Origin of the sequence: Glutamicibacter sp. BW77, from assembly GCF_002332285.1 — a bacterium.
Classification (GTDB): domain Bacteria; phylum Actinomycetota; class Actinomycetes; order Actinomycetales; family Micrococcaceae; genus Glutamicibacter; species Glutamicibacter bergerei.
Genome location: NZ_NRGT01000041.1, coordinates 1 through 115343, shown reverse-complemented (window position 1 = coordinate 115343; position 115343 = coordinate 1). Strand labels below are relative to the sequence as shown.

Genomic DNA, 115343 nt, shown 5'->3' with positions numbered 1-115343 from the left:
CATGGGTGATGAAGCCACTACCGGAACATGCTTCACATTCTTCACCGAAGACCTCCAGCAAACCTGTACCCATGCGCTTACGCGTCATCTGTACCAGTCCTAGGCTGGTGACCTCAGCTACCTGATGCTTAGTGCGGTCACGGCCAAGACACTCGACCAGTCGGCGTAGCACCAGATCGCGGTTGGCTTCCAAAACCATGTCAATGAAGTCGATGACGATAATGCCACCAATGTCACGCAAGCGCAGCTGGCGGACAACTTCTTCGGCCGCTTCCAAGTTATTCTTGGTGACGGTTTCTTCCAGATTTCCGCCAGAGCCGGTGAACTTACCGGTATTCACGTCAATAACGGTCATTGCTTCGGTACGATCAATAACCAGCGAACCGCCCGATGGCAAGAAGACCTTACGATCCAAGGCCTTGTTGATCTGTTCGTCAATGCGGAAATTGTTGAAGATATCCTCAGACTGTTCCCACTTCTCCAAGCGGCTCATCAGATCCGGTGCCACGTACATCACGTAAGCCTCGATGGTGTCCCAAGCTTGTTCGCCGGAGACTATCAGCTTGGTGAAGTCTTCGTTGAAGACGTCACGAACCACCTTGATGGTGAGGTCAGGTTCCGAGTACAGAAGCTCTGGAGCTAGGGTCTTGGTTGAGGAAGACTGTGCTTCGATACCTTCCCACTGAGCTCGCAGGCGGTTGATGTCGTTAGTCAGCTCTTCTTCAGATGCGCCCTCGGCCGCGGTACGTACGATGACGCCAGCGTTTTCCGGCAGGTGATCCTTCAAGATCTTCTTCAGGCGCTGACGTTCCACGTCTGGCAATTTGCGGGAGATACCAGTCATCGAGCCACCTGGCACATAAACCAGGTAACGACCCGGCAGGGACACCTGACTGGTCAGACGTGCACCCTTGTGGCCCACTGGATCCTTGGTGACCTGCACGAGGACCGAATCTCCGGCCTTCAACGCATTTTCAATGCGGCGTGGCTGGCCCTCAAGTGCTGCAACATCCCAGTTCACTTCGCCGGCATAAAGCACCGCATTACGGCCGCGGCCAATATCCACGAATGCAGCTTCCATAGAAGGCAACACATTCTGAACCTTGCCCAGGTAAACGTTGCCAATCAATGAATCTTGCTGAGTCTTGGAGACAAAGTGCTCGGCGAGCACTCCGTCTTCCATCACGCCGATCTGGATACGATCTTCGCGCTGGCGCACAATCATCTTGCGCTCTACCGATTCGCGACGAGCTAAGAACTCGGCTTCGGTAATCACCTGACGACGACGACCGGTCTCACGCGATTCGCGGCGACGCTGACGTTTTGCTTCCAGACGGGTGGAACCGCGAACCGAGGTCACGCGGTCCGATGCTGGAATCTGCGACTCAACGCTGGCGCGTGGGGCGCGAACGCGGGTCACAGTGTTTGGCGGATCATCCTGCGAGCCGCCTTCAACCTCAAGATCGACATCTCCACGGCGGCGACGGCGACGACGACGCGAGGTGACATCTTCGTCTTCGGTCTCTTCACTGTGCTGCTGGCGTGGGGTTCGCGTCTTCACCGGGTTAGCGGTCTTAGCCACCGCATGCTGCACTACCGTGTGAGCTGCCTCTGGAATTGCGAACGGGTTCATGATCATCGTGTTGCCGTGCTCTGCAAGCAAGGCACCGGTGTGGTCCTCGGGCGAAACTTCGCTGGCCGCGGATCCCTTGGTTGGCTCGGTGACTGCCGCGGCAAGCTTCGGACCGGTTTCTTCCGGAACCTGCTCAACCTCAACCTCGACTGCTGTCTCTTGTGAGGCAATCTTCTCTTCAGACGCTGCGGCTGCTTGCTCGACGGCGTCACGAGCCACTTGCTGGCGGCGCTCGGCTTGGCGGCTCAGGCGCTTGACCGAGTCAGGAGTGGATACCTGTGTGCGGCGCGTGGCGCGCCAACGGAACGGGCTTTCCTCTACGCCGGCTGCGGCATTGAGTTCGGCCAGAGTTAATGCACGTCGCAGTGGACGTGAGGGGGTGGTGGCTACAGTGGTACGGCGGGCTCGCGAACGATTGCCTCGCTTATTTGACTGCGCCCCTCCCTTTCGCTGATTTGATGCGCTCATTTAAATTCGCGTACTCCTAGTTTAAATTCCCGCTTCGGCGACCTCCACAGACGGTGCCTAGGCTGAAACAACATTCGTCACGTGTCTTAAGGCCGTCCTCGATGAGTCGGCCAGACACAAAAGTCCTTGTGTGTTCCGCAGCTTGTTTCATGCCGGTCCATTTAACTGATCCGATATGCACTTGCTGCGGCTCAACGTGGCCGTTGAAAACCGGCTGCTTTCCTTTGCAGCCCTACGATCCGCGGTATTCCCTCGGGAGGCGCACGTAATGGGCACTCAACCGAAGCGATGCATCGCAAGACGATCTGTCGTTTCAAAAGTCTGTCGTCGGGTTGAAAGCAGACTGTGGATCCGCGAACAACCATTTCCATTCTCTCATATTTAGTTCATTGCAAGTTCACAAACACATATATATTGCACAGAAAAGCTCCATAGTATGAGCTATGCAAGTTGCGCGTTGACCCGCATTCGACTGAACATATGGAATAGTCAAGATATGGTTTCATCACTTGAGAGTCCGCAGAACTCGGGCGTGTTGCCCTGGTGGGCAAAAGAGCGCGGCTATGGAATATTCGCTGTACTCACCGGAACGATCGCATGGATCGCTTCAGGCATTTTGGTCTTAGAGCGCCTAGAGCTCTACAAGAATCCCGATTACATCACCAGCTGTGACTTCAACCCATGGGTCTCCTGTGGCACCGTAATGAAGTCCAGCCAAGCGGCACTCCTAGGATTCCCCAACCCATTTCTGGGAATTGTGCTCTTTGGCGTACTGATCACCATCGGCATGGCCTTGCTCGCAGGCGCCAAATTCCAGCGTTGGTTCTGGATTGGCATCCAAGCCGGCGTAACCATCGCCATGGTATTCGTAATTTGGCTCTGGTCTCAGGCACTTTACGAGATTAACGCGCTATGCCCTTACTGCATGGTGGTTTGGGCGGTCATGATTCCCCTCTTCGTCTTCACCACCTCACATAATATTGTCCGAGGCATCATCCCAGGTTCGGCAGGACTGAAAAAGTTTGTCACCGAATGGAGCTGGATTATCACCGCAATCCTCTGGGTCCTGGTTGTGGCCTCAATCGTCATGCGATTCCCGAATGCCTTCTTTGGCTAGTCTCAGCCAGCGTCGACTCATGATGGGGATCAGTGCCGTGGCGCTGATTCCCATCGGTTTATTCCTGCGCTTTCAGCCCTGGGGTTTGCTCTCGGATCTATCCGGAGGAATTCTCTACGCGAGTTTAATCTATGTTTTGGTGGCGTTCCTAGTCCCGACAGGCACACAGATTACCGTGGGATTGTGGGCACTGGGATGGTGCGTAGCGGTGGAACTATTGCAATTAACTGCTTTCCCAAGCTCCGTGGCGGACTTATTCCCACCCGCACGGTTAGTTTTGGGGACCGGTTTTGCGCCAACCGATCTAGTGGCTTACTTCTTCGGTGTGCTTTTCGCGTTTCTAGTTGATTTGATTTGGCAACGATGAATCACCAATTCGCGCTATTAGCGAAAACCTTGATGCACCGGTGCCCCACGAATTTTCGCTTACTCCCCCGCGCAATCAGGGAATTTTTCGCTTAGGCCCAATACCGCATCGACTGCTCACCATGAGCCAAATCACCCCAAGCGAGTTCAAAGCGACTAGATTAGGGTCATGGGAAGCGACAATTGGAATACAGAAAATGCCCAAGATTACGGCATCAATCTACTGATCTCGGACACAATTAGGCTCCGTGAGCTACAAGACGATGATCTACCAATCCTGACCCAGTGGTGGAACAGTCCAGAATTCATGGCACTGCAAGGAAATATTGTCCTGCCTCATCCAGGAATTGAAGCTGCCAGCCTTTTTAAGAGCTGGAGCCTGAACCGTGGGACCAAAGATGGTGTGGGTCTGTCCGTGACGCTGCCAGATGACACTTTGATTGGACACACCGCACTTTATAACTTCAACGCTCCGGCACGTTCGGCTGAACTCATGCTGATGATTGGCGGCTCAAACGTCGGCCAGGGATACGGCACCGTCGCAACGAAGATGATCGTTGACTTTGGCTTCCGAGAAATGGGACTGAACCGAATCGGCTTGGGAATCTGGGCATACAACGAACGCGCACTGCGCACGTTCTCTCGTGCCGGCTTCCGCGAGGAAGGCCGCCACCGTCAGGCAGGATTCCACGATGGAGCATTCCATGACCGTATTCTGATGAGCTTGCTCGCCGAGGAGTATTTCGGGAACTAATCCCCTACTGACTCAAACTAGCTCTGATGGGGTGATTGTCCACGTTTTCGTGGATAAACACCCCATTTTGTTGCTCCAGTGGCTTATAAACACGAAAGCCAGACCCGAAATTAGCTTCTCTCGGCGTTGTGGCGATTGCTAATCCACTCGTTAGCCTATTGTTGAAGCTAGTTAGTGTCAGTTACAAGGAGTACCCATGGATTTTCTCCGTAAACTTAAGTTGCCGCAGCGTCAGCCAAAAGCCGCTCCGTCAGCATCCCCAGAGCCTCCGGTAGGTGAACTTCTCAACGAGTCTGAAGCGGCTAAGCCCAACTTCACAGTACCCGGGCTATGGACGGACATGCTCGGTCGTCTGGGTATTCGCAGCGCACAGTTGCTAATCGTCGGAACACTAGCAGCGTTCTTTATTATTGGCTTGTTGCGCCTCACAGTGATCGTTATCCCGACCCTGCTCGCGGTGATTATTTCTTGCGCATTGTGGCCACTGATACTGAAACTGCGCAAGGTCTTCTCCCCCTTGCTTTCCGCATGGATTGTCTTCCTCGGTTCATTATTGGTGCTTGGCGGAATTGGTACCGGCTTAGTCTTCTCGGTCATCAAAGAATGGCCTAGGCTTGTTGATCAGGCGGTCGAGGGCTTTAATCAGCTCAACGACATGGTCCAAGGTTTCATTGGCAATATGCCACTATCCATTGATCAATCGCAGATCGATAGTGTCGTAAATTCCGTCACCTCGTTCCTGACAAGTTCGCAGTTCGGAACAGGCGCGCTCAACACGCTCAGTGCCGCCGGTAGCTTCGTGACCGGACTGGTCTTACTGCTGGTGATATTGTTCTTCTTCCTGAAGGACGGCGACCGGATCTGGGCTTTTGCCGTCTCTTGGACGCCAAAGCACTACCGCAACAAGTGGATTCTTTCCGGAGATCGTGCTCTGCGCACCTTCGGCGGATACATTCGTGGAACCGCAACAGTCGCCGCCGTAGATACTCTGGGTATCGCAGCGACGTTGTTGATCTTGCAAGTTCCTTTGGCTCTGCCGCTGGCGGTTATTGTCTTCCTCGGTTCGTTCATTCCGATGGTTGGCGCCACCGTGGCCGGTATTTTGGCTACGCTGATCGCCTTGGTAACCAACGGTCCAGTCGTCGCATTGATCGTGCTGGCAGCGGTAATCATCGTCAACCAGCTAGAAGGTAACTTCCTTCAGCCGGTGGTCATGGCCAACGCGCTGAACTTGCATGCTCTTGTAGTCTTGATCGCTCTGGCCGCCGGCACCGTGCTGGCAGGCATTATCGGCGCCGTGTTGTCTGTGCCATTGACCGCAGCTGCTTGGGCAGTGGTCAAGGTCTGGACGGATAGAGATAACTCGCATGCCGTTGATGATGCCAAGAAGGACATCGAGGCGGAGGTCAAACCAGAAGATAATAAAAAATCGCTGGACACCGACGATTCTCTTCCCGAAGGCACCCCCCGAGGTGCCGAAAGCTAGAACTCGATAGTGCATTGTCTTGGCCTCACCGATTGTGGTGGGGCCAAGACTTTTTTGTATTGAAAGGAGTAGACGTGCCTGGAATAAAACGTGAAATCATCACCACGCATACAACGGTGTCCCTAGGTCGTTTTCTGCCCTCGGACTTTGCTGCCGTACATGAGTACGCCACCGACCCGCTGGTCTATCGATATGCCGAATGGGGCCCGAACACCGAAGCGCAGACTCACGAGTACCTGTTGGACGCCTGTACGCCGTCCACAGAGGCGTTAACTCTGGCAATGCTCGTCGAAGGTCAGCTCATTGGGGCCGCGGCCGTGTGGACCACCGACGAGCGACACCGGTGCGGCGAGCTTGGCTACAGCCTCAACCAGCGCTACTGGGGTCGCGGATACGCTACCGAAGCGGCACAGTTGCTCCTTGAACTAGGCTTTGGCACTCTTGATCTGCATCGCCTCACTGCCACGTGCGCGCCACAGAATACCGCTTCCCGCCGGGTCTTGGAAAAGGCTGGCTTGAACTATGAGGGGCTGTTACGCGGACACAAACTCATCAATTCTCAGCGCCGCGATTCATTGCTATTCGCAAAGCTCAGAACTGATTAGGGCCGTCATCTGGAGACCTGCAACGTTGCGCTTTCTTCTAGTGATGTGTTTAATGTGACTCAAGTGAAAGAAGCGGCTTTATGTGACAAGTGCGGCGCCTGGAGAATCGTTGTCACAGCAACAAGATCCGGTTTTTAGTTAGATCTGATCTCAACGCAGGCCACGCTTGACTACACCAACGAAGTGCCTTTGAGCGCTCACTGCGATATTTAGGAGGTACTCATGCTGAATTTCAGCTATGAGGATGCACTAAAGAATTTTTCTAGTTTGGTCGATAATGTCGTGACCGAACATGCAGTTGTCTCTGTTTCCAGGTCCCCCAAAGAATCTGTCGTCATGCTCTCCAAAGATGATTATGATTCCATTCGTCAGTCTTCGGTACCGGCCTCGGCTCATGCTTCATGGAGCTCATCCCCCGCTCCAAGCGCATCACTTGTACCGCATTCGCATAACTCCCTGGATGACTGGTTCTAAGTTCCAGCGGAGCTCCTGAGCATGAAGCAGTGAATTGAGTGCTTGCAACATTGCTCCTTCCTCAGCCGTCCAGCTTAATATTTCTTTTCTGCTCGCGCTTCTTAGCGTTGCTTAGCCCGGGCTGGATACTAAAAATCCCTGTCCGCCCTTTAGAGGGCAGACAGGGATTTTTGCTCTCGTCGAAGAGCGATACAACGTGGCTTACTTGGCGAACCAGATGCCGATTTCACGTTCTGCAGACTCAACCGAGTCCGAACCGTGAACCAGGTTCTGCTGAACCTTCAGGCCCCAGTCGCGTCCGAAGTCACCACGGATAGTGCCCGGTGCTGCGCTGGTTGGATCGGTAGTACCTGCAAGCGAGCGGAAACCTGGGATGACTCCCTGGCCTTCGGCAACAATCGCAACAACTGGGCCCGAGAGCATGAATTCCACCAGTGGCTCGTAGAATGGCTTGCCCTCGTGCTCTGCGTAGTGCTCGGCCAGCAACTCGCGAGTTGCGTTCAGCTGCTGCAACTCGGCGATGGTGTAGCCCTTCGCTTCAATGCGAGCGAGGATCTGGCCGGTTAGGCCGCGCTTCACACCGTCTGGCTTGACGAGAATGAGAGTACGTTCGGTCATGTTTCTACCTCTTCGTTCCTAGATACTTTGGTTTATTAAGATTCTACGTTTGGGTGGGCGCGGTCCCACTCGGCTTGTGCAGCGGCTCGGCGTTTGTCTTCAACGTCCATTTCGCCACCCTTCTTCAGCGCGTACCACCAGCACAGGCCAAAGAAGACCGACAGGTAGAACATGTCTACCAGGATGAACCCAGTCAGGAAGAACAGCACCTGAAGGATCCAGCCGATTAAGTAGCCGGCAGGCTTACGCAATAGCGCGCAGGTGACGATGCACAGTACTGCCATCGCGGCACCCAGGCTAAGCACTACCGCAGGTTCGGCGCGCTTGAGCCCGAAAGCTGCCAGGGTGACAAAGATGGCGAGAAACGCCTCACAGGTCAACACCGTGGAAGCAAACATCACCTTGGTGGATCGGGGCTTCTTTTTCATCCCCGGACGCCACTCGCGCTGCGCCTTAGTTAACTTGGCCATTAGGAGCTCTGCCCTCCCTTGAGCAGTAGTGAGATTTCGCCCACCAGTGTAATCGAACCGGTGACAAGTACGCCTCCGGCCAGGTCGTCTCCGGATTCGGCGCGTCCCACGCACCACTCCACCGCGTCTTCAAGATTTTCGGTGACGTGTAGGTCTTCCTCCGGCCACCCAGCCTCGATAGCCATGGTGGACAGTTCGCCAGCAGGAATTGCGCGTGGTGAAGAGGACTGGGTCAAGCAAAGGTCATCAACCAGATCGCCGTACTCTTCACGCATGGTGTATAGCATCGCTTCGGCGTCCTTTTCCTGCAGGATGCCGACCATGAGCACTAAGCGGGAGAAGCCGAAGGATTCTTTGATTGCTTCCGCGCTGGCTTTAATACCATCGGGATTGTGTCCGGCATCAACCAAGATGCTCGGTGCACTGCGCACCAGCTCTAGTCGGCCCGGGCTGGTGGTGGCGGCAAAGCCATCACGGACAAGTTCCACGTTGAGTTCGCGTTCGCCACCTCCGAGGAAAGCTTCAACGGCAGCCAGTGCAACGACAGCGTTCTGTGCTTGGTGTGCACCGTATAGCGGCAGGTAGATCTCGTCGTAACGACCCGCCTGCCCCTCTATGGACAATACCTGTCCGCCAACGCCCATGGTGCGGTCAATGAGTTTGAAGTCCCTGGTTTCAAAGGCCATGGGAACTTCCAGTTCACGCACCTTAGAAACCAATACCTCGGCCGCGTCTTCTGGTTGCCGTGCGGAGACTAGGTAACCGCCTGGTTTAAGAATTCCAACCTTTTCTTCGGCGATGAGCTCGGTGGTATCCCCCAGCAAATCGGTATGATCCAACGAAATCGGGGTGAACACGGACACTTGGGCATCTGCCACATTAGTCGCGTCGGTAATTCCGCCAAGGCCTACCTCCAACACAACAACTTCCACCGGTACCTCGGCGAAAATCGCGAAGGCGAGGATGGTCACCGCTTCGAAGTAGGTCAGCCGATTCTCTGATTGCTCGGCAAGTTCCGCGTCGACTAGGTCCAGAAACGGGGCTATCTCATCCCAGACGCGCACGAACGTCTCGTCATCAACTGGTTCCCCGTCAATGCTGATTCGTTCGGTGACCTTCAGCAGATGTGGCGAGGAGTAGCGTCCGGTACGGATATCGTGTGCCTGCAGCAGCGACTCGATCATGCGTGCGGTGGAAGTTTTTCCGTTGGTACCGGTGATGTGTATAACCGGCGCAGCCTTTTGCGGCTCCCCCAAGATTTCCATGGCACGAAACATCGGGTCCATGCGTGGTTCGATCTTGTTTTCTGGCGCGCGAGCCAGTAACTGGGCGTAGACGCGCTCTAGATCACTCATACGGTGCGCTCCACTTCAATTTTCGTTTCAACCTGCGACTCATCAATGACCAGGTCCAAGACGTCGGTCAAGGTTTCACTGCTGATCAGTTCGCGGTTGCTTTCCAACGCTTCAACGGTCTGCGCGGTAGCGGTGATGACCGTACGAATACGATCCGAAACCTGCAGGTCTGCTTCCTTGCGGGCCGACTGGATGGCGCGAACCATATCGCGGGCGGTACCTTCGGCAGCAAGTTCCGCGGTGACCTCGGTATCCAATACCAAGAAGCCTCCGTCGATGACGGCTGCCGCAATTTCGGCCGCCTCATCAACTACGGTGTCCAAGGTGTATTCACCCTCGGCCAGTTCTAGGCCTCCAGCGGTGACCACGCCAGCGGTCACCGACCAGTCCCCGGACTTAGCGCCCTTGATAGCTTGCTGGACGTTCTTGCCCAAGCGTGGACCGGCAGCACGAGCATTGACCACCAGCTGCTGGCTGATGCCATAACTTGCGGTGTCCACTCCGGCAGCATCGATCAGGGTGACTGACTTCAGGTTCAGTTCGTCCTTGATGATCGAAGCGTAGGTGCCTTCTAGACGCGCTGCGTCGGTGAGTACTACCTTCAGCTCTGCCAGTGGCAAGCGTACGCGCAGGTTTTTGGCCTTACGCAGTGAGGAGCCTACAGAGCAGATCTTTCGGGTGGTGTCCATGGTTTCCAGCAACACCGTATCGGCTGGGAAATCATTGGCATCTGGCCAGTCGGTCAGGTGCACCGAGCGTTCCCCGGTCAGCCCGCGGAAGATTTCTTCGCTGGCCAGTGGCAACAGCGATGCCGAAACCTTCACGAGGGTTTCCAACGCGGTGTACAGCGTGTCGAAGGCCTGAGTATCTTCGTCGAAGAAGCGCTGGCGCGAACGGCGCACGTACCAGTTGGTCAGCGTGTCCATGTAGTGACGAACAGCTTCGGTAGCATCCGATACTTCATAGGTGTCCAGTGCTTCGGTGACTTCGCGAACGAGTTCTCCGGTGGCCGCGAGCATGTACTGATCCAGTGGGTCAGTAGAGCTGGTTGAACGCTTAGCTTCGTAGCCGGCTCCGTTATTCGCGGAGTTGGTGTACAGGTTGAAGAAGTGCCAGACGTTCCATAGGGGCAGCAGGACTTGACGCACGCCATCGCGGATACCCTGCTCGGTCACTACCAGATTGCCACCACGCAGAATTGGTGAGGCCATCAGGAACCAACGCATCGCGTCGGAACCGTCGCGGTCCAAAACTTCGTTGACGTTCGGGTAGTTCTGCAACGACTTGGACATCTTCTGCCCGTCGGATCCGAGCACAATGCCATGGGAGATGACGTTGGTGTAGGCCGGGCGGTCAAACAGTGCGGTGGACAGCACGTGCATGGTGTAGAACCAACCACGAGTCTGGCCAATGTACTCCACGATGAAATCTGCTGGGTGGTGACCTGAGTCGAACCACTGACCGTTTTCAAATGGGTAGTGGACCTGTGCGTAAGGCATGGAACCTGAGTCGAACCAGACATCAAGCACGTCTTCAACGCGTGAGAGAGTGCCGCCTTCGGCGCAACCCTCGTGAGCCTTGGTCAGCTCATCGATGAATGGTCGGTGCAGGTCTGGCTGTCCTTCATGATTCAGCGGAAGGCGTCCGAAGAAGTTCTTGATCTCTTCAAGCGAGCCAAAGACCTCGCGGTGGGTACACTCAACGCCCGAGCATTCCCATACTGGGATTGGCGAACCCCAGTAGCGGTTGCGTGAGATGGACCAGTCGCGGGCGTTTTCCAGCCACTTACCGAACTGGCCGTGCTTCACGTTGCCTGGGATCCAGTTGATCTGCTCATTGAGCTCGACCATCCGGTCCTTGATCTTGGTGACTTCCACGTACCACGAGGAGATGGCGCGGTAGATCAGTGGCGTACGGCAGCGCCAGCAGTGTGGGTAGGAGTGCTCATAGGAAGCCTGCTTAACCAAGCGGGCGTCTTCCTTCAGTACGTTCGTGATGGTTTTGTTAGCGTCGAAAACCTGCACGCCGGCGATGTCGTTCAGTGGGCCGCCAGCAAACAGTGGAAGGAACTTCGCTCCCTCGTCTATCGAGAGCACTACCGGGATGCCGTGTGCTTCACAGACCTGCTGGTCGTCTTCGCCGTAAGCCGGGGCCTGGTGCACGATACCGGTACCGTCACCCACGGTGACGTAGTCAGCGGTAACAATCTGCCAAGCGTTTTCGGTACCGTATTTTTCGGTATCGGTAAAGGTGTCCCACAGTGGTTCGTAGCGGACCCCCGCAAGTTCGGAGCCTTGGAAACTCGCGGTGATCGCCGAGGCGGCTTCCTTCGCGTCTTTGTAGCCAAGATCTTTTGCATAGGAGCCAAGTAGGTCTTTGGCCAGCAAGAATGGTCCGGCGGCAGCGGAAGCCTTCACACCGGCCTCACCTGCAGGCACAACAACGTATTCGATCTTTGGGTGCACGGCCAGGGCCGCGTTAGTTGGCAACGTCCATGGAGTGGTCGTCCAAGCCAATGCCTGAACGCCGGCAAGTGCCTTGGAAACTAAAGTTTCTCCGGCACGAATCGTGAAGCCGACGGTGACCGTCTGATCCTGACGGTTCTTGTAAACATCGTCGTCCATACGCAACTCGTGGTTGGACAGTGGGGTTTCATCTTTCCAGCAGTAAGGCAGGACGCGGAAACCCTGGTAGGTCAGACCCTTGTCTGAAAGCTGCTTGAAAGCCCAGATGACCGATTCCATGAACTCAACGTTCAGGGTCTTGTAGTCATTTTCGAAGTCAACCCAGCGTGCCTGGCGGTTGACGTATTGCTTCCATTCATCGGCGTATTTCATCACCGAGGTGCGGCAAGCATCGTTGAACTTGTCGATACCCATCGACTCGATCTGTTCTTTGTCGGTCATGCCCAGCTGCTTCATGGCTTCCAACTCGGCTGGCAAACCGTGGGTATCCCAACCGAAACGGCGTTCTACACGCTTGCCACGCTGGGTCTGGTAGCGGGCTACTAGGTCCTTGACGTAGCCGGTAAGCAGGTGGCCGTAGTGCGGCAGGCCGTTAGCGAAAGGAGGGCCATCGTAGAAGACGAACTCTTCACCCTCACGCTGGTCAATGGAGGCCTGAAAGGTGCCGTCATTCTTCCAGTATTCGAGGACTCGCTTCTCAATTTCTGGGAAACGCGGTGAGGCCGGGGTTGAACCGGTCGGGTCGGTAGTGACCTTTGGGTAGAAGCTCATCGAAATGGCCATCCTTCAAGCGTAGGGTCAAAAAATCTTGCCTACGAGGACGACACTTGGCCGCGGTACCACCCCGCTTATTCCCCACAGTGATGCTTTCGCATAAAAGTGAAAAACCGCTTCTCATCAGCTATGACGGGCTGGTCCCGCTTGGTTCTACTGGATCAAGTGCAAATCTGCATCCTGATTCTTCTTCCAAGGACTCCCCGGTGATATCCGGATCAATGTCGCGTGCCTACCAGTCTAGCGCGTATTGACCACGCTGAAAACTCAATCAGCATCGATGAAAGCTGAATCACTTCTGTCAACCTGGTTGGGCTTGAGCCTACTTTTAAGCCCCGTATTTTTAGTGCCACAAACACTGGCTGATGTCATCGCGTAGCCGATAGGAAAAGACCTATTGGACAACTGACTCGATGAGTAGCTCACGTAGTTCGCCGGGTCGCGAAGATGCTACTCCGTGGCCCGGCGAACGATCCCTTACCCGGGATTAGTTGGCGAAAGTATCGGCCAGCTTATCTTTTGCTGTCCACAATGCCACCGAATCTCCACCGTTGTTCAGCACACTCGCAGTGCCGCCGTTGTAGTACGCCTGTGCAGAGTTAGTCCCCGGGCCGGTGTAGACCCGCAGCTCTTGGCCTGGCTGCAGCGAATACCCTTCACCGATGGACAGCACGTTATTGCCGGCATCCCGAATCAGGTATCCCGATACGTCAATCGTGCGCTTCGAATTATTAGTCAGCACCACATGTTCACCGGTTTCGGCTTGAACGTCATTGCCCGGGACATCGTTGACCGAGTCCTCGATCACCACACCATTGTTCGAGGGGAAAACTTTTTGCCCCTTCAAGTGACGGTGAATCTGCGCGGGGAAGTCTCCGGTCAAACGCTCCACCCCCAACTCCAAGGAAGCCTGGGCGGCCTGCACAGAATTGACAGTGTAGACCCCGAGACCCAGCCCGGCATTTTTCACTCGCTCTGCACCGGCCGCGTCAAGCGTGCGGTAGCTAGTACCGAATGAATCTGCGTAGCTGGCAATTTCCTCCAGTTCCGTAGCGCTTGGCACGGAACCAAGCAGTTGTTGCAACGGTACCTCCGGAGCGAGCGCGGCGAATCGTTTGTTCGAGGCTGCATCGAAGCTAAGAACCTCAATTTTTCCTCCCGCTTCTAGCGCACTCCATTGCGGATCGGTTTTAAGATAATCGGCCACAACCTGTTCTACCCCGGGGGACTTCGCCGGGGACTTGATCTCGATGAACACTCCCGTTTCACCGGTCAGTGCATCAGCCACGTCGTCAAAGTGCGGGATCTTTTCGCCAACGAATTGCTCTGAGAAATACGAACCAACATCTAGGCGCTGAAGTTCATCCCAGGTGAAGGAGGTAATCGGATCATTCTCACGGCCCGGGAAGACCTCAGCCACGTTGCTGGTGCGCGCGGGAGTATCATCGTGGAAAATAAACGGCACGCCGTCTGCAGAGAGCTGAATATCAATCTCCACAAACCCTGCTCCCGAGCGGCTTCCGGTTTCAATGGCCGAAATCGTGTTCTCCGGCGCGACGCCTGCTGCACCACGATGACCTATCAAGATAGTCTCACCATTGTGTTTTGGACTGTCTGCCAGTACCGGGCTTACTACGGTAGCGGCTAAACAGGCGGTCAGGGCGCCAACTGCTAGGGAACGAATTTTCATTTCTACAATGTCCTTTGGCTTGAGAATGCTTCGCGGCTCACCCTTCCCGATGTAAACAACTCGTTATCAAACGCAAGATGAAGCAGAGCTAAAGTCTTGTTCAGTCCCCCGCCACGTCACCAAAGCTCCACGCGCAACTGCGCGGGGGCAAATGCTTTCGATAGAGTCAGAGTCATGAGTTTTAGACCATGGGTGGGTAAGTCATGAATATGCCCAGCGAAGCCACCGTGCCAGCATCCGGCAAATCGAGGTTTTCGCCTAAAATCGCACAACAACGAGCGCTCTCGGTGAGTGCTCTGCGCTGGGGGCAACACCTAATTACTGCGGTTTTGCTCCTTGTCGCGCTACTTCGTGCAGCATCGACCACAGCATCCAGTCTCTGGTTAGCCATCGCCGCGGCAGGACTTTTTGCTCTGTGGTACCTCTTCGGATTCGTAGTTCTCCGTTCCAAGGGAAGTACCCGACTACCGGGATATTGGCTCGCCGTGCTCGTCGCCATCTGGGCCCTAGGGATGAGCGCCTCACCGGAATTCATGTGGGTTGCCTTTAGCCTCTGGCTACTCATTGGCCACCAATTAGCCTTAGGGCTTTCCGTTGTCTGGTCCGCGGCAGTATATGTACTCACCGTTGTGGCTCCTTTCCTGCACCATGGTGCAACCACAGTCTCCGGAGTAGTTGGCCCACTGGTTGGTGGCACCTTCGCTTGGGGAATCTCCCGCGGATATTTACAGCTCGAACGTGATATCGCCGAACGCAACGAGCTTGTCTCCTCACTCTTACGCGCACATCAGGAAATGGCTGATCTTCAAGAGGAACTGGCACGCTCCCAGCATGAAGCCGGCGCACTCGCCGAACGTACCCGAGTGGCCAGAGAAATCCATGACACCATCGCTCAACAGCTCTCCTCCATTGGGCTCCATGCCAAAGCCGCCCTCCACACGCAGCAAACTGGCCAAGCAACCAACGCCTTAGAAAGAATCGAAGAGCTCTCCGGGCAAGGGCTGTCTGACCTACGCAGGATCATTGCCGCCATGTCACCAAGTGAATTAGATTCCCAAGCGCTCGCCGGAGCACTGCGGCGTATGCTCGAAGACTTTGAAAAGGATTGTGAGGTCTCCAGCGAGTTACGGGTGGATGTCGACCTTCCAGTGTTAGATCCCGGAATTCAGGTGGCCCTACTACGCACCGCCCAGTCCGCGCTTGCCAACGTGCGTCGCCACGCGAAAGCCACACGGACGGTAGTCTCATTGGCAGATACCGGTGATGCCATCAGATTAGATATCGTTGATGACGGCATTGGATTCAGCCTTAAAGAATGGCAATCCAACGTGGGAAAAAACCTAGAATCCGGTGGATTCGGCTTACCCGCCATGCGCCAACGTTTACGCGAACTAGGCGGCGGACTGGACATTGAAAGTACGCTGGGCGAAGGTACCGCTTTGTCGGCCTATGTCCCATTAAAGAACCCTGAGGCCGGAAATTGATTAACCTTATGCTGGTTGATGACCACCCAATCGTGCGCACCGGACTGCGCGCACTCTTTGAAAACTATGAGGACATTTCCGTGCTCAGCGAAGCTGGCAGCGGTGAAGAGGCAGTTAAGTTAGCCTCCCAAGTCCCGGTAGACGTGGTCTTGTGCGACCTCCGGCTGGGAGATGGCATGAATGGTGTGGCTACTACCGCGGCGCTTCGCGCTTTACCCAGTCCGCCCCAGGTTCTCATTTTGACCACCTTTGATAAGGATGCCGAGATCCTACAGTGCATCGAGGCCGGAGCCGCAGGGTACTTACTCAAAGATGTCGCCTCACAAACGATCATCGATTCGGTCCGCCAGGCGGCTGCCGGGCACACGGTGTTGGCCCCCGAGATGGCCCAACGTGTAGTGGCCGGGTTGCGTAAACCAAAAATTGCCTTGACCAGCCGTGAAGCCGAAGTATTAAAACACCTAGCCACGGGCCTAAGTAACCGCGAAATTGCACGGACGCTCTTCGTCTCCGAAGCGACCGTGAAGACTCACTTGGTGCATATTTTTGACAAGCTGCAGGCTCCTACACGCACCGCCGCGGTGCAGGCTGCACGCAACCACGGACTAATTTAGCAGCCCGCTCCTAGTGGGCGTATCAACCGAAGGGTTGAGATAGAGTTCGAACGCTTTCACGATTTGCTAAACCTCAATTTGGCATTGACTAGAAGTATGAAATCTCCAGTTCTCACATCGGTAGCGAATTCGCTCACCTCACGTCGCGGTGCACGCCTCTGGCTTCTCGGGGCGCTCGCTGTCATCCTTGCCGTTTTCGGTCTGCTCAGTTCCATTCCGGCAGCCGAACGCAGCACCAGTTCATTAGTCGCAGGCTCTGACTCAGCCACAGTGGCCAAGCTTCTCGAACAAATCCCCGATTCCGGTAAAGAGTCAGCATTACTCGTTGCCGGACACCCCGATCAGCAACAGCTGAGCAACACAGACCTCGCAGGACTAAACAAACTGTCCAGCAAGCTCAGCAATGAACTAAATGTCGAGATTTCCAAGCCGCTAGTCAGCGAGGACGGCAAGCTTTCTTTGCTGACCGCCTCCTGGGACAGCGCAGGCACCGACGCTGACCGTGCGATGGTCACTGATCTGCGTGAGCAGATCAGCACCGATGCAAACGCCGGGATACTCATCGAGGTTTCCGGAGCACCAGCCTTTGGGCTGGATTTGTCGGCAACCTTCGCCGGAGCAGACTTCACCTTGTTGGCAGTGACCATCGGCATTGTGGCGGTACTGTTGATTCTCACCTACCGCTCGCCGATTCTCTGGCTAATTCCCTTGGCTGTCGTTGGGCTAGCAGATCGCAGTGCGAGCCTCATCGCTAACGCACTCAGCGAGCCTTTCAACCTACACTTTGATTCCGGTGTGCTCAGCGTCCTGGTCTTCGGCGCCGGCACCAACTATGCACTATTGCTCATTTCCCGCTACCGTGATGAGCTACACCAGCACACCGATCACCGAGCTGCTCTTGCTAGCGCCTGGCGCAACAGCTTTGAAGCGATTGTTTCCTCAAACTTGACCGTAGTCTTGGCGCTGGCCACGATGGCCCTGGCCGTTATGGAGGACACCCGCGGCTTGGGTATTGTCTGCGCTGTAGGTCTACTGATCGCTGCCGGGTTCAACTTGTTCGTACTGACCCCAGTGATGGCACTGTGTGGCCGAAAAGTTTTCTGGCCGCTAGTTCCCCGCCCGGATCATGAAACTGCTAAACGTTCCATCTGGGGTAAAGCCGCAGCAGCGGTCATCAAGCGTCCGGTAGTCAACCTGAGCGCACTGGTACTCATTCTTGGCATCTTGGCATCCGCGCTAGGTGCTACCAGCGTGGGACTACGCCAAACCGAACAGTTCCGTACGGCCACCGAATCGACTTCGGCGACCCAACGGCTGGCCGAGCACTTCCCCGTCGGAGAGACCGCGCCCATCACCGTCCTTGCTTCCCCTGGTACCGGCGAAGCGGTCACTACCGCAGCTAAAGCTGTCCAAGGAGTAGAACGCGCGACACAATTGCCAGCACTGCCAGACAGCGGATCTGACCGCATCATGATAATCGGCAACAGCGAATCAGGTTCTCCGGAAAGCTTCGAACTGATCAAGTCACTGCGAACCGAGTTCGAGCAGGTTCCAGGCACTGAGGCCCTCGTTGGCGGAACCATTGCCGAAGCCTACGACTCGCACCAAAGCCACCTGCGTGACTTCCTGGTCATTGCGCCACTGATCTTGCTGGTTTGCCTCATCATGCTGTGGATTGTCACCGGAAAGTTCCGCACCGCCTTACTGCTCTCGTTGACGAACTTGCTCAGTGCCGCCGCCGCGGTGGGCTTGGGATCCCTAATCGGATCCATGGTTTTTGACACCTCTGCTCTGGACGTTCAGGTTCCGCTACTTGCCTTCGTCTTCCTCGTCGCCCTCGGCGTTGACTACACGATCTTCCTGACACAGAGAGTCAAACAAGATGCCCTTCGCATGCCTCTGGCGGATGCAATCATCAATGCCACCAGCCGGACCGGAACGGTCATCACCAGCGCAGGCGTGGTCTTGGCAGGAGTGTTTGCGGCTTTGTCCAGTCTGCCGCTGATGGTCTTGGGGCAGCTTGGTCTGATCGTTGGTCTCGGAGTACTTATGGACACGTTCGTCGTACGCACCTTGCTACTGCCGGCGTTGTTCATCTTGTTGGGCCGCACAAAATCTCCGGTCTTCGGATACCGCGGCAACAGCAACACCAAAGAAAATTCTTCAAACACCAAACTCATTGAAAGTGAAACTCATGCGTAAGCTCATCAACATCGCCTTTGCCTACATGCTCGTAGGCGTCGCCTCCGGACTGTTCTTCCGCGAATTCACCAAGATGAACGATTTCCCCGAAGGTGGTTGGACCCAGCTTTCGGTAGTCCATACACACCTGCTGGTCCTTGGTTTCATCGTCACCTTGCTGGTGTTACTGCTGGAGAAGGCATTCAACCTTAGCTCCCACCGCAAGCTCTACGCATGGTTCATGGGCACATACCATGCCGGTGTCATCATCACCGCGGGAATGCAGCTCACCCACGGAATGCTCACGGTGTTGGACATTGAATCCTCTGCCATGATCTCCGGAATCGCAGGCCTTGGCCACATGGCATTGACCGCTGGAATGATCTTGCTGTTCATCATGTTGCGTCGCAGCGTTCCGGCCAGCATGAAGAACGACCAGGCTCAGAAGCTCGGCGTCTAAGCTTCAGTCAGATACACCTGTGGGGAAGTGCTTCGGCTCTTCCCCACAGGTGTATCTGCTCAGAAATCAATCGCGATCGCATCGCGCTAGTCAGCCCGATACCGGTGATTAGCTTCCGCGCAGACGGGATTCAATGTGTGCAAGCCCAATAGGAGGCGCCCGATTGCGGATGTCTACAGATCAGTGGTCTCCTTGGCTCGACAACGTATTCAGTTGATGGGATTAAAGGAAAATGGCGCCCGATGATCTGAAGATCAACGGGCGCCAGTTATTCCTGAACCTGTCTTTTTGCTTACAGGCTCTTAGCTAATTTTTTTGCTCGTGCAAACTCCAGCATTTCTTCGCGCTCAACTAGCTTGATGCGGTCGCGGGTGATCTCACCGAAGCGGGTCGACACGGTACCGGCTTCGGCACCCAGAGCCTTTTCTTGCTCGTCCAGGCTCATCCAGCCATCCCAGTCGGCGTAGTCCACGCCACGGGACTCCAGCAGCTCTTCGATGCTCTGGTTCGAGGACGGAACCGGCAGGTTCGCCAAGTCTTCAAGCAGGTGGTTGATGGTCTCCAAGGCGTCACCCTTGGTGTGGCCAATTAGTCCGATAGGGCCACGCTTGATCCAACCGGTCGCGTACAAACCATCGATGTGGGTGCCTTCAGCGTTCAAGACTCGGCCTTCAACGTTTGGCAAGACACCGCGGTTTCCGTCGTATTCGATGTTGTCTACGGCAGAACCGAAGTAGCCAACTGCACGGTATACGGCCTGTACTGGATACTCGGTAAATTCACCGGTGCCCTTCACATTTCCGGTGCCGTCTAGTTCGTTGCGTTCAAGCTTCAGACCGGTGACCTTGCCGTCTTCACCGAGCACCTCAACCGGGGTCTGCAGGAAGTGCAGATGCAGTCGACGTGAAGCACTTGCGGTTTCCTCGGTCTCTTCCTGTTCAATCAACCAGTTGGTCAGGGTCGAGACCATGGTCTTCGTTTGGTTGCTGGTGCGGATTGCTTCTTCCGAACCTTCGTCGAAGTCAAAGTCCTCTTCGTACAAGACGATGTCTACATCTTTGGAATGCGATAGTTCGCGAAGCTCCAGCGGGGTGAACTTCACCTGTGCGGGGCCACGGCGGCCGAAGATATGTACATCGGTGACCGCGGAGCCGTTCAGCTGCTCATATACGTGAGCTGGAATTTCGGTCTCTAGCAGCTGGTCAGCATGTTTGGAGAGAATACGAGCGACGTCCAAAGCTACGTTGCCATTACCGATCACTGCTACTTCAGTGGCGGAAAGGTCCCAATCCTTCGCGGCATCCGGATGCGCGTCGTACCAAGATACAAAGTCTGCGCCACCGTGAGAGCCGGTAAGTTCAATGCCTGGGATGTTCAGGTCGGCGTCTTTTTGGGCACCTGTCGCGATAATGACCGCGTCATAGCGCTCGTGTAATTCGTCAAGGGTGATGTCCCGGCCCAGTCCAACGTTTCCGTAGAAGTTGATCCAGTCGTTGTTCAGCACCTTATGCAGGGCATTGATAATGCCCTTAATGCGTGGGTGGTCCGGGGATACGCCGTAACGGATCAGGCCGAACGGGGTAGGTAGCTCATCGAAGAGATCTACCTTCAGCGATAGTTCGCCAGAAGAAACCGGCTCGCTCTTATTGAGCATGTCCGCGGCGTAGATACCTGCGGGACCGGCACCGACAATGGCAACGCGCAGGGCGCGGGAGGTCAAATGTTCAGGTACGTGAACTTCACTCATCAAACAACATCTACTTTCTTAGTCAGCGAATGAGACCGACGCTGTGACGTCGACCGTGTCCAGCGGCTGAAGCTCAACCAACTGGGTTGAAGCTTCAGGTGCCAGACGTACAACGTCACCAATTACGATGACGGCCGGATTCGCCACGGCGGCCTTACGGGCGCGCACTACAATCTCCTCTAGCGTACCGATAGTTGTCCGCTGCGTCTGTGAGTAACCTCGCTCCACTATCCCAATTGGCGTACTAAACGGTAAACCCCGGGTAAGTAATGTCTCAACAATTTGTGCCAAATTCGACACCCCCATGAGCACTACCAGGGTGTGGTCGGCGCGTAGCGGAACATCGCTAAGATCCTCATGCCCACTAATGACGGTAAAACCGGCGGCGACTCCTCGGTGGGTTACCGGAATCCCGGCTGCGGCCGGCACGGAAATGGAACTAGTAATTCCGGGAATTACACGCGTAGCGATCCCATGTTCCGCGGCGAAGATCATTTCTTCGCCACCACGCCCTAGCACGAAGGGATCCCCACCTTTTAAGCGGACCACGTCCAGACCCTGAGAAGCATATTTGACTAGGAGATCATTGATCTCATCCTGTGTTTTTACGTGGCAACCCGGCGCCTTTCCCACATCAATAACTTTAACTTCGGGACGCAGCTCCTCCAGCAATGCAATGGGTCCAAGTCGGTCCGCAAGCACCACATCCGCGGCAAGCAGAGCCTTGTAGCCAGCAACCGTGATCAACTCAGGATCACCCGGCCCGCCTCCAATGAGCGTAATTTTTCCTTTAGACATTTTTTCCTCCAGTGCGGTTAATGCCCCTGTCGCGCAAAAGCTTGCGTTCCACGGGTGCAAAACATAAAAGTTCAATCAAGACGCCAACCAGCAAAATAACAAGTATGACTAAGATCACTAACGGTAAATCTGCGAGGTCCCGTCCACGTTGCAGCAACGAGCCCACACCAAGGGCGAGCGACCCGCCCACCGCAATCAATTCGGCGGCCATTAGGGAGCGCCAGGCGAAGGCCCAGCCTTGACGTAACCCGGCCACATAGCCTGGTAGCGCAGCAGGCAGTTCAACATGCCAAATATGCTGGCGCTTATCTGCGCCCAAGACTTGGGATAGCGCCCGGTACTGGTGCGGGATCAGGTCAATGCCAGAAAGCAGTCCATTGATAATCGAGGGCACCGCACCAAGGAGGAGCACCATGTAGATGGTTGCGTTGCTCAGCCCAAACAAGATGATCGCAGCCGGTACCCATGCGATGGATGGAAGTACCTGCATCGCTGAAATCAGCGGCCCTAGTCCCTTACGCAGTAAGGGTTGGTGCGCCAGCAGTAACGCGATGGGGGTTGCGATCAGCACAGCTAGCAAAAATCCGGACAGCGCCCTAAAAAGTGAGGTTCCTACGGCACCGAGTAGTGATCCGTTGTCCAACATCTCGGGCAGCTTGGCCACGATGGCGCCGGGCCCCGGGAATAGGTCTGAACGGATGGGAACAGCCCAGGAAGCAATCTGCCACAGGCTCAGGAGCACGATGACGGTGATGACCGGCGCAAGGACCGAATCAAGTGAAGTCTTTGGCAGCCGTAACTTGTCGGCCTTGACCGTCGGTTCGCTAGCCTGCTGCGCTAGTGCGCTCATGTTTTCGTTGCTCCTTTCTGAGGATCGTTGTCAGTTCGTCGGCCAAAGCCGCCGCTTGGGCTGGATCGTTTCGCAGTTGCGCCGAAATCCGTCGGGTTTCAAGGATTCGTCCCGGGTGGGAGGACAACACCAAAATACGTCCGGCGAGCCGAATCGCTTCGCGTACATTGTGGGTGACGAAGATGATGGTTTTGCCCGTCTGTTGCCAGAGGCTGCGTAACTCTTCATGCAACATGTCGCGGGTAATCGCATCAAGCGCCGCGAAGGGCTCGTCCATCAGCAGCACCTGACGGTCTTGAGCCAAGGATCTAGCCAAGGCCACTCTTTGGCGCATCCCCCCGGAGAGCTCATGAGGTTTTTTCTGTCCTGCATGCCCCAACTGAACTAGGTTGAGCAACTGCGCTACACGCGCATCGCGTAAGTCGGCCGGGTATCCCCCAAGTTTTAATGCGAGCGAAATATTATCGGCCGCGCTCAGCCACGGAAGCAGGTTTGCATCTTGGAACATGAAGGCCGCCCCATCCTGTGGAACTTCAAGCCACCCGGAGGTGGGCTGCAACAGCCCGGCAATCATGTTCAGCAACGAAGATTTACCACATCCTGAAGCACCAAGAACGGCAACAAACTCGCCATCGTCAATCTGTGCGGTGAGCGAATCGATCACCAGATCGGTTCCTGGATAGCTCAGTGAGACTTCGTGAAGTTCTACTCCCATGGACGTTGTCCAATCCATTGGTCGTTCACGATGTTTGTTACCTCGCCAGGCTCTCCAATACCCACCGCGGACTGATGCGCGACCAGAGTTTTGAAGGTATCTTCCAGCGGGATCTCATCGAAGCTCACCTGGCCCAGCGCCAAATTGATTACCTCGTCAGAGAGGCTACTTCCGTTGATCTTGTTCAAGGCCGCTTGTACTGCACTGAGCCGTTCAGCGGCGCTAACCGAGTTGAGCCAATGAATAGACTGCGCATTGGCTGCCACAAGTTTCGCGACGCTCTGTGGGTGTTCGGCCAAGAAATCCTGGCTGACGACTAATACCGTGGTGGGGAACTTGCCTTTGGGCCACAACGACGATTCATTGATCAACCGGTGAGCCTCGTGTTCCTTAACCAACAAAGAAGCGTGAGGTTCCGGCAACCAGGCCCCGTCGATAGCTTGACGAGCAAATAGTTGCGGCACCGTACCGTTTGAACTTGGGGTCACAGTCACCTGCTCGCCCAGTCCTTGGTCCAAGAGGTAATGACGCAACGCCACGTCCTGAGTTCCACCGAATTGCGGCGTTGCCAGCTCGGTTCCCGGCAAATCTTCAACGCTTCTAATGTCCTTGGAGACCACTAAACTCGCTCCCCCATTGGTCACCCCTGCCACGATTTTTAATGACTTTCCCGCGCTGGATAGGTAGCTGGTCAATGCCGGTGACGGGCCAAGGTAAGCCGCGTCCAGTGCCCCACTATTTAGCGCTTCGATTGCTGCCGGACCAGCGTTGAAAATTTGGGTTTCCAACTGTGTATTGTCACTTTTTAGGGCGGATTCTAGAAAGCCCTGGTGGTCCGCAATGAGCGCCGGAGCATGGGTGACGTTGGCAAAATATCCCAGACGAAGTTCCTTCGCGGCACTTGTCGCCGAGACCTGAGCCTTCGCCTCACCCAGGGGCGGAACAAACGCGGTACCCACGGCAAAAATTGCCAAGAACCCCACGATCCACAGAGCCGCCCTGCGTGCCCGAGAGTTAGTAGCTTCCGCAGTAGAGGTGAACCGCTGTCGTCTTGGAGTTTCTCGCTCAAGCGGCGGCATTCTGGGCCTCAATAATTCCTGCAGCTAAAGTGGCTCCGCTATTGGGGTCAATTAGTAAGAAGGAACCTGCGGTACGTGAATTTTGGTACTCGTCCACGGCCAGAGCCGCGGAGCTACGAACCGTGATGCGTGCCAAATCATTGAGCTGCAATTCGGTGGCCGCACTACGGGAGAAATCAACCACATTGATCACGTGATCAAGGCTTTGAACCTTCGCCCGAGCAACCTTGGTGCCGTGTTTAATGAGCACCAGCTGACCGGCGGTGATCTTGTTCGGGGACAGTACACAAATATTCGCTTCGATCTGACGAACCGGCACCTCGGGCTCCCCCGCAATGATGGTGTCGCCGCGGGCAATGTCGATCTCACCGGTTAGTTCCACAAGCACCGCTTCTCCAGCTAGCGCCGTGGTCACTTCGCCGTGCGAGTTGCGAATGGACTTGATGGTGCTGGTTGCTGGCTGCCCGTTGGAGATAATCTGGACGGTGTCGCCCACACTCAACTCTCCGTCGGCTAGCGTGCCGGAGTAACCGCGGAAGTCGCGATACTGTTCTGCATCAAGTCCAGGAGCCAATGCACCCTGTGGACGGATGACATACTGCACGTCAAGACGGGCAGTCCCTTGTCCACGTTCGGGTTCAAAGGCTTCCAGTAATCCGAGCAACGTTGGCCCGGCATACCAGTCACTATGCGCCGAGGCATCAACTATGTTGTCGCCATTCAACGCCGACACGGGAATGACTGCGGTGCGCTTGATGCCCAATTCGGCAGTGATATCCAGAATTTGCGTTTCAATTTCGCTGAAGCGTTGCTCTTTCCAATCCACGAGGTCCATCTTGTTCACGGCTACTACCAGTTGCGGCACCCGCAGTAGGGAAAGCACGCCAAGGTGGCGGCGGGTTTGTTCCAGTACTCCGTGTCGCGCGTCCACCAGCACAATCGCTGCGTCTGCGGTTGAGGCGCCGGTGACAGTATTGCGGGTGTACTGCACATGCCCCGGGCAGTCGGCCAGAATGAAGGAGCGGTTGGCGGTGGAGAAATACCGGTAGGCCACGTCGATGGTGATGCCTTGTTCGCGTTCGGCGCGTAGTCCGTCGGTGACCAACGCCAGATCCAGCGCCGGGGTTTCACCGCCAAAACCACGTTCAGCGCTGGTGCGCGCAATGTCATCTAGCGAGTCGGCGAGAATTGCTTTGGCGTCGTGGAGCAGCCGTCCGACAAGCGTTGATTTTCCGTCGTCTACCGAGCCAGCGGTGGCAATACGTAACAGTGTGGTGGTCATTTTAGAAGTACCCTTCGGTCTTGCGGTCTTCCATTCCAGCCGCTGAAATTCGGTCGTCGGCGCGGGTGGCGCCGCGTTCGGTTACGGTAGCCAAGGCCAACTCGTCCAGTACCTTCGGTACGGTGTCGGCGGCCGAGAGCACCGCACCGGTGCAGCTGGCGTCTCCTACGGTCCGATAGCGCACCTGGCGAATGCTGACGATTTCTCCCTGGGCCGGCAGCGAGACGCCGGTGACCGCTCGCCACATACCGTCTCGTTCAAAGACCTGGCGCTTGTGGGCAAAGTAGATTGGCGGTAACTCGATTTGTTCTTGGTTGATGTACGCCCAGATATCGCGTTCGGTCCAGTTGGAGATCGGGAAGGCGCGGACGTGCCCACCGGGTGCGTGGCGCCCGTTGTAGAGATTCCAGATTTCCGGGCGTTGGTTACGTGGATCCCAGACTCCGAATTCATCGCGCAGCGATAAGATGCGTTCCTTGGCCCGGGCTTTGTCTTCATCGCGGCGGGCCCCACCGAAGACCACATCGAAGCGGTTGGCCTCGATGGTGTCTAATAGCACCCGGGTTTGCAAACGGTTTCGGGTGCCATCTGGCAGTTCTGTCAGCTCCCCGCGGTCGATATATTCCTGTACCGAACCAACTACGAGGTTCAGCCCGTAGCGAGCCACGACCTGGTCGCGGAATTTCAGTACCTCGCCGAAGTTGTGGCCGGTATCGATATGCACTACAGGAATCGGCACACGGGCCGGAAACACTGCTTTAGCCAGCAGGTGTAGTACTACCACCGAGTCTTTACCTCCGGAAAAGAGCAAACCGGGATTATCGAATTCGGCGAGCACTTCACGGATGATGTGAATTGATTCGGCTTCGAGCTCGTCGAGGACGCTGCGCCGTGCTTGGCTGGGTGCATTGACTGTGATGGTCATTTGCTTCTCTCCTTCACTAGATGTGTATGCCGCATTCAGTTTTTGCTAGGCCTGCCCAGCGGCCGGCGCGGGGATCTTCGCCCTCGGCTACCGGCCTGGTACATGGTTGACATCCAATGGAGGGGTATCCCTGGGTGAGCAGCATGTTCACCGGCACCGAGTGCTCGGTGGCGTAGCCAATCAGTTCGTCAAAGGACCAGGCGGCCAGCGGGTTGAATTTCACCAGCCCGTGTTTTTCGTCGAAGCCCACCAGCGGCGTGTTGGCTCTGGTCGGCGCCTCCTCGCGACGCACCCCGGTGAACCAGGCGCCATAGTCTTTCAAGGAATTTTTCAGCGGATCCATTTTTCGCATCTGGCAGCAGGCTGCCGCGTCACGCGCGAAGAGCTCCCTGCCGAATTTCGCATCTTGCTCATCCACCGTGAGTTCTGGCAGTACCTCGATGATGCGTACCTGCAGAGCCCGGGCGACCTCGTCGCGGGTGCTGATGGTTTCGGCGAAGTGATACCCGGTCTCAAGGAACAGCACGTCAACATCTGGAATCGCGGCCGAAACCAAATGCGGTAAGACCGCGTCAGCCATGGAACAGGCAACCGCGATCTCACGGACCGCGAAATGGTTGGCCGCAAAATTGATGACCTGTTCGGCGGTAGAGTCCCAACCAAGCTCTTCGGCTCCGATTGCGGCGATCTTCCGCAATTCTGCTTCGCTGCGTTGCACGGTGCTCATACCAGGTCCTCCTCGTCGGCGCGGTGTGCCCAGGCAGCGAAAGATTCGTTCTCTTCTGACTTCCTTGAATAGCTTTTGACAACTCGTTCCACGTACTCGGGAAGCTCATCTGCCGCGACCTTCAGTCCGCGAACGGTGCGGCCTAAGCCAGCCTCACCGTTTTCAAATCCGGCCAGTGTTCCACCTAGGTGTACTTGGAAGCCGGAAACCTGCTCGCCCTGCGCGTTGGTGATCAGTTGCCCCTTCAAACCGATGTCGGCGGTTTGGATGCGCGCGCAGGAGTTTGGGCAACCATTAACATGCAAGGACAGGGCCTTGGGAAGTTTTCCTTTGTGGTCCGCCAGCCTTGATTCGATTTGTTTCACCGCCTCGATGGTGGTGTCCTTGGTGTCCACGATGGCTAGCTTGCAAAACTCAATGCCGGTGCAAGCGATAGCGGAGCGCTTGATTAAGCCGGGAAACGGGTCCAAGCCCAGTTCTTGCACCGCGCTGGTAAAGGCATCAACGTGGTCTGCGGGGATGTCTAGGGCGATGATTTTCTGGTGTGGGGTGGTACGCAGCCTGGTAGAACCGGTCGCTTCAACCAGGTCCGCCAGCTTGTTCAGAATGGTTCCCGAGACGCGTCCAACCGGCGGAGTCAGCCCGATAAAGAACCGGCCGTCCTTCTGCTCGTGCACTCCGCAGTGATCTCCCGCGTCCTGTGGCTTGTGCGCCGGCGGCCCGTCGGGAAGTTCAAACCCCAGGTACTCGTCTTGGAGGATCTGACGGAATTTCTCGGTGCCCCAATCGGCGAGCAGGAACTTCAGGCGTGCCCGGTTGCGCAGCCGCCGATAGCCGTAGTCTCGGAAGATGGAAGTGACTGCCTCCCAAACGTCGGCAGCAATTTCTGCGCGGACGAATGTGCCGAGTCGTTCGCCCAAGCGTGGGTTGGCGGAGAGCCCACCACCGACCCAGAGGTCATAGCCGACGCCGAGTTCCGGATGTTCAACGCCGATTAGCGCGAAGTCATTGATCTCGTGGACGACATCTTGGTTTGGGTGGCCGGTAATGGCGGTCTTGTACTTGCGCGGCAAGTTGGAGAAATCCGGGTTGCCCACATAGCGCCGAGCGATCTCCTGGATCACGGGAGTTGGGTCGATGATCTCATTTTTGGCGATGCCTGCCACGGGCGAACCTAGGATGACTCGGGGTACGTCTCCACAGGCTTCGGTGGTGTTCAGCCCCACAGCTTCGAGTCGGCGCCAGATTTCGGGTACATCCACCACATCTACCCAGTGCAACTGAATGTTCTGGCGGTCGGTGAAGTCCGCGGTGTCGCGGGCGAACTCGGTAGAGATCCCGGCGATCACCCGAAGCTGATCGGTGCTTAGTGCTCCGCCGTCGATGCGCACCCGAAGCATGAAGTATTTGTCTTCAAGTTCGTGCGGCTCCAGCGTGGCGGTCTTACCACCGGGAATGCCTTGGGCTCGTTGGGTGTACAAGCCCCACCAGCGAAAGCGCCCGTGCAGGTCGTCTGGATCAATTGAGTCGAAACCCTTAAGCGCGTAAATCTGCTCGATCCGTTCGCGGACGTTCAGACCGTCGTCGGCGGCTTTGAGTTCCTCGTTGTGGTTGAGCGGTGCTTTGCCGTCAATCTTCCATTGACCTTGGGGTTTGGCTGCCCGCTTGGGGCGACCGGGTGCAGTAGTTTGCGTCATGTAAGCCAGCGTAGAAACCAGCCCCCGGGGGCTGGCAACCACGAGTAGTCACATGAACGCGCTTTACTTAATCACCGCGAACTTCGTCATCTGAGGACAATTATGAGCTCTGTTTCAGGGCCACTTGCAGTCTTATGAGGAAACATTTAGCGATCATGACGTCCGGGAGCAATGGGCTTGTGGTGATCCGGGCACCCATGCTAACTAGCCGTGTTTGAAAGAGTCCATCGGCCAACAACGCGCTAAGTACCAGCGTCTTTGGCTTCAGTTCCTCGGAAAGCAGTTCATTAATCAGCGGTTTGGCCCCAGCACAGTATGTCACCTGAACTTCCTGACCCAGATGCGTTGAGATCTGCGCTGCTAAGTCCCTGAGTTGCTCTTGGCCTTGCTCTAGCCGGGTCCCGGCCGCAGCAAGGAGAACCTTCTGATTCGGCTCCAGCTGAGCCATGGCGCGCTGACTTAGTAGGTAAGCAAGTTCTGGCAAAGCACCTAACGGGCTGGCCGCGACCGTGTTTTGCCGTGCTGCTACTGCCTGGGCGATGTCCTGAGTCGTATGTACTCCGTCGGCGACCAGCAGCGGCAGTACTACCGCGGCTTCCCCCTCGGGCAATGAGGCGAGCACTTGAGCAAGTTGCGGCTGTTGAACATCAACATACGCCTCGTGCCAGACCAACTCGGTGTGTATCTCACTACGTGCCAGTTCTTCGAGCTGTGTACGTAAGTCGTGGATCAGTTGTTGACCGCGAAGATTATCGGTGCCATGGGACGCAGCGAGGACGTGGGTTTTCTTCATCACCGGTTTATTAGCTCTGGCGGATCAGCTTGTGATTGGCGGCTTGAGCCTGTGGCCGAATCACGATTTCGTCCAGGTTCACATGTGACGGGGCGCTGACCGCGTAGCGGATCACCTCTGCCACGTCCTCGGCCGTGAGCGGTTCGGCGACCCCGGCATATACCTTCTCGGCCGCTTCTTTCGTTCCGAGTCGGCGCAACGCGAATTCTTCGGTGTGGACGAGTCCTGGAAGAACCTCAATGACACGGACCCCGTTGCCAACTTCTTCCAGGCGCAGCGCCTGAGTCATGGCTCGTTGCGCTGCTTTAGCGGCGTTATATCCGCTACCTCCCTCATAGCTGGAAAGTGCGGCGGTCGAGGTAACGTTCAAAATGGTGCCTGCGCTGGTACGCAAGGAAGGTAATAGCGCGCGAGTCAACCGCATGGTTCCCATGACGTTTGCCTGCCACATGAATTCCCAGTCTTCATCTTTTGCTTCGGCCCAGTGATCACTACCGCGTGCTCCGCCAGCACAGTTGATGAGCGTATCGACCCCGCCTTGTGCTTCAACGACGCTGACCAGCGCATCAACATCGGCTTGAACACTGACATCTGCAGTCAGTGCAACTGCGCCGGTTTCGGTGGCCAAGGACTCCAGCCGGTCTGCACGACGTGCCACTGCAAAAACGTTCCAGCCCTGTGCGCGCAAGGCACGGACGGTGGCCTGACCGATGCCGCTCGAAGCACCGGTGACGAGGGCAGAGCGTGAATTGTTCTGATTTTGAGAATTAGTCATATGCCCACTTTAGAACTTTGGGGTGCCCGTATGCGAAGCGATGAATTTCTCTTACGTAAGCCGTTTATCCGGCCTCGAGATGACGCCCTACAGATTAAGTTTCGCCCATTTGTCTACGCTAGTCATGTATCCCTGGCTCAAGTGGCCCAGACCATGAACTTCAATGCTTCCTTGGCCTATGAAACATGAAAGAATAGAAACATGGCAGAAGACAACTTGGGCACAGACACGCCCGCAACGGTTTCCGTTCCTGACAAGCCCGCTTTGGAAGGCCTAGAGGAACGTCTTTCGTCCCGGTGGCGCACCGAGGGCACCTATCACTTCAACGAGGACACGACCCGCGAGGACGTTTACTCCATTGACACTCCCCCACCAACCGCTTCCGGTTCCCTGCACGTAGGACATATGTTCTCCTACACGCAGACCGACGTGCTGGCCCGCTTCCAGCGCATGAGCGGCAAGAACGTGTTCTACCCACTGGGTTGGGATGACAATGGTCTTCCAACCGAGCGTCGCGTACAGAACTACTACGGTGTTCGTTGCGACCCGACCAAACCATATATCGAGGGTTATCGCCCGCCCGAGTCGCCGGCCAAAAACCAGCGCGACTGGGATGTGGTCAGCCGTAAAAACTTTATTGAACTCTGTGAAGAACTAGCAGTAGAGGACGAGAAGGTCTTCGAACAGCTCTTCTCCACCCTTGGCCTGTCCGTTGACTGGCGCATGACCTACCGCACCATTGACGACAACGCCCGTGCGGTGTCTCAGCGAGCGTTCTTGGAAAACCTAAAGCAGGGCGATGCCTATATGGCCGAAGCTCCGACTCTGTGGGATGTCACCTTCCGTACCGCGGTGGCCCAAGCAGAACTCGAAGACCGCGAAATGCCAGGCGCCTACTACCGCTACGCATTCAACGCTGACGGTGGCGAACAGGTCTTCATCGAGACCACTCGCCCGGAACTACTCGCAGCCTGTGCCGGCCTGGTCGCTCACCCAGACGATGAGCGCTACAAGCACCTGTTCGGCAAAACCGTCACCTCGCCGATCTTCGGCGTGCCGGTTACCGTTTACCCACACCCACTGGCTCAGCCAGACAAGGGTTCGGGTATCGCCATGGTCTGCACCTTCGGCGACCTGACCGACGTAACTTGGTGGCGTGAACTGCAGCTACCAACTCGTGCCATCATTGGCCGTGACGGCCGTATTTTGGCAGACACCCCGGAGTGGATCACCACCGAGGCCGGTCAGGCAGCCTACGCAGAGATCTCGGCGAAAACCGTGTTCTCCGCGAAGGAAACCGTCGTCAAGATGCTCAGCGAAGCAGATCTACTAGATGGTGAACCTAAAAAAGTTTCACGTCCGGTGAACTTCTTCGAAAAGGGCGATAAGCCTTTGGAAATCGTCACCTCACGTCAGTGGTACATCCGAAATGGTGGCCGTGACGAAGAGCGTCGTACGCAAATGATTGCCCGCGGGCAGGAGATCGAATTCCACCCATCGTTCATGCGCTCGCGCTATGAGAACTGGGTTTCTGGCCTAAATGGTGACTGGCTGGTTTCCCGCCAACGCTTCTTCGGCGTACCTGTACCCGTTTGGTACAAGGTTGATGAGCATGGCGAGCCTAACTATGACGCTCCGATCTTGCCTGAGACTGCACAGCTTCCGGTTGATCCGGCAGCTGATGCGCCAATCGGTTATACCGAAGACCAGCGTGGTGTAGCTGGCGGCTTCATCGGTGATGCCGATGTGCTTGATACTTGGGCAACGAGCTCGCTGACCCCTCAGATTGTGGGCCGTTGGGGACGCGATGACGAGTTCTTCTCCAAGGTATACCCGTTTGATCTACGCCCACAGGGCCACGACATCATCCGCACCTGGTTGTTCTCAACTGCGGTGCGTGCCGATGCGCTGCACAACGATGTTCCTTGGAAGCATGCTGCCATTTCCGGCTGGATTCTAGATCCAGACCGGAAGAAAATGTCCAAGTCCAAGGGCAACGTAGTGGTACCAAACGAGGTGTTGGAGAAGTTTGGTTCCGACGCGGTTCGTTATTGGGCCGCTAGTGCCAAGTTGGGCGCCGATACCGCCTACGAAATCAACCAGATGAAGATTGGCCGCCGCCTGGCGATCAAGATTCTTAACGCTTCTAAGTTCGTCTTGAACTTGGGTGCCACCGAGGCAAATGTGCTGACCAATGACGCATCATTGGTCACCAACGGTCTGGATCGTTCATTGCTGTTACGTCTGTCGACCGTGATCGAGGATGCTCAGCGTGCCTTTGAAAACTACGACTATGCGCGTGCTCTGGATATCACTGAGTCGTTCTTCTGGTCGTTCACTGACGATTATGTTGAATTGATCAAGGATCGCGCCTATGGCGGTCATGGTGAAGCTGAACAGGCCAGCGTTCTCGCAACGCTCGCAACGACCCTTGACTCGGTACTGCGCTTGTTTGCACCGTTCTTGCCGTTTGCTACCGAAGAAGTTTGGGGCTGGTGGCGCACCGGTTCGGTTCACCTGTCGCAGTGGCCAAGCGTTGCTCATCTCAGCGCAGCCACCGAAGGTGCTGATGCCATGGTTCTTCCGACCGTTGGCCACGCACTGTCGGGTATCCGTAAGGCTAAGTCAGACGCTAAGGTCAAACAACGCACCGAGGTGCTTTCTGGTGAAATCCACGCACCAGCAGCTGCGATTGAGCAGTTGCGTGCAGGCTTCACCGACCTAAAGTCCGCCGGAAACGCACGTGAACTGACTTTGGTTGAAGCCGAGGGCGATCTCACCGTTGTGAACGTGGAATTGGCTCCTGCCGAAGAAGATTAATCTTCATTAGCTACGACACGAAGGCCGTCGAGATTTTCTTCTCGGCGGCCTTCGCTGTTTCTGAGATAGTTCACGATTCGTTCCTCGTAGTTTAACAGCTGTTGAACTACGACAAAATCAAGTGTAATAACGATTTGATCTCTATTAAACGGAACGTTGGTTTAACGGTGTACGGTCAGAGTAAGCAATCAGGCTCGACTCTTGAGAGGCTCAAATGACAACCACACCGGAAGACCCCAACGAGTTCAAACCAGATGATGAGGGCGGTTCAACAACTCCCCCAACAAACAATTCACCAACTGGGAATCCCAGCGCTGAGTCGACCGGTACATATTATGGACAGCAAGGTATTCCTCCAGCTCCTCAGCCAGGACAAATCGCAGACGACAGCCTCCAACGCATTCAACTTAATGGATGGCTTTCGGCATTCTTTGGAATCATTCCGGCACTCATTTTCTTTGTGATCGATAAGGAACGAAGCAATCCGCTGGTTCGCGACTTTCATCAGCAGACACTGAACTTCAGCATCATTCGCGCAATTATTGGCTTGCTAGCTTTCATACCTGTCATTGGATGGGTGATTGGTGTCCTCGGCGGCATCGTCTGCTTTGTTATTGCTATTATGGCCGCAGTCAAAGCACCAGATGAGTACCAGGCCGGACGCGCGTACAAGTATCCAATTAATTTCGCGTTTGTAAGCTAAAACTGTCGAAACTGTTCGTCGCCGAGCATCGGTTATTGCCTCTCGTTGGCCGGATACGGGAATTGGTGCGGCCCCGGGTCACTTCTCAGAGGCAGGTTTATCTGACTCTTCAGAACAAGCTATTATCCGTTGCATCGGCTTCGCTTTGCGTCGGTTTACTTCGTTAAAATGGGCAACCTGTTCACTAACCGGTTGGGCTATCTTGTGAACGATAGTTGAATCGTTCTCGCCTGTCACCGCGTCATCGTCTCGTGATTCCATCACTTCATCCTTAACCAAGCTGGGCGGAATGTCTTCTTCGACATTCCGCCCAACTCACTTCCTGCTAGTTTTGTGCAGAATTATATGCCTGCTCGATGACGGTGCCCCAGTAGGGCCCGAACATCGTGTTACGCACTCCGCTGTAGCCAAAACTGTTGACTGAGTTCTGATAGGCACTGGATCCGCCAAGGAACCACGGACCACCCGAAGATCCGCCGGTCATATCGCATGGGATGCCCTGAGAATCGCTCTGTCCATATGGATCATCAATTGCCGAACCAGAGCATGACTGCAACGTCTCGCCATTGAATGGGCTCGCTGCCGGGTAACCGAAAGCTGTGTATGTTAATCCACGAGCCTGGTTGAACGCAACGCCAGAAGCTCCGACCTGATCAGCCAAACTGACTCCACTATTATCGGAGACCACGGCAAAGGCAGTGTCAAAGGTAATATCTCCGCCGTTGCTCCACTGGGTGGGGGTCACCAATTCGGTTGCGGCAAAAGATCCGTACGGTGCGTTACCGTTTTCGTACGCAGGCACGAAGACCCAGCGGGTTGCGAAGGCACCAGGGCCTTCATTGGCGCAGTGACCAGCAGTGGAAACTGTTGATTCATTGGCCGAAACAACTGAGTTACCCGAGCACACATAATCGGAGCCACCGAGGGTGAAGAACACCTTACCAATGTGGGACACCGGAGTGACCGATGATGATTTCTTCGGTTTTTGACCCTTATTCTTCGGGTTCGTTGCTTTCTGGCCGGAAATCTTCTTTGACTCCCCCGCCTTCTGTGCACCCTTGGTAGCGGATTTCCCGTGCGTGAGAACGTCAGCGGACTTGGCGTTCTTCATACGCGAGGAGGTCCAGTAGTTCATCGCATTTTCAGCCTTTGCCTGGCTGATGGTTGTTGATTCGACTTTGTCGGTGGGGGCTGTGGGGGCAGCCATGGCCATTGAAGCACTTCCACCGATCAGTCCGCCGGCAAGCAAAATTGCAGCTATTGCTCGACCTTTGCGCAGGCTTGCCTTGGGGGCATGGTTTTGGATTTTGTCTTGCACGATTTCTCCCTGTGTGGCGGATGGGGGCCGCCGTCGAAAGCATGTGCCGGAGCACCTGTGGGAGTTAGTCAAACACATCTTTCAAGTAATACATAGGACCGTTCGCGAAGAATTTTATACATTCAACACGCTAATTGGTAAAAACTATGAAGCTACGAATTTCTTGTAACAAAAAACTAAGAGCGATCCCAACAAAAAATCGGAGCACGGGCATCTCATTTGCGGGAGTCTCTCGATCCTGCGCAAGAAATCGCTTGGAAAATGAAACCTACTTATCAGTAGGTGTACGCACCATGCAAGACTTGAAGCAATTAAAATTTGTGAAACAACAGTGACGCACTTCATATTCTGGCAATTCGAAAGTCAGCCAAAATTTATTCACGAAAAGTTACCACTGAGCGAAACATTAACTCTCAAGTAGTCAGTGAGAGCGCTCCCCCGGTTATCTCTCGTTTATGATAGGTCAACTTCATTAACTAACGCATAACAGGTCTACGAAGATTGTTGCTGGCACTAATTAAACAAAAACCTCGTACAATCAGACCCGCCATAATATGACTGAGCAGATTGCACGAGGCTTGTAGAGCGCGGATTAATCGAAGACTGGACTTTCGGTCCGACTGCGCTTCATTTCAAAGAAGTAAGGGAAAGATGCCAGCTGCACCGCAGCATCAAACATCTTGCCCGCGTCTTCGCCAGTTGGGATTCGGGTAATGACCGGACCAAAGAACCCTACTCCGTCCACTGCGATGACTGGGGTGCCGACGTCTTGACCAACCTTGGAGATACCACCTTCGTGGCTTGCCCGTAGTGCTGCATCATTGGCATCGGTGCCGGCAGCTTGCGCTAGTTCAGCTGGAAGCCCGACCTTTGCTAACGCGCGGGATATGACATCAGCGCGGTCTTCAACTTTCTCATAATGAATTAGTTCGCCCATTGCGGTGTAGAGCTGGTCTATAACCTCATCGCCATGCTCTTGCGCGGCCTTGACGATCACTCGTACTGGACCCCAGGCGTTATCCATTGATGCGCGGTAATCTTCAGGAAGGTCACGACCTTCGTTGAGCACCGAAAGGCTCATCACACTCCACCGAACGTCGATGTCACGAACTTTTTCAACTTCCTTGATCCAACGACTAGTGGCCCAAGCGAAGGGGCAGATTGGGTCGAACCAGAAATCAACTTGTGTGCGTTGTGGCATGAACCTTCAACTTCCTACGAAAAATTAATGGAACTCTAAACTATGCGGATTTTTTGTTGCGCTTCGCTGCAAGTTCGTGGGAAAGGAGCAACGGCTCATCCTTATCCAAGACAGTTCCACGAGTCACGACTACCTCTGCTACATCTTCCAAGCTAGGCAGCTCAAACATGATGCCACCCAAAGTCTCTTCCAAAATTGCGCGAAGCCCACGTGCGCCGGTTTCACGTTCAATTGCCAGTTCAGCAATTGCGTCCAAGGCCTGTGGTTCGAAGCTCAGCTCAACGCCGTCCATACGGAACATTTTCTGGTACTGCTTGACCAGTGCATTCTTGGGTTCCGTGAGAACTCGAATCAATGCTCCACGGTCAAGATGCTCTACCGTAGCAATCACCGGTAAGCGTCCAACGAATTCTGGAATCAACCCGAACTTCAGCAAGTCTTCGGGACGAACATCGGAATAAGACGGAGCCTCAGACTTAATTGCGGTCAGTGGCGCCCCGAAACCGATACCCTTTCGACCAGCACGGGAGGAAATAATTTCCTCGAGTCCTGCAAAGGCACCAGCCACAATAAACAGAATGTTCGTCGTATCCAGCTGCAAGAAATCCTGATGTGGGTGTTTGCGTCCACCCTGAGGCGGAACTGCTGCGACGGTACCTTCAAGGATCTTCAATAAAGCTTGCTGAACGCCTTCACCGGAAACGTCCCGAGTAATTGAAGGGTTCTCGCTCTTTCGTGAGATCTTGTCAATTTCGTCAATGTAGATAATGCCAGTTTCGGCCTTCTTGACGTCAAAGTCTGCGGCTTGAATCAGCTTCAGCAAAATATTTTCAACGTCTTCACCGACATAACCGGCCTCAGTCAAACTGGTTGCATCGGCTACGGCGAACGGAACGTTCAGCTTCTTAGCCAGCGACTGCGCCAAGTAGGTCTTACCGCAACCGGTGGGACCAATTAGCATGATGTTAGATTTCGAAACCTCAACATCATCTAGAGGGTTCTCGCTATTCAAGGCAGCAACAGGAGAATGCTCCTGAGTACCATGAATTCGCTTGTAGTGGTTGTACACGGCCACGGATAGAGCACGCTTAGCGTTCTCCTGACCGATCACGTACTCTTCCAAGGAATTGAAGATTTCTCGTGGTTTTGGCAACGAAAAATCTTCGGAGACCTGTTCTTCAGCAAACTCTTCGGCAATGATCTCATTGCACAGTTCGATGCATTCGGTACAGATGTAGACTCCGTGGCCTGCTATTAGCTTCTTTACCTGTTTCTGGCTCTTTCCGCAGAAAGAACACTTCAACAGATCCGAGCCTTCGCCCATACGTCCCATCGCACCGATCTCCTGTTTGCTTGAGTTGCTGTGGACTATCCCAATTCTAGGTCAGGTAACCCCCAAATTAGCTGAATATGGCGGTCTACCTGCGTGGTGCAATCCTCTTGTGGAGAACACACCTACAAGGTAAACCGCCAGTACTCAGTAATTATTCCGAGTAAGTCCTAGTGACCAAGAACTGCGCGGGTGAGCTTACGTGGAGTAAGCACCTCGTCGACGATGCCATATTCCTTGGCATCGGCAGCAGTCATGAACAAATCGCGTTCAACGTCGTCGCGGACCTTCTCGACACTCTGGCCCGAGTGACTTGCAATGGTTTCTTCGAGCCACGAGCGCATGCGCATAACTTCTTCGGCCTGAATCTGCAGATCGGTCGCGGTACCGCGTTCGCCGCCACCCATCGATGGCTGGTGGATTAGCACGCGCGCGTTTGGCAGGGCCAGACGCTTGCCAGGGGTACCGGCGGCTAGCAGTACGGCCGCGGCGGAGGCCGCCTGGCCGAGGCAGACCGTCTGTACTTCTGGGCGAATGAACTGAATCGTGTCGTAGATCGCGGTCATCGCGGTGAAGGATCCACCTGGTGAGTTGATGTACAGGGTGACATCGCGTTCTGGGTCCATCGACTCAAGAACCAGCAGCTGGGCCATGACGTCATCTGCCGATGCATCATCGACCTGCGCGCCGAGGAAGATAATACGATCCTCGAACAGCTTGGCGTATGGATCCTGGCGCTTAAACCCGTACGGGGTGCGCTCTTCGAACTGTGGCAGGATGTAGCGAGCCGACGGCATCTGGCCGCTAACGGCTTCCGGATTGAAGTTCATGGTTTTCTCCTTGGACAAATCTTTGGGGTTCAGGGCGATAGCTAAGGCCGACTACTTGCCGGCGTCGACGCCGCCGCCACCGGTGACCGTACCGGCATGCTTTGCGATCTGGTCGAAGAATCCGTATTCCAGCGCGTCCTCAGCGGTGAACCACTTATCACGCTGGTTGTCGATCAGGATCTGCTCGACGCTCTGCCCGGTCTGCTCCGCGGTCAGGTCGCTCATGACCTTCTTCATGTGCATGATCAGTTCGGCTTGGATCTTGATGTCCGAAGCAGTTCCGCCAATGCCACCCGAAGGCTGGTGCATGAGGATGCGAGCGTTAGGGGTCGCATAGCGCTTGCCTGGGGTACCCGAGGACAGCAGGAACTGGCCCATCGATGCGGCCAGACCGGTTGCCACGGTCACCACATCGTTCGGGATGAAGTTCATGGTGTCGTAGATAGCCATGCCTGCGGTGATCGATCCGCCTGGGGAGTTGATGTAAAGGTAGATGTCCTTTTCAGTATCCTCCGCAGAGAGCAAGAGCAGCTGTGAGCAAATCGCATTCGCGTTGTCATCGCGGACTTCGGAGCCCAGCCAGATGATGCGCTCTTTGAGCAAGCGGTTGTAGATGTAATCCTCACGGCCGGCCGGGTCAACGGAGGCCATGGTGGGAGTGCGCGAATCATTTGACATGTTCTCTACCTCTTCCAAACGTGTAGATCAGATTTTGAAATTCTTTTTCGAATCCCAAAGCTGCAACTGGTTACTTTGAGATTACTGACTTCAACTGCTAGATGCGCGGTTTCATGCCCTTGTTTCGCTCACGGCGCATGACTATACCGACAGCGAACACAAAAGTAGCCACCTACCAACTTGTTTCCAAGTGGGTAGGTGGCTACCGAGGTTGCGAGACTACTTAGCCTCTGCGGTTTCCTCTACAGCTTCTTCTTCGCCAGCTGGCTTCACGAATGAAGTCAGGTCCACAGCGGCACCGTTCGAATCGGTGACGGTTGCGAATTCAAGAACCTTGGCAAGTGCCTTGCGACGGCGAACTTCGCCCATCAACATTGGAACCTGGCCGGCGCCGTCAAGCATCTGCGCGAACTGGTTTGGCTCCATGCCGTACTGACCTGCGGTCTGCACGATGTAGTCGATCAGCTCGGACTGCTCAACGCCAACTTCCTCGGCGTCAGCAACGGCGTCAAGGATGATTTCGTTCTTGAAAGCACGCTCGGTGTTCTCGCGAACTTCTGCGCGGTGCTCTTCGGTGTCGTGGTCAGCTTCAGCATCTGGTGCGTTGAAGTGCTGTTCGATCTGCTCGTCGATTACGGAAGCAGGAACAGGAACCTCAACCAGTTCAACCAGCTTGTCGAGAACTAGCTCGCGAGCTTCTACGCCCTGCTCAGTGATCTTGCCTTCGGCAGCATCCTTGGACAGCGATTCGCGTAGTTCTGCGAGGGTGTCGAACTCGGAAGCTAGCTGAGCAAAGTCATCGTTTGCTTCTGGCAGCTCACGGGTCTTGACCGCAGAGACAACAACCTTGACGGTCGCGGTCTTGCCTGCGTGCTCGCCACCGGCAAGGGTGGTCTCGAAGGTGGCGTCTTCGCCTGCTGAAAGGCCAGTAACAGCCTCGTCCATGCCCTCAAGCATGTTGCCCGAACCAACCTGGTAGGACAGGCCCTGAGCTGCGTCTACCTCTTCGCCCTCGACCGCTGCGGTCAGGTCCAAGGTGACGAAGGAATCTGCAGCAGCTGGTGCTTCAACATCCTTCAGGGTGCCGAAGCGACCGCGCAGGTCATCAAGGGCCTTATCGATGTCTTCGTCAGCAACTTCCTTAGCCTCGACGGAAACTTCAATACCCTTGTAGTCAGGTAGTTCAACCTTCGGACGGATATCTACTTCGAAAGTGAAGACCAACTGGCCTTCGCCTTCCTTCTCGATGGAAGGAAGTTCGGTGATGTCAACCTCTGGGCGGGAAAGCGGGGTCAGTTCGTTCTCGACCATAGCCTTCTGGTAGAAGTCGTTCAGGCCCTCGTTCACAGCGGTTTCGATGACGTATCCGCGACCAACGCGCTGATCGATCATACGAGTCGGCACCTTGCCCTTACGGAAGCCTGGAACCTGAATCTGCTGAGCGATGGTCTTGTACGCCTCATCGACGCGGGGCTTCAGTTCCTCATAAGGAACCTCAACGGTCAGTTTCACCCGGGTCGGGTTGACGTTTTCGACGGCGCTCTTCACAGCGTTGTACTCCTGAGTGTCTAAGAATTAGGTTTTATCTGCAAAAAACCCCGCAACATGGTGGCGTTGCGGGGTTGTTCGACAGAGTCGGGGTGACAGGATTCGAACCTGCGACCTCACGCTCCCAAAGCGCGCGCTCTAGCCAAGCTGAGCTACACCCCGATTAGCAGTGAACAGTCTAACCCGAGTCATCCTGTATCCACTAATCGTTTGCGATTCTTGCCAGATACTTTTTATTGTTTCCGGTGATCACAAGAACTAAATTATCTTTAGATCTTTTTATCATGCAACAATTTCCGAAGAACTTATCTCATGAGTCGGGGTAACAGGATTCGAACCTGCGACCTCACGCTCCCAAAGCGCGCGCTCTAGCCAAGCTGAGCTATACCCCGTTGTACTCTGTGTGAAAATCGCTTTTCACCTGAGCCAACGTCTTGTGAATCTTTGCTGGGAAGTTGTTATCCCTGCGTGATCACAAGAAATAAATTTACACGGGTTCGAGCTAAAAGCAAAATCGGCTTCCTCGTGTTCAAAACTTCTAACTTCTGCGAATTTACGCGGGTTTTCTGGCGTTGACGTCTGTTTTTGAGGTAAAACACCGAAAAAGGTGAGTTGAGTAACAAGCTTTTTCCATGTTCTTCACAGAAATGGCCCGGAACGCTCACAGTCAACTCTCCGACCTACGTTTCGAACTGTGCTTTCCGGGTTTGTTGGTAGCCTTCCACTGCCCACACAGCGGTGAATAGTACCCTTTTAGCCATGCTGACTACATGGACACTGACTTTTGATTGCGCAGCTCCTGCACAACTTGCTAGCTTCTGGAAGGCTGCGCTGGGATATGTGGACGCTGAAGCCCCCGCCGGCTTCGTCTCCTGGGAGGACTGGCTGATTGCTTGCGAAGTGCCACCAGCGGAATGGGATGACGGTGCAGTCATCTGCGACCCGACCGGTGTCGGCCCGCAAATTTCAATGCTCAAGGTGCCCGAAGCCAAAATCGCGAAAAATCGTATTCATCTGGACGTGAAAATAGGACTGGGTCGCGACCAGCCCGCCGAGCAACGCGGGGCTCGAGTTGAAGCGAAAGTCGAGCAGCTAATACAGCTCGGGGCTAAGGAACTATCCAAACACTTCATGCACGGACATCTAGATCACGTAGTGCTTGCAGATCCCGAGGGGAATGAATTCTGCGTCGTGTAGCTTGCTCGTTCGCAAACTTATTTTGGATATGCAAAAAGGCCCCGCATCAGCGAGGCCTTTTTCGTGGAGGGGATGACGGGAATCGAACCCGCATCATTAGTTTGGAAGACTAAGGCTTTACCACTAAGCTACATCCCCACGATTCGTGACTTCATTGCCGCGAACAGAATTTAGTCTAGACCATAAATCTAGGTCGATGCAAATCAGGTGATTCCCGTTCCGACTTGGACACATCTCATATAGCATCACTTTGTTCTGCTGCCGTTACAAAACACGCGGTTTCGCGAAGGTCGGGAAAGTGATCTTGGGCCCAAACGCCCTACACGCCGACTTGCAAAGCCTTTTTGCGCGGCAACTTCTGGCACCGAGGGCACCAGTACAGTTTCCTTCCAGCAACTTCCGCCAGAGAGACCGTCCCGGTGCAACGACGACATCCCATCCCTTGACGCTGGTACACGTAGTAAGCGTTATCAGGCCACACCACCCCCAGCGGATCCCTGTCCTCAACACGAGTAGTGATGATCTTTCCGTCACGGACGCCATCTTCCATAATGGCCACGATGTCCCACCACAATTTATTCGCACTACGTCCGGAAAGCTGATTGGCAGGAAGATCCGGGGAAATACGATTTCTAAAAAGCGCTTCGGCTCGGTAGATATTCCCGACCCCGCTAATAAAGTCTTGGTTCATCAACACCACGCCAATCGCGGTACTAGTGCGCGCAAGATTCGCCCGGAACTCCTTGCGTCCTAGCTCTAAGAGCTCAAGGTCTTCACCAGCGCGTACCTGTCCCTTAGCAGCCTGGAATCGCGCAGCGGCACCAACCAAGGGATCCGGACCTAACTTATCGAGCTTTGCTTGCACCTGCTCATAGTCCAAGACTTCGCACGCTGTCGGCCCTCGCAGGTCAGCCCATCCATGCTCGGAAACAATACGGGCACGTACGGCACCGACAGGTTCCGGTGGGCCGGAATATTCGCCAGGCTCCTGCATGTTGCCTTCGCGTTCACCTATGCGACGCGGCGCACCGATTGAGGATGCGCCAATGAACTTATCGTCGCCGCCAAACTCGAAGGCGCCGTAAAGCCCTAGGTGCACTCGCAGGTATAGGTCATTGGAAAAGCGGCAGAATAGCTGCTTCCCCTTAGCGAAGGCATGCTCCAGCTCATTGCCACTGATACGTTCGGCATCTGCGACAAAGCGGCCTTGCGGCGAAGTAATCTGAACCGTCTGCCCACCAAAAACATCATCAAATTGGCGAGCCAGACGGTGAAGGGAATGTCCTTCGGGCACAGTTAGTCGATGACCTCGCCGGTAGTTTCGTATGACGCTATTTTGCCGATTCTACGCACGTGACGTTCGTCGTCGCTAAATGGTTCCGCAAGGAATGCCTCGATCAGTTGCGCTGCCTCTTCTACCGAATGCTGACGCCCACCAACGGCAATAACATTTGCGTTGTTGTGTTCACGAGCTAGTTTGGCGGTGTCCAAGTTCCATGCCAAAGCCGCACGAATTCCTTCGACCTTGTTCGCTGCGATCTGTTCACCATTACCGGATCCTCCAAGAACAATCCCCAGAGCATCTACGCCGGCGCGCTGATCGTCGATCACTGCCTTGGCAGCATTGATACAGAATGCGGGGTAATCATCTTGCGGGTCATACGATTTAGGGCCATGGTTGACCATTTCGTATCCCTTGGCTGTTAAGTGCTTTACCAAGTAGTCGCTGAGTTCCAGACCTGCGTGATCGGTGGCGATGTGTACGCGCATGCTTTATTGCCTCATTCATTAGGAGGAAAGAACGGTTGATGCTCTTCTTAGCTTAGCGACCAACTACCTTCAGAATCGAACTCTATAACCTTTGGCAGTGTCCGTGACGTCTCGGCCGAGAGGATAAGGTTTGGGCAAGAAATAAAGATTTTGTGGCTTAGGGCTTGCATGCTCCCCCGGTGTCGGTGACACAATGGGAGAAGTTATTCAATAATCGTTTCAGAATCTGTGGCGATAATCTTTCAGCACCTTAAAACGGAGAGCACTATGCCAGGAATGAACCTCACGCGCGCTGAGGCAGCCGATCGCGCGAACTTGATCAACGTCGATGGTTACGAGGTGAGCCTGGACCTAACACGTGGCGAGCGTGTGTTCACTTCCCGCACCACTGTGCGTTTCACTGCCACCGAAGGCGCATCAACCTTCATAGATGCCGTTACCGACTCTGTCCGGTCCATCAACCTCAACGGTGTCGAACTTGATCCGGCCCAGCACTCCGACGGCATCCGCATCCAGCTGCCTGCACTGGCAGCCGAGAACGTCTTAATCATCGACGCCGATGCGCTTTACATGAATACCGGCGAAGGCCTGCACCGCTTCGTGGATCCGGTGGATCAAGAAGTCTACCTTTACTCGCAGTTCGAGGTCGCTGATTGCCGACGTATGTTTGCCGTCTTCGAGCAGCCAGACCTTAAAGCCACATTCCAATTCTCGGTGACCGCACCGAAATACTGGAATGTGGTTTCGAATGCGCCAACACCAGCACCTGTTGAGCAAGGCGAAGCGGCCACTTGGGACTTCGTACCTACCCAGCGCATCTCCTGCTACATCACTGCACTGATCGCTGGCCCCTATCAGGTAGTTCGCGATTCACTGGTTTCCTCCAGCGGTCGAACCGTCGAATTGGGAGTCTTCGCGCGCGCTTCCATGATGCAGTACTTAGACGTGGAGAATATCGTCACGGTCACCCGTCAAGGCTTCGAATTCTATGAAAAGAACTTTGGTACCCCCTACCCGTTTGAAAAGTATGATCAGCTTTTCGTTCCAGAATTTAACGCCGGAGCCATGGAAAATGCCGGGGCCGTTACCTTCCTAGAAGAGTATGTGTTCCGTTCCCGTCCAACCCATGCAATGGTCGAACGCCGCGCGATCACAATCCTGCACGAGTTGGCACATATGTGGTTCGGCGACCTAGTCACCATGAAGTGGTGGAACGACCTATGGCTCAATGAATCATTTGCCGAGTTCATGTCTACCTTGGCTGCGGCGCAGAACACCGAATTCACTAGCTCATGGACCACTTTTAATACCTTGGAAAAGAACTGGGCCTACCGCCAAGACCAACTTCCAAGTACCCACCCCATTGTTGCCGAGATCAATGATCTCGAAGATGTTGAGGTGAACTTCGACGGGATTACCTATGCCAAGGGCGCTTCAGTGCTCCGCCAGCTGGTTGCCTTTGTTGGTCAAGAAGAGTTCATGGCAGGAGTACGCGAATACTTCAAGAAACACGCATGGTCCAATACCGAACTACCAGACCTCCTCACCGAGCTGGAAGCAGCTAGCGGCCGGGATTTGAGCGACTGGGGCGCCTCCTGGTTGGAAACCGCGGGTGTCAACACACTCAAGGCTGAAATAGCGAGCGATGAGACCGGGATTATCACCGGATTCACGATCAACCAGAGTGCTATCGAAGAATTCCCTACATTGCGCAAGCACCGCCTAGCAGTGGGCTTCTACAGCCTCGATGAACAGAACAAGCTAGTGCGAGTACACCGCGAGGAGCTAGACGTCGAGGGTGCCAGCACCGATGTTCCAGTACTCATCGGTATGCAGCGTCCAGATTTGGTCCTGCTCAACGATGATGACCTGACCTACACCAAGATCCGTCTTGATAAGCAATCCTTGGCTACCGCCACCGAACATTTGAAAGACTTCGTCGAATCACTGCCACGCACCTTGGTATGGAGTGCGGCCTGGGATGCGGTACGCGATGCCGAGAGTCCAGCCAGTGACTATGTCCAGCTATTGCTAAATAACATCGGTCACGAAGTTGATTCCTCGGTCATCATGGTTCTCTTGCGTCAGCTCAATACCGCCCTGGACTACTATGTGACTCCCAAGCACAGCAGTGAACTTTCGGTACGGGCAGCCGATCGCCTCTGGGAATTGGCACAGCAAGCAGATGCAGGTTCCGATGCTCAGCTGCAGTTCGCTAAAGCATTTGCTCACCGTTCGCGGACCACTGAGCAGTTTGATCAGGTTTCAGGGCTGCTCGATGGTTCCGTGGTCTTAGATAATCTGATGCTAGACACCGACCTGCGCTGGTCATTGGCGATCGCATTGACCGCCGGGGCGCGAATGGATGCTGCCCAGCTAGATGAGATGCTCGCCAAGGATGACACCGCCAAGGGTAAAGCCAGCTGGCACACTGCCCGGGCCGCGCGTCCCTCTGCCGAAGCGAAAAATGAAGCATTTACGGCTGCCACGTCAGCAACGCTGTCCAACGTACAGCAAGGCGCAGTCATTTCGGGCTTCAATATTTCTCATGACCAGTCGCTTCTTAATGGTTTCACGGAGCCTTACTTTGGTCTGCTGGTCAAGGCATGGGAGAGCTACTCGCATGAGATGGCGAAGCAGATCGTTTTGGGCTTCTACCCAAGTTCGGCAGTTTCTCAGAAGACTGTTGATCTCACTGATGAGTTTTTGTCGGGTCTCGGCGAGAAGCATCCCGCGATGCGCCGCCTATTGATTGAATGTCGTGCCGATGTGCTGAGGGCCTTGGCTGCCCAGTCCACGGATGCTAAGGCCTAATATTAGTTTGCACCCATGGTGTGCGTTGTTGTTCGATATCGGTACGGTACCTAATAGCTAGGGAACGTAGGTTTCGTGCTTCAACGCACACCATAAGCTTCTTAAAGGGTGGAAGAATAGCAGTATGGACCTCTCGCAGCACAACTATCAGATCGCCATCGAGTGGACCGGTAATCGTGGGACTGGTACCGACACCTACCGTGGTTATGGCCGGGACCACATCATCCGTGCGGATGGGTTGCCGGACATCGCCGGCACTGCAGATCCAACCTTTCACGGTGATAAAGATCGCTGGAACCCTGAGCAACTTATGCTCGCTGCCTTAAGCCAATGCCATATGCTCTCTTATCTCCACGTAGCGGTGACCCACGGCGTAGTGGTCACCGGCTATCAAGATCAGGCTTCGGGCACCTTAAGATTAAACCGAGACAATAGCGGAGAGTTCACCCAGGTGGTTCTCCGTCCGCAGGTTTCTTTAGCCGACGATTCTCAACGAGAACTCGCAGATTCATTGCATCAACAAGCCAATAGGGTCTGCTTCATCGCCAGGTCCGTGAATTTTCCGGTTCTCCACGAACCTGTCACCGCGTAATTTAGGAATCTATTAATGAGTGAAATAAACCCGCTGCCTCACACCGTGAAACGCGATCCGATGAGTAACCCAGTAGTCACCGGCCCATCTTCCGTTGAGTTCCTTAAGCTAGCTCAGGAACCAGTAGATGTTTCCGATTACGCGGGGACTTTCTATGAAGAAGTGGGTGGCCGCGAGGTCTTCGCCCGATTGAGTGAGAATTTTTATGCATCCGTTGCCGAAGATGAAGAATTTAAGGCCATGTACCCAGAAAAGGATCTGTTCCCCGCTCAGATCCGCCTGCAACTGTTTCTAGAACAATATTGGGGTGGCCCCACTTCTTATTCGGAGCATCGAGGACACCCTCGCCTACGCATGCGCCATATGCCGTATGTAGTTAACCCACATAACCGCGATGTCTGGTTGGCACATATGAACAAGGCAATCGACCAGTTGGAACTGCCGATGCTTCATGCCGAAACGCTACGGGAATACTTCGACCGCGCTGCGCATTCTCTGCTCAACACGTCAAGCTAAACACCACCAACAGAAAGCTCCGCACTGGTCTAGCCGGTGCGGAGCTTTCTGTTATCAGAGCAGTGACGCCGAACGGCGCAAGAGAACATGGCCTAGGCCATTGCTGACACGGATCCAGTTTCCCTGAAGCAGGATTCTACTTTGTCCATCTGACGACAAGAAACCTAGTGCGTGCATAGCGAAGGCGGCTCCCAATGGGAGGCTGACTTTCGTGTTTTCCATCTCGGCAGACCAGATGCGCTGGCGTATTTGAGCAACAACGGGTTTGCCTGGATTTTCCGGCAAAGCCTTAGCGACCGCATCGATTCCCGACTGCGCTGCTGCGGCCAGCTCAGTATCTGCAACACTTCCGGCTTCTACCCAGCCGGACATCGGCACGGTAATGCCGGCCCATACCGGATTTTCTTCCACCGGAGGGAAAATAAACTCGGTGTTTGTTTGCCCCATTCGCGCCAGACGATCTTGAATAGCCGCAATGGAGTAGCAGGCATTGCTCTGGGCTTCTTTCGCCAGGCGATGCACCCGCATTCCTAGAATGGTGTAGTCGCCTTGTCCAAGTTGTGCAGGAACCAGCACCGGGACATAAACTGCCAGCGCAGTTCCACGGACGGTGAGCAATGCTCCATCGTCTTCGATAGCTTTGGCTCGACTGAGGAAGTTAGCTAAATCGCTGACTGAATTGGAGTCTTCAAAAACAAGTGAATCACTGGCCATAGCCTAATGTTCTCATGGCTTGGGCCTAACTTTCCGGCGCATTCATCGGTTTTCGTCACATATGACAGTTCCTGCCCGGTGCCGTCACGTGAATATTCGAACTTGTCACGATAGAGTTTTCAAAGTCATCGTCAGCACGTCAAGGAGTTCAATATCGTGACCGAGGAACTGGGCACTACACAAATCCTGCTGGATTTGCTGGATCTGGATGGAGCCGAGCAAGCTCGCACCGATGAAGATATTTTTATCGGCAAAACTCCTCGCCAATCCCGAACGAGGGTTTTTGGCGGTCAAGTATTGGCTCAGTCTGTCATTGCTGGTTCACGCACGGTCCCTGAGAGGCGTGCGATCCACTCCATGCATGGCTATTTCCTTCGCCCGGGTGACCCCACACAAAATATCACCTTTGGGGTTCAACGGTTGCGTGATGGTCGTTCATTCTCTGCTCGCAGAGTCCATGCCTACCAAAATGGCGTGCCGATTCTTTCGATGATCGCTTCCTTCCAAGAACCGGCCAAAGGGCTTGACCACTCGGATGCTGTACCTTTTGACGTCCCAGCTCCAGAAACTCTGCTCAAGACGGCTGACATCATCGGTCACTTCGACCACCCGGTAGCCCACGAATGGGCCTACGAACGACCGTTCGACATGCGCCATATCACCGAGCCGGTTTACCTTCCCGGCTACGAGAAAAACGAAGCGATGGCTGCCGTCTGGATGCGCACCACCGCTCCGATGCCAGATGATCCGGTACTCCACCGCGCCGCGTTGGCCTACGCCAGCGACTATATGCTGCTCGAACCAGTCATCCGCCGCCACGGCATCAGCTGGATTCATCGAGGTTTGAGTATCGCCAGTTTGGACCATGCAATGTGGTGGCACCGAGAATTCCGCGCCGATGAATGGTTGCTCTATGTACTGCGCTCCCCCAGCGCATCTTCTGCTCGCGGTCTGGGAACAGGTCAAATCTTCAATGCGGCGGGTGAGCTGGTAGCTACCGTAGCCCAAGAAGGAATGGTCCGACTTCCAGAGTTTGATGCGGATCTAGAGTAAGTCTAAGACTGAATCCGAACCCTGAGTAAGGTCAGCTAAGCATGCCAAGCGACAATTTGCGCCAATTGTTATGGCGGAGATTGTCGCTTGTTCTGCTTTTCTGCAAGAAGTTACAGCGCACGGAAGCAGGTCACAGGACTTCGTGCCTAGCTGACACTGTCTCCAGATTCTAGGCGTCGGGCTCCCGCGCCTTGGCTTGCAAGGGCATCCTCCGGATTCAGCAATGAACACGCCTCCATCGATAGGCAACCGCATCCGATGCATCCCATCAGCCGGTCTTCGAGTTCTTCGATGGCCCGACGACGATGCTCTAGTACACGCTTCCATTCGGTAGACGCGCGTTTCCAATCAGCTTCAGAAGGAATAGTATCCATCGGCACTGGTTCGAGCGCATGACCGATGTCCGCCAGTGGAATTCCGAGTTTACTGCCGACGGAGATGAGCGAGATCCGCCGCAACATATGCCGTGGATAGCGCCGCTGGTTACCTGTACTACGTGTTGAATGGATCAATCCAATGTCTTCATAATAATGAAGAGCCGACTTCGCTACCCCTGTGCGCTCACTGACTTGTCCGATGCCTAGAAGCTCTTGTCCAGGACTGTTATTGTCGCTCAAACTTTCTCCTTGTGTGAAGTATCACCGATCAGCAAATTGACCTCAAGCTTACTTGAGGTTCTAGGCTGAACATAGTTGGCGCCCGACACCAAGGGATTTCGGTGCGGGAGATTGAATCTCAGTGACTCAAAAGCAAAGGACGATTCACGCATGCAGAGCTTGTCCGCGGATTTCCGCGATGCATTTCGCACTCACCCCGCGGGTGTAGCGCTTATTACCGCCACTGTTGATGGCAGCCCTTACGGACTGACGATCTCAAGTCTTGCTTCGCTATCGATCGATCCCGTGGCCGTTTCCTTTTCGCTGACTAAAGAATCCGGGGCCGCTGGAGCGGTGCTAGCTGCCAGTACTTTCATGATCCATATGCTCGGCGAAGATCATGAAGAATTGGCAGATAATTTCGCCCGTCCTGGAGCTCCACGGTTCACCACAGATCAGGGGTGGACCTTCCTGTCGACAGGGGAACCGTATTTTGATAAGGCGCCGGCGGCGTTGCGCGCACAAATTCATTCGTCAATTAGCGTCGGTGGGTCGCGTCTCATAGCGGCTGAAATTCTCGAAGTCATCAAGGGAGAACCCGTACAGCATTTGGTGCACCAGAACCGTAAATATCTGAAGCTACCAGCTCTTCTCCCCGGCGCAGCCCAAGGATAGTAGCTAGACTACGCTGACTTTTAAGCAGTAAAAAACGCCGAGGCCACCACGAATATTTCGTGGTGGCCTCGGAGCTTCGCTTTATTCTTAGTCGCGAGTTAGTCGACGGTGGGTCACGCGGTGCGGCTTAGCTGCATCGGCTCCCAAACGCTCAACCTTATTGTCTTCGTAAGACTGGAAGTTACCTTCGAACCAGTACCAGCTCGAAGGATTTTCTTCGGTGCCCTCGTAAGCCAAAATGTGAGTGGCCACTCGGTCCAGGAACCAGCGATCGTGCGAGACGACCACTGCGCAACCTGGGAAGTCGAGCAGCGCGTTTTCCAAGGACGAAAGAGTCTCAACGTCCAAGTCGTTAGTAGGCTCATCGAGCAGCAACAGGTTGCCACCCTGCTTCAAGGTCAACGCCAGGTTCAGACGGTTACGCTCACCACCGGAGAGCACACCTGCCTTCTTCTGCTGGTCAGGACCCTTGAAACCGAAAGCCGAGACGTATGCACGCGAAGGCATTTCGACCTGACCGACCTGGATGTAGTCGTTGCCTTCAGAGACAACTTCCCAAAGGGACTTTTCCGGGTCAATATTTTCGCGGTTCTGGTCGACATAGGAAATCTTGACGGTCTCGCCAATCTTCAGCGATCCTCCGTCAATTTCTTCCATGCCCACGATGGTCTTGAACAGCGTCGACTTACCGACACCGTTGGGACCAATCACGCCGACAATGCCGTTACGTGGAAGCGAGAAGGAAAGTCCGTCGATGAGCACACGCTCTCCGAAGCCCTTCTTGAGATTCTCAGCTTCAATAACAACCTGTCCCAGACGAGGGCCTGGTGGAATCTGAATTTCTTCGAAGTCAAGCTTGCGAGTGCGCTCGGCTTCCGCTGCCATTTCTTCGTAGCGAGCCAGACGAGCCTTCGACTTGGTCTGACGCCCCTTCGCGTTGGAGCGGACCCATTCGAGCTCTTCGGTCAGACGCTTTGCAAGCTTCTGATCCTTTTTGCCTTGGAATTCCATGCGCTCGCGCTTCTTCTCCAAGTAAGTGGAGTAGTTGCCCTCGTATGGGTGCAGTCGACCACGGTCAACCTCACAGATCCATTCAGCGACGTGGTCCAGGAAGTAACGGTCGTGAGTCACGGCCAATACTGCGCCTGGATAAGCCGACAGGTGCTGCTCTAGCCACAGTACAGACTCAGCATCCAAGTGGTTAGTAGGCTCATCGAGGAGCAACAGGTCTGGCTTCTGTAGCAGCAACTTACACAGTGCTACACGTCGGCGCTCGCCACCGGAGAGGTGGGTGACCATCTCGTCGCCTGGTGGGCAACGCAAGGCATCCATAGCCTGCTCTAGCTGGTTGTCGATGTCCCAAGCATCGGCGGCGTCAATAGCCTCCTGCAGCTTGCCCATCTCGTCGAGCAAGGTGTCGAAATCGGCACCTTCTTGAGCCATCTCCTCGGAGATCTCGTTGAAGCGGGTGATCTTTTGGTAGATCTCGCCAACACCTTCCTGGACGTTACCCAGGACGGTCTTTTCTTCATTCAAGGGTGGTTCCTGCAGCAAGATGCCTACAGAGTAACCGGGTGATAGACGCGCCTCACCATTGGACGGGGTATCGATGCCCGCCATAATCTTTAGGATCGTTGATTTACCAGCGCCGTTAGGGCCCACCACACCAATTTTGGCGCCCGGGAAAAACGACATGCTGACATCATCAAGGATGACTTTGTCACCAACGGCTTTGCGAGCCTTGGTCATCGTATAAATGAATTCCGCCATGGGGTTAAGGCTAGTCGCTCAGTAGCCGCAATTCCGAATCCACACACCACTAATTCGCCTCAGTGGTGCCCGGTTTCACACGTTTGTCCGTGACACCACCGAATGTGGAACTTTTAGGCGGCTTCTGTGTCCCTTTCAGGCCATGGTGCAGTGGAGTTCTTATCATCTACTTGTTCCGTCTCATCGGACTGGGAGCCACGAGTTGATCGTTCAAATTCGCCGCCGCCATTGCGCACCTTCGTATAGGTCGAAGTTCCATATTTGAGATCGTGCCCAAATGAGAATGCTTCGATATCTACGCTGGTCCCGCGCGTTCCATCGTTTCGTTCAAATTGCCGAACTTGAAGCTTGCCAGTCACCACTATGTGGTCACCTTGCTCAAAAGATTCCATGCCATTTTCGGCCAAGGACCTGAAGGCGCTAATCGAATACCAGTTGGTTCCCACGTCGACCCACTGCCCGGTTTCAGGGTCTCGTTTGCGCTCGTGGGTAACTGCGCGAAACTTCAGCACTGCCAGTCCTTGCGGTGTGATGCTCAGCTTAGGCTCGGTGCCTATAACGGCACGAATAGTCACAAGGTCACTCATGACGTTGTTCTCCTTTGGATCTGACCGGTACGGTTACCGGGTTTCAATCCATGCTGAACCTCGAAGCTTAGTTGCTCGGTTCGTTCGATTCCATTTGTGGATAACTCTTGGTGGCTCTGAAAGCGCCGGCTAATACCATCAACACGATGACTACAACTGGCAGTATCCAACCCGACCAACCGAGAATAGAGGCCTTCGTTGTGTCGAGCATGGATCCCATGATCATGAATAGGGATACCAGCCCGACGCTGGCATTGAAGATTCCATGAGCAAAGGCTGCAGGCCAAACGGAATTACTCAGAGTCCTTAACCAGGCAAAAAACGCTCCGACAACGATGCACATTCCACACATCATCACTACTCCCCAACCGTCCTTGGCAAAGGGGTAGTTATAGCCCAACAAGATCAGCGGGGAGTGCCATAGTCCCCAAATCACGCCCGAAATCAGCAGTGCTGGCACCTGACCCAATGGCTGCAATTTTGGCCAGAGCCACCCACGCCAACCAATTTCTTCACCGAGCGCCGGGATCAAATTCAGAAATCCGGCGACAAGAATGAGCCCGGCTTGTCCAAGTAAATACCTCACAGGCCCGTCGGTTCCCGACACAAAGTTAAGGATCATGAACTGATCAAAGTCGCCCGGAAAGACCCCGAGCCACGTGCCGATAAATGGTGCTTGAACGATAAGCAGAATGGGAATTAGGTACGCAAGGAGGACAGCGAGGAGAAATCGCTTGGGCTTACGGATCGGAGCGAGACCTGATTCCTTAATGAACTGTTTTCCTCGGCGCTGAAGCAAACTAACGGCCACTGCTGCGATAGTCGGCGTTACCATCATTGCCATGGCTATCCAGGTGAATTGCGGGTGGTGTAAGCCACCTCCTTGCCATAGTGGGAGGGCCACTAACCATGCCAAAGCAAAACTGAGAACCGTAAAGCAGGAGATACTTTTCAGACCATCAATTCTCCAGTGCTGCATACAAATATTCTCCTACTCAACCGCTCATGAACTTGACCTCATACAAGACTAGCGTTTTCAGTTGGAGATCTTGCTTGCGAATGGGCTAAACTAATTTTCGGTTACGCCTCCGTAGCTCAGCTGGATAGAGCAAGAGCCTTCTAATCTCTAGGTCGCCGGTTCGAATCCGGCCGGGGGTACCAACTTAGAGCCGCCGTTCACTTAGCAAAACGAGTGAACGGCGGTTCTTTTTGCTTTCTCAATCAGTTCCAAGCGACACCACGATCCGCTTGGGGGCATGCTTTATGGACACGAAGGCTCCGTCAGGACTTCTTCCGGCACTAAATTCAAAACTACGAGTCTGCAATAGGCCTCAAGTTTGACATCCCTAAACAAACAACCGCCAAAGAAGCTAACCTTCTCGCACGTTATATCTATACGTTTCATCGACTCTTGAACCCACTGGTTTCGCCCTCGTCGTAGAAACCTTTCGCTGGCCGACCGTTCGACTCCAGAATTCTGTGCTGCGCCACCGCACGTGTAACGCGATCGCTCAGGTCGGGCCTGGCATTTCCTAGTGCTTAGATTTGCCGATCCTTGCTAAAAGGATTTTTCGGTTGCAGGTCTCGCGCATGTATTTGATAGTGAAATTTCCTCAGGTCATTGTCCAGGGGTTTTTGACTAAAAGTCGATCCAAAGTGGCCTCATGACCGCCCCTCACCTTCAAGTACTCAGCCGAACTCGAACTAGGCAGGTACCCGATACTTGGAGTTTCATATGCAACACCTAGAAGTGCGCTAGCAGTGCACCTGTAGTCGATGATTTTAGTTTCAACTTTTCCTAATGTGGGATAAACTCTAGGTGCTGTACAAATCAGGAGGAACAGGTAGATGGCGCTTATCGCCCCCGCTTTAGCTAAGCCGCTACTCGGCGAACGCTCCAGCGTTAACCTTATTTTCCTGATCGCAGGATTATCTTTCGCCTCTTGGGCCGGAAGACTTTCGGTGATCGATATGGTCTTTGACTTCTCAGGCTCACAGCTAGGTGCTTTTCTCTTTTTCATGACGGCTGGTACCTTAGCCGGAATTGCATTGGCTCCGACCCTTAGCCGGACGTTCTCAGCCAAAAACCTTCTACTCGTGCTCCCCATCTTCCTGGCTGCGATATTGGTGACCCTTGGCGTATCTGTCACGATTCTGGAAAGTGGTATCGCCGCCTTCATAATCTTATTTTTCAACGGGCTAATATTCGGCTGCCTTGATATCACCATGAATGTTAACGGTGCCAAGGTTGAACGGAAGCTCGGCAAAAGCATCATGCCCTCATTGCATGGATTTTTCAGTCTCGGTTCCTTACTCGGCGCAGGCATCGCAACGGCTACCCTGAGCCTAGAAATCGAAACTATCTGGCATTTCAGCTTTGTCGCCGTAGTAATTATTGGCTTAACACTCTTTGCACAGACCGGTTTTAAAACCTGGAATTACAATTACTCGGCACCACGAGACAAAACCCAGCTGAAGGCCTCCGGTGCACGTTCACGGCGCGGACTGTTGTTACTACTGGGTCTTATGGTTGCCGGGCTCAGCTTTGCGGAAGGGGCTGCCAACGATTGGCTTGCAGTGGCTTCTGTCGACGGGCATGGGCTCAGCCATCCCAGCGGTGCGCTGATGTTTACCCTCTTTACCGGCGCTATGACCGTCGGCAGATTCACCGGCGGATCAATTGTTGATCGCATTGGAACCAAGTGTTCCCTGATGATCATGGGTCTGATCGGTCTGGTCGGGATTGTCTTGTTTATTCTCGGAGACAACATCTGGATGTTTGGAGCTGGGGCGCTACTTTGGGGGCTGGGCAGTTCACTCGGGTTCCCTGTGGGAATGTCCATTGCAGCCTCGCGCAGTGATCATCTTGGCCCACGTGCCGTGAGCGTTATCAGCGCCTTTGGCTATGGAGCTATGCTCAGCGGACCGCCGGTTATTGGGTTCGTCGCAGACGTCATCGGATTACCGCAAGCCCTTTGGCTCATTGTCACGATCTTGGTGATTTCGTTGATCATTACTCCACGAGCAGCCCAAACCGGCCAGTCTCTCGAGTAAAAAGCTAAACGGGTAGGATTGCTCGTTCTTTGATATTTCGCATCACGATAGTGCTAGTTAGCTTCTCCACTCCGGGCAGTTCAACTAACACCTCATCGTAAAGGTGCTGATAATGACTCAGATCTTTGGCGTAAACACGCAACAAGAAATCTGGTTCCCCAAAGAGTCGTTGTGCTTCTACGATCAACTCATCTTTTTCGACTGCCGCCTCGAAGGCTTTGAGTTGCGCACGATCCTTGAGTGTAACGAAGACCAAGGCCTCGAATGCCAAGCCAACGCGTTCAGGAGCAATGACAGCCTGGTAGCCGGCAATGACCCCCGCTCGCTCGAGCTCGCGAATACGTCGATGACAAGGGGCAACCGAGAGTCCAACTTTACTTGCTACCGCAGTTGCACTCATCCGGCCGTCCAGCTGCAATTCAGCGATGATAGCCCGGTCCAATTTATCCATGAACCCAGCATACAACGCAATATTTTTGCGTATTTCACCAATCAATCAAGAAAATATTGCTTACATCGGCGCTTCTTAGGCAAAAACAGCAAGCACTTTTCGACAGAATTTCCCTAACCTTATATAAGCACGTCAGGAACTATGAGGAGACACCATGGAAATCACTCAACTAACCGGCTTCCTCTTGGTCTCCGTCACCCTAGCTTGCACACCTGGCGCCGATTGGGCTTATATAATTTCCTCGGCTATCGGCCCCAAAGGTTACCGCGCGGCAGTATGGGGACTGCTGACAGGCTACCTATTCCACACCGCGCTACTTGTCTGTGGCGTGGCAGCGTTAGTAGCCAGTTCGCCACAACTGCTCCTTTGGCTAACCATGGCGGGTTCCATCTATCTACTATGGCTCGGAATTACTACGCTCACTAGCTGGAGGTCGGCAAAATTCTACCCAGCTCCCTCTGCGGACCGCGCAGAATTTGCGTCGACTAACGACCAACCCGGTGGCGCGCACAATGCACCCCCCGGGTCCCTTGCGCTTCTGACTGAAGCTCCGCCACAAGACAATTTGAGTGCCCACTGGCGCGCACCTTTCTTCAAGGGACTGCTCACCAGCGGGGTCAACCCGAAAGCGCTACTACTCTATTTGGCGCTGATTCCGCAGTTCATCAGTCCGGCCGGAAGCTGGCCATTGTCCGTTCAGACGGGCGCACTTGGCCTCACCCATTTCGCGGTATCGGTCGCCGTATACTTTGCCGTTGCCTTAACCGCACGTCTTTTATTACGCTCCAGACCACTTGCCGCAAGAATTGTGACTGCATGTTCGGGGATCATCATGATTGGGCTTTCACTAGCACTTATCTATGATCAATTCTTTGGCTAGCCACAATTTATTGAACACTGATCAAGACAATTGAACAGTGATCAAGTATGCTCTTTTCTCAGTGGTACAAAACTCCACTAGGAACGCCATCCAGACACCGAACAACCAACGGTGACCTACTGGATGAAAAAGTACGTCGCGATGGAGCATTGTGGAATTACCAGAGATCCAACTTGAGCAAGTCACTGTCAGCTTTGAAGACCGCCCGGTTCTCACTGATATCACCCTGACGCTCAATGAACGTCGCATCGGAATCATCGGGGCAAACGGAGCCGGTAAAAGCACACTGTCGCGATTACTGAACGCACTAGTTATTCCTACCACTGGAACCGTCCGTGTGGGAGGACTAGATACGTCCAAAAACGCGAAACAGATTCGCCGCGATGTGGGTTTCGTTTTCCAGAACCCAGCGAATCAAATCATCATGCCACTGGTTGCAGACGACATAGCTTTTGGTCTGAAAAACATCGGCTTGTCCAAAGCCGAACGCAAGGTTCGAGTCACGCAGACCCTCGAGGAACTGAACATTGCCCATCTGGCAGATCGTGAGAGCCATACGCTTTCCGGAGGCGAGCAGCAAATGGTGGCTCTGGCAGCAGTGATGGCCATGCAACCTCGCACGATTGTTTTTGACGAGCCAACAACCATGCTTGATCTACGAAATCGGCTCCGCTTCCAACGCGAAATCGCCCAACTCCCGCAACGAGCCATCGTCATTACTCACGATCTAGAACTGCTAGAAGACTTTGATCGTGTCCTGGTGGTAACTGACGGGATCATAGACTTTGATGGTCAGCCTGCGGACGCTATTGATCATTACCGCCAGTGGAGCCTCGTATGATCGCCGCACACAACACCTCGTACCTCGCCAAATTACCAGCGGGACTAAAATTTGGAGCACTGCTGGTCGTCAGCATCGGTCTATACCTGATCGGTAGTTGGCAGATCCTCTCGGTGCTACTCCTTGTGAGCGTCCTCGTTTTGCTCAGTGCCCGGGTGAACCTGCGCCAGCTACGCATGCCTCTGGTGACCTTGCTTCTCATCCTTGCTATCGTCTTTGTCTCCTTAGGGATCCAGACAACATGGGACAGCGCGCTAGTGTCGGTGCTTCGCCTGCTCACCATGTGCATGTTTGCCTATGCCGTCAGCTTGACGACGACCTTTGATGCCATGCTCGAACTCTTTCAACAGGTGGCATCTCCCCTACGGCATGTCGGCGCCAACCCGGCACAAATTTCCTTAGGGCTATCTTTGGCTATTCGCTTCATTCCAGAACTCAAGCGCGTATATCTTGAAGTCCGCGAAGCCCAACATGCGCGCGGGCTAGCAAATAATCCTCTCGCCGTAGCAGTCCCTCTGGTGATTCGATCCCTACGGATCGCTGAAGATACGGCCGAGGCGCTAGAAGCACGCGGTTACGACTCCGCCGAACATTCCAAATAATCCTACCCAGACTCTCTCGCACAATCATTCGTTAGGACACTCCAATGGCAACTGCCACTAGTTCGCAAACCCGAAATACTGTTTATGTTGCAATATTTGCGGCCATGATCGCCGCTATGGGCTTAGTTCCGCCCATCGTGATCGGCATTGTGCCGGTGCCCATTACACTGCAAACTTTGGGCGTCATGCTCGCTGGAGCACTCCTTGGCCCGGTACGCGGCATGCTCTCCAGTCTGATTGTGGTTGTCCTTGCTTTAGCCGGCTTACCACTGTTAGCTGGCGGCCGCGGTGGGCTGGCCGTATTGCTAGGCCCAACCGGCGGCTACCTGCTGGGCTGGATTTTTGGTTCCTTGGTAATCGGCGCGCTGTTCAAATTCTGGGTACTCCGCCAAAAGGGTCAAACCGGTCGTATCATCACAGGATTGGTTTCGGTCATCATTGGCGGTATCGGCGTGATCTACCTGTTCGGAATTCCATGGACGGCCGCAGTGACAGGGCTTGATCTTGGTACCTCCGCGATTGGCGCCATCGCATTCCTTCCGGGTGATCTAATCAAAGCCGTGGTCACCACGCTGGTGGCCGTCACCGTGCACCGCAGCTACCGGGCACTGATGAGCTAATCCGATGGATCTTGCCAGCCAGCTGCAACAGAACGCGCGGACCCGTCCAAGACACCCCGCGGTCATCAGCACAACTCACGTTTTGGATTATCTTTCCTTAGCTGCGAGCAGCAATGCGTTGGCTGGCAAGCTACGCCAGAAAGTTTTACCCGGAAACCGTGTTGGTATCTACTGCACCGACCCCATCGCCCTGGCTATCTCCTTCCACGGGTGCATGCTGGCAGGTATTAGCGCGATCATCCTAGATCCGGCATGGCCTTCGGCACGGCTTCTCCAAATGCTGGAACTCTTCGACTCACCCACCCTGCTTTGCGACCGCGACGGGGAGGCAGTTCTGCGGGCCTTAGGCCAGAACCCGGTGCGAGTGCCATCAGATGTTGACGACGTAGCTGCCGTACCGGCTTTAACGGCCTCCTACGACGCACAGTGCGAGCTGTTGGTCGTGTTCACTTCTGGATCTAGCGGATCTCCGAAGGCAGTAATGCGCAGTCGCGATTCGTGGGAGCAGTCGATCGCTAGGTGTGCCACGACCCTCGGTGCCACCAAGGACGCACGAACGATGGTGCCCGGCCCACTGGCCCACGGGCTTGGCCTCTACGCTCTTGTGGAATCGATCGCCACCGGGGGAACAATCGTGGCACCCGGGCGCTGGAAAGCTCAGGACGTGACCACGCTATTAGAAACCGAAAATTGCAATAGGGTCGTCGCTGTTCCTTCGCTGGTACGGCTCATGCTTGACCAGCTCGAGTCGAATTTACTTGCCACGCTTCGTCACGTGGTTACTGGCGGTGAACCGTTGGCTTCGCAGCTGGCCCAACGGATCTTGCGAGTCTCTCCACAGATCACTTGCACCGAATACTACGGGAGTAGTGAGCACAGCCTCATTGCCTATCGGGCGCATCAACGCTCGGCCACGTATTCGATGCCCGAATTCATCGGGACCTTCTTCGACGGCGTCCGAGCTCATTTACATGCGTCGCAAGGCAACGGCGTTGGCCGGCTCATGATTGCTAGCGACTTTAATGCCACCGGTTATGACCCACGCGGTCCAGGCGAGTTGGAACGCTGCAAAGATTCGACCGGGGTGGGAGATCTTGCCCGCTTACTACCGGAGAACCGGGTCCAAATATTGGGGCGTCACGGTGAGATGCTCAATATTAATGGGAACAATATTTACCCGGCAGAAATTAGCGCCGCCCTAGAACAATGCGGGCTTATCCAACCAGTGGTTCAGGCTCATCGCGATGCTGCGGACAGGCCAAGAATTACCGCCTATTGTCTGTTTCCGGATCCACGGATGCTTCCCGATGCGCTGGAGCTGCACGGCGAGCTGAAAAACTTACTTCCTACCTACAAGATCCCCCATGACCTTGTGTTTTTATCTGACTGGCCACTAACGAATAGCGGAAAGCGAGATGTTTTCAACCTTCCCTTACCGACGACCGCGGGTCTAAGAAAGCTGCGTCTACGATGAATGAAGCATTGATTATCGCAGCTCGGCGCACGCCCATCGTGAGGTCGAATAAAGAGTTCGCGCAGCTAGGCGCCGAGGACCTGCTAGCAAAAGTTTTTAACGCGTTGCTCGAAGATTCAGGCTTAGATCCTGCCGCGGTAGAGCACGTTTTTGCCGGAAACGCTGCCGGTCCGGGCGGAAATATAGCCCGAGTAGCCGCTCAGGCATCGCGTCTACCCCTGTCCGTTCCAGCCACCACGCTAGACGCGCAGTGTGCCAGCGCTTTAGAAGCCATTGCTGCTGGCGCAAGAATGATTCAGTGTGGCGAAGCGCGCGCAGTCATCGCCGGAGGCGTCGAATCGGTGAGTACTGCGCCGTGGCGGATGGAAAAGAATGTTGTGCCCGGCTCTCCCCCACGCATCTATTCACGAGCTCGTTTTACCCCACGCCCTCACGCGGACCCAGATATGGGCGTCGCGGCAGAAAACATTGCCACGGAGTTTAACGTCTCGCGCAGAGCCCAAGACGATTTTGCATTACGAAGCCACCAACGTGCGGTCCAGGCTCAGCAAACCGCGCGATTCGATAACGAGATAGTGGCGGTGCACACCGCTACCGGTCTGATCAACCGCGATACTTGTCCGCGACCGGGACTCACGGAGGGAAAGCTTGGGGCGTTGCGCCCGGCGTTTGTTCCCGGTGGCACGGTGAGTGCAGGTAATTCTTGTCCCATTAATGATGGCGCCGCAGCGGTGCTAATCGTTGACGCCGAGTATTTCAATCAGTTGGGCGCAAATTTTGCGCTGCGTTATCTGTCCACCGGCAGTGGCGCGTGCGACCCACAAATCTTGGGCATGGCAGCCGTTCCCGCGTATCAAAAACTCGAGCTGTTCCTGGGCAAACGCAGACTGGCCCAGGCTGGACTCATTGAGTTTAACGAAGCCTTTGCTGTACAGGCCCTCGCCTGCCTGACTCAACTTGGCATAGCCCCTGAAGATGTAAATCGTGAGGGTGGGGCGTTGGCACTGGGCCACCCCTACGGGGCCAGTGGTGCCATTCTGAGCACCAGGCTGTTCTGGCAGGCTAAAGAAAAGAAGATTCAAGACGAGCTGTGCTTGGCTTTGATGGCGGCAGCCGGTGGTACCGGCACCGCAATGGCCTTTGAAACGGTACACACACCAGATCGCTAAGGCTTGCGATAAGCACTTTAAACGCAAAGAAAAGGCGCCTTCCAAAATCCGTAGCGGATTTCGAAAGGCGCCTTTAGCAATACAACTTAGATGTTGAAACCAAGTGCTCGCATCTGGTCGCGACCATCATCGGTGATACGTTCTGGACCCCAAGGTGGCATCCAGACCCAGTTCAGACGATGCTCGTCGACAACGCTTTCCATAGCCTGGGCGACCTGCTCTTCGATAATATCGGTGAGCGGGCATGCTGCGGTGGTGAGCGTCATATCGAGAATTAGCACGCCGTCTTCGGCATACTTCATTCCGTAAAGCAGACCCAAGTCGACAATGTTGACGCCGAGTTCCGGGTCAATCACGTCTTTGAGCGCCTCTTCGACATCTTCCAGCGGAGTCGTTTTGGCTCCTGTGCTCTGTTCGGTTATTTCACTCATGGGTTATACCTTACTAGGCCTGAACGTTAAGGAAGCGGTCGTAACCTTCTTCTTCCAAACGGTCTGCGAGTTCTGCGCCACCCTGCTCAGCGATACGACCATCAACGAACACGTGCACGAAGTCTGGCTTGATGTAGCGCAGGATGCGAGTGTAGTGGGTGATCAGCAAGGTGCCCATCTGGTTTTCGTCCTGAGCGCGGTTAACACCCTCAGAAACGGTCTTCAACGCGTCAACGTCAAGGCCCGAGTCGGTCTCATCCAGAATCGAGAACTTAGGCTTGAACAGTTCCATCTGCAAGATTTCAACGCGCTTCTTCTCGCCACCGGAGAAGCCTTCGTTGACGTTACGGCTAGCGAAGTCCGCATCGATCTTCAGCTTCGCCATGGCTTCCTTGACGTCCTTGGTCCAGGTACGCAGCTTCGGCGCTTCGCCGTCGATTGCGGTCTTGGCGGTACGCAGGAAGTTAGTCATGGTCACGCCTGGGACCTCAACTGGGTACTGCATGGCCAGGAACAGGCCTGCCTTGGCACGCTCGTCAACGCTCATCTCCAGTACGTCGGCACCGTCAAGGGTAATCGAACCCGAGGTGACCTTGTAGCGTGGGTGACCGGCGATGGTCGAAGCCAAGGTGGACTTGCCCGAGCCGTTAGGGCCCATGATTGCGTGGGTTTCGTTGGTGTTGATTACCAACGAAACACCCTTGAGAATTTCCTTCTCACCCTGCTCGGTGTCGATCGAGACGTGCAGGTCTTTGATTTCCAGAGTAGACATACGTCGTTCCGTTTCTATATCTAAAAGGCTGGTAGAACCGGCGCTACTTAAAGGTGAGTAGCTGCCAATTCTTCTTCGATGGTGTCGGTCAAGCGCTCTTCGAGCTGCTCGTCACCGATCTGCTGGACGATTTCGTTCAGGAAGCCACGAACCACCAAGCGGCGGGCGGTCTTCTCATCGATACCGCGGGCCATCAGGTAGAACAGGTGCTCGTCGTCGAAGCGTCCGGTGGTGGATGCGTGTCCGGCACCGTCGATGAGGCCGGTCTCGATTTCCAGGTTAGGAACCGAGTCGGCACGAGTACCGTCGGTGAGCACCAGGTTGCGGTTTGCTTCGTAGGAGTCGGTACCCACAGCGGCCTTCTGGATCAGCACGTCGCCAACCCAGACCGTGTGTGCGCCCTTGCCCTGCAAGGCACCCTTGTACAGCACGTTCGACTTGCAGTTAGGAACCGCGTGATCAACGAACAAGCGGTGTTCCAGGTGCTGACCGGCGTCGGCGAAGTACAGGCCGTACAGCTCGATCTCTGCGTGTTCCCCAGCAAAACGAGCCGATGGGTTCACGCGCACCAAGTCGCCACCGAAGGTGACAACAATGTGCTTGAAGGTTGCGTCCTTGGCTACCACAGCCTGCTGCGAGGAAGCGTGGATTGCATCCGACTCCCAAGCCTGCAGGGAGACAACACGCAAGCGCGCGCCCTGGCGAACATCAAATTCGATGTTCTGTGCCAGCACTGCCGAACCAACGTGGTCGATAACGACCATGGCTTCGGAATTCTCCTCGGCCACGATGATCAGGTGCTGAGCTGCAGGTTCCAGCGACTCACCGGTGATGCGCAGGATGCTCTTGGTGTTCTCGGCGTTAGCCGGGATGGTAAGAACCTGTGCGCCATCGGCGTACTTCCAGCCGTTGGCCGACACGCGGTCATCGGGGGTGAAAGCGTTGCCGCGGATCGCGTCATCTGCCGCGACGGTGCGCAGCGTGACGTTCTCTGAGCCGGTCAGCTCGACCTTTGGTGCCTGACCGGTCAGTTCTGCGGTGTGCAGTGAACCGATACGCTTCAGCGGGGTAAAGCGCCAGTCTTCTTCACGACCGGTGAGCTTTGGGAAATCTTCAACGTTGTAGCTGGTCAACCGGCCTGCACGCGAAGAATCCGTGACACCTTCGCCGCCACCATGGCTGTGGCTCTTGGAAGAAGCCCCGGCTAGTGGTGAGGAAGCGCTGTCGTTTAGTGGCGAAAGGTTTTCGCCCTCTTCGGTGAAGCCCGGAATCGATGGGGCGCCAATGCGCGCCTTCTCTTCGGGAATCTGAGTGGTGGTCTCCGACATTCTTAGCCGACCGATCCTTCCATCTGGAGTTCAATAAGGCGGTTCAGTTCCAGCGCGTATTCCATTGGAAGCTCACGTGCGATTGGCTCAACGAAGCCACGCACGATCATTGCCATTGCCTCGTCCTCGGCCATGCCGCGGGACATCAGGTAGAACAGCTGTTCTTCAGAAACACGGGAAACCGTCGCCTCGTGGCCCATGGTCACGTCATCCTCGCGGACGTCGATGTATGGGTAAGTGTCCGAACGCGAGATCTGGTCAACCAGCAACGCGTCACACACGACCGAGTTCTTTGTACCCTTGGCACCTTCGCGGACCTGGACCAAGCCACGGTAAGCGGAGCGGCCACCGTTACGAGCCACCGACTTAGCGACAATAGCGCTAGAGGTGTTCGGAGCGATGTGAACCATCTTCGAACCGGTGTCCTGGTGCTGACCTTCGCCGGCGAAGGCGATGGACAGGGTTTCACCCTTGGCGTGCTCGCCAACCAGGTATACGGCTGGGTACTTCATGGTGACCTTGGAGCCGATGTTGCCATCGACCCATTCCATGGTGGCGCCTTCTTCACAGATGGCACGCTTGGTCACGAGGTTGTACACGTTGGTCGACCAGTTCTGGATCGTCGTGTAGCGAACGCGAGCGTTCTTCTTCACGATGATCTCGACTACTGCCGAGTGCAGCGAGTCCGACTGGTAGATCGGAGCGGTGCAACCCTCAATGTAGTGAACGTAGGAATCTTCATCGGCGATGATCAAAGTACGTTCGAACTGACCCATGTTTTCCGTGTTGATACGGAAGTAGGCCTGCAGTGGGATCTCTACGTGGACGCCCTTAGGAACGTACACGAAGGAGCCACCGGACCAAGTCGCGGTGTTCAGCGAAGCGAACTTGTTATCGCCTGCCGGGATGACCGAGCCGAAGTATTCTTTGAAGACATCTTCGTGTTCCCGCAACGCGGTATCGGTATCGAGGAAGATCACACCCTGAGCTTCAAGGTCTTCACGCAGCTGGTGATAAACAACCTCGGACTCGTACTGCGCGGCAACACCGGAAACCAGACGCTGCTTCTCAGCCTCTGGAATACCCAGCTTGTCATAGGTGTTCTTGATATCTTCCGGAAGGTCTTCCCACGAGGTGGCTTGCTTCTCGGTCGAGCGAACGAAGTACTTGATGTTGTCGAAGTCGATGCCCGAGAGGTCTGGACCCCAGGTTGGCATTGGCTTGCGATCGAAGTACTTCAAGCCCTTCTGGCGTAGCTCCAACATCCACTCAGGTTCTGACTTGAGGTTGGAAATGTTGGCTACAACTTCAGCGTCAACGCCACGGCGTGCATTTGCACCCGCGTCGTTCTTATCTGACCAGCCGTATTCGTAATTACCGATTCCTTGGAGTTCGGGGTTCTTCTCCAGAATTTCGGAAATTACACCTGGGTCAGCAGACTCCTGTGCAATCTGATCCGTCATCGCGGCCTCTCCATCTTCGTGAACTGAATTCGAGTTCTCTTCTCAGCGCGTAACGGCGCCTTTCCGCGACCCACTGGAATGTGGGTCGTGCACACATGTCCGCCGCCGGCCAATGTCGAGAGCCTTCGCACATCAACACCGACCAGTCGAGCAAACATTTCAGTCTCCATGTCGCAAAACACCGGAAACTCGCGTGCCAAATCTTGTATGGGGCAATGCCCCTGGCACAGCTGAACGCTGCGCATTAGTGCTTTCGAAACTTTCGCTTCGACATTGCGGGTGTACCCCACAAAACCGTCGGAACTGAGCAACTCGCTAAGCTTCGTTGCTCGTTCTTCAAGTCCTTCTATACCGTCCATTGCCTTCGCATAACGGATTTCCATCGTCGCGAAGCGGTCCCGCGCGAATTTGCGTATCGCATCTTCGCCGGCCGCATCTCCCAGCACCTTCAGTGCTTGGGTGGCGATGTCTAGGTAATCGTTGCCCAGCTTCGTCTGTCCGCGGTGCGATAGTACGTACCTGCGGGACGGCCGACCTGCGCCCGACTTCTGATTTGCTACCAGCTTTACCTCAACAAGCCCTGCTTTTGACAGCGCGTCAAGGTGACGGCGAACCGCTGCTGGCGTGAATCCGAGCTTGCTGCCAAGCTCGGCCGCACTGACCGGTCCGTCTTCGAGCACCGCGTTTAGAACTCGGTCTCGCGTGCGCTCCTCAGTATCCCCAACCGTGCCAACCGTAGTGCCGGTTGCGGTACTAGCTGTGTCTGAATTAGATGAATACACAACACAAGCATGCCTATATTTTTCCCCCACGTCTAGTAAGGAAGGACTTACTAAGGTAGGGCTAGTCATTCCGGGAATCTCAGGGATTTCGTGCCCTATGGCTATCATCCTCCGCGCAGAAACCTAAATCGAGCCTTCGTGACTAAAGACTCAGCCCTTACGACTTCGACATGACGTAGAATGCTGTGGTGTCTTCAGTTACTCCCAGCCTCATTATTAGTGAGCTGAGCAAGGATTTGGGACCGGTTCCTGCGCTGAATAATCGCATGCTCAGGGTCCTGGATTCCGTCTCCCTCAAAGCCCTCCCCGGCCAAGTCACAACCCTTTTGGGCTCTAATGGTGCCGGCAAGTCCACCACGCTCGCCTGCGCTCAGGGCCTTTTGCGACCCGAGGGTGGAACGATTGAACTGCTCGGCCAAGATCCCTTTGGCGACAACCCCGACCTTCGTTCGCGGGTCGGCGTGATGTTGCAAGATGGAGGATTGCCTCCGTCAATGCGACCGATTCCGCTTTTGCGCCACGTGGCTGGAATGTACAAAAAACCCATCGATATCGATGCGCTGATCACTCGGCTGGATCTTGAATCATTCGGTAGCCGCACTATTCGCCGGCTTTCTGGGGGACAAAAACAACGTGTCGCCTTAGCCCTCGCGCTAGCCGGCGACCCTGAAGTCCTCTTCTTAGACGAGCCGAGCGCCGGATTAGACCCGCAATCACGTCAGGTCGTCTTTGATCTAATCAGCGAACAACGCGACCTCGGTAAAGCCATCGTACTGACCACACACCTGATGGATGATGCACAGCGCTTAAGTGACTATGTGTACATTATCGACAAGGGCCGAAGCGTTGCACAGGGCACCGTCACCGAGCTGACAACTTTGGCCGCTTCTGAGCACGAAAACCGTCCGGTGAACTTTGGCGCGAGCCCATCCTTAGAATTGCCGCAACCGCCAGCCGGACTACATCTGAGCGAGACCGCACCTGGCGAATACCATCTAACAGGCGTCAGTTCGGCGGAGCATCTTAACTGGCTGACAAGCTGGTGGGCCCGTGAAGGTATCTTGCCGACCCACATGAACTTGCAGGCACGCAGCCTCGAAGATGTCTTCTTGGAATTTGCGCAAAAAGAGGAAACGGTATGAGCCCGACAATGAGCCAATCCAACGCCGTGTCCATGCCCAAGCGCATCGCCTTACAGGGCAAATACGAAACACTGATGATGCTCAGCAACGGTGAGCAGTTAGTACTCGCCGTAGTGTTGCCCATTATTGCCCTGTTTGGACTGACCTTCACGGATATTCTGGAAGGTGTGGCACCACGCAGCATTGATGCAGCAGTGCCCGGAGTGTTGGCCCTCTGCGTCATTTCCACAGCCTTCACCGGTCAAGGCATCGGCACTGGCTTTGACCGACGCTACGGCGTACTGCGAATGTTCTCTACTACCCCATTGGGTAAAGCAGGCTTGATCTTCGGCAAGGTAATTGCGGTACTCACCGTATTAGCTATCCAGGTAGTACTGATTACCATCGTGGCCTTACTTCTGGGCTGGGAGCCAAACCTTTTGGGAATCATTCCCGCCGTGTTGTTCCTACTCCTTGGCGCTGCGACGTTTACTGCTTTGGGATTGCTTATTGCCGGTACGGTTCGCCCCGAAGCGACACTTGCTATCACCAACTTGGCCTGGGTCCTCCTCGCCGGAGTCGGCGGAGTGCTGTTCCCCTTAACGATGGCCCCGGCCTGGCTTCAGCCAACGCTAGATGCTTTGCCTTCGGCTGCACTCGGTGACGCCCTTCGCGCGGCGCTCATCGAGGGGCATTTCAGCCTTGCCAGCGTGATCTTCTTGGTGCTTTGGGCCGCTGCCGGCTCCTTTGCCGCCATCAAACTTTTCAAATGGAACTAACCAACACAAAGTAAGGGAGATTTCCATGTCTTCAAACCTAGTCACCCCAAGCTGGGCCGATAGGTTGCCGACGCACGTCACCCGGCTTGTTCACGGTCTGGCGATCGCCTCCTTGATCTCTCAGGTTGGCATCATCATCACCGGTGGCGCAGTACGACTGACCAAATCTGGTTTGGGCTGCTCACACTGGCCAAACTGCGTCCCGGGTTCCATGACCCCGGTCCCTGAGATGGGCGTGCACGGCCTCATTGAGTTCGGTAACCGCCTACTCACCTTTGTGTTGCTGGCTATTGCAGTGGCGTTTTTTATCGCCGTCTGGAATATGCGCAAAACTCATCGCTCGATCTTCACCCTTGCTTGGGTTCTTTTGGCAGGCATTCCCGCTCAGGGCGTCATCGGTGGCATCACCGTATTGACCGACCTAAACCCTTGGGTTGTGTCCCTGCACTTCATTCTTTCGGGAACGCTGGTCTGCTTGGCCACCATTTTGGTCAACCGCACCCGACGAGAGCTAAAGCAAGAAAATCACCAAGCTTCGACGAAATCGGTTGGTCAGTTCGCCACCGCCGCTTGGATATTGTCCATGCTCGCAGTCATTATGGGCACCATCGTCACCGGCACCGGCCCACACGCAGGTGACGCTTCTGCACCTCGTCACCTCTTTGATCCATTGCTAGTCACTCGCATGCATACCGCACCGGTATACCTGTTGATTGTGGCCACTATTGCAGTACTCGTCTTGGCCTACCGCGCCGATGGCAACTCAAAGGTCCGTACAGCTGCCTGGTGGATGGTAGTGGTCATCCTCGCGCAGGCGGCCATCGGATACACCCAGCACTTCACTGGCTTACCTATCACCTTGGTACTGCTACATATGCTCGGCGCTAGCCTGCTGCTGGTGGCGGCCACCAACCTGTGGGACTGTGCCGTCCGGCTTCCTCGGAGCGAACGCGTAGAACAGCGCTAAACGCTATCTAAGACTCAAGCGGCTGGATCCCCGGGGGGATCCAGCCGCTTTTGCTTTGCCCTGCCGCTGTGGTCGTTCTAGCGGGTGATGCCTGCTCTAGGGCGCAGTCGCAGCAGCCCATAAATTCCGAAAGACAAAACAATCCCGCCAAACAGCCAGATCGCCCCCACGAGCATTCCACTATCGAATACCGCGACGATCAGGGCCAACACTCCGTATGCCAACACGGCCCAGTAAGAGATACGCAAATTGAGTATGATCCCGACTGCTATCGCCAAGCAAGCAACGGCCCAGATCAGCGCGGGAAGCATGAAAACTCCAATATTGCCGCGTTCGACCCCACTTGCGACGAGCACAACGGGAAGAAGCATAATCAGCACACCGATAATTCGCAGGACAAGCGATTCTCTTCTCCCCGCCTGCAAAGATTTAGCAAAGGGCAGCATCGTGGCCAACCAAATTACGATTGCCATCGGAACATAGAACAGTCCAGCGTCAATTGGATCAGAAACAACTAATGCGGAAGCTGCCACGGCGCAGATCAATGTTGCCCAGCGACGCATCCTCAATGGCACCAGTAAGAGCACCGCTAGCAGAGCAGCCGGCACCAGTGTGAGCACCGCTATTCCGGGCCCATAAAGTTCCACAAGCGCTGTTAGCGAACGTTCGGTTGAACTCGTGTAGTCCGGATGCTGGCCCTCCGCGTTACGAAGAAAGAAACTTACAATCGCCGCGGTAAAAGTTGCCAGTGCGATAGCAACGCCAATGAGAGTATTCCCTACCGGCCAGGGACCCGTTCCACGCGGTTCGGGGACCCCCAGCTCACTGCGAGATGCCTTGGCCACTTCTCTGGGCTCCCCCAAGGCACTGATGACTTCCGATTCGGTACGGCCACTCAGTCTTGACTCCTCGATATGCTCGGAGATGTCTTGGAGAATGACTCGTCGCTGAGCTTCAGGCAGGTCCGCCAAGTATCCGCTAAGTTGACGTACATAGCGCTTGGCAGTCACATCCGGCTTGGTACTAAACATGATGTCCTCCTAATAAACCGTCCACCTGATAACTCAGCTGACCCCAGACCGAGCCAAAGAGTTCTAGTGATTGCCTACCGTTGCCGGTAATTGCGTAATACTTGCGAGAGCGTGAACCGTCGACTTGTTCCCAGCGCGTCGCAACACTTCCCGCGTCTTTCATTCTGGCTAGCAGGGGGTAAAGGCTCCCCTCGCTGGCTGTCAGTTCCAACTCAACGAGCTGATTCGCAATCTCAAGCCCATACATATCCCGCTCCGACAACAACGCAAGAACGCAGTATTCAAGCACTCCCTTGCGCAGGTTCGTGGCGATCTTTTCCGCGTTGAGATTCATACATTGAACTTACCTTGCGTAACAAGTCTTGTATAGCAAGAGAGCTAAACGTTAGCTATTCTTTACCAACTCATCAGCGCCACGTCCGTTGCCACTACGCCGATTTTCCAGACAGTAACCAGGGCAAATGGAAAATCCCCGCTTCCGGCAACGGAAACGGGGATCTATTCAGGACTTTTAGCCAAACAGCGGACTGCCCACGAATGGGTCGAATGCCAGAGCCACGAAGACCAGTGACAAGTAGGTAATCGAGATATGGAAGACCTTCATGGCCTTACGGTTCATCTCAGCAGGACTATGGTCACGCTGGGTCTCGCGGTAAAGAACGTGCGATTCATAAACGAACCAAATGCCCGCCCCGCCGGCAACCGCAGTGTAGACGATGCCTGCATAGCCCATAGGAAGCAAGAGCAACGAACAAACGACCGTGGCCCATGCGTAGAGTACAACCTGAACCGAGACTCGACGTGCATTGGCGATAGCACCAAGCATTGGCACCGAAGCAGCGTTGTAGTCATCGGCGTACTTCATTGACAATGGCCAATAGTGTGGCGGAGTCCAGAGGAAGATCACCAGGAACAAGATGGTCGCCGGCCACTCGACGGTTTCGGTCACAGCTGCCCAGGCGATCAGCACTGGCATGCAGCCTGCAATTCCGCCCCAGACGATATTCTGTGAGGTGCGACGCTTAAGAATCATCGTGTAAAGAACCACGTATAGAAGAATCGCGGCAAGACCAAGTGCAGTGGTGAGCGGGTTGGTGCCGAACCAGAACACCGCGAGTGAAGCAATTGCCAATACCCAAGAGAAGATTAATGCTTCGCGAGGGGTGACATCACCGGTAACCAACGGGCGACCCTTGGTCCGCTTCATCAGCTTGTCCATGTCGCGATCCAGGTAACAGTTAAATGATCCTGCCGCACCTGCGGACATTGCGCCACCTACAAGGGTTGCGATCATCAGCCAGACATCAGGGAAACCGCGCTGCGCGAAAATCATCGTGGGCAGGGTGGTCACCAGGAGCAGCTCTATGACGCGAGGCTTAGTCAACGCCACATAGGAACCGGCCTTACGCTTGACAAAATCCCCGGTGCTTTCATCAGGTTGACGCGACGAGCGCGGCACTGACGTTCCGGTGACATTAAGAGTCTTCAATTAAACGCACTCAGTTCTACACGGGTACAAGACAGACATCTTTTATTCTACGACGAATAGAAGTCGGGCGGTAGTTGCCTTGAGGAAGTATTGCTGAATATCGGCGTGATTCCAGTCATCTTATACATCAACGCGCAGTCACTGACTTCCCAATACTCAGGTGTATACAGGGTGACTTTCACCGGGCCACTGGGTTTTCAGCTCCGCAGTCACTGCACGCTAGTCACATGCTTATAGATTTGTTATCTGACCTTCAACAAAGTTTAAAATTTGTAGGCTAATGACGTTTGGCGTTTCCATAACCGACTCGCCAACCTCCATTTAGCATGACGCAACGCCTCTGTGTCGGGCTTTTCTCAACTCTCGGTCGAAATTACTACTGCCGTGGCGGTTCAAGGTTCGAGTTAGGACACCAGGTTTCTGCGCTCCGCGATGTTCGAGGGGTCAAAGATAGATTCAAATTCTGCGTGTCATGTTTGTTCAAGCCATACAGACAATGCCCGATTCGCGATAGAGTGGTCAGTAATCGCGCCGTCGCCACCAAATACCCCAAATAAGCTCGACTTCGGGTAGGAGGGTCGACGGCGTATTGCGTGTCAGCGGGATTATCCCCGTCCAAGCCTCAATGGAAGGAACGCCGCAGTGGCGACTGAATCCTTAGTAGAAGAGTTCTCACTTACCGAGTTGGATCGTAAGGCCATCGACACCACCCGTGTCTTGGCAGCCGACGCCGTAGAAAAAGTTGGCAACGGCCATCCAGGTACCGCCATGAGCTTGGCTCCGGCAGCATATCTAATCTTCCAGAAGCACCTCCGTCACGACCCGAAGGATCCGAACTGGATCGGTCGCGACCGCTTCGTGCTCTCCCCCGGTCATACTTCGCTGACCTTGTACCTACAGCTCTTCCTTTCCGGCTACGGCCTAGAGATGGAAGATATTGAGGCGCTACGCACCTGGGGCGCTAAGACCCCGGGTCACCCAGAGGTCGGTCACACCGCCGGCGTGGAAATCACCACCGGCCCATTGGGCCAGGGTCTTGCCTCAGCCGTTGGCTTCGCCTACTCACAGCGTCGCATGCGCGGCCTGCTGGATCCTGCCGCAGAAGCTGGCACCAGCCCGTTTGATCACACGGTTTACGTAATTGCATCCGATGGCGATCTGCAGGAAGGTGTCACCTCGGAGGCATCTTCGTTGGCAGGTCACCAGGAACTTGGCAACCTCGTCGTAATTTACGATGACAACAAAATTTCTATCGAGAACGACACCGACATCGCGTTCACCGAAGATGTTCTGGGTCGCTACGACGCCTACAACTGGCACACCCAGCGTGTGGACTGGACCGTCACCGGCGAGTACGTCGAAGATATGGCAGCCCTAGACGCAGCGATCCGTGCCGCCAAGGCAGAGACCTCGCGTCCCTCGATCATCGCTCTGCGCACCATTATCGGTTGGCCTTCACCAACCAAGCAGAACACCGGCGGCATTCACGGTTCAAAGCTTGGTACTGAAGAAGTTGCAGGGCTCAAGAAGGTTCTAGGCTTTGACCCAGAACAGTCATTCCATATCGAAGACGAAGTGTTGGCTCACGCCCGCGAGGTTGTTACCCGTGGCGCGGCACTGCACGAGTCGTGGAATGAAACCTTCAACGCCTGGAAGAGCGCCAACCCTGAAGAGGCTGCTCTACTTGAGCGTCTGCAGGCTGGCGAACTGCCCGAGGGCTGGACCGAAAAGATCCCAACCTTCGAACCAGGTTCCACGATGGCTACCCGCGCGGCTTCAGGCAAGGTCATCAACGCCATTGCCGACGAGTTGCCAGAACTATGGGGCGGCTCGGCCGACCTGGCAGGCTCAAACAACACCACCATCGATACCGCGAAGTCCTTCGCTCCAGAGCGTCGCTCCACGGACTCGTGGGATACCAGCCCATACGGCCGCGTCCTACACTTCGGTATCCGTGAGCACGCTGCTGCTTCGATCGTGAACGGCATCGTGCTGTCCTCGCCGACTCGCGCATTCTCCGGCACCTTCCTGATCTTCTCGGACTACCAGCGCCCGGCTATCCGCTTGGCAGCGCTGATGGGTGTTCCATCGATCTTCGTGTGGACCCACGACTCCATTGGACTGGGCGAAGACGGCCCAACCCACCAGCCAGTAGAACAGCTGGCATCGTTGCGCATCATCCCGAACTTCGACGTCGTCCGCCCAGCGGACGCCAACGAGGTTGCCTACGCATGGCGCGGAATGCTGGAACTGACCGACACCCCATCGGGCATCGTGCTTTCACGTCAGAACCTGCCAATCTACGACCGTTCGGCCGCCGGTTTCCGCGGCGCCGAGGGCACCTTGAAGGGTGGTTACATTCTGGCCGAAGCTGTCCTCGACGGCACAGAAGTCACCCCAGATGTCATCTTGCTGGCCACCGGCTCCGAGGTTGAGTTGGCCGTTGAAGCCCGCGAAGAACTGGCAACCAAGGGTATTGCAGCCCGCGTGGTTTCACTGCCAAGTTTCGAATGGTTCGCCAAGCAGGACGCCGCCTACCGTGAAGAAGTTCTTCCGGAAGCCATCACCGCCCGCGTCTCGGTGGAAGCCGGAGTCGCTCAGGGATGGCGTGAACTAGTTGGTTCCGCAGGCGAGATCATCTCGCTGGATCACTTTGGTGCCTCCGCAGATTACAAGAAGCTCTACAGCGAATTCGGTATCACTACCGAAGCAGTTGTCGCAGCCGCCCAAAAAGTTGTTAAGTAAGGAACTGGTACACAATATGTCTAACCCAAACACCCAGGCCCTGTCCGACGCCGGCGTATCCATCTGGCTCGACGACCTTTCCCGCGAACGCTTGACCAGCGGCTCGCTAGCCAAGCTCATTGAAGAGAAGAACGTAGTTGGTGTCACCACCAACCCGTCCATCTTTGCCGCGGCGCTGTCCAACGCGACCGTGTACGGCGAAGCTATCGCCGAGCAGCGTCACAAGTCCGTCGAGGACGCGATCACCGAGATCACCAGTGACGACGTGGCCGCAGCGTGCGACCTGTTCCGTCCGATCTTCGATTCCAGCAACGGTTTTGACGGCCGTGTCTCCATCGAGGTTGACCCTCGTCTGGCCCACGACACCGCACAGACCATCATCCAGGCCAAGGCCCTGTACCAGCGTGTAGACCGTGAAAACGTACTGATCAAGATCCCAGCAACACTGGCCGGTCTCGAAGCAATCACCGAAACCATCGCCGAGGGCATCAGCGTCAACGTCACCCTGATCTTCTCGCTGGAACGCTACCGCGAGGTCATCAACGCGTACCTGATCGGCCTGGAGAAGGCCAAGGCTAAGGGCCTTGACTTGTCCAAGATTCACTCGGTTGCTTCCTTCTTCGTGTCCCGCGTGGATTCCGAAATCGACAAGCGTCTGAATGCGATTGGCACCGAAGCAGCCTTGGCCCTTCGCGGCCAGGCCGGTGTGGCTAACGCCCGTTTGGCTTACCAGGTCTTCGAAGAATCCTTCGCTTCCGCACGCTTCGAGGCACTGGCTGCCTCCGGCGCCAACGTCCAGCGCCCACTGTGGGCCTCGACCGGCGTGAAGGATCCTGCCTACCCGTCCACCCTGTATGTCACCGAACTTGTGGCACCGCAGACCGTGAACACCATGCCGGAGAAGACCTTGGACGCTACCGCGGCCGAGGCTGAGATTCGCGGCAACGTGGTTTCGGGCAGCTACGCCCAGGCTAACGGCGTGCTGGACGCACTGGCAGCCCAGGGCATCGACTACAGCGAGATTGTGTCTCTGCTTGAGGTCGAGGGCGTTGAGAAGTTTGACGTCGCGTGGAACGAACTGTTGGAAGACATGTCGGTGGCCTTGAAAGAGGCCAAGTAAATGGAATTGGGCCTGGTAACTTCCGGGGAGGCCCTCGCGTCGGTTGACCAGCTTCTGCCGAAGCTGATCGAAGCCCGGATTGGCAGCCGTATCGCCAATCAGGACCCAACCGTGTGGGGTGCATCAGCAAAGTCTGAGGCGTCAATCCGTTTGGGCTGGGCACAGCCCTTCGAAGCGGCCGAAAAGTTGCTTCCACAAATCTTGGAGCTGCGCGAGCAGTTGCTGGCTGAAGGTCTTACTCGGATCGCCTTGTGCGGTATGGGTGGCTCCTCGCTAGCACCCGAGGTGATTGCCGCGCATGACGAGGTAGACCTGGTCATCTGCGACACGACCGACCCACAAATGGTTTCGACCATCGTGAACACCGATCTGGAGCGCACCGTAGTGGTTGTCGCCTCCAAGTCGGGTTCCACCGTGGAAACTGATTCACAGCGTCGGGCCTTCACCACGGCTTTCGAAGCCGCAGGCATCGATCCTGCCACGCGGCTAGTGCTGGTCACCGATCCGAGCTCCCCCATGGATAACCCGGAAGGTGTGCGCGCGATCTTCAATGCCGACCCTCACGTTGGCGGACGATACTCGGCGCTCACCGCTTTTGGTCTAGTACCAAGCGGTCTTGCCGGGGCAGATATTGAAGCGCTTATCGAGGAGGCCGGATTAATCTCCGACCTGCTGAGCAGCGACGACGAAGACAATATCGCCTTGCACTTGGGTGCAGCGCTGGTGACCGCAGGACGCGACAAGCTAGTCATTGCAGAAATTGGTGACGCGCTTCCGGGCTTCGGCGACTGGGCCGAACAGCTCATCGCAGAATCCACCGGCAAGCTCGGCAAGGGTGTTCTTCCAGTAGTCGCTGACGCGAACGCACCGGAGCTGAAGAATATCGCAGCAGACATCCTGCCGCTTTACCTCCACGAGCAGTTGCCCGAAGAAGTTGATGAAGCAGCCACGGCGATTCACATCAGTGCGCCACTGGGTACCAGCTTCATGATCTTCGAATATGCAACTGCGGTCGCCGGCTACCTGCTGGGCATCAACCCGTTCGACCAGCCAGATGTGGAGGCAGCTAAGGTTGCCGCTCGTTCACTGTTGGACGCTCCAACCGCCGGTTCCCCGGACACGGTGGATGGCAGCGTTGAACTGTTCGGCACGCAAGCCACTAACCTAGCTGGCGCCTTGGACGAGTTGACTGCACAGTTGGGTGAGGACGGATACCTATCCATCCACGCTTATCTGGACCGCCATGCGGACGCTGGCCTAGAAGCGCTACGCGACCTACTGGCCGAACGCACCGGACGCCCGGTGACCTTCGGCTGGGGTCCACGGTTCTTGCACTCCACCGGCCAGTACCATAAGGGTGGCCCCCGTCAGGGAGTCTTCCTGCAGGTCACCGCAAACCACGAGCAGGATCTAGAGATCCCGGGCCGCCCCTTCAGCTTTGGCGGTTTAATTACCGCTCAGGCGACCGGTGATGGTGCGGTGCTCTCGGACGCAAAACATGGCCGTCCGGTACTGCGCGTGAATCTAACCGACCGCGCCGCGGGTATCGCGGCGCTGCTTGAGGCTGCGAGCTAACAAAAAATATGAGTAATCCACTTCGCGACGCCCGCGACCGGCGGCTTAACCGCATCGCCGGTCCGGGCGCGCTGGTGTTCTTCGGAATCACCGGCGACCTGGCCCGCAAAAAACTTATGCCCGCGGTCTATGACCTGGCCAACCGCGGCCTACTACCCCCAAACTTTGCCATTGTCGGCTTCGGCCGCCGCGACTGGACGGCAGAAGACTTCGCCAATCAGGCTCGCGAATGGATCTTGGCCAGCGCGCGAACCCCGTTTAACGAGACGGTCTTTGACCAGCTGGCCGCTGGAATGCGTTTCATTTCCGGCGCCTTTGATGATGACAATGCCTATGAAAAGCTCGCCGAAACCCTCGACGAGCTGGCAGAGTCCCGGTCCACCGGACGAAACCACGCATTTTATCTTTCCATCCCACCGAGCTGGTTCGACGTAGTCTGCCAGAAGCTCTCCGAGCATAAACTCGCCAAGGATGAGAACCCGGGTTGGGAACGCGTAGTCATTGAGAAACCTTTCGGCCATGACCTACAAAGTGCCAGGGAACTGAACCAAATCGTTGAATCGGTATTCCCCGCCGATTCGGTCTTCCGCATTGACCACTACCTGGGCAAAGAAACAGTGCAGAACCTACTGGCACTGCGCTTCGGCAACCAGATGTTTGAGCCACTGTGGAACAACAAGTACGTGGACCACGTGCAGATCACCATGGCCGAGGACATCGGCATCGGTGGACGTGCAAGCTACTACGACGGTGTGGGCGCAGCCCGCGACGTCATCCAGAACCACCTGCTCCAGCTGCTCGCACTGACCGCCATGGAGGAACCTATTTCCTTCAATGCGGATCATCTGCGCAGCGAGAAGGAAAAGGTACTCACCGCGGTTCAGCTACCCGAGGATCTGGGGCAGGCAAGCGCTCGCGGCCAGTACACCTCCGGTTGGCAGGGTGGCGAGGAAGTAGTCGGATTCCTGGATGAAGAAGGCTTTAACCCGCTTTCCAAAACCGAAACCTACGCTGCGGTCCGGCTGAACATCAATACCCGTCGTTGGAATGGTGTCCCGTTCTACCTGCGTGCAGGCAAACGTTTGGGCCGCCGAGTCACCGAGATTGCGGTGGTCTTTAAGCGGGCACCAAACCTGCTGTTCACAGATCACGCTGATGACGAGTTTGGTCAGAACGCGTTTGTCATCCGAGTCCAGCCAGATGAGGGGGCAACTATCCGTTTCTCCTCCAAGGTACCCGGCACCCAGATGGAGATCCGCGATGTCACCATGGACTTCGGCTACGGTAACGCGTTCACCGAGTCTTCCCCCGAGGCCTACGAGCGTTTGATCCTCGACGTGCTACTGGGTGAACCACCGTTGTTCCCCCGCCACGAAGAAGTTGAGCAGTCTTGGCGCATCCTTGACCCATTCGAAGAGTATTGGGCCGCGCAACCCGAACAGCCAGATCCTTATCTGCCAGGTTCGTGGGGACCGGCCAGCGCGGATGAGTTGATGGCTAAAGATGGAAGGACGTGGCGACGACCATGATGATTGATCTTCCCAATACAACCACCAATAAGGTGGCCAAGAAGTTGATCTCCTCGCGCCGCACCCACGGTGTGGTGGCGCTATCTCGGGTACTGACCTTGGTGGTCATTACTCGTGAGGGTTTCGCTGAGAATGCCATTGAGGCGGCCAACTTGGCCAGCCGCGAGCACCCCTGCCGAATTATTGTGGTGGTGCGCGGTTCGGAAAAGGGCGAAAATCGCCTGGACGTGCAGATCCGCGTCGGCGGAGACGCCGGAGCTTCCGAAGTCATCGTGATGCGTACGCACGGCCCTAATATGGTCGCGGATGAAGCGTTGATCTCGGCCCTGTTACTGCCAGATGCCCCCATTGTTGCCTGGTGGCCACATGGGGTTCCAGCAGATCCGTATAACACCGCGCTGGGCAAACTTGCACACCGACGGATCACGGACTCCAACGAGACTAGTGACCCCACCGAGGCGCTGTTCCAACGGGCCAGCACCTACCGGGCTGGAGACACCGACCTTGCGTGGACACGCATCACCCTGTGGCGCGCGCAGCTGGCCAGCATCATTGATTTGATCGGCACCGAAGGCTTGACCGGCATCACCGTGAAGGGTTCAGAAAATTCACCGTCCACCTCACTGCTGGCAGCCTGGCTGACTATGTGCTTGGAGGTTCCGGTAACCATCGCGGCGGATAAGTCCACCGGTGGTCTATCTAGTGTCCGACTAACCCGCGAGGCCGGGGACGTGGAACTTTCGCGTCCTTCCGGTGCGGTGGCTCACCTGTACCTACCTGGCTCAGCTCCCCAGCGAATCTCGCTGCCACGGCGTTCGGTGGCCGAGTGCCTGGCCGAAGAAATGCGCCGACTCGACGCCGACGACGTCTTTGGCGAAGTCATCACCCGTGGACTTGCCTTGACCAACCTAAGGAGCATCCGTTCCAGTGATCGCTAGACAAATTGTCATCCATGAAGATGCTAATGCGACCGCGCAAGGTATCGCCGCGCGATTGATCACCTCGATCGCCGACGCTATTGCCGCTCGAGGAGTGGCCCACGTGGTGGTGACCGGCGGTTCGCTGGGCATTGCGACGTTGGTTGCCGTGGCACAAAACCCTGCAAACATCGCGGTGAATTGGTCCGCCGTCCACTTCTGGTGGGGTGATGAACGATTTGTCGCTGCCGACAGTGCGGACCGCAATGCGGTGCAGGCCGAACCGTTATTCGCTGCCTTAGACTCACTAGGACTTGAGCGGGCTAACGTACACATGACCGGTGACAGTGACTCCTACGCTAGTGCCGAGGACGCGGCAGCTGCCTACACGCAGTTGCTGGCCGAGGAAGCCAGCGATGGTGCCGCAAATCCGGTGTTTGATGTATTGATGTTGGGCATGGGCCCGGATTCGCACGTGGCGTCGCTGTTCCCGAATCACACTCGTTCCGATGAGCTCGGCGCGATTGCGGTACATGACTCCCCTAAGCCACCACCTCATCGGGTGTCGCTGACCATGAGCACCATCAACACCGCCCGTGAAGTTTGGTTGTTGGTCTCCGGTGCGGAGAAAGCCCCGGCCTTGGCAGCAGCCCAGCACGAGGTTAACGAGCTGGCGGTGCCGGCTAGCGCCGTTCAAGGCACCGAAGCAACTCGCTGGTTGATTGACCGTAGCGCGGCCACGCTACTCTAAGCACAGACAAAAACCGGTGTTTCCCATGTGTGGGAAGCACCGGTTTTTGTGATTTGAAAGGACTTCCCTTGAGTTCCCTCGCACATTCAGAACAGCCAACTCGAATTACGGTGATCGGCGCCGGCGTCATCGGGTTATCCAGCGCCCATGAGTTAGCAAGTGCCGGCCACCAAGTCACCGTGATCGCCGATCAAGACAGCTTAGAAACCGTCTCGGCGGTAGCCGCCGCCATCTGGTTCCCCTACCATTCCGAGAACTCCCCCGCCGCGGACCTGTTACTTGCCCGCTCCCTGGCGCGCTTTGAACAGCTAGCTGACATCGCCGAGACCGGGGTGGATTTGCGCACCGGATTAAACGTCGACCATGTGCCTGGAGCCGACCGCTCATGGACAAAAATCGTGGCAAACGTGAGTGAGGCACCCCCAGCAGATCTGCCCGAAGGCGCCTTCGCCGGAGCCTATGCAACGGTTCCCATCATCACAATGAGCACCTATCTGTTGTGGCTGAAACACGAGGTGGAAAAGCTGGGAGTGACTTTCATCCATGAGACCATCAAGGAACTTAAAGAGCTGGAGCATGACGCCGACGTAGTGGTGATCGCCGGCGGCTTGCGTGGCGGCGAGCTACTGGGCGATGACGATACGGTGTACCCAATTCGTGGCCAGGTCCTCCGACTGGCGAACCCGAATAACCTGAGAAGTTGGTTGTGCGACGATGACTATCCGGATGGGGTTAGCTACATTATTCCGCGGCGTGACGACATTATTGTCGGCGGCACCGACACCGCCCATGACTGGAACCAAGAAGTTGACCCAGCTACCGCAACACAAATCCTGTGCCGTGCCACCGCGCTGGTGCCGGAACTGGCAGGACTACAAGTTCTCGAGCATAAGGTTGGCTTGCGTCCGGCACGAGCGAGCATCCGTTTAGAACTCGTCTCGGGCCACCCGCTGCCAGTGGTGGCTGCCTACGGCCATGGTGGTGCGGGAGTGACCCTCTCCTGGGGTACGGCACAACGCGTTGCTGAACTCGTGGACAGCGCACTTAGTTGACCCACAACATGGGCCCTGGTAAGCGTGTCTCCGCGGCGTAGTCGGGCACAAAACCGACGATTAGTCACCCCTCGAAAACAACCCAGAGGGGTGACAATCGGGGCTTCCGCTACGCTTGGTCCCTTCGCTTTTTGAGCCGCTAATATGCGCTACAAATCACACTAGACAAAACACGGTTCAGGCGTAGTATTTCATTCGTTACTCCCGCTCGCGCATAAGCACGATGCAACTTCGAACGATGTGAAACTATGCGCGCAAATTCATCTAGACCCCCGCACAGCCGGGGACAAATTTCACTGGCACAACCAGCCCAGGTCGTCGCATTGGGATTCTTAGGTGCGATTCTTGTTGGCGGCTTATTGCTAGCTAGTCCGTGGGCGAACAGCGAAGGCCAATTCACTTCCTTGGTCGATGCGATTTTCACCGCGACTTCCGCAGTCTGCGTGACCGGGCTGACCGTGGTGGACACGGCGACCTACTACACCCTCTTCGGCAAAATCATCATCATTGCGCTCATCCAGCTCGGTGGCTTAGGGATCATGCTCGTCGCGTCGCTGTTGAGCATGTTGTTGATGGGAAAAATTGGCACGCTTACCCGGCTCTCCAGTCAACGCGAAAGCAGCGCACTCAGTGGGAAGGATATCCGCACCGCCGCGAAGACGGTGTTATTCCTGTCCCTGTCCATCGAAGCACTCACGGCCTGTGTGTTGGCCATCCGGTTCTGGCTCAGCTACGACCACAGCTTGCCGTTGGCCCTGTGGCATGGCGCATTCCATTCGATCTCGGCCTTTAACAATGCCGGCTTTGCCTTGTATTCGGATAATCTCATGGGCTTTGTTGACGACCCGTGGATTAGCCTACCGATCAGCTTTGCCATCATCCTCGGCGGTCTAGGATTCCCCGTGCTCGTACAGCTGCGCCGTTACGGTTCGAACACCCTGAAATGGAGTATGAATACTCGACTGGTCTTGCTGATGACAGCGATTCTGCTCGTCGGCGGCACCGCATTCATCACAATAATGGAATGGAACAACCCCAAGACGCTCGGAGCACTGGATCCAGCAGGCCGCCTCTTGGCCGGATTCTTCCAATCAGTGCAGACGCGTACCGCGGGTTTCAACTCCATCGACATCGGAGCCATGCATCCGGCAACCTGGCTAGGCATGGATGTGCTCATGTTTATCGGCGCCGGACCGGCTGGTACTGCTGGTGGCATAAAGATCACGACGGTTGCGGTCTTGGCATTCATCATCATTACTGAGCTACGTGGAGATGCTGCCGTGAAAGTGTTGGGCAAACGTCTCTCACGTTCGGTCCATCGCCAAGCGCTCACCGTTGCATTACTGGGTGCCGCAGCAGTTTTTGCCGGGACTATGTGCTTGGTGTTGTTTACCGACTACTCACTGGATCGTTGCCTCTTCGAAGCGTCGTCGGCTTTTGGTACCGTCGGGCTGAGTACGGGCATCACCGCGGACCTGCCCGACGCGGCCAAAGCAGTGTTGATAACTCTGATGTATCTGGGGCGCGTGGGAGTGCTTTCCCTAGGCTCTGCACTAGCCCTGCGCAATCGAAAGGCTCTCTATGAGCTCCCCAAAGAAAGGCCGGCCATTGGCTAAGCTACTAAATTTCCGTTCAGAATCGAAGATTGCCGCCACTGCCGATTCGGTGGCTGTCATTGGGTTGGGCCGCTTTGGCAGTTCACTTGCGTTAGAGCTGATGAAAACCGGCACTCATGTATTGGGTATTGACCAGCATGAGGACAATGTTCAGGCGCTCAATGGCGAATTGACGCAGGTAGTCAAGGCCGATGCCTCCCGCCGGGAGGTTCTTGAACAGCTAGCCATCCATGACTTTGACCGAGTAGTTGTTGCCGTGGGCAGCCACCTGCAGTCCTCAATCTTGTGCTGTTCTCTACTTGTGAGCATGAAGATTCCGCTGATTTGGGCGAAGGCGCAAGATGACAGGCATGGGCTGATACTTGATCAACTCGGCGTTAACCATATCGTCTATCCAGAAAAAGACATGGGCCGCAGGGTGGCCCACCTGGTCCGCGGGTCAATCATGGATTACCTGGAAGTGGACCCCGGATACGCCATGGTTAAGATGATGGCGCCAAAGTCTCTCTGTGGGATTCCGTTGAGCGAAACTCAGACAAGAAAAAAGTACCGGGTGACCATCGCGGCCAAGGCCAGCGGAACAGGTATCTGGCAGAACACCGATGTAGACACCGTGCTCAATGAAGGCGATCGGGTGCTGGTGCTCGGCTCCACCGTAGATACTGATCGATTTGGGCAGCTACGTTAACAGGATGCACGCAAGCTTAACGAATTTGAGGGTCCCACTTACGTGAGACCCTCAAATTTTAGTCGCTTATGACTCGACGCTAAATCGCATCACTAGCGCCAGACCGATAATGACGGCGCCCCAGACCAGACCCAAAATAATGGTGATTCGGTTCAGGTTGCGCTCGGCAACGCCTGACGAACCCATCGAGCTGGTCATGCCGCCACCGAACATGTCGGACATACCGCCGCCTCGACCCTTATGAAGCAGGATCAGGAGGGTTAGCAAGACACTGGTAATGCCCAGTAGTACTTGCAGAATGATCTTGATGATATCCAAGTCGACGGTTCCTTAATTAGATTCAGTCGGTGACCAGATGGTGCTCGAACCTTACAATATTAGCAAATTCTTCGGCATCCAAGCTAGCACCACCGACCAACACGCCATCAACATCTCGTTCGCGCATGATTGCGGCGGCGTTTGCAGCCTTGACACTGCCACCGTAAAGCAGGCGCGCCTTCTGCGCAACTTCTTCACCGAAACGCTCCGTCAGTGCCCCACGAATCGCGGAACACATTTCCTGAGCGTCTGCTGGTCCGGCAACTTCACCGGTTCCAATGGCCCATACCGGTTCGTAGGCTACAACCAGGGTTGCTGCCTGCTCGGCGGTAATGCCCTCCAACGACTCGGCAAGCTGTGTCAGCGTGTAAGCAACGTGTTCGCTTGCCTGACGCACCTCAAGGCCTTCCCCAACACAAAGTACCGGGGTCACCTCGTGGCGGTAAGCGGCGGTAAGCTTCGCGGCCACCACTGCGTTGGTCTCGTTGTGGTACTCACGTCGCTCCGAGTGGCCAACCAGCACATAGCTGCAACCGAGCTTGTTCAGGAACTGACCGGAAATTTCTCCGGTGTACGCACCCGAATCCTGGGCGGACAAATCCTGAGCGCCATAAACGACGTCCAGCTTATCGCCAAGGGTCAGGGTCTGCACACCACGGATGTCGGTAAACGGTGGGAACACCGCAACCTCAGCGCGATCATAGTCGTGCTGTGCATCCTTCAGAGTCCACGCCAATTTCTGCACCAGAGTGATGCCCTGGACGTGGTCCATGTTCATCTTCCAGTTGCCGGCAATTAGCGGCTGACGCACATAGGCGCCGTTATTCGACATCGTCATAATTTAGCCTTCCAAAGCGGCAACACCGGGCAGGGTCTTACCTTCAAGGTATTCAAGTGACGCTCCGCCACCAGTGGAAATATGGCCGAAATCATCCTCAGAGAAGCCCAATGCACGTACCGCAGCAGCAGAATCGCCACCGCCAACTACGCTGAACGCCTCGGAATCAGCCAGAGCCTGGGCCACCGTACGGGTACCCTCGGCAAAAGCTGGGATTTCAAAGACGCCCATTGGGCCGTTCCAGAACACCGTGTTTGCACTCGTGATGTAGCTGGCGAACAGTTCCGCAGACTTTGGACCAATGTCCAAGCCCAAACCGTTAGCGCCGAAGCTTGCGTCCTCGATCTTGTCGGCGTCAAGCACCTCGTGCTCGGCGTCGGCACCAAACTTGCTGGCCACCACCACGTCACTAGGAACAATGATGTCGCAGCCAAGCTTTTCAGCTCGGGTCAGGTATTCCTGGCAGACAGAAATCTGATCTTCTTCAAGCAAGGATCCGCCAATAGCGTGCCCCTGAGCCTTCAGGAAGGTGAACGCCATGCCTCCACCGATCAGCAACTGATCTGCTTTGCCAAGCAAGTTGTCAATGACCGCAAGCTTGTCCGAAACCTTTGAACCGCCCAAAACGACAACGTAGGGACGCTTCGGAGCCTCGGTTAGGGTCTTGAGAACCTTGATCTCAGTAGCGACGAGATCGCCCTGATAGCTAGGCAGCAAAGCCGCAATGTCGAAGACCGAAGCGTGCTTACGGTGAACCGCGCCAAAGGCATCGTTCACATACGCGCCGTTATCGCCGGTCAGCAGAGTCAAGGCCTTAGCGAATTCCTCGCGCTCGGCATCCACCTTGGAGGTTTCACGAGCGTCGAAACGCACGTTTTCAAGTACGAGAACCGAACCTTCGGTCAGCGCTGCAGCGGACTCGCGAGCAGAATCGCCCACAACGTCGGTTGCTACACTGACCTCAAAGTCGGATAACTCGTTCAACCGATGTGCTGCCGGAGCGATGGAATACTTCGAATCGACCTGACCCTTTGGGCGGCCCAGGTGCGCCATCACGATGACCTTGGCGCCAGCCTCGGTCAGTTTGGTGATCACCGGAAGGGACGCGCGTACGCGTCCGTCATCAGTTACGGTCGCCCCGTCGAGCGGTACATTCAGGTCACTACGAACCAAAACGTACCGCCCGCGGACACCGTCAGCGAGTAAATCGTCGAGAGTGTGAGAAGTCATGTCTCTAGGTTATCGACTAGAGGCTTGATCCCACGAATTCAACAAGGTCAACGAGTCGCGAAGAGTAACCCCACTCGTTGTCGTACCATGCCACAACCTTGGCGGTATTGCCGATCACCGTAGTCAAACCAGAGTCAAAAATAGCCGAGTGAGAGTTCGTCACAATATCCGAGGAAACCAATGGATCGGTCGAGTACTCAAGGTACTCAGCCATCTTGCCTTCGGTTGCAGCCTTCTCGAAGGCCGCGTTGATCTCTTCCACGGTGGCGGTACGTGCCAGGTTGACCGTCAGGTCGGTAGCTGAGCCCGTTGGAACCGGCACGCGCATGGCGTAACCGTTGAGCTTGCCCTTCAACTCTGGCAGGACCACACCGATGGCCTTGGCGGCACCGGTGGAAGTTGGGATGACATTCAGCGCTGCGGCACGCGCACGGCGAGGATCGCTATGCGGGGCATCTTGCAGGCGCTGGTCTGCGGTGTAGGCGTGAATGGTGGTCATTAGACCGTCAACAATGCCGAATTCATCATTCAACACCTTGGCCATAGGGGCCAAGCAGTTGGTGGTGCATGAAGCATTGGAGATGATGTGGTGGTTTGCCGGATCATACTTCTCGTGGTTGGCACCCATCACGATAGTGATGTCTTCATCCTTGGCCGGAGCCGAGATGATGACTTTTTTTGCGCCAGCAGCAATGTGCTTCTTGGCGTCTTCGGCTTTGGTGAAGAAGCCCGTCGATTCGATGACGACATCGACGTTCATCTCGCCCCATGGAAGGTTTGCCGGGTCGCGCTCGGACAGAACCTTGATGCGACGTTCTCCGACGACGATGGTATCGCCGTCTACGGATACCGGCTGGCCGACTGGGCCGAGCACGGAATCAAATTTCACCAGGTGAGCAAGGGAATCGATTGAACCAAGGTCATTGACGGCGACGATGTCGATGTCTGCGTTGTGTGCAAGAGTTGCACGCAGGAAGTTGCGTCCGATTCGACCGAAACCATTGATTCCAACACGAGTTGTCACGTGACTATCTCCTCTAAATGGGATGACGTTGCCACAACCGTGCTTTTCACGGAGGTGGCCTGCTTATCTAAGAGGACACTCCGTTGTGCCGTGATTGCGGACCTCGCTAGACGCGAGGTCCGCAACACACTTGAAACATTCTACGCGATAAACGCGGAAAATGTGAGGTGAATTACCCGAAGGTTAATTCAATGAAAATTACTTACCTGGAACGATGAGCGAAGCGGCGCCGGTGCGGGCTGCTTCGAAGCGTGCCTGGACATCTGCCCAGTTCACGATGTTCCAGAAGGCCTTGACGTAGTCAGCCTTAACGTTGACGTAGTCCAGGTAGAAGGCGTGCTCCCACATGTCCAGCATCAACAGTGGGATGGTTCCGACTGGAACGTTGCCCTGCTGATCGTAGAGCTGCTCGATGACCAGCTGGCCGCCCAGTGGCTCGTAAGCCAAGATTGCCCAACCCGAACCCTGCAGGCTCATGGCCGAAGCGGTGAAGTGGCCGCGGAAAGCGTCGAACGAGCCGAAGAACTCGTCCAGGGCTGCTGCCAACTCGCCGACTGGCTTGTCGCCACCCTCTGGGGAGAGGTTGTTCCAGAAGATCGAGTGGTTGGTGTGTCCACCCAAGTGGAACGCCAGGTCCTTCGAAAGCTTCGGGATGTTACCGAATTCGCCCTTTTCGCGAGCTTCTGCCAACTGCTCCAACGCCGAGTTTGCGCCAGCAACGTAGGTTGCGTGGTGCTTCGAGTGGTGCAGCTCCATGATGCGAGCCGAGATGTTCGGCTCTAGTGCAGCGTAGTCGTACTGCAATTCAGGCAGTGAATAAACAGCCATGATTCTCCTCAATCTTCTCAATTGGTTGAATCTCCGCGGAAGGTCTCCCGCGGGGACAATTTTTACTGTTCCAGTTCATCTACTGGAACACTGGACTCAGTGCCAGGTATTCCCATATCACCGGCTTTTTTATCAGCCATCGCCAAAAGGCGGCGAATGCGACCGGCGATCGCGTCTTTGGTCATCGGCGGCTCGGCCATGCGACCCAGCTCGTCCAATGACGCTTGCTTGTGCTCCAGACGCAGGACTCCGGCGTAACGCAGATGCTCGGGCACCTCGTCACCAAGAATTTCTAGCGCCCGCTCTACACGGGCGCCGGCAGCTACGGCGGCCTGTGCACTGCGGCGCAGGTTAGCATCGTCGAAGTTCGCTAGGCGGTTCGCGGTTGCGCGAACCTCTTTACGCATCCGACGTTCCTCCCACACCATGAGTGCATCATGTGCACCCATACGGGTCAAAAGCTGAGCGATAGCATCGCCATCGCGAATGACCACGCGGTCCACGCCACGTACCTCGCGCGCTTTAACGGTGAGGTCAAGACGTCGAGCAGCACCGACCAGAGCCAGTGCGGCTTCCGGCCCAGGGCAAGTGATTTCTAATGCGGAACTGCGTCCAGGTTCGGTCAACGAACCATGCGATAAGAACGCACCGCGCCAGACCGCTTCCGCATCCGCGGTGGAACCGTTAACAATCACCGAGGGAAGCCCACGCACGGGACGTCCACGCTGATCTAGCAGGCCGGTCTGCCGCGCTAAAACTTCGCCATCCTTGGCAACGCGCACGATGTATCGACTACCCTTGCGGATTCCGGAACCAGAGACCATGACAATCTCTGCGTCGTGCCCGTAGAGCTCGCCAATGGCGACCTTGAGTCTGCGAGCGGTCGCAGCCAAGTCAACCTCGGCCTCGATAACTATTCGCCCGGAGACAATATGTAGTCCGCCGCTGAAGCGGAGCATGGTCGAAACCTCGGCCTTACGTACCGATGGCTTGCGAATCTCAACCCGCGACAGCTCGTCTTTGACGGAAGCCGTCAATGCCATGAATCAAACTCCCTTACATAGATCCGATTAGGACCCTATTGCGGTAAACACCTCATGATAGGCCGCCGCTAAGCGCAACGGGTCGTGCTCGGCACGACCGTCAGATACCCCTACTCTACTAAAGAAGACACGCGCACCGAGTTTTTGCGCTGCCAGCTCAAATCTCTCCTTGTTACGAATCCGCGCTTCATCTGCGATAATCGCATCAAATTTTACTTCTGGAGCGTAGCGTCCTAATACTTCAAGATGCGCTGCAGCGTCCATTCCACTGGTTTCCGCGGTGTCCGTGGCCAAGTTCATCGTCAGCAGTTTTTTAGCGGTTGTGTCGGCAAGGGCCTGACGCATATCGGGTAGCAATAAATGTGGCAACACCGAGGTATACCAAGACCCTGGGCCAAGGATGACCCAGTCGGCCAGCTCAATCGCGTCCAACGCTTCGGAACAAGCAGGCGCATCAACTGGTTCGAGATGAACGTTAGCGACCAGTCCCCCACCCCCGGCAGCTGCCAGTCGGGCTTGCCCGTCAATGCGTCTCTTAATTAAGGTATCGGTCACTTCGTCCGCTTCAAGGACTTCACCATGAATGGACAAAGGAACGGTGCTCATCGGAAGTACCTGACCGCGTGCGCCCAATAGCGCACCGGCCCAGCGCAAGCCGGCCACTGGATTATCCAGCAGTTCCCAAAGTGCGAGAATCAGCAGGTTACCCACCGCGTGACCATTGAGCGGTTCTTCGGGATACTCATCCGATTTAAACCGGTGTTGCATGACATCGCGCCAAGTGCGGCCCCAGTCATTATCGTCACAGAGCGCTGCGAGCGCCATGCGCAAATCTCCTGGAGGCAAGACGTCAAAGGAGCCGCGTAAGCGACCTGAGCTGCCACCGTCGTCTGCTACCGTCACTACCGCGGTCAATTCGGTAGTTAGTCGGCGAAGTGCCGAAAGTGAGGCGGACAGACCATGTCCTCCACCCAACGCAACCACCGAAGGGTTGCGCATATCATCGGGCCGGGTAAGACCCTGAATCGGGATCGGTCCCGTTGCGAATGCCATCGAAGACTACTCCCGGCCTAGATCACGGTGCGTGATATTCACTCGCACATTTGGCAGCTGCGCCAAGCGACGCCCCAATTCGATGGTAGTCGCGACTGAACGGTGCTTACCGCCGGTGCAACCCACAGCGATGGTGGCATAGTGCTTGTTTTCGCGGCGGTAGCCCTCAAATACAGGTTCAAGTGCCTTCAGGTAATTAGTGATAAATTCATTGGTCCCCGGCTGACTCAAGACGTAATCTGAGACTTCTTTGTCTTTTCCGGTCTGCGGGCGTAGCTCGGGAACCCAGTGTGGATTCGGAATGAAACGTACATCCGCCACGTAGTTGGCGTCGGTAGGAAGACCATATTTGAACCCAAAGCTCATCACGTTAATACGCAGAATAATTGGCCCAGATTCAGCAAACAGCTCGGTGGCCGAACGCGCAAGGTCATGGACCGACATTGAGGTCGAGTCCAAGATCAGTTCGGCAGCTTCACGCAGTGGTCCTGTAACGTCACGCTCACGTTGAATACCGTCGAGGATACGCCCGTCTTCCTGCAACGGGTGCGGGCGGCGACCCTGTTCGAACCGGCGAACCAGGACTTCGTCGCTGGCATCCAGATAAACCATGCGGTACTTCACCCCGCCACTGGTCAGCAGGGCCAAAGATTCACGAATCTCTGGGAACAAATCCTTCGAGCGAACGTCCATGACCACTGCAAGCCGTGCAATGGTTCCACGCGATCGACTCATCAGCTCGGTGAGCATGCCCAGCATCGATGGTGGGAGGTTCTCCACCACGTACCAGCCAAGGTCTTCTAGCGCATGGGCAACAGTGGTTCGTCCCGCGCCAGACATGCCCGTGACGATCACGAGCTCGGATTCCGGAGGTTTTACAGCTTCATACTCGGTGGTCATAACTCAAGGCTAGTCGACAATTTCACCGGTAGTCATGTTCACACCCGCACGTGAAGTATCTTCTAAGGATTCCTTGATGGAAGTCGCAAGTTTTTCCCCGACTCCGGGGACTTCCATAAGTTGTTCCAGCGTCGCAGTACGGATCTTTTTCATGGACCCGAAATGTTTACGCAACGCTTCCTGTTTGGACTTGCCCAAACCGTTAATAGCGTCCAAATCCGAAGAAATCATCGACTTAGAACGCTTCGCCCGGTGGAACGTAATGGCGAAACGGTGCGCTTCGTCGCGCAGTCGCTGTACTAGATATAGAGCTGCTGAAGCACGAGGCAGAATCACCGGGAACGGATCTTCAGGCAACCAGAGCTCTTCGAGACGTTTCGCTAGACCGACCACCGGAATATCATCAATACCCAAGTCATCTAGGGCTTTCTGAGCGGCCGCTACCTGTGGCGGACCACCGTCAACAATCACTAACGACGGGGGGTAAGCGAATTTTCTCTTCTCGGTCGTTCCAGCCTCAACTTCCCCGGTACTAAACGTATCCGGGTCAAGTTTTTCTTTCAGATATCTGTTGAAACGACGGTAGATGACGTCATACATGCTGGCCGTATCATCTCTCGCCGCGTCGCCGGTGATAGAGAATTTTCGATACTCGCTCTTCTTCGGCAGCCCGTCTTCAAAGACCACCATCGAGGCGACTACGTTGGTTCCCTGCGTATGCGAAGCGTCGTAACATTCGATACGTAAGAGCGCAGTTTCCGCACCCAGGGCTTCCTGGAGTTCTTGCATTGCGGCCGAACGAGTCGAAATATCTCCGGCGCGTCTGGACTTGTGCAGACGTAATGCTTGTTCGGCGTTTTCAACCACGGTCGAGGCCAGTGCCGCTTTGTCACCGCGCTGTGCGACCCGCAGTGAAACATTGGATCCACGCAGTTCGGTCAGCCAGGTTGTTACGTCTTCAATATCGTCAGGCAAGGTAGGGACCAGTACCTCGCGTGGGATCCGGTCCGCATGATCGGCATAAACCTGAGTGAGTAATTGCTCCACAAATTCGGCGTCGGTTAGGTCCGCAACCTTTTCCACGACCCAGCCGCGTTGTGAACGAATTCTGCCGTCTCGTACGTGGAAGACCTGCACGGCAGCTTCGAGTTCATCTGCATGAATACCGAAAACATCAGCCTCGGTATTCTCGGCAAGAACCACGGCATTACGTTCGAAGACCTTATTCAACGCAGCAATGTCATCACGGTAGCGCGCGGCCTTTTCGTACTCGAGCTTACCCACTGCCTCTTGCATTTGACTGGTGAGTTGGCGCGTGAATTTCCCTGCTTCACCACCCATAAAAGTGCAAAGGTCATCTGCTAGTTCCCGGTGTTCCTCGGGACTGATACGACCCACACAGGGCGCGGAGCACTTGTCGATATAGCCCAGCAGGCAAGGGCGGCCCGACGCTTCGGCGCGTTTAAAAACGCCCGGTGCGCAGGTGCGGACCGGGAATACACGCAAAAGAGTGTCGAGCGTTTCGCGAATTGCTTTGGCTGGGTAAAACGGGCCAAAGTATTTGACGCCCTTACGTTTGTCTCCCCGCATCACCAAGGCACGAGGGAACTTCTCATCCATCGTTATTGCCAGGTACGGGTAGGTTTTGTCGTCTCGGAAGACGATGTTAAAGCGTGGGGTGTATTCCTTGATCCAGGTGTATTCCAGCTGCAGTGCTTCAAGCTCCGAGCCTACGGTGGTCCATTCAACACTCGCCGCGGTGAATACCATCGCACGAGTTTTAGCCGTTAGCCGCTGTGGGTTAACGAAGTAGGAGGCCAACCGGTTGCGTAACACACGGGCTTTGCCGACATAAATTACCCGACCGTGCTCGTCGCGGAAACGATAGACACCGGGTTTAGTGGGGATATCCGATGATTGGGGACGGTAAGTGGCTGGATCTGCCATAACTACTTCGCGTCCGGTGGCAGCTGGTTGTACGAGTCGACGCGTTCCTGTCCGCTTAGTTCGGCAATTGCGTCGACAATCCTGTCGGTGGCACGACGACGCTCCGGCAGCGGGTGTTTACGTCCCAACTGCTCGAAGTACAACGGTTCGCCGTAATGAATGGAGAATTTGGTGGGGCGAATCCCCTTCGCACCCGCAGGCTGAAGCTTTTCTGTGCCGATCAATCCCACGGGGATCACAGGAACACCTGTGGTCAGCGCCAACCATCCCACGCCAGTACGGCCTCGGTACAGCTTCCCGTCACGGGAACGCGTACCTTCTGGATAAATACCGATTCCGCTTCCGCTTTCAACGATCTCAACTAACGAGTCCAAGGCTGCCACGGAAGCTGCCTGCTCACCACGCTGCACAGGGATAGAACCTACAGACTCGAAGAAGGTCTTCATGGCTTTGCCTTTAAGACCCGGCGTGGTGAAATACTCCGCCTTCGCAAAAAAAGCGACATCTCGTGGGGTGAGTGCCTGGACGATAATCGAGTCCAGAAAAGAGAGGTGATTTGAGGCGACGATGAAGCCGCCTTCCTTGGGCACGTTATGCAGGCCGGTGATTTCCGGGCGGCACAGGGTGTGCAGCATCCCGCGAATAGATGAGCGGGTCATAGTGTAAAGACTCATTACTTCTGGCCCTCCTGCATCAATTGTCCTTCAAACCGTGCCGCACGTTCTTCACCAAGCAGTAGCACCGCAAGTTCTTGCACGGTAGCTACCTGGTGGTCGGCCACGTCTAATTCGTTTTCAAGCGCGAAACCCCAGCTGACACCAATAGAGGCAACCGAATTTTCACGAGCGGCGTCGAGATCGTAGTACCGATCCCCCACAACCACGCAGCGCGCCGGGTCCAGCTTACCTGCGGTGAGCGCGGCGTGGACAATATGGGTTTTGCTCGATCCCATGGAACCGTGCTCTGATGCGTTGCCAAAGATTGCATCTAGCGACGGGCCGAGGTTCTGCTTGCTAATCAGCTCTCGCGCGATAGGTTCTGGCTTGGCGGTAGTGACCGCCACATAGATCCCGGCTTCTCGCAGAGCTTTCAAAAGTTCGCGAATACCCGGATAAACCCGGGACGCTGCCATGCCAACTTTGGCGTATCGGGCCCGGTAATCGGCAATGATCTGGTCGATATTCCCATCGGTGACACCGTCCAGAGTGCGCAACCCGATTTGCAGGGGTGGACCCACTAACGCTTCGACAGCTTCCTCCCCCGGATCGGTGACGCCATTGGCCACTAGGGCATGACGAATTCCGGATGTTATGGAACCTGCCGGGTCCACGAGAGTCCCGTCCAGATCAAAGAGCACACTTGTTACCGACATATTCACCTAGACATCTTCCCATGAAGCGGACTCACGTAAGCAATCCATAACTGAAATCGCATATTCAGTGGGTCCGCTTCAGTAGTGAATTGTTGAACTAGAGAACTTCGGAAAGGAACTTTCCAGTATGTGAAGCGGCAACCTTCGCCACTTGCTCCGGGCTACCGGTCGCCAGAATGGTGCCACCGCCGGAACCGCCTTCAGGACCCAAATCGATCACCCAGTCAGCGGACTTGATGACATCAAGGTTGTGTTCAATGGTCAACACGGTATTACCCTTGTCGACCAATCCTTGCAGAACCTTGAGCAGCTTACGGATGTCTTCGAAGTGCAACCCAGTGGTCGGCTCGTCCAACACGTAAATGGAGCGACCATTAGAGCGTTTCTGCAGTTCTGCGGCAAGCTTCACGCGCTGCGCTTCACCACCGGACAGCGTGGTGGCCGGCTGCCCCAGACGCACATAACCAAGCCCCACGTCGACTAGGGTGCGCAGGTGGCGGGCGATCGGGGTGAAGGCAGCGAAGAATTCGGCGCCCTCTGAAATCGGCATGTTCAGCACATCTGAAATGTTCTTGCCCTTGTAGAGCACCTGCAAGGTTTCGCGGTTGTAGCGCGCTCCATGGCAGACCTCGCACGGTACGTACACGTCAGGAAGGAAGTTCATTTCGATCTTTAGCGTGCCGTCACCCGAGCATGACTCACAGCGTCCGCCCTTGACGTTAAAGGAGAACCGACCAGGCTGGTAACCGCGTAGCTTCGCTTCGTTAGTTTCTGCGAAAAGCTTACGAATGTTATCAAACACACCGGTGTAAGTGGCCGGGTTTGAACGCGGGGTTCGGCCAATTGGCGACTGGTCAACATGCACAACCTTGTCCAGCTGGTCCAGACCCACCACACGGGTGTGGCGGCCGGGAACCTGCTTGGCGCCATTGAGCTTATTGGCCAGCACCTTGTACAAGATGTCGTTAACGAGAGTCGACTTACCCGAACCAGAGACACCGGTAATGGCGGTGAGCACGCCCAGAGGGAAGTCCACCGTGACATCTTGCAGGTTGTTTTCTTTCGCGCCCACCAGCTTCAGTACACGTTTTTTATCGATCTTTCGGCGCTTGGCCGGCAACTCAATCTGCTTACGTCCCGAGAGGTAGTCACCCGTCAGGGAGCGGGTGTTTTTCTTCAGATCTTCCAGCGAGCCTGAGTGCACTACCTCGCCACCGTGTTCACCGGCGCCCGGCCCAATGTCAACGATCCAGTCGGCCTCGGCGATGGTGTCCTCATCATGTTCAACCACGATGAGAGTGTTGCCCAGCGAACGCAAGTGCAACAAAGTTTCAATTAACCGGCGATTATCACGCTGGTGCAATCCAATGGATGGCTCGTCCAAAACGTAGAGGACACCCACCAGCCCGGAACCGATTTGTGTGGCTAGACGAATACGCTGAGCTTCACCACCGGACAAGGTGCCGGCTGCACGTTCAAGGGTCAAGTATTCCAACCCCACGTCTAGCAAGAACTTCATGCGGGCGCCGATTTCCTTCAGAACCTGGTTGGCGATCTGCGCCTCGCGCTCGCTCAGTTCCAGACTCGTCAGGAATTCTGCGGCCGAACGCAGGTCCATTGCTGCCACCGCGGCGATGGATTTGCCACCAATCAGCACCGACAGTGAGGCCGGGTTGAGTCGCGCCCCACCACAGGTCGGGCAGTGGATCTGACGCATGTACTGCTCATAACGGTCACGAGCGTGATCCGACTCGGTCTCCTGATGCTTGCGGTGAACATAGGAGATGACACCTTCGAAGCCGGTGGAGTACTTACGTTCGCGGCCAAAGCGATTCTTGTACTGCACGACCACCTTATGATCCTTGCCGTGCAAGATTGCCTGGCGCGCGGCAGCCGGAAGGTCTTGCCAGGCGGTGTCCATGGTGAACCCCAGCTCCTTGCCTAGACCTTCGATCAGACGGTTCCAGTACTCGGTAGTCGCCTTGCCTAGGGACCACGGCGCAATGGCGCCCTCGGTCAATGGAAGCTCTGGATCCGGGATGATCAGATGCTCGTCAACCTCAAGCTTGGTGCCGATGCCGCTACAGGCCGAACATGCGCCGAAGGGGTTGTTAAAGGAGAAAGTGCGCGGCTCAATCTCGTCGATAGCCAACGGGTGCTCATTCGGGCACGCGAGGTTCTCGGAGAATGCACGTACCCGCTTCGGATCATCTTCTTCAAGATCAACGAAGTCCACCAGCACACGGCCTTCGGCAAGGTTTAATGCGGTTTCTACCGAGTCGGTCAAGCGCTGTTGCACCGTGTCGTTAATCGCTAGGCGATCAACCACTACCTCGATGGTGTGCTTGATCTGTTTGCCCAACTTCGGTGGGTCTGAAAGCTGAATAGTTTTGCCATCTACTCGCGCGCGGGCAAAGCCCTTGGAGGATAGCTCAGCGAACAGGTCAACGAACTCTCCCTTGCGCGCACGAACCACGGGCGCGAGCACCTGGAAGCGTGTTTTCTCCGGCATTTCCAGCAGCTGGTCAACAATCTGTTGTGGTGTCTGCTTAGAAATTGGCTCACCGCATTCAGGGCAGTGTGGGTGTCCTACACGGGCCCAGAGCAGGCGCATGTAGTCGTACACCTCGGTAATGGTGCCAACGGTTGAACGCGGATTGCGGTTCGTGGATTTCTGGTCGATCGACACTGCCGGGGAAAGACCTTCGATGAAGTCTACGTCCGGTTTGTCGACCTGCCCGAGGAACATGCGCGCATAGGCGGAGAGGGACTCCACGTAGCGTCGCTGTCCTTCGGCGAAAATCGTGTCAAAGGCCAGTGATGATTTGCCCGAACCGGACAGGCCAGTAAAGACGATCATCGCGTCACGAGGTAGATCCACATCCACGTTCTTCAGGTTATGCTCGCGCGCACCCTTAACGATCAGACGGGACAAATCGAGTTTTTTGCTTTCTGCAGTAATAGCCACGAGGTAATACTAATCGAAAACTACTTCGAATAAACATGGCATGTGGCACATATCGGGGTGACTTTCACGAAGGGCGATATTCGTCGGTATTCCGGGTTCAGCGGAGTGCTGGCCCAATGGCACTTCTGGCATCGGCCCCACTGCGCAGCAATGCCATGAGGACCTGACCAAAGGCAGCGAACAACCGTTGACGACCAAGCCCGCAAACTCGGAGCAGGGCGCTGACCGCCGCTCCGCTCTTCGGTTAGGATGATCCTGCTGGTCGTTCCGGAAGTGGAGGCCGAGTTTCAGAGTCGACCATGAGGGATGAATTTAACTTGAGCAAAACCATCATCATCACCGGTGGCAGCGACGGCATTGGCGCGGCCGCTGCACGCACGCTGGTTGACCATGGACATCGAGTGGTCATCGTCGGCCGTTCGGAAAGCAAAACCAGAAAGATCGCCGCAGAGCTCGGTATCCCTTGTTATGTTGCGGACTTCGCTGACCTGGCCCAAGTACGAGGGCTCGCCGAAGAACTTCTTCAGATGTACCCGGAGATCAACGTGCTGGCGAACAACGCGGGCGGCATCATGGACGAGCGCGCCCTGACCACCGCTGGCTATGAGAAAACTTTTCAAGTCAATCACCTTTCCCCATTCCTGCTGACTCGTTTGCTTATGCCGGCACTCATCGCCGGTGGCGCAACGATTATCCAGACAGCCAGTGTGGCTGCGCGGATCTTCGGACGGCTTAACCTCGAAGACCTGCAAAACGCGAATGGCTACACCCCGCAGCGGGCCTACGGCAACGCGAAACTCGCCAATATCCTCTTCACCCAGGAATTGCAGCACCGATTCGGGACACGAGGCATCACCGCCGTGGCTTTCCACCCGGGTATCGTTGCCAGCAGCTTCGCCAGCGAAACCACACACTTCATGCGGTACATCTACCATGGCCCGCTCAAGCGTCTCTTTACCGTCACTCCCGCGCAGGGTTCAGATCAGCTCGTTTGGCTAGCCGAAGGTACCCCTGGAGTAACTTTCCACCCCGGCGCCTACTACGAAGCGCGCAGGATTGCGACGAAGGTCAATCCGGAAATGCACAATTCGCAGACTGCAGAACAACTCTGGAACGCCTCGGACTCACTGCTTTGAAATGCTCTGCCTTCGGATCTGAGCGAGGCTTAGGAAAACTCGGACGCATCCGTTGATCGCTTTGGTGCCTGAGCTGACACCGGCTACGGGTCGTTTGCCTCTTATTGACTCCGCTTCAGGAATTCAGGAGTAAGCACTAAAAACACTCGAGCAAGCGCTGCCGGCCGCCTTAGGGTAGCTAACGGTTCAAAATCGACGTGCCGCCTAGGTCGAATCTACAATTTGTGCAGACTTGGTGGGGTGCATTCCCGCGAACATCAACAGATTCTTTCCCCTGCAATTCGAACTACGTCTTCGACAACAACTAACCGCGCGCAATCCACACCGAAGCCGGCGTCCATGGCCAGGAACAACGAGAGTCCTTCTAGGCCCCATCACTACCGAGATAGCACGCCGATCGCCAACCCCGCGGCGCTCCTGTACATCAAACCCTTCAGGTCAGAAGCTCGACCAGCCATAGGAAGAAACTTTGCGGTGAGCCCGGGCGCTCCCGAGCCACAGTTAGAACCGCGCAGCCTTAGGGAGCGTGGCGGTCGCTCTGCGCGCTGGCACATGAGTGTTCCGAATCGTCACATATATGCCAAAGGACTAGCGCTCGACTTGCTGACTCTGGGTTCGCGGACCAAATGAGCCTCCCGTCGATACGGGCGGCCCCGGTGGTGCCAGACTCGTCACCAGGCAACCCCCGAACTCCGACGGCGGCATAATCCGATCAAAGCGCGGCGCGACTATCTGCTGATGTCTAAGTAGCCCGCGTTCCTTGGCCTCCTCTTCGAATCCGCAACTTATGAATATTCTGTGAGGTTGTGGGGTATTCGGTTAACTCCCGCCTCCTTTGGAGAATCGCACAGGGAACTACCGGATAATAGATGTCAGTAATTGGGCCGGAGGAAGATACTCCGACCAGAAGGGAATGATGAACGCTACAAGCGACAGTCGCTATCACAGTCCGATCCCCCTGTTAGGTATGCAAACCACAGGAACGCAATCCGGCAGGGGGTGTAAATAATGGAATGGATCTCACTGCTTATTGCTGTAGTTCTAATTCTCGCCTGCGGACTTTTTGTAGCTGCCGAGTTCGCCCTCATCACGGTCAACCGCAATGAGGTGAAAAACGCCGCAGATCAGGGAGACCGGCGCGCAGCCGGAGTGCTCAAAGGAATGAGCACGTTGTCTACCCAGCTTTCCGGAGCACAATTAGGCATCACCCTGACCAATCTGGGTATCGGCTTTCTCGCCGAGCCAGCTATCGCAGCACTTCTGGATGGGCCGCTTGAATCGGCCGGTCTCTCCGAAGCAATGGCTCGTTCAATTTCGATCGGCCTGGCTTTAGTGCTTGCTACCATTCTGACCATGGTCTTTGGTGAATTAGTTCCAAAGAACCTCGCTATTGCCAAACCATTTGCTACGGCCAAAGCAGTAGTGGGATTCCAGCGCGGATTCTCCACGGTGACAAAACCTTTGCTGTCCTTCTTTAATGGCAACGCCAACTGGATCGTGCGACGCTTTGGCATCGAACCGAAAGAAGAACTTGCTTCCACGCGTTCGGCTGAAGAACTCGTAGCTCTGGTCGGCCACTCGGCACGCGAAGGAATCCTGCCCTCGGAAACGGCAGAAATGCTGCGCCGTACGGTCGCCTTTGGAAATCGGCGAGCGCACGATGTGATGACCCCACGAACTCGGATGGTCACCGTCAATGCCGCTCATACCGTCGACCAGGTGCTTGAGCTGGCCGCGAAAACTGGCCACTCTCGCTTCCCACTGGTTAATGCCGATGGGCATGAGGTACACGGCCTGGTACATATTCGTACGCTTCTTGGCATCCCACATGACCAACGAGACTTCACCGCAGTAGGCGAACACCAGGATCAGGCCACTTTGGTACCCGACACCGTTGAACTTGATGGCCTCATGGACCAACTGCGCCAGACCGGTTCCCAGATGGCGATTCTCATCGATGAAACCGGAGATATCGCAGGATTGCTGACGCTGGAAGATCTTGTCGAAGAGATCGTCGGCGAGGTGCGTGATGAACATGACCGTGAAGAGAGTACCTCCGAAGCACTGTCTGAAAACTCATGGCGCCTGGACGCTTCACTGCACTCCTATGAAGCCAATGAAATCATTGGCTGCGAGATTCCGGATGACTCCGACTATGAAACTCTTGCAGGCCTTGTCACGGTACACCTGGGCCGGCTTGGACAAATCGGCGACTCAATAACTCTCACGGTTCCCGGCTTACCTGGAAGGCCCCACAAGGAGCTGACCTTGCTGGTTCATGCCACCGATGGACCGAGAATCGCCACGCTGGACGTCACCGCTATTGAGCTATTCGACGAGGAAGAGGCACGATGAGCGACCTGACAGGAATAATCGTCACAATTTTGCTCTTGTTAGCGAACTTCTACTTTGTCGGGGCAGAGTTTGCTCTGATCTCGGCACGTCGAAGCATTATCGAGCCGAAGGCCGAGCATGGCAGCCGAAGCGCAAAGATGACCCTGTGGGCCATTGAGAATGTTTCATTGGTCATGGCTGGCGCCCAGCTTGGCATTACCGTCTGTTCGCTCGCGCTAGGCTACGTCACCAAGCCGCTGGTGAAATATGCGGTGGCAGGACCGTTCGAATCGATCGGTATTCCTGTGTCGTGGATCGATCCGCTCTCCTATGCCATTGCCCTGGCTCTGGTGACATACCTGCACGTGGTTCTTGCGGAAATGGTCCCGAAGAATATGGCGTTGGCCGGACCGGAACGCATGGCTTTGATTCTTGCTCCCAGCATGGTTGTCCTGGTCAAGGTCCTGCGTCCGGTGCTCTGGTCCATGAACGCCATGGGTAACCTGGTGCTCCGCGCCATGGGCGTGACACCCAAGAACGAGGTGGCCAGCACCTTTACCCGTGACGAAGTAGCCAATATGGTTGCCGAATCGCGTCAAGGTGGATTGTTGGACGGGCAAGATGAACGCCTGCTTCTGGGAGCGTTGAGCTTTGATGCGAGAACTATCGGTTCAGTCGCGATCGATTTCGCTCAGGTGAAGACCCTCCCAGTTAACGCGACCGTCGCGCAGGTGGAGGAAGCAGCGGCTCTGGGGTTCTCTCGTTTCCCACTAAGGGATGGCGCAGGGGAACCTGTTGGATATGTGCATATTAAGGATGTTCTAGGGCGCAAGGGCACTTCGCGCTTGCTGCCTTTGGAAGAGGCAGTGGTCCGTGTGCTGCCTGAATTCGCTCCGGAGCAAAGTGTTCGACCGGCACTGCAGTCAATGCAGCGCAGCGGCGCCCACCTGGCACTAGTCAGAGATTCAACGACGGGTGCGGTCACCGGTTTGGTCACCTTAGAAGACCTGCTTGAAGAACTAGTCGGACAGATCCGTCACGACGCAAAATAGTTATAACGAGTATTGAACCGGCTATCTGATCACAGTTAGCCGGTTCAATTTTTTTGTACTCGTTGATTACCCGCTAGTTAGCCAGCATTTTTCATACTTTTTTAATTGCGATGAGCCACAGGTTCTGCGGCGTTTGTGAACTGAGCATCTTAAAAAGGGTAACCACTGGTGAAGTTGCGCCTGCGCACTAGGCGCATTCAAATGCCGCCTGTGACCGGAAGGAAGCTGATTAGCGCGGTAGCGAACTAAAAGCAGCACGCAGGTACTTTACCGCGGTCTCTTCATTTACCGACCAGGTCTGGGATACTCGTGCCAGATCGGCGGCGGCATCGCTGACCTCTTGTTCGCCACGGTCTTCCGTTGCTTGCACGATCGTGCCATGACGGCCGCGGGTCACTACGGCGCCTTGCGCTTCAAGCTCCTTGTAGACTTTTGCCACAGTATTGACCGCAAGATCAAGTTCGCCGGCGAGCGCCCGAACCGAAGGTAGTTTTGTTCCTGGCGCCAAGTCACCGTGGGCGATGCTGGCTAAGATTTGTTCGCGTACCTGCTGGTATGGGGCCACTGCCGACGTCGGGTCGATGCGGATGAAATCCAGATTAGCCATGGGCGCTCCATTCGGTGCAATGCTTGAGGTGATTAACTGAGCCTATCGTGTTCGGGCGGCTGCCCCGCGTAGGCTAAAGCCTATGAGCGAACTTCTCTTAACTGACGTCACGATTCGTTCGGTGAGCGTTTCGGAAATGAATAATAACGTTTATCTGGTCACCGAGCGTACCAGCGGAAAACAGTTGATCATCGATGCTGCAGATGACCTGCCGGCGATTCAAGGACTTGTTGCCAGCGCCGCTTCGGATGGCCCTCCGCCACAGGTCATAGGCATCGCCACGACACACCAGCACTGGGATCATGTGCGGGCGTTATCCGCTGCCGTCGAAACCTACAAGGTACCCACCTATGCGGGAGTCGACGACGTTGCCGGTATCAACAGAGAGGCGGAGGTGTCGATTACCCATGGTTTGAACCACGGCGACCGCGTTACGGTAGGCGAAGTGGTGTTGGAAGCGATTCACCTTCGCGGCCATACCCCGGGATCGATTGCCTACGCCCTACGTGATTCTTCGGGCGAACAGGTCATTTTCAGCGGCGACAGCCTTTTTCCTGGTGGCGTAGGTAATACCGAGAAAGACCAGGAACGTTTCGAGTCGCTGATCAACGACGTATCCGAACGTATATTCGAGAAATTCTCGGATGAAACGCGTGTACTACCCGGCCACGGTGAATCCACGACAGTGGGCACCGAGCGCCCGCACCTGAACGAGTGGCGCCAGCGCGGCTGGTAACCACCGGTGAGCGCCAATTTAGCGCTACTTCTACCTAGAGTCCGGGACCCATGGATGTTCTCATCCGCGGGCCCCGGCACTTATCTCAGGCAATATTCTTACCCGGCACTCTTCAGCCCAGTTTGCGCCCGATCATGAAGATTCTCCGAAAAGGGAAATTTGTGAGTTTCGCCCCGTCTGGTGCGCTAACCGACGGGTAATGCCCAGCGACCTCGCGTGAATAGTCAGCTTCGAAGTCCACGTAGTCACCTTCGGTGAGTGCCGCTTTGACCGGAAGCAGTGCGGTGCCACGTACCCAGTCAAGAATTGGGTCTTCGCCCAGCAGCACCTGATGATAGGTCGTCTCCCAGACGTTGGCCTGGAAGCCTGCATCCAGCAACAGGCGCTGATAGACCTCTGGCTCACTGACAGCGTCGTCGTGGCGAAGTATTCCGGAAAGCTTGTCCGCCCATTTATGCGAGTCCGCTAGCTGCCGCATCACCACGTGTGATGCAGAGCCGAAGTTGCCCGGCACCTGTATAGCCACGTGGGCTCCGGTCTTCAAATCCTTGAGCCACGTCTTTAATAAGTCGCGGTGTTCAGGCAACCACTGCAGCATTGCGTTTGAAAAGAGCAGATCAACTTCGTCGTTGGGGTGCCACTGGCGGACATCAACCAGCTCAAAGTCCAGATTGGTTAGACGTGCCGTGTCTTGAGCCTGGGTGATCATCTCCGGGGAGGAATCCAGCCCGGTTACCTGTGCGGCGGGCCAACGCTGCGCCAATAGGCTCGTCTTATTGCCTGGCCCACAGCCCAAGTCTACGACCCTTTGGGGTGTGATTTCGCCTAACTGACCTAGTAGGTCTTCGTAGGGACGTCCTCGGTAATTGGCGAATTCGGTGTATTTGCTCGGATCCCACTTCATGTTTGTCAGCCTAGCCCCACACTACTTACCGTACTAGCGCCCGGTCACACTTCTCAACGAGATAGGCTTAGAACATCATGTTGCTCACCGATTACCTGCCTGCAGATGCCAAGAACGTTTCCGACGACGAGATTTACGAATCATTTGGCCGCTGGGTAACCACCCGTGGCATTGACTTGTACCCAGCCCAGGACGAGGCATCCATGGCCTTGGCCGCCGGAAGCAACGTCATTTTGGCGACGCCCACCGGCTCAGGTAAGTCCTTAGTCGCCATTGCCGCGCACTTCTACGCAATGGCCCGCGATGAAATCAGCTTCTACACCGCACCGATCAAGGCACTGGTCTCGGAGAAGTTCTTCGACCTATGTAAGATCTTCGGTGCCGAAAACGTTGGCATGGTCACCGGTGATTCCTCGGTGAACGCCGACGCTCCGATCATCTGCTGTACCGCTGAGATCTTGGCTAACATCGCCTTGCGTGAAGGCTCACGGGCCGATGTCGGCGTGGTCATCATGGATGAGTTCCACTTCTACGCTGACCCACAGCGTGGTTGGGCTTGGCAGCTACCATTGATTGAACTGCCGCAGTCGCAGTTCTTGCTGATGAGCGCCACCTTGGGCGATGTCTCGCGCTTTGAAAAGGAGCTCGAAGAGCGTACCGGGAAGACTACGGTCACCGTTGCCCACTCCGAGCGTCCCATCCCCCTGCATTTCTACTACTCGTTGGACCCGGTACAGGAAACCGTCGAGGAACTGATCAAAACACAGCAGGTCCCCATCTACATTGTGCATTTCTCGCAGTTGGACGCGATCGATCGTGCCACCGGGCTGATGAGCATCAATGTATGCACCCGCGAGGAAAAAGACCGCATCGCTGAGCTGGTAGCAGGCTTCCGATTCGCAGCCGGGTTCGGTAAGACGCTGAACCGTCTGGTCCGCCATGGCATCGGAGTGCACCACGCAGGCATGCTGCCTAAGTACCGCCGGTTGGTTGAGCAGCTCGCTCAGGCCGGGCTGCTCAAGGTCATCTGCGGCACCGACACCCTGGGTGTCGGTATCAATGTGCCAATCCGCACCGTGCTCATGACCGCGCTGTCCAAATTTGACGGCACACGTACCCGCACCCTCAACGCCCGTGAATTCCATCAGATTGCCGGACGCGCCGGACGCGCAGGTTTCGATACCGCGGGCACCGTAATGGTGCAGGCTCCCGAGCATGCCATTGAAAATCACAAAGCCATGGAAAAGGCGCTGAAGAAGCACGGCGAAGGCTCCTCCAAACTCAAGCAGATCCCCAAGAAAAAGCCACCACAGAACTTCGTCACCTGGGGCGAGAAAACCTACGACAAAATCGTGCATGCGGATCCGGAAACGCTGAAGTCTTCCTTCCAGGTCTCCCACTCGATGCTACTGAACCTGCTGGAACGCGAAGATAACGCCTTCGAAGCAGCCAAGCGCATCCTCACCGAGAATCATGAAACACCGGCGTCTCAGCGGAAGCTGAAGTTACGCGCCCTAGGCATTCTGCGCGAGCTGATCGCCACCGGTGTGGTGGTTCGCCGCAATGAACCCGATGTCTACGGCAACTACTACGAGCTGACGGTGCACCTTCAGCAGAACTTTGCACTGAACCAGCCGCTCTCGCCTTTCGCTCTGGCAGCGCTGGAGCTCTTCTCCCCCGACTCTCCAAGCTACGCACTAGACGTGGTTTCGGTCATCGAGGCAACCTTGGAGAAGCCGCGTCAGGTGCTTTCTGGCCAAGAGAAGAAGGCCCGCGGTGAAGCCGTTGCCGCGATGAAGGCGGACGGGCTGGACTACGACGCGCGTATGGCAGCTTTGGAAGAAGTCACCTACCCTCAGCCACTGGCCGAAAAGCTTGAAGCGGCCTTCGAACAGTACCGGTCCGGTGCCCCGTGGCTTGCAGACTTCGAGCTTCAGCCGAAGTCCGTGGTGCGAGACATGTACGAGCGGGCCATGGGCTTCTCAGACTTCGTTCAGTATTACCAGCTGGCTCGCTCCGAGGGCGTACTACTGCGCTACCTCACCGACGCCTACAAGGCCTTGCGCCAAACGGTGCCGCAGGATTCGCTGCGCGAAGATCTGGAAGACCTCATCGAGTGGCTCGGCGAATTGATCCGCCAAATCGACTCCTCACTCCTGGATGAGTGGGAGGAACTCTCGCGCGGTGAGCTGCACGAAGAAACCGAGATCACTCCCCCAGCACCGGATAAGCTCACCACCAATGTGCGTGCCTTCAAGGTGATGGTTCGCAACGAAATGTTCCGCCGCGTCAAGCTCTTCGCCGACGAGCAGGATCAGGCGCTGGGCGAACTTGATGGGCACAACGGTTTTGATTCAGATGCCTGGGCCGAGGCGCTGGATAGCTACTTCGAAGAACACGAAGATATCGACGATGGCCCTAACGGCCGCGGCTCGAACCTCTTCGTGATCAATGAGAAGCCAAATCGTATCTGGGAGGTACGTCAGATTTTTGCCGATCCGGAAGAAAACCACGACTGGGGAATCAACGCAACCATCTCCCTAGACGCCTCGGATGAGGCCGGATATCCGGTGGTCACGGTGACCGGCGTAGGACGCATGGATTAGACGTTCACAGTTCACGAAATATTCGCTTAATATGGAGTACTTTCGTGCCTCCGCGACGGTATGGTCGTGGCCATGGATCGCATTCGACTGCGCATGCTCGGCAGCCTCGTCATGTTTATCGCATGGCTCGCCCTGATCAGCAACTACGCAGTGCTCTTCACCGTTGAAGGCTTCATCCCCACGCTTCTCCAGGTGGGACTGGTGCTCGTTGGCACCGGATTACTCTATGTGAGCTGGGCTCCGAAGGTGGACGGCAACCAACCTTAAACCCGGATTTATGCCTCCCTCCCGTGGGCTTGGCGTTTCACGGTTTTGGACAGTCGTGGATGAAGAAGCAACGCGACCGATACCTTTCTTAGTCAAGGACGTAAGATCCCGGTGACTGCTGCGGCATATAGGAGCTACTTCTCGTGCTCGGTATTCCTATCTGCCCAGACTTTGCCGGCTACCTTCCAACAGTGCTCTTGTCTCGTTTGATGTCCCCACGCGAGAAAAATTTTCGCGGCATCAGATGTTCGAAGATACTTATGGCATGAAGAAATACGTCCGGCACAGTTCTCATCTGAGATCCGTAAAGGCGCTGACTTCCCGGACTCGACTGCGGCAGACGGGTGCTTTTCCGACTCTGAAGCTACTTCTTACTCTGGTGGCGCCACGAATCGACGTGATATGTCCGTTGTTGCTTCATGCCATACTCTTAACTCGGTTTTTTGGGGACGAGTAAGACAACAGTAGTGTTCTAGACGAAGGTACAGGGCCGGTACCGTTCTCAGACATGACACGTAGATACCAGCGGCTCCCGGATGCTACTGCGGCACATGGAAGTTTCTTCATTTGTGGCTATCAATATCGCCGTGTTGCCCCAGGGAGACCGCCGGGACAATGCGTATGCGGAGCGCGACTGCCTAATGAATTCTTTCCGCACTCGAACTGCAACGAGGCGCAGCTTCACCTGTGTGGTCAGGCCCCGCGCAGAGTGGCCCTCATCTCGATCCAAAGAACATGGGAGTCTCCCTCAGCCATTATCTCGTCAATATCGGGACCCCGAAAATTTAAGAACCTCCTCTGCTACAAGTAACCTTCGTGTCGAACGAATGTCATTCGAGCGAAGAACTTCTATTTTCCCAATTCCGCAGACTCGGCCATACAACCAGTGCACAAACGATAAAGACAAGCGCTCCAGCGAGGAACGGAGTTGCCAGACTGCCCACCGTTGCCAATATCCCTCCGAGACCAGCGCCGATAGTAAGACCAGCAAGTCCAAACAATTTGGTGACGGCGTTGACCCTTCCACGTAGTTCATCCGGGACCAACCGTTGGCGCAACGAACTGACACAGATACCAAAAAGCACGGCATGCAAAATGTAAACGGCCAGTAGCGCTGCCACCAACCATGGAATATCGGTCAGATAGATGGCAAACAGGCTAACTGATCCAAGGCATAAGCTTCCTGTCGTCATGGCCGCGTATCCGAATTTACGTCGCAGCCTTGAGGCAATGGCTGATCCAAGAAGTCCGCCGAGCGCCGATACAGAAAGTAAAAGACCATAGCCCGCGGAGCCAAGCCCCAAGACGTCCTCGGCGAAGAGGACAAGGATAGAAAACGGCATCATATATGCGATGCTGACTAACCCGCTGACGATAGCCAAGGAACGTAATAACTTGTGTCGAACGAGCCATGCACCACCTTCGAACACTTCGCGGCGCAACGAAGGAGGCTGTTTCGTTCGGGGCTTAGCTCGGAAGGTGCCGGTCATTCCCAAGAAAAATAGCGCCGCCGCAGCGTAGGCGCTACCCGTGATTGCAATGGGTAACGATACTGCGGCAGCAAATAATAGGCCCCCAGTGGGTGGTCCAATGAATTCATCAGCGATAAGTTGAGTCGCCGTAATCTGACTGTTGGCCTTATCCAAGTCTTTGCTACCAACAACTGACGGCAATATCGATAGTGCCGAGTTGTCTGCTGCTGTCTCTAGGATGCCTATTAGGCTAAAGACTACGTAGAGTGCGGCGATTGACCCTGCCCCGCTAACTACTACTACCGCCAGTGCGATCAAGAGAATGCTTCGACTGAGATTGGCGATCCACAGAATGGTTTTGCGGTCTAGCCGATCCACAAACGCGCCGATGGGCAGAACCACCATGAGCTTTGCCGCCGTATAGGCCATCGATAGGCCTGCAATCAGCACGGGATCAGAGGTAAGTGCGGTAGCCAGAAGTGGAATGGCAACGAAGTTTATGCCATCCCCGAAATTTGAAGCGGCGTTTCCAGCCCAAAGCTTCCGATACTCTCGTCCCAGCGGCATAGCACCTCACTTTACAGCCAAGATCAATCGCTGAAGACTGTCCTCTGTTGAGGGTCCTGCGTAATGGCTCACAGGATCTTCTGAGCAGCCAGTGGAAACGGAGGGAAACTTTTTAGACAGCAAGGCCATGGCACGAACTCAAGCTTTTTCAAGTGGCACCGCTTGAATGCTCTTTATTTGAGGCGTGAGTACATGTACATGTCTTTACGCAGCCCGCCGACTTCCTGCCAGCTACGCAGCAGCCCTTCACGCGTGTATCCACACCGCTCCGCCGCTCGCCAAGAGCCTTCATTCCATGGTTCCACATAGAGTTCGAGACGGTGAATGTCCCGCCGGGCAATTGCCCACGTTGATAAGGCATCTAGGGCGCTAGAGACTATCCCTTTATTCCGGTGAGCCGCACCAACCCAGTAGCCAACGCTGCCCCGACCCTGATCGATGTTTTTCAGCCACAGGCCGATTTGGCCCACGGCTTGATCGGTTTTTGCATCCGCGATGGCGAAAGAGTATCCGGAATGAGTAACAAGTCGCTGATGTTGCCGTCCGATGTAATCGACTATTTCTTCATCTGCAGCGTTGGCGGGAACAGTAGTGATGAGCGGAATCAGTGGGTCGAGCGAAGCTTGCCGAACCAATCCAGCATCTTGCAATGTAAATGGACGCAGCCGATATTCCGAAGCATCCAAGGCAGGCTGAATCAAAGGATCCATTCTAAAAGCGTAACTGTTGGCAGTCACGCAAAGCAGGTCGGCGACATTCCTAAGACCCAGCCGTGTCATTGATCCATCCGAGTAATTGTGCAGGCACTCCTGCTCCTGAACACTCTGATGAGGCCAAGAGGAGCCGCTTAGATTCTCCATAGTTCGGCAACGCATGGCTAGCTGTTCGCACTCCGGGGCCAACGAGGACCGGGCGAAGCCAACCGACCAGGTTTTAAGCTGCGCCGTTGTGAGCGACAAATTCACCGGCCGTGCACGCCTCAAACCAGTAGCCATTTCGGTCACTGAAGATTCTGAAGCCTCCAACAAGGGCCAGGCAGCGAGGACACTGCTTCTAAAATCCTGACACTGAGTATTGTCGTTTCATTCCTGTCGTGGCTCGTCCCCAATCACTGGATTGCACTCGGCTTTGATGCAGCTCAAAGGATGCTGCGTCGCGAAAACACTCCGCGACATCCCATACCATCGGGTCGTCAGTTTGGTTCACCTCGAAGAAGACGCATCCAAGCTCAGCACGTGTCAGCTCAATATGCTTAGGCAAAAATTCCACAACAATTGCAATTTCATCGACGTCGTGGCAAATCAGCTGTCCCGTCAGAAAGATGTTGTTCACAAGATTAATCCTGCCATGGACTATCAGCACATCGACTGATGAACAGTACCGAAAGTCGCTGCCCCGGGCAGCATATAGATTTCTAATCTTGGTCGCGATAGATCCTCGATGCGTGGCGGCTCCGTCAAGCCAAACTGCTACTGAACGTTGGCGTAATTCCTCTTGAGACTGAGCCGTTTCTAAGGGTGTTTCCACCGCCCAGCGCAACCGTTACTGGTTTCGGCCGTAGGTGGAAACTTTAACGGGACGGTATGAAGTCAAAGTTGAAATCGATGTCCTTTTTTGTCGTTCTCTGTACACCTTAAGAATCCTGCTCTAGGATTTGTCGTGGATTTTATCCACTATTGGGCGGAGCCAAAAATGCCACGCAAGCTCGTTTACTATGTAGCGGTGAGCCTCGATGGATACATCGCCGCGCCTAATGGCGATCCTTCAGCTTTCCCTGTCGAAGGTGACCATATGCACGTGGTGCTCGGAGAATACACCGATGCCGTTCCTTCCCACGTGCAGCAAGCTTTGGGGCTCGCTGCTCCCCACACGATCTTTGACACCGTCATCATGGGGTGGAATACCTACAACCCAGAAATCAGTGGCGGAATAGATAACCCCTACGCGCATTTGCATCAGATCGTCGCATCCAGAAATGCGCGCACCGTGCCGGAGAATGTCGAACTTACTCATGATCCACTGGCCAGGATCCGCGAGTTGAAACAGGAATCCGGCTTGGACATCTACCTTTGTGGCGGCGGAGCGCTAGCAGGCGAGCTGCTACCTGAAATTGATCGGCTCGTCCTCAAACGCAACCCGTTGGTTTTTGGCTCGGGCATTGCGCTGTTCGGGCAGGCAAGTTACCAGCCGTTTCCGTTTAGCCACACCCGTACCCGAAACTTCGAATCGGGAGTCAGCATCACCGAATACGAACGCTCAAGCTAGGTCAGAATTATCGCAACTGCGACATAGGAAGTCAGGAGGCTGGCAAGGATCCATTCCGCTTTCGATCCGGTTTCGGCAAGGATCGGAAGTGCTACGCGTCCGTTCGCTTTCCAGCAGTCACCGATCACCGGTAGCTTGCGGAACCAGCGAGGCGCGCCAATCTTGATCGGCCACAACAGGTTGCAACCGCCAATGGTGAGCATATCCCCCACGATGTGAACGATCACCCCAACGGTGACCGCCAGCGGAAACCAAGCTCTCTCATCCGGTGCGTTCATTCCAACAAACGCGCCAGCAGCCAACGCAATCACCCAACACAAAAGCGGAGGCATGAACTTCACGCTCTTTACCGCGAAGGAAATCAGCAAGATCGCGAAGAGCGCCGCCCCGGGATAGACCACCCCCAGTTGGTCCACTTCCGTTGACCAAGAATCAGCCAACCAGGCAATAAATATAAAGAACAAGATCCCCAAGATTGAGTGGGTACCGTTACGGTGTCCGCCAGCAACCTTACCGATCATCCGAGTCACCATATTTGAAATCGGTGGCAAGGAACGCGCAATCGTCGCCTTGTGATGGTCCGCGTCGGGAAGCAACGCTGCCCCGGCGCAAACGATCGCGCCGGCCAAGGTTTCCCACCGCTCCATATGGAGTACGCCGAATCCAAGATTCATCGAACCAACCGTTACCGGAGTTGTTATTGCAAGCCAGGCGGCCGCGCCGCTCATGGCGTGGTGTCCACCCATCATGAATTCAACCTTAGGACTGGTCACCGACGATATAGCTACATGACGGCGGTAAGCTTAAACACATGAGCACAATCAGAGAAGCGCGCCTTACAGACTGCCCCCAGATCCTGGAATTAATCCACGAACTAGCGGTCTACGAGAAGGAACCAGACGCGGTCAAAAACACCGTCGACGAGCTGGAAAAGCACCTTTTCGGCGCAGACCCGAAGGTATTCACGCACGTCGCCGAGGATGAGTCAGGCCAGCTGGTCGGTATCGCGATGTGGTTTCTGACGTACTCCACGTGGGAAGGGCGTCACGGTATTCATTTGGAAGACCTCTACGTTCGTGACAGTGAACGTGGTGAAGGAACCGGAACCGCACTGTTGAAGACACTCGCACAAATTTGCATAGATCGCGGCTACCGCCGAATGGAATGGGCCGTTCTTGACTGGAACGCTCCAGCCATTGGATTCTATGATTCGATCGGTTCGTCCACCATGGACGGCTGGAGCACCCGCCGGCTGGACGGCGACGCACTACAGGAGATGGCTCGATGATTCACTACCGCGGCATGGATGTCACCGAACACCGTATTGAAGTTCCCCTAGATCATCATGACCCAAACGGTGAAAAAATCACCGTCTTCGCCCGCGAAATTAGCACCGATGAGTCAAAGCCTTGGTTGCTATTCTTGCAAGGCGGCCCCGGCGGTAAATCACCGCGCCCCGGCTCCTTGTCGGGCTGGCTAGCCGAAGCTGCCAAAAACTTCCGCGTACTGCTACTAGATCAGCGTGGCACTGGCCTCTCCACCCCTGCTAACCGCCAGTCTTTGGGGCTTCGCGGCGACGCAGCAGCTCAGGCCCGCTACTTGTCACACTTCCGCGCGGACTCAATCGTTCGTGATGCAGAGGCACTGCGCGAACACTTAGCTATCAACAAGTGGAGCACCTTGGGTCAGAGCTATGGTGGCTTCTGCACGCTGACGTATCTCTCCATGTTCCCTCACTCGTTGGAGCGGTGTTTAGTCACCGGGGGCCTGGCTTCATTGGACGGTGATGCGCAGACTGTCTACCGCTCCACCTATCAGCGCATGGCCGAACGTAACCGTGAGTACTTCTCCTGGTACCCGCAGGATTTTGATACGTTGCACAAAATTTATGAGCACCTGAGGCACAACGACGACGAGTTGTTGCCCGACGGTCGCAAAGTCACCGTGCCTTTGGTGCAGATGCTGGGAATGTTCTTAGGTGGCAATACTCGAGTACACCTGTTGCACCATGTCTTTGAAGAAGCCTTCGTATCGACTCCAGGTGGAGAACGACTTTCCGACACCTTCTTGGCAACCCTCTACGCTCAGGCCTCTTTCGCTACGAACCCGCTCTACGCGCTGATGCATGAAACCATTTATGCGCAAGGCGCGGCTACCAATTGGGCCGCCGAGTCCGTCATGGAAGAATTCCCGGATTTCACAGAACATTCGGACACCCCACTTTTGACCGGAGAGATGATCTATCGCTGGCATTTCACCGACGATCCGGTACTCCGGCCCTTCGAAGAGGTGGCAAGAATTTTAGCTGAGCACGAACATTTCGGGCCACTCTACGATCTGGATGTCCTTTCGCAGAATACGGTTCCGGTGGCGGCTGCGGTTTATCACGACGATGTTTATGTGGACCGCGAACTTTCCTTGCGCACCGCTTCCCAAGTCAACGGGCTGCAGGCCTGGGTCACCGAGGAATTCCACCACGATGGAATCGGCGACGAAGGACCTGCAATCTTCCGCCGCCTACTAGCAATGACCAACGGTGAAGATCCCGAGGCGGCCGCCAACGCAGGCTAGTGGCTATCGCAGGTGCCAGCACATGGTTAGACTGGCACACAAGCAAGAGCGAGGGGCAACTTCTCGGTTCTTGTTTCGCGTCAGACCAAGCGCACGGAGTGGCTTGTTACACGTTGCCACTACCGCCGTGCTAGGTTTCGCATAAGGGCATCTTGCCCGTCATAAAGGTCGAAAGGAACACTATGGGAAACAGTATTAATGGTGTCGATGTTCCAGCCGATCTGGTCTCGAAGGTCGAAGAGTTGGACGGCATCATCGCAGCCGCCCACGTGCCATACAACATTGCTTTAGACCGCGCCGATGAAGATGGATTGGTCTACAAGTTTGTAGATTCTGACATCGACTTCGCACTCGTGCTCCATGGCGAGGCATTCTTTGTCACCACCCCAGCGTTAGACGATTCGGACGCCGATTTTGAACCGGTATACACCTTCGACCCTGAGTACCCACTCACCGCCGAGGACTTCGCCGAGCGGCTCACCGACTTCGTGAACCTGGCGGTAAATTGGCAAGAAGTTTCCGAACTGCCATTCGTTGCCGAAAACCCTGAGTACTTCGGTCCCTCAGATAAGCCAAACAGCATTCTGCTCTACGAAGATGGTTACCGCTATGAACTACTGTTCGTAGAAAACGGCGACCACTTGGTGCTGGCACGTCCAATCGACACCGAAGCCTACGAGGTGGACCCCGACGAGGACGAAGACGAAATCCCGTTGGTCTACACCAACCACCACATGTTGCACCCGACCATGGGTTCAGCGTTCATCGTGATGCTGGCCGAGACCTTCGGACTCCCAGCCGAGGAAGAGGCACTGCTCGCACCACTGCGCATCATCCTCACCCCGACGAACTAACACCGCTTACAGCAGTCTGGAGCGTGACTCAGCCGCATCGGTGAGTCACGCTCCAGATTCATTTAACACAAAAGAATACCCACCGTAGCT

104 protein-coding genes and 4 tRNA genes (1 of these 108 running past the window's edge) are annotated in these 115343 nt (G+C 55.4%); 48 read left to right on the top strand and 60 right to left on the bottom strand.

The features are described from left to right. Positions 1 to 2101, bottom strand: the 5' portion of a protein-coding gene (locus CIK74_RS04905) for an Rne/Rng family ribonuclease (RefSeq protein WP_096254654.1). Its footprint begins 938 nt before the window's first position; the window shows 2101 of its 3039 coding nt (coding positions 1–2101); it begins with the start codon at positions 2099 to 2101; its stop codon lies beyond the left edge, outside the window. Positions 2102 to 2597: 496 nt separating this feature from the next. On the opposite strand from CIK74_RS04905, the gene CIK74_RS04900 reads away from it, so the two are divergent. The 6 genes from CIK74_RS04900 to CIK74_RS18990 all read left to right on the top strand — a co-directional run bounded on the left by CIK74_RS04900 (position 2598) and on the right by CIK74_RS18990 (position 6903). Next, positions 2598 to 3218: a vitamin K epoxide reductase family protein gene (locus CIK74_RS04900; RefSeq protein ID WP_096254653.1), complete on the top strand. Its 621-nt coding sequence runs from the start codon at positions 2598 to 2600 to the stop codon at positions 3216 to 3218. Further along, positions 3202 to 3585 (top strand): DUF2809 domain-containing protein, encoded by a 384-nt coding sequence (locus CIK74_RS04895; protein WP_229677242.1) that lies wholly within the window; start codon positions 3202 to 3204, stop codon positions 3583 to 3585. The genes CIK74_RS04900 and CIK74_RS04895 overlap by 17 nt, the downstream gene beginning before the upstream one ends. Positions 3586 to 3753: 168 nt before the next feature. After that, the gene (locus CIK74_RS04890; protein WP_096254651.1) at positions 3754 to 4338 is read left to right on the top strand and encodes a GNAT family protein; all 585 of its coding nucleotides are present in this window, start codon (positions 3754 to 3756) and stop codon (positions 4336 to 4338) included. Positions 4339 to 4534: 196 nt separating this feature from the next. After that, positions 4535 to 5824: an AI-2E family transporter gene (locus CIK74_RS04885; RefSeq protein ID WP_096254650.1), complete on the top strand. Its 1290-nt coding sequence runs from the start codon at positions 4535 to 4537 to the stop codon at positions 5822 to 5824. 74 nt (positions 5825 to 5898) lie between these two features. Beyond that, on the top strand, positions 5899 to 6429 hold the full coding sequence (locus CIK74_RS04880) for a GNAT family N-acetyltransferase (RefSeq protein WP_205738248.1): 531 nt from the start codon (positions 5899 to 5901) through the stop codon (positions 6427 to 6429). Between the two features lie 222 nt (positions 6430 to 6651). After that, a complete protein-coding gene (locus CIK74_RS18990; protein WP_096254649.1) occupies positions 6652 to 6903 on the top strand; it encodes a type II toxin-antitoxin system prevent-host-death family antitoxin in 252 nt (83 codons plus the stop codon). 201 nt (positions 6904 to 7104) lie between these two features. Here CIK74_RS18990 and ndk read toward each other — a convergent pair whose 3' ends face one another. The 5 genes from ndk to CIK74_RS04850 form a co-directional block, all read right to left on the bottom strand. Beyond that, entirely contained in the window at positions 7105 to 7521 is a 417-nt protein-coding gene (gene ndk / locus CIK74_RS04870) for a nucleoside-diphosphate kinase (RefSeq protein WP_096254648.1), read from the bottom strand. Positions 7522 to 7556: 35 nt separating this feature from the next. Further along, positions 7557 to 7991: a DUF4233 domain-containing protein gene (locus tag CIK74_RS04865; RefSeq protein WP_096254647.1), complete on the bottom strand. Its 435-nt coding sequence runs from the start codon at positions 7989 to 7991 to the stop codon at positions 7557 to 7559. Continuing rightward, entirely contained in the window at positions 7991 to 9346 is a 1356-nt protein-coding gene (locus CIK74_RS04860; protein ID WP_096254646.1) for a Mur ligase family protein, read from the bottom strand. The genes CIK74_RS04865 and CIK74_RS04860 overlap by 1 nt, the downstream gene beginning before the upstream one ends. After that, a complete protein-coding gene (gene ileS / locus CIK74_RS04855; RefSeq protein WP_096254645.1) occupies positions 9343 to 12582 on the bottom strand; it encodes an isoleucine--tRNA ligase in 3240 nt (1079 codons plus the stop codon). Before ileS ends, CIK74_RS04860 begins: the two co-directional genes overlap by 4 nt. Positions 12583 to 13072: 490 nt before the next feature. After that, positions 13073 to 14275, bottom strand: coding sequence for a glycerophosphodiester phosphodiesterase family protein (locus CIK74_RS04850; RefSeq protein WP_096254644.1), 1203 nt, complete (start codon positions 14273 to 14275; stop codon positions 13073 to 13075). 203 nt (positions 14276 to 14478) lie between these two features. Here CIK74_RS04850 and CIK74_RS04845 point away from each other — a divergent pair, with 203 nt between their 5' ends. From CIK74_RS04845 to CIK74_RS04830, 4 genes are all read left to right on the top strand, one after another. After that, positions 14479 to 15759 (top strand): sensor histidine kinase, encoded by a 1281-nt coding sequence (locus tag CIK74_RS04845; protein WP_205738247.1) that lies wholly within the window; start codon positions 14479 to 14481, stop codon positions 15757 to 15759. Continuing rightward, a complete protein-coding gene (locus tag CIK74_RS04840) occupies positions 15756 to 16373 on the top strand; it encodes a response regulator transcription factor (RefSeq protein ID WP_205738246.1) in 618 nt (205 codons plus the stop codon). The genes CIK74_RS04845 and CIK74_RS04840 overlap by 4 nt, the downstream gene beginning before the upstream one ends. A 96-nt stretch (positions 16374 to 16469) precedes the next feature. Next, on the top strand, positions 16470 to 18575 hold the full coding sequence (locus CIK74_RS04835) for an MMPL family transporter (protein ID WP_096254641.1): 2106 nt from the start codon (positions 16470 to 16472) through the stop codon (positions 18573 to 18575). Beyond that, positions 18568 to 19014 carry a DUF2871 domain-containing protein gene (locus tag CIK74_RS04830; RefSeq protein ID WP_096254640.1) on the top strand — a complete coding sequence of 149 codons (447 nt, stop codon included), beginning with the start codon at positions 18568 to 18570 and terminating at the stop codon, positions 19012 to 19014. Before CIK74_RS04835 ends, CIK74_RS04830 begins: the two co-directional genes overlap by 8 nt. 292 nt (positions 19015 to 19306) lie before the next feature. On the opposite strand, the gene CIK74_RS04825 is transcribed toward CIK74_RS04830, so the two are convergent. The 11 genes from CIK74_RS04825 to CIK74_RS04775 all read right to left on the bottom strand — a co-directional run bounded on the left by CIK74_RS04825 (position 19307) and on the right by CIK74_RS04775 (position 30402). After that, a complete protein-coding gene (locus CIK74_RS04825) occupies positions 19307 to 20761 on the bottom strand; it encodes an FAD-dependent oxidoreductase (protein WP_096254639.1) in 1455 nt (484 codons plus the stop codon). A gap of 18 nt (positions 20762 to 20779) precedes the next feature. After that, on the bottom strand, positions 20780 to 21559 hold the full coding sequence (cobA, locus tag CIK74_RS04820) for a uroporphyrinogen-III C-methyltransferase (protein ID WP_096254638.1): 780 nt from the start codon (positions 21557 to 21559) through the stop codon (positions 20780 to 20782). Then, on the bottom strand, positions 21552 to 22409 hold the full coding sequence (locus CIK74_RS04815; RefSeq protein ID WP_096254637.1) for an ABC transporter permease: 858 nt from the start codon (positions 22407 to 22409) through the stop codon (positions 21552 to 21554). Before CIK74_RS04815 ends, cobA begins: the two co-directional genes overlap by 8 nt. Then, on the bottom strand, positions 22384 to 23124 hold the full coding sequence (locus CIK74_RS04810) for an ABC transporter ATP-binding protein (protein WP_096254636.1): 741 nt from the start codon (positions 23122 to 23124) through the stop codon (positions 22384 to 22386). Before CIK74_RS04810 ends, CIK74_RS04815 begins: the two co-directional genes overlap by 26 nt. Then, positions 23115 to 24098, bottom strand: coding sequence for an ABC transporter substrate-binding protein (locus CIK74_RS04805; RefSeq protein WP_205738245.1), 984 nt, complete (start codon positions 24096 to 24098; stop codon positions 23115 to 23117). The genes CIK74_RS04810 and CIK74_RS04805 overlap by 10 nt, the downstream gene beginning before the upstream one ends. Positions 24099 to 24189: 91 nt before the next feature. Next, positions 24190 to 25485, bottom strand: coding sequence for a GTP-binding protein (locus CIK74_RS04800; RefSeq protein ID WP_096254634.1), 1296 nt, complete (start codon positions 25483 to 25485; stop codon positions 24190 to 24192). Position 25486: 1 nt separating this feature from the next. Continuing rightward, entirely contained in the window at positions 25487 to 26410 is a 924-nt protein-coding gene (gene cysD / locus CIK74_RS04795) for a sulfate adenylyltransferase subunit CysD (protein WP_096254633.1), read from the bottom strand. Between the two features lie 16 nt (positions 26411 to 26426). Further along, a complete protein-coding gene (locus CIK74_RS04790; protein ID WP_096254632.1) occupies positions 26427 to 27137 on the bottom strand; it encodes a phosphoadenylyl-sulfate reductase in 711 nt (236 codons plus the stop codon). Continuing rightward, positions 27134 to 28834, bottom strand: coding sequence for a nitrite/sulfite reductase (locus tag CIK74_RS04785; RefSeq protein ID WP_096254677.1), 1701 nt, complete (start codon positions 28832 to 28834; stop codon positions 27134 to 27136). Before CIK74_RS04785 ends, CIK74_RS04790 begins: the two co-directional genes overlap by 4 nt. 100 nt (positions 28835 to 28934) lie before the next feature. Then, positions 28935 to 29627, bottom strand: coding sequence for a CbiX/SirB N-terminal domain-containing protein (locus tag CIK74_RS04780; RefSeq protein ID WP_096254631.1), 693 nt, complete (start codon positions 29625 to 29627; stop codon positions 28935 to 28937). Between the two features lie 10 nt (positions 29628 to 29637). Continuing rightward, positions 29638 to 30402: an SDR family oxidoreductase gene (locus tag CIK74_RS04775; protein WP_096254630.1), complete on the bottom strand. Its 765-nt coding sequence runs from the start codon at positions 30400 to 30402 to the stop codon at positions 29638 to 29640. A gap of 201 nt (positions 30403 to 30603) precedes the next feature. Here CIK74_RS04775 and valS point away from each other — a divergent pair, with 201 nt between their 5' ends. Both valS and CIK74_RS04765 read left to right on the top strand, forming a co-directional pair. Beyond that, positions 30604 to 33222 carry a valine--tRNA ligase gene (gene valS / locus CIK74_RS04770; RefSeq protein WP_096254629.1) on the top strand — a complete coding sequence of 873 codons (2619 nt, stop codon included), beginning with the start codon at positions 30604 to 30606 and terminating at the stop codon, positions 33220 to 33222. A 214-nt stretch (positions 33223 to 33436) separates the two neighbouring features. Continuing rightward, positions 33437 to 33925 carry a DUF4870 domain-containing protein gene (locus CIK74_RS04765; RefSeq protein ID WP_096254628.1) on the top strand — a complete coding sequence of 163 codons (489 nt, stop codon included), beginning with the start codon at positions 33437 to 33439 and terminating at the stop codon, positions 33923 to 33925. A gap of 325 nt (positions 33926 to 34250) precedes the next feature. On the opposite strand, the gene CIK74_RS04755 is transcribed toward CIK74_RS04765, so the two are convergent. The 8 genes from CIK74_RS04755 to CIK74_RS04720 all read right to left on the bottom strand — a co-directional run bounded on the left by CIK74_RS04755 (position 34251) and on the right by CIK74_RS04720 (position 41222). Continuing rightward, on the bottom strand, positions 34251 to 35243 hold the full coding sequence (locus tag CIK74_RS04755; protein WP_096254626.1) for a hypothetical protein: 993 nt from the start codon (positions 35241 to 35243) through the stop codon (positions 34251 to 34253). A 592-nt stretch (positions 35244 to 35835) separates the two neighbouring features. Continuing rightward, a complete protein-coding gene (locus tag CIK74_RS04750; RefSeq protein ID WP_096254625.1) occupies positions 35836 to 36444 on the bottom strand; it encodes a disulfide bond formation protein DsbA in 609 nt (202 codons plus the stop codon). A gap of 40 nt (positions 36445 to 36484) precedes the next feature. Beyond that, positions 36485 to 37777, bottom strand: a complete 1293-nt coding sequence (gene clpX / locus CIK74_RS04745; RefSeq protein ID WP_096254624.1) for an ATP-dependent Clp protease ATP-binding subunit ClpX — start codon at positions 37775 to 37777, stop codon at positions 36485 to 36487. Positions 37778 to 37944: 167 nt separating this feature from the next. Continuing rightward, the gene (locus CIK74_RS04740) at positions 37945 to 38604 is read right to left on the bottom strand and encodes an ATP-dependent Clp protease proteolytic subunit (protein ID WP_096254623.1); all 660 of its coding nucleotides are present in this window, start codon (positions 38602 to 38604) and stop codon (positions 37945 to 37947) included. Positions 38605 to 38655: 51 nt separating this feature from the next. Further along, positions 38656 to 39255 (bottom strand): ATP-dependent Clp protease proteolytic subunit, encoded by a 600-nt coding sequence (locus CIK74_RS04735; RefSeq protein WP_096254622.1) that lies wholly within the window; start codon positions 39253 to 39255, stop codon positions 38656 to 38658. 246 nt (positions 39256 to 39501) lie between these two features. Continuing rightward, a complete protein-coding gene (tig, locus tag CIK74_RS04730) occupies positions 39502 to 40830 on the bottom strand; it encodes a trigger factor (RefSeq protein ID WP_096254621.1) in 1329 nt (442 codons plus the stop codon). An 87-nt stretch (positions 40831 to 40917) separates the two neighbouring features. Further along, positions 40918 to 40992 (bottom strand) — tRNA-Pro (locus CIK74_RS04725). Between the two features lie 155 nt (positions 40993 to 41147). Further along, positions 41148 to 41222 (bottom strand) — tRNA-Pro (locus CIK74_RS04720). Between the two features lie 367 nt (positions 41223 to 41589). Here CIK74_RS04720 and CIK74_RS04715 point away from each other — a divergent pair. Continuing rightward, positions 41590 to 42027 carry a VOC family protein gene (locus tag CIK74_RS04715; RefSeq protein WP_096254620.1) on the top strand — a complete coding sequence of 146 codons (438 nt, stop codon included), beginning with the start codon at positions 41590 to 41592 and terminating at the stop codon, positions 42025 to 42027. Positions 42028 to 42091: 64 nt separating this feature from the next. Here the strand turns inward: CIK74_RS04715 and CIK74_RS04710 are convergent. The 3 genes from CIK74_RS04710 to CIK74_RS04700 all read right to left on the bottom strand — a co-directional run bounded on the left by CIK74_RS04710 (position 42092) and on the right by CIK74_RS04700 (position 43797). Then, a tRNA-Gly gene (locus tag CIK74_RS04710) sits at positions 42092 to 42165 on the bottom strand. A 181-nt stretch (positions 42166 to 42346) separates the two neighbouring features. Next, on the bottom strand, positions 42347 to 43321 hold the full coding sequence (locus CIK74_RS04705; RefSeq protein WP_096254619.1) for a DNA glycosylase: 975 nt from the start codon (positions 43319 to 43321) through the stop codon (positions 42347 to 42349). Positions 43322 to 43323: 2 nt separating this feature from the next. Further along, positions 43324 to 43797, bottom strand: a complete 474-nt coding sequence (locus CIK74_RS04700; RefSeq protein WP_096254618.1) for a ribose-5-phosphate isomerase — start codon at positions 43795 to 43797, stop codon at positions 43324 to 43326. A gap of 267 nt (positions 43798 to 44064) precedes the next feature. Here CIK74_RS04700 and pepN point away from each other — a divergent pair, with 267 nt between their 5' ends. The 3 genes from pepN to CIK74_RS04685 all read left to right on the top strand — a co-directional run bounded on the left by pepN (position 44065) and on the right by CIK74_RS04685 (position 47719). Further along, positions 44065 to 46611, top strand: a complete 2547-nt coding sequence (gene pepN / locus CIK74_RS04695) for an aminopeptidase N (protein ID WP_096254617.1) — start codon at positions 44065 to 44067, stop codon at positions 46609 to 46611. 124 nt (positions 46612 to 46735) lie between these two features. After that, positions 46736 to 47203 (top strand): OsmC family protein, encoded by a 468-nt coding sequence (locus CIK74_RS04690; RefSeq protein WP_096254616.1) that lies wholly within the window; start codon positions 46736 to 46738, stop codon positions 47201 to 47203. A gap of 15 nt (positions 47204 to 47218) precedes the next feature. Further along, positions 47219 to 47719, top strand: coding sequence for a globin (locus CIK74_RS04685; protein WP_096254615.1), 501 nt, complete (start codon positions 47219 to 47221; stop codon positions 47717 to 47719). A 54-nt stretch (positions 47720 to 47773) separates the two neighbouring features. Here the strand turns inward: CIK74_RS04685 and CIK74_RS04680 are convergent, their stop codons facing one another. Further along, positions 47774 to 48433: a hypothetical protein gene (locus CIK74_RS04680; RefSeq protein ID WP_096254614.1), complete on the bottom strand. Its 660-nt coding sequence runs from the start codon at positions 48431 to 48433 to the stop codon at positions 47774 to 47776. 156 nt (positions 48434 to 48589) lie between these two features. On the opposite strand from CIK74_RS04680, the gene CIK74_RS04675 reads away from it, so the two are divergent. Further along, positions 48590 to 49486, top strand: coding sequence for an acyl-CoA thioesterase II (locus CIK74_RS04675; protein WP_096254613.1), 897 nt, complete (start codon positions 48590 to 48592; stop codon positions 49484 to 49486). 146 nt (positions 49487 to 49632) lie between these two features. Here CIK74_RS04675 and soxR read toward each other — a convergent pair whose 3' ends face one another. Beyond that, positions 49633 to 50103, bottom strand: a complete 471-nt coding sequence (gene soxR, locus CIK74_RS04670; RefSeq protein WP_096254612.1) for a redox-sensitive transcriptional activator SoxR — start codon at positions 50101 to 50103, stop codon at positions 49633 to 49635. 150 nt (positions 50104 to 50253) lie between these two features. Here soxR and CIK74_RS04665 point away from each other — a divergent pair, with 150 nt between their 5' ends. Beyond that, positions 50254 to 50757: a flavin reductase family protein gene (locus CIK74_RS04665; protein WP_229677251.1), complete on the top strand. Its 504-nt coding sequence runs from the start codon at positions 50254 to 50256 to the stop codon at positions 50755 to 50757. 87 nt (positions 50758 to 50844) lie between these two features. Here the strand turns inward: CIK74_RS04665 and ettA are convergent, their stop codons facing one another. The 3 genes from ettA to CIK74_RS04650 form a co-directional block, all read right to left on the bottom strand. Then, entirely contained in the window at positions 50845 to 52527 is a 1683-nt protein-coding gene (ettA, locus tag CIK74_RS04660) for an energy-dependent translational throttle protein EttA (protein WP_096254611.1), read from the bottom strand. Positions 52528 to 52640: 113 nt separating this feature from the next. Continuing rightward, the gene (gene ssb, locus CIK74_RS04655; protein ID WP_096254610.1) at positions 52641 to 53114 is read right to left on the bottom strand and encodes a single-stranded DNA-binding protein; all 474 of its coding nucleotides are present in this window, start codon (positions 53112 to 53114) and stop codon (positions 52641 to 52643) included. Between the two features lie 67 nt (positions 53115 to 53181). Further along, positions 53182 to 53958 (bottom strand): CPBP family intramembrane glutamic endopeptidase, encoded by a 777-nt coding sequence (locus tag CIK74_RS04650; RefSeq protein WP_205738244.1) that lies wholly within the window; start codon positions 53956 to 53958, stop codon positions 53182 to 53184. 240 nt (positions 53959 to 54198) lie between these two features. Here CIK74_RS04650 and CIK74_RS04645 point away from each other — a divergent pair. Then, positions 54199 to 54275: transfer RNA gene (locus tag CIK74_RS04645), tRNA-Arg, on the top strand. 687 nt (positions 54276 to 54962) lie between these two features. Further along, positions 54963 to 56168, top strand: coding sequence for an MFS transporter (locus CIK74_RS04640; protein WP_096254608.1), 1206 nt, complete (start codon positions 54963 to 54965; stop codon positions 56166 to 56168). 4 nt (positions 56169 to 56172) lie between these two features. Here CIK74_RS04640 and CIK74_RS04635 read toward each other — a convergent pair whose 3' ends face one another. Beyond that, positions 56173 to 56619: an Lrp/AsnC family transcriptional regulator gene (locus CIK74_RS04635; RefSeq protein WP_096254675.1), complete on the bottom strand. Its 447-nt coding sequence runs from the start codon at positions 56617 to 56619 to the stop codon at positions 56173 to 56175. A gap of 154 nt (positions 56620 to 56773) precedes the next feature. On the opposite strand from CIK74_RS04635, the gene CIK74_RS04630 reads away from it, so the two are divergent. From CIK74_RS04630 to CIK74_RS04605, 6 genes are all read left to right on the top strand, one after another. Beyond that, positions 56774 to 57499, top strand: coding sequence for a LysE family translocator (locus tag CIK74_RS04630; protein WP_096254607.1), 726 nt, complete (start codon positions 56774 to 56776; stop codon positions 57497 to 57499). A 151-nt stretch (positions 57500 to 57650) separates the two neighbouring features. After that, positions 57651 to 58340 (top strand): ABC transporter ATP-binding protein, encoded by a 690-nt coding sequence (locus CIK74_RS04625; RefSeq protein ID WP_096254606.1) that lies wholly within the window; start codon positions 57651 to 57653, stop codon positions 58338 to 58340. Continuing rightward, entirely contained in the window at positions 58337 to 58942 is a 606-nt protein-coding gene (locus CIK74_RS04620; protein ID WP_096254605.1) for an energy-coupling factor transporter transmembrane component T, read from the top strand. Before CIK74_RS04625 ends, CIK74_RS04620 begins: the two co-directional genes overlap by 4 nt. Before the next feature lie 44 nt (positions 58943 to 58986). Continuing rightward, a complete protein-coding gene (locus tag CIK74_RS04615) occupies positions 58987 to 59562 on the top strand; it encodes a biotin transporter BioY (RefSeq protein ID WP_096254604.1) in 576 nt (191 codons plus the stop codon). Between the two features lie 4 nt (positions 59563 to 59566). Then, on the top strand, positions 59567 to 61036 hold the full coding sequence (locus CIK74_RS04610) for a class I adenylate-forming enzyme family protein (protein WP_096254603.1): 1470 nt from the start codon (positions 59567 to 59569) through the stop codon (positions 61034 to 61036). After that, on the top strand, positions 61033 to 62205 hold the full coding sequence (locus CIK74_RS04605; protein WP_096254602.1) for a thiolase family protein: 1173 nt from the start codon (positions 61033 to 61035) through the stop codon (positions 62203 to 62205). Before CIK74_RS04610 ends, CIK74_RS04605 begins: the two co-directional genes overlap by 4 nt. 86 nt (positions 62206 to 62291) lie before the next feature. On the opposite strand, the gene CIK74_RS04600 is transcribed toward CIK74_RS04605, so the two are convergent. Genes CIK74_RS04600 through CIK74_RS04580 form a run of 5 tightly spaced genes read right to left on the bottom strand, consistent with a single transcriptional unit; the run spans position 62292 to position 66981 of the window. Next, a complete protein-coding gene (locus tag CIK74_RS04600) occupies positions 62292 to 62636 on the bottom strand; it encodes a metal-sulfur cluster assembly factor (RefSeq protein WP_096254601.1) in 345 nt (114 codons plus the stop codon). A gap of 13 nt (positions 62637 to 62649) precedes the next feature. Beyond that, positions 62650 to 63408, bottom strand: coding sequence for a Fe-S cluster assembly ATPase SufC (sufC, locus tag CIK74_RS04595; RefSeq protein ID WP_096254600.1), 759 nt, complete (start codon positions 63406 to 63408; stop codon positions 62650 to 62652). A gap of 47 nt (positions 63409 to 63455) precedes the next feature. After that, entirely contained in the window at positions 63456 to 64736 is a 1281-nt protein-coding gene (sufD, locus tag CIK74_RS04590; protein ID WP_096254599.1) for a Fe-S cluster assembly protein SufD, read from the bottom strand. A 2-nt stretch (positions 64737 to 64738) separates the two neighbouring features. After that, a complete protein-coding gene (gene sufB / locus CIK74_RS04585) occupies positions 64739 to 66199 on the bottom strand; it encodes a Fe-S cluster assembly protein SufB (RefSeq protein WP_096254598.1) in 1461 nt (486 codons plus the stop codon). Next, positions 66196 to 66981: a metalloregulator ArsR/SmtB family transcription factor gene (locus CIK74_RS04580; RefSeq protein WP_229677115.1), complete on the bottom strand. Its 786-nt coding sequence runs from the start codon at positions 66979 to 66981 to the stop codon at positions 66196 to 66198. Before CIK74_RS04580 ends, sufB begins: the two co-directional genes overlap by 4 nt. Before the next feature lie 185 nt (positions 66982 to 67166). Between CIK74_RS04580 and CIK74_RS04575 the strand changes: the two genes are divergently transcribed. Genes CIK74_RS04575 through CIK74_RS04565 form a run of 3 tightly spaced genes read left to right on the top strand, consistent with a single transcriptional unit; the run spans position 67167 to position 69848 of the window. Next, positions 67167 to 68123 carry an ABC transporter ATP-binding protein gene (locus CIK74_RS04575; RefSeq protein WP_096254597.1) on the top strand — a complete coding sequence of 319 codons (957 nt, stop codon included), beginning with the start codon at positions 67167 to 67169 and terminating at the stop codon, positions 68121 to 68123. Continuing rightward, a complete protein-coding gene (locus tag CIK74_RS04570; RefSeq protein ID WP_096254596.1) occupies positions 68120 to 68881 on the top strand; it encodes an ABC transporter permease in 762 nt (253 codons plus the stop codon). The genes CIK74_RS04575 and CIK74_RS04570 overlap by 4 nt, the downstream gene beginning before the upstream one ends. 25 nt (positions 68882 to 68906) lie before the next feature. Continuing rightward, positions 68907 to 69848 carry a COX15/CtaA family protein gene (locus CIK74_RS04565; protein ID WP_096254595.1) on the top strand — a complete coding sequence of 314 codons (942 nt, stop codon included), beginning with the start codon at positions 68907 to 68909 and terminating at the stop codon, positions 69846 to 69848. 77 nt (positions 69849 to 69925) lie between these two features. On the opposite strand, the gene CIK74_RS04560 is transcribed toward CIK74_RS04565, so the two are convergent. From CIK74_RS04560 to CIK74_RS04550, 3 genes are all read right to left on the bottom strand, one after another. Beyond that, a complete protein-coding gene (locus CIK74_RS04560) occupies positions 69926 to 70879 on the bottom strand; it encodes a DUF1700 domain-containing protein (RefSeq protein WP_096254594.1) in 954 nt (317 codons plus the stop codon). Then, entirely contained in the window at positions 70872 to 71213 is a 342-nt protein-coding gene (locus tag CIK74_RS04555) for a PadR family transcriptional regulator (RefSeq protein WP_096254593.1), read from the bottom strand. Before CIK74_RS04555 ends, CIK74_RS04560 begins: the two co-directional genes overlap by 8 nt. A gap of 177 nt (positions 71214 to 71390) precedes the next feature. Next, a complete protein-coding gene (locus tag CIK74_RS04550) occupies positions 71391 to 72338 on the bottom strand; it encodes a heme o synthase (protein WP_096254592.1) in 948 nt (315 codons plus the stop codon). A 672-nt stretch (positions 72339 to 73010) separates the two neighbouring features. Between CIK74_RS04550 and tkt the strand changes: the two genes are divergently transcribed. From tkt to CIK74_RS04505, 9 genes are all read left to right on the top strand, one after another. Next, positions 73011 to 75113 carry a transketolase gene (gene tkt / locus CIK74_RS04545; RefSeq protein ID WP_096254591.1) on the top strand — a complete coding sequence of 701 codons (2103 nt, stop codon included), beginning with the start codon at positions 73011 to 73013 and terminating at the stop codon, positions 75111 to 75113. Between the two features lie 16 nt (positions 75114 to 75129). Next, positions 75130 to 76233 (top strand): transaldolase, encoded by a 1104-nt coding sequence (gene tal / locus CIK74_RS04540; RefSeq protein WP_096254590.1) that lies wholly within the window; start codon positions 75130 to 75132, stop codon positions 76231 to 76233. Beyond that, positions 76234 to 77808: a hypothetical protein gene (locus CIK74_RS04535; RefSeq protein ID WP_096254589.1), complete on the top strand. Its 1575-nt coding sequence runs from the start codon at positions 76234 to 76236 to the stop codon at positions 77806 to 77808. Between the two features lie 8 nt (positions 77809 to 77816). Further along, complete coding sequence (gene zwf / locus CIK74_RS04530; protein WP_096254588.1) at positions 77817 to 79337, top strand: glucose-6-phosphate dehydrogenase; 1521 nt, start codon at positions 77817 to 77819, stop codon at positions 79335 to 79337. Further along, positions 79334 to 80275: a glucose-6-phosphate dehydrogenase assembly protein OpcA gene (locus CIK74_RS04525; protein WP_096254587.1), complete on the top strand. Its 942-nt coding sequence runs from the start codon at positions 79334 to 79336 to the stop codon at positions 80273 to 80275. The genes zwf and CIK74_RS04525 overlap by 4 nt, the downstream gene beginning before the upstream one ends. Then, positions 80265 to 81005 (top strand): 6-phosphogluconolactonase, encoded by a 741-nt coding sequence (pgl, locus tag CIK74_RS04520; protein WP_096254586.1) that lies wholly within the window; start codon positions 80265 to 80267, stop codon positions 81003 to 81005. Before CIK74_RS04525 ends, pgl begins: the two co-directional genes overlap by 11 nt. Positions 81006 to 81073: 68 nt before the next feature. Continuing rightward, a complete protein-coding gene (locus tag CIK74_RS04515; protein ID WP_096254585.1) occupies positions 81074 to 82057 on the top strand; it encodes an FAD-dependent oxidoreductase in 984 nt (327 codons plus the stop codon). 248 nt (positions 82058 to 82305) lie between these two features. Further along, entirely contained in the window at positions 82306 to 83673 is a 1368-nt protein-coding gene (locus tag CIK74_RS04510) for a potassium transporter TrkG (protein WP_096254584.1), read from the top strand. Next, complete coding sequence (locus tag CIK74_RS04505) at positions 83639 to 84361, top strand: TrkA family potassium uptake protein (RefSeq protein ID WP_096254583.1); 723 nt, start codon at positions 83639 to 83641, stop codon at positions 84359 to 84361. Before CIK74_RS04510 ends, CIK74_RS04505 begins: the two co-directional genes overlap by 35 nt. A 66-nt stretch (positions 84362 to 84427) precedes the next feature. On the opposite strand, the gene secG is transcribed toward CIK74_RS04505, so the two are convergent. The 12 genes from secG to uvrA form a co-directional block, all read right to left on the bottom strand. Further along, positions 84428 to 84679, bottom strand: a complete 252-nt coding sequence (gene secG, locus CIK74_RS04500) for a preprotein translocase subunit SecG (RefSeq protein WP_096254582.1) — start codon at positions 84677 to 84679, stop codon at positions 84428 to 84430. 22 nt (positions 84680 to 84701) lie between these two features. Further along, entirely contained in the window at positions 84702 to 85517 is an 816-nt protein-coding gene (gene tpiA / locus CIK74_RS04495) for a triose-phosphate isomerase (protein WP_096254581.1), read from the bottom strand. A gap of 3 nt (positions 85518 to 85520) precedes the next feature. Beyond that, positions 85521 to 86747: a phosphoglycerate kinase gene (locus tag CIK74_RS04490; protein ID WP_096254580.1), complete on the bottom strand. Its 1227-nt coding sequence runs from the start codon at positions 86745 to 86747 to the stop codon at positions 85521 to 85523. 16 nt (positions 86748 to 86763) lie between these two features. Next, the gene (gene gap / locus CIK74_RS04485) at positions 86764 to 87771 is read right to left on the bottom strand and encodes a type I glyceraldehyde-3-phosphate dehydrogenase (protein WP_096254579.1); all 1008 of its coding nucleotides are present in this window, start codon (positions 87769 to 87771) and stop codon (positions 86764 to 86766) included. A 198-nt stretch (positions 87772 to 87969) separates the two neighbouring features. Further along, positions 87970 to 88599, bottom strand: coding sequence for a superoxide dismutase (locus CIK74_RS04480; RefSeq protein WP_096254578.1), 630 nt, complete (start codon positions 88597 to 88599; stop codon positions 87970 to 87972). A gap of 62 nt (positions 88600 to 88661) precedes the next feature. Continuing rightward, positions 88662 to 89642: a DNA-binding protein WhiA gene (gene whiA, locus CIK74_RS04475; protein ID WP_096254577.1), complete on the bottom strand. Its 981-nt coding sequence runs from the start codon at positions 89640 to 89642 to the stop codon at positions 88662 to 88664. Positions 89643 to 89669: 27 nt separating this feature from the next. Next, complete coding sequence (yvcK, locus tag CIK74_RS04470; protein ID WP_096254576.1) at positions 89670 to 90695, bottom strand: uridine diphosphate-N-acetylglucosamine-binding protein YvcK; 1026 nt, start codon at positions 90693 to 90695, stop codon at positions 89670 to 89672. Positions 90696 to 90701: 6 nt separating this feature from the next. After that, entirely contained in the window at positions 90702 to 91595 is an 894-nt protein-coding gene (gene rapZ / locus CIK74_RS04465; RefSeq protein ID WP_096254575.1) for an RNase adapter RapZ, read from the bottom strand. 9 nt (positions 91596 to 91604) lie between these two features. After that, positions 91605 to 93542, bottom strand: a complete 1938-nt coding sequence (uvrC, locus tag CIK74_RS04460; RefSeq protein WP_096254574.1) for an excinuclease ABC subunit UvrC — start codon at positions 93540 to 93542, stop codon at positions 91605 to 91607. Positions 93543 to 93544: 2 nt separating this feature from the next. Next, entirely contained in the window at positions 93545 to 94216 is a 672-nt protein-coding gene (locus CIK74_RS04455; protein ID WP_096254573.1) for a lysophospholipid acyltransferase family protein, read from the bottom strand. After that, the gene (locus CIK74_RS04450) at positions 94216 to 94914 is read right to left on the bottom strand and encodes an HAD hydrolase-like protein (RefSeq protein WP_240520457.1); all 699 of its coding nucleotides are present in this window, start codon (positions 94912 to 94914) and stop codon (positions 94216 to 94218) included. The genes CIK74_RS04455 and CIK74_RS04450 overlap by 1 nt, the downstream gene beginning before the upstream one ends. Positions 94915 to 95011: 97 nt before the next feature. Further along, positions 95012 to 97882: an excinuclease ABC subunit UvrA gene (uvrA, locus tag CIK74_RS04445; RefSeq protein ID WP_096254572.1), complete on the bottom strand. Its 2871-nt coding sequence runs from the start codon at positions 97880 to 97882 to the stop codon at positions 95012 to 95014. A 317-nt stretch (positions 97883 to 98199) separates the two neighbouring features. Between uvrA and CIK74_RS04440 the strand changes: the two genes are divergently transcribed. The 3 genes from CIK74_RS04440 (at position 98200) to CIK74_RS04430 (ending at position 102404) form a co-directional block, all read left to right on the top strand. Then, positions 98200 to 99018: an SDR family NAD(P)-dependent oxidoreductase gene (locus CIK74_RS04440; protein ID WP_240520456.1), complete on the top strand. Its 819-nt coding sequence runs from the start codon at positions 98200 to 98202 to the stop codon at positions 99016 to 99018. A 1008-nt stretch (positions 99019 to 100026) separates the two neighbouring features. Then, positions 100027 to 101373: a hemolysin family protein gene (locus CIK74_RS04435; protein ID WP_096254570.1), complete on the top strand. Its 1347-nt coding sequence runs from the start codon at positions 100027 to 100029 to the stop codon at positions 101371 to 101373. Further along, a complete protein-coding gene (locus CIK74_RS04430) occupies positions 101370 to 102404 on the top strand; it encodes a hemolysin family protein (protein ID WP_096254569.1) in 1035 nt (344 codons plus the stop codon). Before CIK74_RS04435 ends, CIK74_RS04430 begins: the two co-directional genes overlap by 4 nt. 229 nt (positions 102405 to 102633) lie before the next feature. On the opposite strand, the gene CIK74_RS04425 is transcribed toward CIK74_RS04430, so the two are convergent. Next, on the bottom strand, positions 102634 to 103011 hold the full coding sequence (locus tag CIK74_RS04425; protein WP_096254568.1) for a GntR family transcriptional regulator: 378 nt from the start codon (positions 103009 to 103011) through the stop codon (positions 102634 to 102636). An 82-nt stretch (positions 103012 to 103093) separates the two neighbouring features. Between CIK74_RS04425 and CIK74_RS04420 the strand changes: the two genes are divergently transcribed. Then, positions 103094 to 103747, top strand: coding sequence for an MBL fold metallo-hydrolase (locus CIK74_RS04420; RefSeq protein WP_096254567.1), 654 nt, complete (start codon positions 103094 to 103096; stop codon positions 103745 to 103747). Between the two features lie 112 nt (positions 103748 to 103859). Here the strand turns inward: CIK74_RS04420 and CIK74_RS04415 are convergent, their stop codons facing one another. Further along, on the bottom strand, positions 103860 to 104651 hold the full coding sequence (locus CIK74_RS04415; protein WP_096254566.1) for a methyltransferase domain-containing protein: 792 nt from the start codon (positions 104649 to 104651) through the stop codon (positions 103860 to 103862). Positions 104652 to 104728: 77 nt separating this feature from the next. Here CIK74_RS04415 and CIK74_RS04410 point away from each other — a divergent pair, with 77 nt between their 5' ends. Then, on the top strand, positions 104729 to 107257 hold the full coding sequence (locus tag CIK74_RS04410) for a DEAD/DEAH box helicase (RefSeq protein ID WP_096254565.1): 2529 nt from the start codon (positions 104729 to 104731) through the stop codon (positions 107255 to 107257). 72 nt (positions 107258 to 107329) lie between these two features. After that, the gene (locus CIK74_RS04405; RefSeq protein ID WP_141392867.1) at positions 107330 to 107524 is read left to right on the top strand and encodes a hypothetical protein; all 195 of its coding nucleotides are present in this window, start codon (positions 107330 to 107332) and stop codon (positions 107522 to 107524) included. Between the two features lie 830 nt (positions 107525 to 108354). Here CIK74_RS04405 and CIK74_RS04400 read toward each other — a convergent pair. From CIK74_RS04400 to CIK74_RS04385, 3 genes are all read right to left on the bottom strand, one after another. After that, a complete protein-coding gene (locus tag CIK74_RS04400; protein WP_096254563.1) occupies positions 108355 to 109563 on the bottom strand; it encodes an MFS transporter in 1209 nt (402 codons plus the stop codon). A 173-nt stretch (positions 109564 to 109736) separates the two neighbouring features. After that, entirely contained in the window at positions 109737 to 110273 is a 537-nt protein-coding gene (locus CIK74_RS04395) for a GNAT family protein (RefSeq protein WP_096254672.1), read from the bottom strand. A gap of 343 nt (positions 110274 to 110616) precedes the next feature. Beyond that, entirely contained in the window at positions 110617 to 110895 is a 279-nt protein-coding gene (locus CIK74_RS04385) for an antibiotic biosynthesis monooxygenase (protein WP_096254561.1), read from the bottom strand. Positions 110896 to 111222: 327 nt separating this feature from the next. Between CIK74_RS04385 and CIK74_RS04380 the strand changes: the two genes are divergently transcribed. Then, positions 111223 to 111828 carry a dihydrofolate reductase family protein gene (locus CIK74_RS04380; protein ID WP_308422418.1) on the top strand — a complete coding sequence of 202 codons (606 nt, stop codon included), beginning with the start codon at positions 111223 to 111225 and terminating at the stop codon, positions 111826 to 111828. Here the strand turns inward: CIK74_RS04380 and CIK74_RS04375 are convergent. Further along, positions 111825 to 112577 (bottom strand): metal-dependent hydrolase, encoded by a 753-nt coding sequence (locus CIK74_RS04375; protein WP_096254560.1) that lies wholly within the window; start codon positions 112575 to 112577, stop codon positions 111825 to 111827. The two genes, CIK74_RS04380 and CIK74_RS04375, sit on opposite strands and share 4 nt — an antisense overlap. Before the next feature lie 62 nt (positions 112578 to 112639). On the opposite strand from CIK74_RS04375, the gene CIK74_RS04370 reads away from it, so the two are divergent. From CIK74_RS04370 to CIK74_RS04360, 3 genes are all read left to right on the top strand, one after another. After that, complete coding sequence (locus tag CIK74_RS04370; RefSeq protein WP_096254559.1) at positions 112640 to 113116, top strand: GNAT family N-acetyltransferase; 477 nt, start codon at positions 112640 to 112642, stop codon at positions 113114 to 113116. After that, positions 113113 to 114399, top strand: coding sequence for an alpha/beta fold hydrolase (locus tag CIK74_RS04365; protein WP_096254558.1), 1287 nt, complete (start codon positions 113113 to 113115; stop codon positions 114397 to 114399). Before CIK74_RS04370 ends, CIK74_RS04365 begins: the two co-directional genes overlap by 4 nt. Before the next feature lie 182 nt (positions 114400 to 114581). After that, a complete protein-coding gene (locus CIK74_RS04360) occupies positions 114582 to 115253 on the top strand; it encodes a hypothetical protein (RefSeq protein WP_096254557.1) in 672 nt (223 codons plus the stop codon). The last annotated feature ends 90 nt before the right edge of the window (positions 115254 to 115343 follow it).

Bases quoted from the DNA above. Each gene is read 5' to 3' on its own strand.
- CIK74_RS04490 (WP_096254580.1), bottom strand. From the start codon at position 86,747: ATGACTTCTCACACTCTCGACGATTTACTCGCTGACGGTGTCCGCGGG.
- CIK74_RS04505 (WP_096254583.1), top strand. From the start codon at position 83,639: ATGAGCTCCCCAAAGAAAGGCCGGCCATTGGCTAAGCTACTAAATTTC.
- CIK74_RS04615 (WP_096254604.1), top strand. From the start codon at position 58,987: ATGGCAACTGCCACTAGTTCGCAAACCCGAAATACTGTTTATGTTGCA.
- CIK74_RS04690 (WP_096254616.1), top strand. From the start codon at position 46,736: ATGGACCTCTCGCAGCACAACTATCAGATCGCCATCGAGTGGACCGGT.
- CIK74_RS04605 (WP_096254602.1), top strand. From the start codon at position 61,033: ATGAATGAAGCATTGATTATCGCAGCTCGGCGCACGCCCATCGTGAGG.
- CIK74_RS04790 (WP_096254632.1), bottom strand. From the start codon at position 27,137: ATGAGCACCGTGCAACGCAGCGAAGCAGAATTGCGGAAGATCGCCGCA.
- CIK74_RS04620 (WP_096254605.1), top strand. From the start codon at position 58,337: ATGATCGCCGCACACAACACCTCGTACCTCGCCAAATTACCAGCGGGA.
- CIK74_RS04630 (WP_096254607.1), top strand. From the start codon at position 56,774: ATGGAAATCACTCAACTAACCGGCTTCCTCTTGGTCTCCGTCACCCTA.
- CIK74_RS04375 (WP_096254560.1), bottom strand. From the start codon at position 112,577: ATGATGGGTGGACACCACGCCATGAGCGGCGCGGCCGCCTGGCTTGCA.
- CIK74_RS04525 (WP_096254587.1), top strand. From the start codon at position 79,334: ATGATGATTGATCTTCCCAATACAACCACCAATAAGGTGGCCAAGAAG.
- zwf (WP_096254588.1), top strand. From the start codon at position 77,817: ATGAGTAATCCACTTCGCGACGCCCGCGACCGGCGGCTTAACCGCATC.
- CIK74_RS04365 (WP_096254558.1), top strand. From the start codon at position 113,113: ATGATTCACTACCGCGGCATGGATGTCACCGAACACCGTATTGAAGTT.
- CIK74_RS04825 (WP_096254639.1), bottom strand. From the start codon at position 20,761: ATGAGTGAAGTTCACGTACCTGAACATTTGACCTCCCGCGCCCTGCGC.
- CIK74_RS04430 (WP_096254569.1), top strand. From the start codon at position 101,370: ATGAGCGACCTGACAGGAATAATCGTCACAATTTTGCTCTTGTTAGCG.
- CIK74_RS04425 (WP_096254568.1), bottom strand. From the start codon at position 103,011: ATGGCTAATCTGGATTTCATCCGCATCGACCCGACGTCGGCAGTGGCC.
- whiA (WP_096254577.1), bottom strand. From the start codon at position 89,642: ATGGCATTGACGGCTTCCGTCAAAGACGAGCTGTCGCGGGTTGAGATT.
- ndk (WP_096254648.1), bottom strand. From the start codon at position 7,521: ATGACCGAACGTACTCTCATTCTCGTCAAGCCAGACGGTGTGAAGCGC.
- CIK74_RS04830 (WP_096254640.1), top strand. From the start codon at position 18,568: ATGCGTAAGCTCATCAACATCGCCTTTGCCTACATGCTCGTAGGCGTC.
- CIK74_RS04370 (WP_096254559.1), top strand. From the start codon at position 112,640: ATGAGCACAATCAGAGAAGCGCGCCTTACAGACTGCCCCCAGATCCTG.
- CIK74_RS04860 (WP_096254646.1), bottom strand. From the start codon at position 9,346: ATGAGTGATCTAGAGCGCGTCTACGCCCAGTTACTGGCTCGCGCGCCA.
- tal (WP_096254590.1), top strand. From the start codon at position 75,130: ATGTCTAACCCAAACACCCAGGCCCTGTCCGACGCCGGCGTATCCATC.
- CIK74_RS04700 (WP_096254618.1), bottom strand. From the start codon at position 43,797: ATGCGCGTACACATCGCCACCGATCACGCAGGTCTGGAACTCAGCGAC.
- CIK74_RS04455 (WP_096254573.1), bottom strand. From the start codon at position 94,216: ATGAGTCTTTACACTATGACCCGCTCATCTATTCGCGGGATGCTGCAC.
- CIK74_RS04775 (WP_096254630.1), bottom strand. From the start codon at position 30,402: ATGACTAATTCTCAAAATCAGAACAATTCACGCTCTGCCCTCGTCACC.
- CIK74_RS04395 (WP_096254672.1), bottom strand. From the start codon at position 110,273: ATGGATCCTTTGATTCAGCCTGCCTTGGATGCTTCGGAATATCGGCTG.
- valS (WP_096254629.1), top strand. From the start codon at position 30,604: ATGGCAGAAGACAACTTGGGCACAGACACGCCCGCAACGGTTTCCGTT.
- CIK74_RS04665 (WP_229677251.1), top strand. From the start codon at position 50,254: ATGCAGAGCTTGTCCGCGGATTTCCGCGATGCATTTCGCACTCACCCC.
- CIK74_RS04435 (WP_096254570.1), top strand. From the start codon at position 100,027: ATGGAATGGATCTCACTGCTTATTGCTGTAGTTCTAATTCTCGCCTGC.
- ileS (WP_096254645.1), bottom strand. From the start codon at position 12,582: ATGAGCTTCTACCCAAAGGTCACTACCGACCCGACCGGTTCAACCCCG.
- CIK74_RS04810 (WP_096254636.1), bottom strand. From the start codon at position 23,124: ATGGGAGTAGAACTTCACGAAGTCTCACTGAGCTATCCAGGAACCGAT.
- CIK74_RS04635 (WP_096254675.1), bottom strand. From the start codon at position 56,619: ATGGATAAATTGGACCGGGCTATCATCGCTGAATTGCAGCTGGACGGC.
- CIK74_RS04360 (WP_096254557.1), top strand. From the start codon at position 114,582: ATGGGAAACAGTATTAATGGTGTCGATGTTCCAGCCGATCTGGTCTCG.
- sufC (WP_096254600.1), bottom strand. From the start codon at position 63,408: ATGTCTACTCTGGAAATCAAAGACCTGCACGTCTCGATCGACACCGAG.
- CIK74_RS04565 (WP_096254595.1), top strand. From the start codon at position 68,907: ATGTCTTCAAACCTAGTCACCCCAAGCTGGGCCGATAGGTTGCCGACG.
- CIK74_RS04685 (WP_096254615.1), top strand. From the start codon at position 47,219: ATGAGTGAAATAAACCCGCTGCCTCACACCGTGAAACGCGATCCGATG.
- CIK74_RS04610 (WP_096254603.1), top strand. From the start codon at position 59,567: ATGGATCTTGCCAGCCAGCTGCAACAGAACGCGCGGACCCGTCCAAGA.
- CIK74_RS04780 (WP_096254631.1), bottom strand. From the start codon at position 29,627: ATGAAGAAAACCCACGTCCTCGCTGCGTCCCATGGCACCGATAATCTT.
- CIK74_RS04570 (WP_096254596.1), top strand. From the start codon at position 68,120: ATGAGCCCGACAATGAGCCAATCCAACGCCGTGTCCATGCCCAAGCGC.
- pepN (WP_096254617.1), top strand. From the start codon at position 44,065: ATGCCAGGAATGAACCTCACGCGCGCTGAGGCAGCCGATCGCGCGAAC.
- cysD (WP_096254633.1), bottom strand. From the start codon at position 26,410: ATGACCATCACAGTCAATGCACCCAGCCAAGCACGGCGCAGCGTCCTC.
- CIK74_RS04555 (WP_096254593.1), bottom strand. From the start codon at position 71,213: ATGAATCTCAACGCGGAAAAGATCGCCACGAACCTGCGCAAGGGAGTG.
- ssb (WP_096254610.1), bottom strand. From the start codon at position 53,114: ATGAGTGACCTTGTGACTATTCGTGCCGTTATAGGCACCGAGCCTAAG.
- CIK74_RS04640 (WP_096254608.1), top strand. From the start codon at position 54,963: ATGGCGCTTATCGCCCCCGCTTTAGCTAAGCCGCTACTCGGCGAACGC.
- CIK74_RS04480 (WP_096254578.1), bottom strand. From the start codon at position 88,599: ATGGCTGTTTATTCACTGCCTGAATTGCAGTACGACTACGCTGCACTA.
- CIK74_RS04650 (WP_205738244.1), bottom strand. From the start codon at position 53,958: ATGGCAATGATGGTAACGCCGACTATCGCAGCAGTGGCCGTTAGTTTG.
- CIK74_RS04865 (WP_096254647.1), bottom strand. From the start codon at position 7,991: ATGGCCAAGTTAACTAAGGCGCAGCGCGAGTGGCGTCCGGGGATGAAA.
- CIK74_RS04735 (WP_096254622.1), bottom strand. From the start codon at position 39,255: ATGGCCTCCGTTGACCCGGCCGGCCGTGAGGATTACATCTACAACCGC.
- CIK74_RS04885 (WP_096254650.1), top strand. From the start codon at position 4,535: ATGGATTTTCTCCGTAAACTTAAGTTGCCGCAGCGTCAGCCAAAAGCC.
- clpX (WP_096254624.1), bottom strand. From the start codon at position 37,777: ATGGGACGTATGGGCGAAGGCTCGGATCTGTTGAAGTGTTCTTTCTGC.
- CIK74_RS04850 (WP_096254644.1), bottom strand. From the start codon at position 14,275: ATGAAAATTCGTTCCCTAGCAGTTGGCGCCCTGACCGCCTGTTTAGCC.
- CIK74_RS04900 (WP_096254653.1), top strand. From the start codon at position 2,598: ATGGTTTCATCACTTGAGAGTCCGCAGAACTCGGGCGTGTTGCCCTGG.
- CIK74_RS04560 (WP_096254594.1), bottom strand. From the start codon at position 70,879: ATGTTTAGTACCAAGCCGGATGTGACTGCCAAGCGCTATGTACGTCAA.
- CIK74_RS04715 (WP_096254620.1), top strand. From the start codon at position 41,590: ATGCTGACTACATGGACACTGACTTTTGATTGCGCAGCTCCTGCACAA.
- CIK74_RS04785 (WP_096254677.1), bottom strand. From the start codon at position 28,834: ATGACGCAAACTACTGCACCCGGTCGCCCCAAGCGGGCAGCCAAACCC.
- CIK74_RS04895 (WP_229677242.1), top strand. From the start codon at position 3,202: ATGCCTTCTTTGGCTAGTCTCAGCCAGCGTCGACTCATGATGGGGATC.
- CIK74_RS04400 (WP_096254563.1), bottom strand. From the start codon at position 109,563: ATGCCGCTGGGACGAGAGTATCGGAAGCTTTGGGCTGGAAACGCCGCT.
- CIK74_RS04600 (WP_096254601.1), bottom strand. From the start codon at position 62,636: ATGAGTGAAATAACCGAACAGAGCACAGGAGCCAAAACGACTCCGCTG.
- yvcK (WP_096254576.1), bottom strand. From the start codon at position 90,695: ATGGCATTCGCAACGGGACCGATCCCGATTCAGGGTCTTACCCGGCCC.
- CIK74_RS04680 (WP_096254614.1), bottom strand. From the start codon at position 48,433: ATGGCCAGTGATTCACTTGTTTTTGAAGACTCCAATTCAGTCAGCGAT.
- CIK74_RS04750 (WP_096254625.1), bottom strand. From the start codon at position 36,444: ATGCCACAACGCACACAAGTTGATTTCTGGTTCGACCCAATCTGCCCC.
- CIK74_RS04450 (WP_240520457.1), bottom strand. From the start codon at position 94,914: ATGTCGGTAACAAGTGTGCTCTTTGATCTGGACGGGACTCTCGTGGAC.
- CIK74_RS04765 (WP_096254628.1), top strand. From the start codon at position 33,437: ATGACAACCACACCGGAAGACCCCAACGAGTTCAAACCAGATGATGAG.
- CIK74_RS04405 (WP_141392867.1), top strand. From the start codon at position 107,330: ATGGATCGCATTCGACTGCGCATGCTCGGCAGCCTCGTCATGTTTATC.
- CIK74_RS04835 (WP_096254641.1), top strand. From the start codon at position 16,470: ATGAAATCTCCAGTTCTCACATCGGTAGCGAATTCGCTCACCTCACGT.
- CIK74_RS04815 (WP_096254637.1), bottom strand. From the start codon at position 22,409: ATGAGCGCACTAGCGCAGCAGGCTAGCGAACCGACGGTCAAGGCCGAC.
- CIK74_RS04420 (WP_096254567.1), top strand. From the start codon at position 103,094: ATGAGCGAACTTCTCTTAACTGACGTCACGATTCGTTCGGTGAGCGTT.
- sufD (WP_096254599.1), bottom strand. From the start codon at position 64,736: ATGTCGGAGACCACCACTCAGATTCCCGAAGAGAAGGCGCGCATTGGC.
- CIK74_RS18990 (WP_096254649.1), top strand. From the start codon at position 6,652: ATGCTGAATTTCAGCTATGAGGATGCACTAAAGAATTTTTCTAGTTTG.
- CIK74_RS04890 (WP_096254651.1), top strand. From the start codon at position 3,754: ATGGGAAGCGACAATTGGAATACAGAAAATGCCCAAGATTACGGCATC.
- cobA (WP_096254638.1), bottom strand. From the start codon at position 21,559: ATGTCTAAAGGAAAAATTACGCTCATTGGAGGCGGGCCGGGTGATCCT.
- tpiA (WP_096254581.1), bottom strand. From the start codon at position 85,517: ATGACGATGTCGAATAACGGCGCCTATGTGCGTCAGCCGCTAATTGCC.
- rapZ (WP_096254575.1), bottom strand. From the start codon at position 91,595: ATGACCACCGAGTATGAAGCTGTAAAACCTCCGGAATCCGAGCTCGTG.
- CIK74_RS04845 (WP_205738247.1), top strand. From the start codon at position 14,479: ATGAATATGCCCAGCGAAGCCACCGTGCCAGCATCCGGCAAATCGAGG.
- CIK74_RS04415 (WP_096254566.1), bottom strand. From the start codon at position 104,651: ATGAAGTGGGATCCGAGCAAATACACCGAATTCGCCAATTACCGAGGA.
- CIK74_RS04535 (WP_096254589.1), top strand. From the start codon at position 76,234: ATGGAATTGGGCCTGGTAACTTCCGGGGAGGCCCTCGCGTCGGTTGAC.
- CIK74_RS04800 (WP_096254634.1), bottom strand. From the start codon at position 25,485: ATGACCACCACACTGTTACGTATTGCCACCGCTGGCTCGGTAGACGAC.
- uvrC (WP_096254574.1), bottom strand. From the start codon at position 93,542: ATGGCAGATCCAGCCACTTACCGTCCCCAATCATCGGATATCCCCACT.
- sufB (WP_096254598.1), bottom strand. From the start codon at position 66,199: ATGACGGATCAGATTGCACAGGAGTCTGCTGACCCAGGTGTAATTTCC.
- CIK74_RS04510 (WP_096254584.1), top strand. From the start codon at position 82,306: ATGCGCGCAAATTCATCTAGACCCCCGCACAGCCGGGGACAAATTTCA.
- CIK74_RS04740 (WP_096254623.1), bottom strand. From the start codon at position 38,604: ATGAACTTCAATCCGGAAGCCGTTAGCGGCCAGATGCCGTCGGCTCGC.
- CIK74_RS04410 (WP_096254565.1), top strand. From the start codon at position 104,729: ATGTTGCTCACCGATTACCTGCCTGCAGATGCCAAGAACGTTTCCGAC.
- ettA (WP_096254611.1), bottom strand. From the start codon at position 52,527: ATGGCGGAATTCATTTATACGATGACCAAGGCTCGCAAAGCCGTTGGT.